At 71.8% G+C, this 114,384-nt stretch carries 98 protein-coding genes and 2 pseudogenes (1 of these 100 only partly in view); 52 read left to right on the top strand and 48 right to left on the bottom strand.

Going from position 1 to position 114,384, the window contains the following annotated elements; translation table 11 throughout:
- Positions 1-1,072: the 5' portion of a transaldolase gene (gene tal, locus ACFV6X_RS03855; protein ID WP_385377160.1), read on the bottom strand. 98 nt of this gene lie to the left of the window's left edge; 1,072 of the gene's 1,170 nt are visible here — the first part of the coding sequence; it begins with the start codon at positions 1,070-1,072; its stop codon lies beyond the left edge, outside the window.
- Between the two features lie 19 nt (positions 1,073-1,091).
- The gene (gene tkt / locus ACFV6X_RS03850) at positions 1,092-3,176 is read right to left on the bottom strand and encodes a transketolase (RefSeq protein WP_385377157.1); all 2,085 of its coding nucleotides are present in this window, start codon (positions 3,174-3,176) and stop codon (positions 1,092-1,094) included.
- A gap of 160 nt (positions 3,177-3,336) precedes the next feature.
- On the opposite strand from tkt, the gene ACFV6X_RS03845 reads away from it, so the two are divergent.
- Positions 3,337-4,233: a helix-turn-helix domain-containing protein gene (locus ACFV6X_RS03845; RefSeq protein ID WP_385377156.1), complete on the top strand. Its 897-nt coding sequence runs from the start codon at positions 3,337-3,339 to the stop codon at positions 4,231-4,233.
- Between the two features lie 103 nt (positions 4,234-4,336).
- On the opposite strand, the gene ACFV6X_RS03840 is transcribed toward ACFV6X_RS03845, so the two are convergent.
- The 8 genes and pseudogenes from ACFV6X_RS03840 to ACFV6X_RS03805 form a co-directional block, all read right to left on the bottom strand.
- Positions 4,337-5,734, bottom strand: coding sequence for a glycoside hydrolase family 16 protein (locus ACFV6X_RS03840; protein WP_385377154.1), 1,398 nt, complete (start codon positions 5,732-5,734; stop codon positions 4,337-4,339).
- A 566-nt stretch (positions 5,735-6,300) separates the two neighbouring features.
- Entirely contained in the window at positions 6,301-7,977 is a 1,677-nt protein-coding gene (locus ACFV6X_RS03835; protein ID WP_385377152.1) for a histidinol-phosphatase, read from the bottom strand.
- A 28-nt stretch (positions 7,978-8,005) separates the two neighbouring features.
- Positions 8,006-9,850 (bottom strand): LamG-like jellyroll fold domain-containing protein, encoded by a 1,845-nt coding sequence (locus tag ACFV6X_RS03830; RefSeq protein ID WP_385377149.1) that lies wholly within the window; start codon positions 9,848-9,850, stop codon positions 8,006-8,008.
- Positions 9,851-9,923: 73 nt separating this feature from the next.
- Entirely contained in the window at positions 9,924-12,845 is a 2,922-nt protein-coding gene (locus ACFV6X_RS03825) for a glycoside hydrolase family 2 TIM barrel-domain containing protein (RefSeq protein ID WP_385377146.1), read from the bottom strand.
- Between the two features lie 10 nt (positions 12,846-12,855).
- Positions 12,856-13,683, bottom strand: a pseudogene (locus tag ACFV6X_RS03820) (carbohydrate ABC transporter permease); the annotation flags it as partial.
- 15 nt (positions 13,684-13,698) lie between these two features.
- The gene (locus tag ACFV6X_RS03815; RefSeq protein WP_385377144.1) at positions 13,699-14,661 is read right to left on the bottom strand and encodes a carbohydrate ABC transporter permease; all 963 of its coding nucleotides are present in this window, start codon (positions 14,659-14,661) and stop codon (positions 13,699-13,701) included.
- Positions 14,661-15,947: an extracellular solute-binding protein gene (locus ACFV6X_RS03810; protein WP_385377141.1), complete on the bottom strand. Its 1,287-nt coding sequence runs from the start codon at positions 15,945-15,947 to the stop codon at positions 14,661-14,663. The genes ACFV6X_RS03815 and ACFV6X_RS03810 overlap by 1 nt, the downstream gene beginning before the upstream one ends.
- 60 nt (positions 15,948-16,007) lie before the next feature.
- The gene (locus tag ACFV6X_RS03805) at positions 16,008-17,027 is read right to left on the bottom strand and encodes a carbohydrate kinase family protein (RefSeq protein WP_385377138.1); all 1,020 of its coding nucleotides are present in this window, start codon (positions 17,025-17,027) and stop codon (positions 16,008-16,010) included.
- A 127-nt stretch (positions 17,028-17,154) separates the two neighbouring features.
- On the opposite strand from ACFV6X_RS03805, the gene ACFV6X_RS03800 reads away from it, so the two are divergent.
- The 5 genes from ACFV6X_RS03800 to ACFV6X_RS03780 all read left to right on the top strand — a co-directional run bounded on the left by ACFV6X_RS03800 (position 17,155) and on the right by ACFV6X_RS03780 (position 24,669).
- Positions 17,155-17,919: a DeoR/GlpR family DNA-binding transcription regulator gene (locus ACFV6X_RS03800; protein ID WP_385377136.1), complete on the top strand. Its 765-nt coding sequence runs from the start codon at positions 17,155-17,157 to the stop codon at positions 17,917-17,919.
- Positions 17,916-19,256 carry a 6-phospho-beta-glucosidase gene (locus tag ACFV6X_RS03795; RefSeq protein WP_385377133.1) on the top strand — a complete coding sequence of 447 codons (1,341 nt, stop codon included), beginning with the start codon at positions 17,916-17,918 and terminating at the stop codon, positions 19,254-19,256. The genes ACFV6X_RS03800 and ACFV6X_RS03795 overlap by 4 nt, the downstream gene beginning before the upstream one ends.
- Before the next feature lie 64 nt (positions 19,257-19,320).
- Positions 19,321-22,362: an alpha-mannosidase gene (locus ACFV6X_RS03790; protein WP_385377130.1), complete on the top strand. Its 3,042-nt coding sequence runs from the start codon at positions 19,321-19,323 to the stop codon at positions 22,360-22,362.
- 3 nt (positions 22,363-22,365) lie between these two features.
- Positions 22,366-23,616, top strand: a complete 1,251-nt coding sequence (locus ACFV6X_RS03785) for an alpha-L-fucosidase (RefSeq protein ID WP_385377127.1) — start codon at positions 22,366-22,368, stop codon at positions 23,614-23,616.
- Between the two features lie 192 nt (positions 23,617-23,808).
- Positions 23,809-24,669, top strand: a complete 861-nt coding sequence (locus ACFV6X_RS03780; RefSeq protein WP_385377510.1) for a sulfotransferase family protein — start codon at positions 23,809-23,811, stop codon at positions 24,667-24,669.
- Between the two features lie 86 nt (positions 24,670-24,755).
- Here the strand turns inward: ACFV6X_RS03780 and ACFV6X_RS03775 are convergent, their stop codons facing one another.
- Entirely contained in the window at positions 24,756-25,877 is a 1,122-nt protein-coding gene (locus ACFV6X_RS03775) for an ATP-grasp domain-containing protein (RefSeq protein WP_385377124.1), read from the bottom strand.
- Between the two features lie 295 nt (positions 25,878-26,172).
- Between ACFV6X_RS03775 and ACFV6X_RS03770 the strand changes: the two genes are divergently transcribed.
- Both ACFV6X_RS03770 and ACFV6X_RS03765 read left to right on the top strand, forming a co-directional pair.
- Positions 26,173-27,033 carry a metallophosphoesterase family protein gene (locus tag ACFV6X_RS03770; protein WP_385377121.1) on the top strand — a complete coding sequence of 287 codons (861 nt, stop codon included), beginning with the start codon at positions 26,173-26,175 and terminating at the stop codon, positions 27,031-27,033.
- Positions 27,030-27,710 (top strand): 4'-phosphopantetheinyl transferase, encoded by a 681-nt coding sequence (locus tag ACFV6X_RS03765; RefSeq protein ID WP_385377118.1) that lies wholly within the window; start codon positions 27,030-27,032, stop codon positions 27,708-27,710. The genes ACFV6X_RS03770 and ACFV6X_RS03765 overlap by 4 nt, the downstream gene beginning before the upstream one ends.
- 47 nt (positions 27,711-27,757) lie before the next feature.
- Here ACFV6X_RS03765 and ACFV6X_RS03760 read toward each other — a convergent pair whose 3' ends face one another.
- From ACFV6X_RS03760 to ACFV6X_RS03750, 3 genes are all read right to left on the bottom strand, one after another.
- Positions 27,758-27,994, bottom strand: a complete 237-nt coding sequence (locus ACFV6X_RS03760) for a hypothetical protein (protein WP_385377116.1) — start codon at positions 27,992-27,994, stop codon at positions 27,758-27,760.
- Positions 27,995-28,226: 232 nt separating this feature from the next.
- The gene (locus ACFV6X_RS03755) at positions 28,227-28,757 is read right to left on the bottom strand and encodes a toxin-antitoxin system, toxin component (protein ID WP_385377507.1); all 531 of its coding nucleotides are present in this window, start codon (positions 28,755-28,757) and stop codon (positions 28,227-28,229) included.
- Positions 28,758-28,790: 33 nt separating this feature from the next.
- The gene (locus ACFV6X_RS03750) at positions 28,791-29,447 is read right to left on the bottom strand and encodes a helix-turn-helix domain-containing protein (RefSeq protein WP_385377113.1); all 657 of its coding nucleotides are present in this window, start codon (positions 29,445-29,447) and stop codon (positions 28,791-28,793) included.
- 223 nt (positions 29,448-29,670) lie between these two features.
- On the opposite strand from ACFV6X_RS03750, the gene ACFV6X_RS03745 reads away from it, so the two are divergent.
- Complete coding sequence (locus tag ACFV6X_RS03745) at positions 29,671-30,342, top strand: hypothetical protein (protein WP_385377110.1); 672 nt, start codon at positions 29,671-29,673, stop codon at positions 30,340-30,342.
- 289 nt (positions 30,343-30,631) lie between these two features.
- Positions 30,632-32,683, top strand: coding sequence for a phosphocholine-specific phospholipase C (locus ACFV6X_RS03740; RefSeq protein WP_385377108.1), 2,052 nt, complete (start codon positions 30,632-30,634; stop codon positions 32,681-32,683).
- Positions 32,684-32,702: 19 nt separating this feature from the next.
- Here ACFV6X_RS03740 and ACFV6X_RS03735 read toward each other — a convergent pair whose 3' ends face one another.
- Together ACFV6X_RS03735 and ACFV6X_RS03730 are read right to left on the bottom strand one after the other, a co-directional pair.
- A complete protein-coding gene (locus tag ACFV6X_RS03735) occupies positions 32,703-33,599 on the bottom strand; it encodes a hypothetical protein (protein WP_385377105.1) in 897 nt (298 codons plus the stop codon).
- On the bottom strand, positions 33,596-34,438 hold the full coding sequence (locus ACFV6X_RS03730; protein ID WP_385377103.1) for a phosphatase PAP2 family protein: 843 nt from the start codon (positions 34,436-34,438) through the stop codon (positions 33,596-33,598). The genes ACFV6X_RS03735 and ACFV6X_RS03730 overlap by 4 nt, the downstream gene beginning before the upstream one ends.
- A 178-nt stretch (positions 34,439-34,616) precedes the next feature.
- On the opposite strand from ACFV6X_RS03730, the gene ACFV6X_RS03725 reads away from it, so the two are divergent.
- On the top strand, positions 34,617-35,231 hold the full coding sequence (locus ACFV6X_RS03725) for a TetR/AcrR family transcriptional regulator C-terminal ligand-binding domain-containing protein (protein ID WP_385377100.1): 615 nt from the start codon (positions 34,617-34,619) through the stop codon (positions 35,229-35,231).
- 148 nt (positions 35,232-35,379) lie between these two features.
- Here the strand turns inward: ACFV6X_RS03725 and ACFV6X_RS03720 are convergent, their stop codons facing one another.
- The 3 genes from ACFV6X_RS03720 to ACFV6X_RS03710 form a co-directional block, all read right to left on the bottom strand.
- Complete coding sequence (locus tag ACFV6X_RS03720) at positions 35,380-36,414, bottom strand: DUF2510 domain-containing protein (RefSeq protein WP_385377098.1); 1,035 nt, start codon at positions 36,412-36,414, stop codon at positions 35,380-35,382.
- A 107-nt stretch (positions 36,415-36,521) separates the two neighbouring features.
- A complete protein-coding gene (locus ACFV6X_RS03715; RefSeq protein ID WP_385377095.1) occupies positions 36,522-37,676 on the bottom strand; it encodes an anhydro-N-acetylmuramic acid kinase in 1,155 nt (384 codons plus the stop codon).
- 4 nt (positions 37,677-37,680) lie between these two features.
- Positions 37,681-38,970: an MFS transporter gene (locus ACFV6X_RS03710; protein WP_385377092.1), complete on the bottom strand. Its 1,290-nt coding sequence runs from the start codon at positions 38,968-38,970 to the stop codon at positions 37,681-37,683.
- Positions 38,971-39,168: 198 nt separating this feature from the next.
- On the opposite strand from ACFV6X_RS03710, the gene ACFV6X_RS03705 reads away from it, so the two are divergent.
- Positions 39,169-41,847 (top strand): ATP-binding protein, encoded by a 2,679-nt coding sequence (locus ACFV6X_RS03705; protein ID WP_385377089.1) that lies wholly within the window; start codon positions 39,169-39,171, stop codon positions 41,845-41,847.
- 25 nt (positions 41,848-41,872) lie between these two features.
- Here ACFV6X_RS03705 and ACFV6X_RS03700 read toward each other — a convergent pair whose 3' ends face one another.
- The 8 genes from ACFV6X_RS03700 to ACFV6X_RS03665 form a co-directional block, all read right to left on the bottom strand.
- The gene (locus ACFV6X_RS03700) at positions 41,873-42,409 is read right to left on the bottom strand and encodes a cysteine hydrolase family protein (RefSeq protein WP_385377086.1); all 537 of its coding nucleotides are present in this window, start codon (positions 42,407-42,409) and stop codon (positions 41,873-41,875) included.
- A gap of 69 nt (positions 42,410-42,478) precedes the next feature.
- Positions 42,479-43,600: a 3-oxoadipate enol-lactonase gene (gene pcaD, locus ACFV6X_RS03695; RefSeq protein ID WP_385377084.1), complete on the bottom strand. Its 1,122-nt coding sequence runs from the start codon at positions 43,598-43,600 to the stop codon at positions 42,479-42,481.
- Positions 43,597-44,892, bottom strand: coding sequence for a 3-carboxy-cis,cis-muconate cycloisomerase (pcaB, locus tag ACFV6X_RS03690; protein ID WP_385377082.1), 1,296 nt, complete (start codon positions 44,890-44,892; stop codon positions 43,597-43,599). The genes pcaD and pcaB overlap by 4 nt, the downstream gene beginning before the upstream one ends.
- Positions 44,889-45,494, bottom strand: a complete 606-nt coding sequence (gene pcaG, locus ACFV6X_RS03685; protein ID WP_385377079.1) for a protocatechuate 3,4-dioxygenase subunit alpha — start codon at positions 45,492-45,494, stop codon at positions 44,889-44,891. Before pcaG ends, pcaB begins: the two co-directional genes overlap by 4 nt.
- 5 nt (positions 45,495-45,499) lie before the next feature.
- Positions 45,500-46,273, bottom strand: a complete 774-nt coding sequence (pcaH, locus tag ACFV6X_RS03680; protein ID WP_385377076.1) for a protocatechuate 3,4-dioxygenase subunit beta — start codon at positions 46,271-46,273, stop codon at positions 45,500-45,502.
- An 8-nt stretch (positions 46,274-46,281) separates the two neighbouring features.
- On the bottom strand, positions 46,282-46,413 hold the full coding sequence (locus tag ACFV6X_RS03675) for a hypothetical protein (RefSeq protein ID WP_385377073.1): 132 nt from the start codon (positions 46,411-46,413) through the stop codon (positions 46,282-46,284).
- Positions 46,410-47,057 (bottom strand): CoA transferase subunit B, encoded by a 648-nt coding sequence (locus tag ACFV6X_RS03670; RefSeq protein ID WP_385377070.1) that lies wholly within the window; start codon positions 47,055-47,057, stop codon positions 46,410-46,412. The genes ACFV6X_RS03675 and ACFV6X_RS03670 overlap by 4 nt, the downstream gene beginning before the upstream one ends.
- Positions 47,057-47,812 carry a CoA transferase subunit A gene (locus ACFV6X_RS03665; RefSeq protein ID WP_385377067.1) on the bottom strand — a complete coding sequence of 252 codons (756 nt, stop codon included), beginning with the start codon at positions 47,810-47,812 and terminating at the stop codon, positions 47,057-47,059. Before ACFV6X_RS03665 ends, ACFV6X_RS03670 begins: the two co-directional genes overlap by 1 nt.
- A gap of 190 nt (positions 47,813-48,002) precedes the next feature.
- Here ACFV6X_RS03665 and ACFV6X_RS03660 point away from each other — a divergent pair, with 190 nt between their 5' ends.
- Entirely contained in the window at positions 48,003-48,476 is a 474-nt protein-coding gene (locus ACFV6X_RS03660; RefSeq protein ID WP_385377064.1) for a MarR family winged helix-turn-helix transcriptional regulator, read from the top strand.
- Position 48,477: 1 nt separating this feature from the next.
- On the opposite strand, the gene ACFV6X_RS03655 is transcribed toward ACFV6X_RS03660, so the two are convergent.
- On the bottom strand, positions 48,478-49,467 hold the full coding sequence (locus ACFV6X_RS03655; RefSeq protein WP_385377061.1) for a DUF3048 domain-containing protein: 990 nt from the start codon (positions 49,465-49,467) through the stop codon (positions 48,478-48,480).
- Between the two features lie 239 nt (positions 49,468-49,706).
- On the opposite strand from ACFV6X_RS03655, the gene ACFV6X_RS03650 reads away from it, so the two are divergent.
- On the top strand, positions 49,707-50,897 hold the full coding sequence (locus tag ACFV6X_RS03650) for a zinc-dependent alcohol dehydrogenase (protein ID WP_385377059.1): 1,191 nt from the start codon (positions 49,707-49,709) through the stop codon (positions 50,895-50,897).
- Between the two features lie 5 nt (positions 50,898-50,902).
- Here ACFV6X_RS03650 and ACFV6X_RS03645 read toward each other — a convergent pair whose 3' ends face one another.
- Positions 50,903-51,973 (bottom strand): ATP-dependent DNA ligase, encoded by a 1,071-nt coding sequence (locus tag ACFV6X_RS03645; protein ID WP_385377056.1) that lies wholly within the window; start codon positions 51,971-51,973, stop codon positions 50,903-50,905.
- 136 nt (positions 51,974-52,109) lie between these two features.
- Between ACFV6X_RS03645 and ligD the strand changes: the two genes are divergently transcribed.
- On the top strand, positions 52,110-53,132 hold the full coding sequence (gene ligD, locus ACFV6X_RS03640; RefSeq protein ID WP_385377053.1) for a non-homologous end-joining DNA ligase: 1,023 nt from the start codon (positions 52,110-52,112) through the stop codon (positions 53,130-53,132).
- Between the two features lie 24 nt (positions 53,133-53,156).
- Here the strand turns inward: ligD and ACFV6X_RS03635 are convergent, their stop codons facing one another.
- Both ACFV6X_RS03635 and ACFV6X_RS03630 read right to left on the bottom strand, forming a co-directional pair.
- Entirely contained in the window at positions 53,157-55,346 is a 2,190-nt protein-coding gene (locus ACFV6X_RS03635; protein ID WP_385377504.1) for an OmpL47-type beta-barrel domain-containing protein, read from the bottom strand.
- 14 nt (positions 55,347-55,360) lie between these two features.
- Complete coding sequence (locus ACFV6X_RS03630) at positions 55,361-57,883, bottom strand: ThuA domain-containing protein (RefSeq protein WP_385377050.1); 2,523 nt, start codon at positions 57,881-57,883, stop codon at positions 55,361-55,363.
- 169 nt (positions 57,884-58,052) lie between these two features.
- On the opposite strand from ACFV6X_RS03630, the gene ACFV6X_RS03625 reads away from it, so the two are divergent.
- Positions 58,053-59,150 (top strand): multicopper oxidase domain-containing protein, encoded by a 1,098-nt coding sequence (locus ACFV6X_RS03625; protein WP_385377047.1) that lies wholly within the window; start codon positions 58,053-58,055, stop codon positions 59,148-59,150.
- Positions 59,151-59,260: 110 nt separating this feature from the next.
- Positions 59,261-60,298, top strand: a complete 1,038-nt coding sequence (locus ACFV6X_RS03620) for a LacI family DNA-binding transcriptional regulator (RefSeq protein ID WP_385377045.1) — start codon at positions 59,261-59,263, stop codon at positions 60,296-60,298.
- A gap of 72 nt (positions 60,299-60,370) precedes the next feature.
- Here the strand turns inward: ACFV6X_RS03620 and ACFV6X_RS03615 are convergent, their stop codons facing one another.
- Positions 60,371-61,156, bottom strand: a complete 786-nt coding sequence (locus tag ACFV6X_RS03615) for a VOC family protein (RefSeq protein ID WP_385377042.1) — start codon at positions 61,154-61,156, stop codon at positions 60,371-60,373.
- Positions 61,157-61,422: 266 nt separating this feature from the next.
- On the opposite strand from ACFV6X_RS03615, the gene ACFV6X_RS03610 reads away from it, so the two are divergent.
- Positions 61,423-61,677: a WhiB family transcriptional regulator gene (locus ACFV6X_RS03610; RefSeq protein ID WP_385377039.1), complete on the top strand. Its 255-nt coding sequence runs from the start codon at positions 61,423-61,425 to the stop codon at positions 61,675-61,677.
- 428 nt (positions 61,678-62,105) lie between these two features.
- On the opposite strand, the gene ACFV6X_RS03605 is transcribed toward ACFV6X_RS03610, so the two are convergent.
- From ACFV6X_RS03605 to ACFV6X_RS03585, 5 genes and pseudogenes are all read right to left on the bottom strand, one after another.
- A complete protein-coding gene (locus tag ACFV6X_RS03605; protein ID WP_385377037.1) occupies positions 62,106-63,080 on the bottom strand; it encodes an acyl-ACP desaturase in 975 nt (324 codons plus the stop codon).
- Between the two features lie 136 nt (positions 63,081-63,216).
- Positions 63,217-63,993: a dimethylargininase gene (ddaH, locus tag ACFV6X_RS03600; RefSeq protein ID WP_385377034.1), complete on the bottom strand. Its 777-nt coding sequence runs from the start codon at positions 63,991-63,993 to the stop codon at positions 63,217-63,219.
- 181 nt (positions 63,994-64,174) lie between these two features.
- Positions 64,175-64,528 (bottom strand): annotated as a pseudogene (locus ACFV6X_RS03595) (excinuclease ABC subunit UvrA); the annotation flags it as partial.
- Positions 64,529-64,573: 45 nt separating this feature from the next.
- Positions 64,574-66,196: an ABC-F family ATP-binding cassette domain-containing protein gene (locus ACFV6X_RS03590; RefSeq protein ID WP_385377031.1), complete on the bottom strand. Its 1,623-nt coding sequence runs from the start codon at positions 66,194-66,196 to the stop codon at positions 64,574-64,576.
- Between the two features lie 322 nt (positions 66,197-66,518).
- On the bottom strand, positions 66,519-66,935 hold the full coding sequence (locus ACFV6X_RS03585; protein ID WP_385377028.1) for an SsgA family sporulation/cell division regulator: 417 nt from the start codon (positions 66,933-66,935) through the stop codon (positions 66,519-66,521).
- 254 nt (positions 66,936-67,189) lie between these two features.
- Between ACFV6X_RS03585 and ACFV6X_RS03580 the strand changes: the two genes are divergently transcribed.
- From ACFV6X_RS03580 to mmpA, 3 genes are all read left to right on the top strand, one after another.
- Positions 67,190-67,513 carry a plasmid stabilization protein gene (locus ACFV6X_RS03580; RefSeq protein WP_385377025.1) on the top strand — a complete coding sequence of 108 codons (324 nt, stop codon included), beginning with the start codon at positions 67,190-67,192 and terminating at the stop codon, positions 67,511-67,513.
- A 57-nt stretch (positions 67,514-67,570) separates the two neighbouring features.
- On the top strand, positions 67,571-68,278 hold the full coding sequence (locus ACFV6X_RS03575) for an endonuclease V (RefSeq protein ID WP_385377022.1): 708 nt from the start codon (positions 67,571-67,573) through the stop codon (positions 68,276-68,278).
- Between the two features lie 85 nt (positions 68,279-68,363).
- Positions 68,364-68,498 (top strand): morphogenic membrane protein MmpA, encoded by a 135-nt coding sequence (mmpA, locus tag ACFV6X_RS03570; RefSeq protein WP_385377021.1) that lies wholly within the window; start codon positions 68,364-68,366, stop codon positions 68,496-68,498.
- A 99-nt stretch (positions 68,499-68,597) separates the two neighbouring features.
- On the opposite strand, the gene ACFV6X_RS03565 is transcribed toward mmpA, so the two are convergent.
- On the bottom strand, positions 68,598-69,788 hold the full coding sequence (locus ACFV6X_RS03565) for a saccharopine dehydrogenase family protein (RefSeq protein ID WP_385377018.1): 1,191 nt from the start codon (positions 69,786-69,788) through the stop codon (positions 68,598-68,600).
- Positions 69,789-69,879: 91 nt separating this feature from the next.
- Between ACFV6X_RS03565 and ACFV6X_RS03560 the strand changes: the two genes are divergently transcribed.
- From ACFV6X_RS03560 to ACFV6X_RS03545, 4 genes are all read left to right on the top strand, one after another.
- Positions 69,880-70,260 carry an MmcQ/YjbR family DNA-binding protein gene (locus ACFV6X_RS03560; protein WP_385377015.1) on the top strand — a complete coding sequence of 127 codons (381 nt, stop codon included), beginning with the start codon at positions 69,880-69,882 and terminating at the stop codon, positions 70,258-70,260.
- Between the two features lie 146 nt (positions 70,261-70,406).
- Complete coding sequence (locus ACFV6X_RS03555) at positions 70,407-71,585, top strand: CaiB/BaiF CoA transferase family protein (protein WP_385377012.1); 1,179 nt, start codon at positions 70,407-70,409, stop codon at positions 71,583-71,585.
- A complete protein-coding gene (locus ACFV6X_RS03550; protein ID WP_385377009.1) occupies positions 71,582-72,796 on the top strand; it encodes an acetyl-CoA C-acetyltransferase in 1,215 nt (404 codons plus the stop codon). Before ACFV6X_RS03555 ends, ACFV6X_RS03550 begins: the two co-directional genes overlap by 4 nt.
- A gap of 34 nt (positions 72,797-72,830) precedes the next feature.
- On the top strand, positions 72,831-75,014 hold the full coding sequence (locus tag ACFV6X_RS03545; protein ID WP_385377006.1) for a 3-hydroxyacyl-CoA dehydrogenase NAD-binding domain-containing protein: 2,184 nt from the start codon (positions 72,831-72,833) through the stop codon (positions 75,012-75,014).
- Here ACFV6X_RS03545 and ACFV6X_RS03540 read toward each other — a convergent pair.
- A complete protein-coding gene (locus tag ACFV6X_RS03540) occupies positions 75,000-75,704 on the bottom strand; it encodes a MerR family transcriptional regulator (RefSeq protein WP_385377004.1) in 705 nt (234 codons plus the stop codon). The genes ACFV6X_RS03545 and ACFV6X_RS03540 overlap by 15 nt on opposite strands.
- A 269-nt stretch (positions 75,705-75,973) precedes the next feature.
- Here ACFV6X_RS03540 and ACFV6X_RS03535 point away from each other — a divergent pair, with 269 nt between their 5' ends.
- From ACFV6X_RS03535 to ACFV6X_RS03525, 3 genes are read left to right on the top strand one after another with little or no spacing between them, the layout of a single operon-like run.
- Positions 75,974-77,440 (top strand): amino acid permease, encoded by a 1,467-nt coding sequence (locus ACFV6X_RS03535; protein ID WP_385377002.1) that lies wholly within the window; start codon positions 75,974-75,976, stop codon positions 77,438-77,440.
- 47 nt (positions 77,441-77,487) lie between these two features.
- Complete coding sequence (locus ACFV6X_RS03530) at positions 77,488-77,679, top strand: hypothetical protein (RefSeq protein WP_385377000.1); 192 nt, start codon at positions 77,488-77,490, stop codon at positions 77,677-77,679.
- The gene (locus ACFV6X_RS03525) at positions 77,676-78,584 is read left to right on the top strand and encodes a PfkB family carbohydrate kinase (protein WP_385376997.1); all 909 of its coding nucleotides are present in this window, start codon (positions 77,676-77,678) and stop codon (positions 78,582-78,584) included. Before ACFV6X_RS03530 ends, ACFV6X_RS03525 begins: the two co-directional genes overlap by 4 nt.
- 78 nt (positions 78,585-78,662) lie before the next feature.
- On the opposite strand, the gene ACFV6X_RS03520 is transcribed toward ACFV6X_RS03525, so the two are convergent.
- Positions 78,663-80,180, bottom strand: coding sequence for a M1 family metallopeptidase (locus ACFV6X_RS03520; protein ID WP_385376994.1), 1,518 nt, complete (start codon positions 80,178-80,180; stop codon positions 78,663-78,665).
- A 214-nt stretch (positions 80,181-80,394) separates the two neighbouring features.
- Between ACFV6X_RS03520 and ACFV6X_RS03515 the strand changes: the two genes are divergently transcribed.
- Entirely contained in the window at positions 80,395-82,368 is a 1,974-nt protein-coding gene (locus ACFV6X_RS03515) for a Xaa-Pro dipeptidyl-peptidase (protein WP_385376991.1), read from the top strand.
- A gap of 118 nt (positions 82,369-82,486) precedes the next feature.
- Positions 82,487-84,211 carry a BCCT family transporter gene (locus tag ACFV6X_RS03510; RefSeq protein ID WP_385376988.1) on the top strand — a complete coding sequence of 575 codons (1,725 nt, stop codon included), beginning with the start codon at positions 82,487-82,489 and terminating at the stop codon, positions 84,209-84,211.
- 20 nt (positions 84,212-84,231) lie between these two features.
- Here the strand turns inward: ACFV6X_RS03510 and ACFV6X_RS03505 are convergent, their stop codons facing one another.
- The gene (locus tag ACFV6X_RS03505; RefSeq protein WP_385376985.1) at positions 84,232-85,188 is read right to left on the bottom strand and encodes an FAD-dependent oxidoreductase; all 957 of its coding nucleotides are present in this window, start codon (positions 85,186-85,188) and stop codon (positions 84,232-84,234) included.
- A 66-nt stretch (positions 85,189-85,254) separates the two neighbouring features.
- Between ACFV6X_RS03505 and ACFV6X_RS03500 the strand changes: the two genes are divergently transcribed.
- Both ACFV6X_RS03500 and ACFV6X_RS03495 read left to right on the top strand, forming a co-directional pair.
- Positions 85,255-86,277 carry an oxidoreductase gene (locus ACFV6X_RS03500; RefSeq protein ID WP_385376982.1) on the top strand — a complete coding sequence of 341 codons (1,023 nt, stop codon included), beginning with the start codon at positions 85,255-85,257 and terminating at the stop codon, positions 86,275-86,277.
- 51 nt (positions 86,278-86,328) lie between these two features.
- Positions 86,329-87,969: an ABC-F family ATP-binding cassette domain-containing protein gene (locus ACFV6X_RS03495; RefSeq protein WP_385376980.1), complete on the top strand. Its 1,641-nt coding sequence runs from the start codon at positions 86,329-86,331 to the stop codon at positions 87,967-87,969.
- Here the strand turns inward: ACFV6X_RS03495 and ACFV6X_RS03490 are convergent.
- The 3 genes from ACFV6X_RS03490 to ACFV6X_RS03480 form a co-directional block, all read right to left on the bottom strand.
- Complete coding sequence (locus ACFV6X_RS03490) at positions 87,966-88,535, bottom strand: putative glycolipid-binding domain-containing protein (RefSeq protein WP_385376977.1); 570 nt, start codon at positions 88,533-88,535, stop codon at positions 87,966-87,968. The two genes, ACFV6X_RS03495 and ACFV6X_RS03490, sit on opposite strands and share 4 nt — an antisense overlap.
- A gap of 152 nt (positions 88,536-88,687) precedes the next feature.
- The gene (locus ACFV6X_RS03485) at positions 88,688-91,066 is read right to left on the bottom strand and encodes a Tex family protein (protein WP_385376976.1); all 2,379 of its coding nucleotides are present in this window, start codon (positions 91,064-91,066) and stop codon (positions 88,688-88,690) included.
- A gap of 98 nt (positions 91,067-91,164) precedes the next feature.
- Entirely contained in the window at positions 91,165-91,302 is a 138-nt protein-coding gene (locus ACFV6X_RS03480) for an LPFR motif small protein (RefSeq protein WP_218512358.1), read from the bottom strand.
- A 179-nt stretch (positions 91,303-91,481) separates the two neighbouring features.
- Between ACFV6X_RS03480 and ACFV6X_RS03475 the strand changes: the two genes are divergently transcribed.
- Positions 91,482-92,447, top strand: coding sequence for a GlxA family transcriptional regulator (locus tag ACFV6X_RS03475; protein ID WP_385376973.1), 966 nt, complete (start codon positions 91,482-91,484; stop codon positions 92,445-92,447).
- A 29-nt stretch (positions 92,448-92,476) separates the two neighbouring features.
- Entirely contained in the window at positions 92,477-93,127 is a 651-nt protein-coding gene (locus ACFV6X_RS03470; protein WP_385376970.1) for a DJ-1/PfpI family protein, read from the top strand.
- On the opposite strand, the gene ACFV6X_RS03465 is transcribed toward ACFV6X_RS03470, so the two are convergent.
- Positions 93,099-93,854 carry an enoyl-CoA hydratase/isomerase family protein gene (locus ACFV6X_RS03465; protein WP_385376968.1) on the bottom strand — a complete coding sequence of 252 codons (756 nt, stop codon included), beginning with the start codon at positions 93,852-93,854 and terminating at the stop codon, positions 93,099-93,101. The genes ACFV6X_RS03470 and ACFV6X_RS03465 overlap by 29 nt on opposite strands.
- 70 nt (positions 93,855-93,924) lie before the next feature.
- On the opposite strand from ACFV6X_RS03465, the gene ACFV6X_RS03460 reads away from it, so the two are divergent.
- Positions 93,925-94,554 (top strand): HdeD family acid-resistance protein, encoded by a 630-nt coding sequence (locus ACFV6X_RS03460; protein ID WP_385376966.1) that lies wholly within the window; start codon positions 93,925-93,927, stop codon positions 94,552-94,554.
- 175 nt (positions 94,555-94,729) lie between these two features.
- Positions 94,730-95,239 carry an ATP-binding protein gene (locus tag ACFV6X_RS03455; protein WP_385377501.1) on the top strand — a complete coding sequence of 170 codons (510 nt, stop codon included), beginning with the start codon at positions 94,730-94,732 and terminating at the stop codon, positions 95,237-95,239.
- A 3-nt stretch (positions 95,240-95,242) separates the two neighbouring features.
- Here ACFV6X_RS03455 and idi read toward each other — a convergent pair whose 3' ends face one another.
- The 3 genes from idi to galE form a co-directional block, all read right to left on the bottom strand.
- Positions 95,243-95,836, bottom strand: coding sequence for an isopentenyl-diphosphate Delta-isomerase (gene idi / locus ACFV6X_RS03450; protein WP_385376964.1), 594 nt, complete (start codon positions 95,834-95,836; stop codon positions 95,243-95,245).
- A 244-nt stretch (positions 95,837-96,080) separates the two neighbouring features.
- Positions 96,081-97,019, bottom strand: coding sequence for a cation diffusion facilitator family transporter (locus tag ACFV6X_RS03445; protein ID WP_385376962.1), 939 nt, complete (start codon positions 97,017-97,019; stop codon positions 96,081-96,083).
- Positions 97,020-97,165: 146 nt separating this feature from the next.
- The gene (gene galE / locus ACFV6X_RS03440) at positions 97,166-98,137 is read right to left on the bottom strand and encodes a UDP-glucose 4-epimerase GalE (RefSeq protein WP_385376959.1); all 972 of its coding nucleotides are present in this window, start codon (positions 98,135-98,137) and stop codon (positions 97,166-97,168) included.
- A gap of 304 nt (positions 98,138-98,441) precedes the next feature.
- On the opposite strand from galE, the gene ACFV6X_RS03435 reads away from it, so the two are divergent.
- The 16 genes from ACFV6X_RS03435 to ACFV6X_RS03360 form a co-directional block, all read left to right on the top strand.
- Positions 98,442-100,229 carry a DUF5941 domain-containing protein gene (locus tag ACFV6X_RS03435; RefSeq protein ID WP_385376956.1) on the top strand — a complete coding sequence of 596 codons (1,788 nt, stop codon included), beginning with the start codon at positions 98,442-98,444 and terminating at the stop codon, positions 100,227-100,229.
- Complete coding sequence (locus ACFV6X_RS03430; RefSeq protein ID WP_385376953.1) at positions 100,226-100,978, top strand: sugar phosphate nucleotidyltransferase; 753 nt, start codon at positions 100,226-100,228, stop codon at positions 100,976-100,978. The genes ACFV6X_RS03435 and ACFV6X_RS03430 overlap by 4 nt, the downstream gene beginning before the upstream one ends.
- Positions 100,966-102,027: an iron-containing alcohol dehydrogenase family protein gene (locus ACFV6X_RS03425; RefSeq protein ID WP_365449844.1), complete on the top strand. Its 1,062-nt coding sequence runs from the start codon at positions 100,966-100,968 to the stop codon at positions 102,025-102,027. Before ACFV6X_RS03430 ends, ACFV6X_RS03425 begins: the two co-directional genes overlap by 13 nt.
- On the top strand, positions 102,005-102,784 hold the full coding sequence (locus tag ACFV6X_RS03420) for a CDP-alcohol phosphatidyltransferase family protein (protein WP_385376949.1): 780 nt from the start codon (positions 102,005-102,007) through the stop codon (positions 102,782-102,784). Before ACFV6X_RS03425 ends, ACFV6X_RS03420 begins: the two co-directional genes overlap by 23 nt.
- Positions 102,785-102,819: 35 nt before the next feature.
- A complete protein-coding gene (locus ACFV6X_RS03415) occupies positions 102,820-103,665 on the top strand; it encodes a glycosyltransferase (RefSeq protein WP_365449870.1) in 846 nt (281 codons plus the stop codon).
- Between the two features lie 98 nt (positions 103,666-103,763).
- Positions 103,764-104,693, top strand: coding sequence for an ABC transporter permease (locus ACFV6X_RS03410; protein WP_385376946.1), 930 nt, complete (start codon positions 103,764-103,766; stop codon positions 104,691-104,693).
- Complete coding sequence (locus ACFV6X_RS03405; protein ID WP_385376943.1) at positions 104,686-105,465, top strand: ABC transporter ATP-binding protein; 780 nt, start codon at positions 104,686-104,688, stop codon at positions 105,463-105,465. Before ACFV6X_RS03410 ends, ACFV6X_RS03405 begins: the two co-directional genes overlap by 8 nt.
- Positions 105,466-105,817: 352 nt before the next feature.
- The gene (gene hpnC / locus ACFV6X_RS03400; protein ID WP_385376940.1) at positions 105,818-106,750 is read left to right on the top strand and encodes a squalene synthase HpnC; all 933 of its coding nucleotides are present in this window, start codon (positions 105,818-105,820) and stop codon (positions 106,748-106,750) included.
- On the top strand, positions 106,747-107,697 hold the full coding sequence (gene hpnD, locus ACFV6X_RS03395; RefSeq protein WP_385376937.1) for a presqualene diphosphate synthase HpnD: 951 nt from the start codon (positions 106,747-106,749) through the stop codon (positions 107,695-107,697). The genes hpnC and hpnD overlap by 4 nt, the downstream gene beginning before the upstream one ends.
- Entirely contained in the window at positions 107,697-107,837 is a 141-nt protein-coding gene (locus ACFV6X_RS03390; RefSeq protein WP_385376934.1) for a DUF6380 family protein, read from the top strand. The genes hpnD and ACFV6X_RS03390 overlap by 1 nt, the downstream gene beginning before the upstream one ends.
- A complete protein-coding gene (gene hpnE / locus ACFV6X_RS03385) occupies positions 107,834-109,234 on the top strand; it encodes a hydroxysqualene dehydroxylase HpnE (protein ID WP_385376931.1) in 1,401 nt (466 codons plus the stop codon). The genes ACFV6X_RS03390 and hpnE overlap by 4 nt, the downstream gene beginning before the upstream one ends.
- Before the next feature lie 68 nt (positions 109,235-109,302).
- Positions 109,303-110,367 (top strand): polyprenyl synthetase family protein, encoded by a 1,065-nt coding sequence (locus ACFV6X_RS03380; protein ID WP_385377498.1) that lies wholly within the window; start codon positions 109,303-109,305, stop codon positions 110,365-110,367.
- Positions 110,368-110,489: 122 nt separating this feature from the next.
- Positions 110,490-112,499, top strand: coding sequence for a squalene--hopene cyclase (gene shc / locus ACFV6X_RS03375; protein ID WP_385376928.1), 2,010 nt, complete (start codon positions 110,490-110,492; stop codon positions 112,497-112,499).
- Entirely contained in the window at positions 112,496-113,137 is a 642-nt protein-coding gene (locus ACFV6X_RS03370; protein WP_385376926.1) for a 1-hydroxy-2-methyl-2-butenyl 4-diphosphate reductase, read from the top strand. The genes shc and ACFV6X_RS03370 overlap by 4 nt, the downstream gene beginning before the upstream one ends.
- A 5-nt stretch (positions 113,138-113,142) precedes the next feature.
- Positions 113,143-114,165 (top strand): adenosyl-hopene transferase HpnH, encoded by a 1,023-nt coding sequence (hpnH, locus tag ACFV6X_RS03365; protein WP_385376923.1) that lies wholly within the window; start codon positions 113,143-113,145, stop codon positions 114,163-114,165.
- A 4-nt stretch (positions 114,166-114,169) separates the two neighbouring features.
- The coding region (locus ACFV6X_RS03360) for a flavodoxin-dependent (E)-4-hydroxy-3-methylbut-2-enyl-diphosphate synthase (RefSeq protein ID WP_385376921.1) at positions 114,170-114,384 on the top strand (215 nt) is incomplete at its 3' end.

Here is a 114,384-nt window from a genome sequence, read left to right as displayed (position 1 = left end):
GCTGCCGCACCACCTCGTCGTAGGAGATCCCCAGCCGCTCCACCGCGGCCAGATCGGCCCGCGCCTGCGCGTAGCCGCCGCTCACGGTGTCGCCGTTGATCTGACCGTGGTCGGCGGTGGCGTTCAGCGTGGCCTCCGGCATGGTGTTGACCGTGCCGGGCGCGACCAGGTCCTCCACGTACAGGGTGTCCTTGTACGCGGGGTCCTTCACGCCGGTCGAGGCCCAGAGCGGGCGCTGCTTGTTCGCCCGCGACCCGGCCAGCACGGTCCAGCGGTCACTCGCCGGTGTCGCGTGGCCGGCGAAGCCGAACACCTCTTCGTACGCCGCGTAGGCGAGCCGCGCGTTGGCGAGCGCCGCCCGGCCCTTCAGGGCCAGCGCCTCGGGCGTGCCCATGACCGTCAGCCGCTTGTCGATCTCGCTGTCGACGCGGGAGACGAAGAAGGACGCCACGGAGTGGATGCCGGCCGGCTCGATCCCGGCCGCCTGCGCCTTCTCCAGACCGGCGAGATAGGCGTCCATGACCTCGCGGTAGCGCTCCAGCGAGAAGATCAGCGTGACGTTGACGCTGATACCGGCGCCGATCACCTCGGTGATGGCCGGCAGGCCCGCCTTCGTCGCCGGGATCTTGATCATGACGTTGGGCCGGTCGACGAGCCAGGCGAGCTGCCGGGCCTCGGCGACGGTGGCGCGGGTGTCGTGCGCGAGACGCGGGTCGACCTCGATGGAGACCCGGCCGTCCCGGCCGCCGGTGGCCTCGTACACCGGCCGCAGGACGTCTGCGGCGGCCCGGACGTCGGCGGTGGTCATCATGCGCACGGCCTCGTCGACCGTGACGCCCCGCTCGGCGAGGTCGGCGAGCTGCTCCTCGTACCCCTCGCCGGAGCCGATGGCGGCCTGGAAGATGGACGGGTTGGTGGTGACGCCCACGACGTGCCTGGTCGCGACGAGTTCGGCGAGGTTGCCGGATGTGATCCGGCGGCGCGACAGGTCGTCCAGCCAGATCGACACACCCTCGTCGGACAGGCGCTTGAGTGCTCCCGCGGTGGCGGATGCTTCGGTCACAGTGATCATCTTCTTTCTTGCGATCGGATCAACCACGCGCGGCAGCGAGCGATTCCTTGGCCGCTGCGACGACGTTCTCGGCGGTGAAGCCGAACTCGGCGAACAGGGTCGTGGCGTCGGCCGAGGCGCCGAAGTGTTCGAGGGAGACGATGCGTCCTGCGTCACCTACGAAGCGGTACCACGTCAGACCCACCCCCGCCTCGACAGCGACACGCGCCTTCACGGACGGCGGAAGCACCCGCTCGCGGTACTCGCGCGGCTGCTCCTCGAACCACTCCACGGACGGCATCGACACCACCCGGGTCGGCACACCGGCCTCCTGGAGCCGCTCGCGCGCCTCGACGGCCAGCCGCACCTCGGAGCCGGTGGCGATGAGGACGACCTGGGGCCTGCCGCCCTCGGCCTCGAACAGCACGTAACCGCCCCGCGCCGCGTCCTCGTTCGGCTCGTACGTCGGTACGCCCTGGCGGGTGAGGGCGAGGCCGTGCGGGGCCGGGTTCGTCGTGTGCCGGCGCAGGATCTCGGCCCAGGCGACGGCGGTCTCGTTGGCGTCGGCCGGACGGACGACGTTCAGCCCCGGGATCGCGCGCAGGGCGGCGAGGTGCTCGACGGGCTGGTGCGTCGGCCCGTCCTCACCGAGGCCGATGGAGTCGTGCGTCCAGACGTACGTCACGGGCAGCTGCATCAGCGCCGACATGCGCACGGCGTTGCGCATGTAGTCGGAGAAGACCAGGAAGGTGCCGCCGTAGACGCGGGTGTTGCCGTGCAGGGCGATGCCGTTCATCGCCGCGGCCATCGAGAACTCGCGGATGCCGAAGTGGATCGTACGGCCGTACGGGTCGGCCTCCGGCAGCGGATTGCCCTTCGGCAGGAAGGACGAGGCCTTGTCGATGGTGGTGTTGTTCGAGCCGGCCAGGTCGGCGGAGCCGCCCCACAGCTCGGGGATCACCGGTCCGAGCGCCTGGAGCACCTTACCGGAGGCGGCGCGCGTCGCGATCGACTGGCCGGCCTCGAAGACCGGGAGCTTCTGCGCCCAGCCCACGGGCAGCTCGCCCCTGCTGACACGGTCGAACTCGGCGGCCCGCTCCGGGTCGGCCTCCCGCCAGGCGGCGATCCGCCGGTCCCAGGCGGCGTGCGCCTCGGCGCCCCGGTCGAGGGCCCGGCGGGTGTGGGCGAGCACCTCCTCGGTGACCTCGAAGGTCTTCTCCGGGTCGAAGCCCAGCACCCGCTTGGTGGCCGCGATCTCGGCCGCCCCCAGTGCCGAGCCGTGCGAGGCCTCGGTGTTCTGCGCGTTCGGCGCCGGCCAGGCGATGATCGTGCGCATCGCGACGAGGGACGGGCGCTCCGTCTCGGCCTGGGCCGCCCGCAGCGCCGCGTACAGCGCGTGGACGTCGATGTCGCCGTTCTCGGCGGGCTCGACGCGCTGGGTGTGCCAGCCGTAGGCCTCGTAGCGCTTCAACACGTCCTCGGAGAAGGCGGTCGCGGTGTCGCCCTCGATGGAGATGTGGTTGTCGTCGTAGAGGAAGACGAGGTTGCCGAGCTTCTGATGGCCCGCCAGGGAGGAGGCCTCGGCGGACACGCCCTCCTCCAGGTCGCCGTCGGAGACGATCGCCCAGACGGTGTGGTCGAAGGGCGAGGTGCCCTCGGGGGCGTCCGGGTCGAACAGACCGCGCTCGTAGCGGGCCGCCATCGCCATGCCCACGGCGTTGGCGGCGCCCTGCCCGAGCGGCCCGGTGGTGGTCTCGACGCCGGCGGTGTGGCCGTACTCCGGGTGACCCGGGGTCTTCGAGCCGTGCGTGCGGAAGGCCTTCAGATCGTCCAGGCCCAATTCGTACCCGGCGAGGAAGAGCTGGGTGTAGAGGGTGAGCGAGGTGTGGCCGGGGGAGAGGACGAAGCGGTCACGGCCGGTCCACTCCGGGTCCGCCGGGTCATGCCGCATCACCTTCTGAAAGATCGTGTACGCCGCCGGGGCCAGGCTCATCGCGGTGCCGGGGTGGCCGTTCCCGACCTGCTGTACGGCGTCGGCCGCCAGCAGGCGGGCGGTGTCGACGGCACGCCGGTCGAGATCGGTCCACTCGAAGTCGCCGGGCCCGTCGGGTGTCTGCGTGCTCATCTGTAGGCAGTCCTCTTCAGAAGGTCATTGAAACCAGTGTTCTGGCTGGTCGGACGCGTTCGACCTTAAAAGTCTGACTTTTTTGCGGGAAGGTTCGGGTGTGCCAGCCTGTGGTGAAAGTGGGACACTCCCGCGGACGTCGAGGTGGCACGAGAAGGACATGGCGGACAGAACTATCCAAGGTGGTGGCAAGGGGGACGGCATCCGGACGTTCGCCTTCCCGGTCGAGCAGAGCGTCTGCGGCGTCGGTATGCAGGTCGGCGTGATGGACCCCGGCATCGACTGGCACTCCCACGCTCCGCTGGACCGCATTCACCGCATCGATTTCCATATCGTGATGGTCTTCGGCGGCGGACCCGTACGGCACATGGTCGACTTCACCGAGTACGAGGCGAAGGCCGGCGACGTGCTGTGGATCCGCCCGGGGCAGGTGCACCGCTTCACGGCCCCGGGCGAGTACCGCGGAACGGTCCTGACCATGCAGCCCGGCTTCCTCCCGAGGGCCACGGTCGAGGCCACGGGCCTGTACCGTTACGACCTCCCGCCCCTGCTCCACCCCGACGCCACCCAGCTCGCGTCCCTGTACGCCTCGCTGGCGCATCTGCGACGTGAGTACGAGGACACGGCGACGCTCCCCCTGAGCCTGCACACCGCGGTGCTGCGCCACTCCCTCAGCGCGTTCCTGCTCCGCCTGTCCCATCTGGCGGCCAGCTCGGCGACGGCGGCGGAGCAGCAGGCGGGCACCACCTTCACGCTCTTCCGGGAGGCGGTCGAGCGGGACTTCGCCACCAACCACAGCGTCAGCGCCTACGCCGACGCCCTCGGCTACTCCCGCCGCACCCTCGTCCGCACGGTCCGCGCCGCCACCGGCGACACCCCCAAGGCGTTCATCGACAAACGCGTCGTCCTGGAGGCCAAGCGCCTCCTCGCCCACACCGACCTGCCCATCGGCCGCGTCGGCGTGGCGGTCGGCTTCCCCGACGCGGCGAACTTCTCGAAGTTCTTCCACCAGCACACGGAGATGACGCCGGCGGCGTTCCGCGCGGAGCTGCGGTGACGGCAAGCGGACACGGCAAGCAGAGACGGCAAGCCGACACGGCAAGCCGGCACGGCAACGGGGCCCACGCGCCCGTGGGCCCCGCCCGGGATGGAACGGCCGCTCAGCGGCCGAAGGTGAACCAGTTCACGTTCACGAAGTCGGCCGGCTGGCCGCTGGTGAAGGTCAGGTAGACGTCGTGGGTGCCCGTCACCGACGAGATGTTGGCGGGGATCGTGCGCCACGACTGCCAGCCGCCGGTGTTGCCGACCGCGAAGCTTCCGACGGGCGCGCTGGTACGGCTGTCCAGGCGCACCTCGACCAGCCCGCTCACGCCCGGTCCGGCGCCGCTCGCGACCCGGGCGCTGAACTGCCTCGCCGGTGAGGAGCCGAAGTTGACGCCCCGGTACAGCGCCCAGTCACCGCCTGCCAGCGCGCCGATGTTCTGGCCGCCGCCTGTGTCGGAGGTCCCCTCGGTCATCGTGCCGGACTGCCCGTCGTGTGACTCGGCCTGGATGGTGCCGTAGGCGTCCCGGTTACCGGTCGGAGGGGGCGTGGTACCGCCCCCCTGGGACGACAGCACCTGTACGTAGTCGACGACCATCGGGTGCCCCGGCACCGTGGCCGCGTCCGGGCCGCCGCCGAACGCGTCCACGAAGCCGCCGCCCATCGCCACGTTGAGGATGATGAAGAAGCCGTGGTCCGTGGCGTTCGTCCAGGTGGTCGCGTCGACCTGGTTCTCCCGCACGGTGTGGAAGTGTGTGCTGTCGACGTAGAAGCGGATCTCCTCGACGCTGTTCGAGCGGTCCCACTCCATGCGGTACGTGTGGAAGCCGGACTGGCAGGTGGAGCCGGGGCAGGGCGCCGAACCGCCGATGCCCGTGGTCTCGTTGCACGGGCCGCCGGGTGAGGTGCCGCAGTGCATCGTCGACCAGACGGTGTTGAGGCCCTGGACGTTCTCCAGGATGTCCAGCTCGCCGACGCCCGGCCAGTTCCAGTAGTTGCCGCGGAACGGCGCGCCCAGCATCCAGAAGGCGGGCCAGTAGCCGCGGGCGGCGGCGCCGGTCACGTTGGGCATCTGGATGCGCGCCTCGACGCGCAGGGTGCCGCCGGCCGGAGGCTGGAAGTCGGTGCGGTTGGTCTCGATGCGGCCCGACGTCCAGTTGCCGGCGGCGTCGCGGCGCGGGGTGATACGGAGGTTGCCGCTGCCGTCCAGGGAGACGTTGCTGGTGCTGGACGTCATCGTCTCGATCTCGCCGGTGCCCCAGTTGGTGGGGCCGCCCGGGTAGCCCTTCCCGGTCGCGTACTGCCAGTTGGCGGTGTTGACGCCGGAGCCGGAGGCCCCGTCGAAGTCGTCGACGAAGACCCGCGTCCAGCCCGACGGGGGCGGCGGCGCGGCGGCGGTCGCGCTCGGCGTCACCGCCGTGGCGGCGAGCGCGGCGAGGCCCAGCGTGCTCAGGACGGCGAGCAGGGCCCGCCGGTAGGGCCCGCGTCTGCGGGGGGTGCCGGAGGTTTCGCTCATGGGGTGCCTCTCGGTACGGGAGTGGGTATGCGCGCACGCCCTGCCCGAGAGCACCCGTGGGGGGTGTTTGAGAGCGCTCTCAGACAAGGGGTGCGCGGACAATGTGCTCCCGGGCACCGCGGCCGTCAAGAGGTGCAACCGAGAAAGTGGTTGCGGGGCAAGGGAGTTCAAGTGATGAAGGCGGACCGCTCGGGCGTCCGCCGACGATTTCCGCGGCGGGATCGAGTCGACGAAGTCGGAGGGGTGGCCGGGCGCCCCGCCGGGCGGCACGGGCCGGCACTGGGGCGGCATGGCCTGCTCAGCACGGCGATTGACAGGGCGAACGCGGCACGTCGAAGTCCCGGCGTGAGTGAGACCAACGACCTGACGCCGGAAGAGGACGGCTGGATCCTGGCGACGGCGGTCGTTGCAGCGAACCGTCCGCCCGGGAGGCGAGCCCCTGGCCGCCGCCCATCGGGTCCGTGGACGTCGCGCCGGTCTCCGCCCAGCTCGGTGCGCCCGGTGCGCCCGCGGTGGAAGCGCCGGCCGTGAAGGCGGTCAAGCGGTCAACGAGGCGGTGAGGGGCATCAGTTGACGCTTCGAGATCCTGTCACATCGACGAAGACAGGGTTCGAATAGAACCACGTGTCCGCCCACGGGTCACCGTCGCCCGGCGCGTGCGTGACCGGCCCGTGCGGGTCGACGGACGCCCCGAGGTACCCGGCGCCGTGCCGTTTGCCGTCGCTGCCGCGCAGCCTGACGTAGAACGACTCGTCCCCCGCGGTGAGCGGAATGCGCAGGGTGTACGTCCCCTTGCGGCCGCCCACCTCCGTGCTGTGCACGACCCGGGTGTCGGGCGCACGCCAGCTGTCCCGGTCGGCGGCCGGGCCGCGCACGGTGCCCCGGACGACGTCGACGTGCGCCAATCGGGGCAGGATCCCGGCCGGGTTGTGGCGCGAGGCCGTGGTCACCGTGACGTACAGGGTGAGCCGCTCGCCCTTGCCGACCCGCAGCCGGCCGCCCAGCGTGACGCCCCGGGAGTGGTCGCGGTCCCGCCTCAGACGCACCTCCAGGCCGTCGAGCAGATGCCCGTGGTCGAGCCAGACCCGGCCGGTGCGCAGGCCTTCCATCACCGCGCGGTAGCCGTACCGCGTGACGCCGACGTGGGTGCGGCTGAACTGGTTGGGCCAGAAGTCGCTGCCGGGCTGCGGGGTGCCGGTGTTCACCGGGTCGGGCAGCCGGCCGGTGTTGTCGAAGGTCTGACCGGGCTGCCAGTCGCCGTTCTTCCAGGTGTCGAAGACGATCCGGTGGGCGTCGGAGTTGCTGGTGACCGAGAACAGCTTGCCCTCGGAGAGCAGGGCGTCCCACAGGCCGCCGACCGTCGCGGTCGCCCAGTCGAAGCCGCCGTAGGTGAGGTAGGCGTCCGCCGGGTAGCCGGGCCAGGACTGGGCGGACGGCTTGTTCTCGTACTCGCCGCGGATCGAGGTCGTACCCCGCAGGCCGGGGATCGCGGCACCCTGGGCGCCCGGCGCGCCCTCCATGCCGATCATGACTTCCGGAGCCGCGTCCCGCCAGGCGCGCATCTCGTGCGGGGAGTCGATGCCGAGGCGCATCGGGTGGTTGGCGAGCACCAGCACGTCGTCGACGTAGCCGGTGCGGCGCTGCTCGGCCAGCCACTGGATGGCCTCGACCGCGTGCGCCTCGTTGCGGGCCGTGTCCGCGTGGCCCGGCGCGCCCTCGGTCCACCCGAGCAGCTTGCCGTCGAAGGCGCGCTCGAAGCGGGTGAGCAGGTCGACCTCATGGGGGCCGGGCGCCGTGAGGACCGTGCAGTGCTCGGCGGCCGGGATGTACCACTCCAGGCCCTGGAAGATCAGCCGTCGCGGGTTCTCGGCACGGGCCCTGCGGATCTCCTCGTGCTCCAGCGCGGCGCCGAGGTCGGCGTGCCCGACGTTGGAGTGCTCGGTGAACACCATCCAGTCCAGGCCGTACCCGGCGCCCGCCTTGGCCAGCTGGGAGAAGGTGTGCTTCGCGTCGTGGCTGTAGACGGAGTGGATGTGGTGGTCGCCCACGAGGTAGGCCAGGCGCGGGTCGCCGCCGCCCGGGGGGCGCCCGCCGGCGGCCGCCGGGGAGGCGGTCCCCAGGGCGAACGTCGTGCCGAACAGGCCCGCCGTGGCGAGGAGCTGGCGCCGGGACACACCCTGCGGGTCGAGGTCGGCGGGCGGGACGGTGGGGTCGGCCCACTCGGGCAGCTGCTGCTCGGTCATGACGTTCCTCGAAGGGTCGGCGTAGGGCTCAGTGGTTCATGAACTGGGGGACGGGCAGGGCGCGGTCGACGATCCGGACGTCGCCGAGCCACCCGTGGTGGATCTGGTCGATGCGGCCCCCGTACTCGTAGCCGCCGAGCAGCCAGGGCAGCCCGAGCGAGGTCAGCCCGACCGAGCGGGCCGTGGGGTTGCGCACCACGGGGCAGCCCTCGACGTACATCGTGGTGTGCCGCCCGTCGTTGACGACGGCCACGTGCCACCAGGTCCCCCGGCCCGTCTCGTGGCCCCAGTTCGTGGCGATGCCCTGCTGGTCGACCGGCCGCACGGCCCACTGCGGGCCGGGCCCGTCGGAGAGCGACAGCGTGGCGAGCGGCTCGTCGGGGTCGCCCTCGGTCTTGCCCGCGGCGCCGCCCGTGCCGGTCCGGCTCACCAGCCCGCCCCAGGCGTTGCGGGAACCGCTCCAGGTGTCCGGCACCTTGTAGAAGGCCTCGACGGTGTAACCCCGCACGAAGGTCGCCGAGTTGAGCGGCGCGCCGTCCACCGTGCGCAGGTAGGCGCCGCGCAGCGGCGACTTGTCGCCGTGGAACCGCAGGCTGCCGTGTCCCGGCTGGTCCGGGTGGTGGCCGGCCGACCAGGTGAGGGCGCCGTCGCCCACCCGCACGACGGTGAGGTCGTTGCCCCGCCCCGACAGATCACGGACGGTGCCGGCGACGGCCGCGCCCTCGTCATGGCCGTCGAAGCGCCAGTACGCGACCGTGCCCCGCACCAGCATCGCGGCGGCCGGCCGCGCGGGCCGGGCGGGCACCGGGGCGAAGCCCGCGAACCGCCGCTCGAAGTCGATCTCCACGGAGAACCGGTCCTGCGGGCCGGTCAGTTCGCTCTCCCGCCGCTCCAGCGCGTTGAGCCCCTTGGCGGCCCGGCCCAGGATCCAGGGGGAGATCGTCTCGACGTCGATGGTGTTCCGGTCGAGGTCGAAGCGGTAGAGGCGGATCATCGCCGCGCCGCCGTAGTAACGGTTCTGGTAGTTCGTCAGATGCAGGTGGACGTCGTTCCCGGCGGCGTTGCGGCGCACCGCGCGGGCGGCGGGCCAGTAGTGACCGTTGAGGGTGAGGAAGATCTGGTCGTGTTCCGCGATCAACTGGTCCCAGAGCGTCTGCCCGTACGCGGAGAGCGCGTCGTCGCCGTACACCAGTTCGTGCGTGGTGAGCATGACGGGGGCCTGCGGGTGCCGGGCGATGACCTCCTTCGCCCAGGCGAATCCCTTCGCGGACAGCCGCCAGTCCAGACAGAGCACCAGCCACTCGCGCCCGGCCGCCTCGAAGAGGTGGAAGGTGTTGTAGCCGTCGGGCGAGGCGCCGCCGAAGGTGTCCTTGCCCTGGTGGCGCCCGGGCCCGAAGGCGTCCAGGAACGGGGTCGGCCCGCGCTGGTCGTCGGTGGACGACCGGACGTCGTGGTTGCCCGCGGGCACGCTGTAGCCGACGCCGTGCCGGTCGAGGATCCGGAAGGCCCGGCTCGCCGCCTCGACCTCGGCCGCGGTGCCGTTCTCCGTGACGTCGCCCAGGTGGGACAGGAAGACGATGTTCTCCTCGCGGCCCTGCTCCAGCAGGAAACGCAGGGAGGCCTCGATCGGCTCGGGGTCGATGCTGGGCCCGTCGAACAGGTACTGCGTGTCCGGCATCACGGCGAACGTGAAGCGCCGGCTCTGCGGATCCGGTCGCCACCGCTCCTGCCCGGCCGCCTCGGCGGCGGTGGCGGGCAGCGCGACCCCGGCGGTGGCGGCGGCGCCGATCAGTGCGGTGGCCCGCAGGAAGTTGCGTCTGCCGGCGTCGGCCTGCGGGGATTCCCCCTGCTGCTGGTCATGCGAAGTACACACGTCTGCTCCGTGGGCGGCGAGGTGGAAGCGAAGTGGGAAGCGAGGTGAGAGGCGAGTCGGAAAGGCGACCGGGTCAGAGCACGCGCAGGGTCCAGCCCCAGCGGTGGGTGCCGGTAGGGACGAGGTACTCCGGCGCGGTGTCGGGCCCGCACGAGGCGGTGCCCAGGCCGCGGTGGGCGGCGTCGATGTGCACGACGCAGCCGTCCCGCGGGACGAGTTCGTCGTGGTGGGAGGCCGCGGCGAGGTCCGCGGCACGGTGGCGGGTGACGGAGATCTGGCTGGGCCGCCCCAGCTCCACCGCGAGTCCGGTGGCGTCCGGCGCCGACAGCCTGAACTGCCGTACGCCGTGCCGGCCGCCGCTCTCCTGCGGTCGCAGATACGGGGTGAACAACTCGTCCACGGGGAGTGCGTGATGGCCGACCGGCGCGCCCGCGCTGCGGTCCGGATACGACTCCCAGGGCCCCTGCCCGAACCATTCCAGCAGGTTCAGCCCGGCCACCGTCTCGAACACCGACCCGACCCGGGCCACGTCGTCCAGCGTCGCGGGCAGCTCCGCCGACTCCTCGACGTGGATCCCGCCCTCGACGGCCGTGAACACCTGCTCGTGCCGGACGACGCCGGCCTCGCAGACGTACTCCACGAGCACGCCGACGCTCGCGCCCGCCCGGCGTACGGCGATCAGCCTGCGGGCAGGCGCGGCGAGCCCCCACTCCCGCCAGCGGTCCGCCATGCCGCCCAGCTCGTCGTTGTCGGTGGGCGCCCGCCACAGCGACAGCGTGGGGGCGGCGATCAGCAGGGGGTGGACCAGCAGCCCGTCCGTGTCGACCTCGACGGTCCGGTCGGCCACCGGAAGGTTCCGCCGCACGGGGGCCGCCCGGAGCCGTACCTGGGGCAGGCACACGACGGTGCCGCGCGGCGCCCACGGCTCGTCCCGCGCGGTCGTCACCCGCAGCGTCAGCCAGGCCTCGTCCGCGTCCTCGGGCAGCTCGAACGGCAAGGGCACCGCCGCCGTCTCACCCGGCCGCAGCTCGGGGAGCTCGGCCGGTGCGCTCAGCGTCCGGCCGTCCGCGAGGGACAGCTGCCACTCGGCGGCCAGCCAGTCCAGGCCACGGAAGTGCTGGTGGTTGCGGATCACGGGCCCCTCGTGCCGGAGGCACTCCAGCCGCACCGGTGCCGCGATCTCCCGGTGCTCGTACAGCACCGGCTTGGGCGTCCGGTCCGGGAAGACCACGCCGTCCGCGATGAAGGCGCCGTCGTGGGGCACCTCGCCGAAGTCGCCGCCGTACGCCCAGCGGTGGCCGGGCGCGGCGACACCACGCTCGTAGAGCCCGGCGCCCGCGCGCCCGGCCGGTCTTCCGTCGCTCACGTCCTGGAGAATGCCGTGGTCCCAGAACTCCCAGATGAAGCCGCCCTGAAGACCCGGGGTGGCCTCGATGGCGGCCCAGTGGTCGGCCAGGGTGCCGTTGCTGTTGCCCATGGCGTGCGAGTACTCGCACTGGATGAGCGGCTTCGTCTGCCGCCCGGACAGCGCGTGCGCGACACACTCCTCGATCGGCGCGTACATCGGGCAGGCGATGTCGGACGCCACGTCCGGGTCCGCCCAGCCGCGCTTGGCGGCGCCCTCGTACTGCAGCGGCCGGGTGGGGTCGTGCCGCCGCACCCACCCGGCCGCCGCGTCGTGGTTCGCGCCGTAGTCGGACTCGTTGCCCAGCGACCAGATGATGACCGACGGGTGGTTCTTGTCCCGCAGCACCATCCGCGAGACGCGGTCCACGAAGGCGGCCAGATAACGCGGGTCGTCGGCGATCTCGTGGGCGTGGTCGTGCGACTCGACGTCCGCCTCGTCGACGACGTAGAGGCCCAGCTCGTCGGCCAGGTCGTACAGGGCCGGGTCGTTCGGGTAGTGGGCGGTGCGGATCGCGTTGAACCCGAAGCGCTTCAGCAGCACGAGGTCCGCGCGCATGTCGTCGTACGACACCGTGCGGCCGGTCAGCGGATGGAAGTCGTGCCGGTTCACCCCCCGGACGAACACCCGCTCCCCGTTGATCAGCAGGTCCCGGCCGGCGATCTCGACGTCCCGGAAGCCGACGCGGTGGTACGAGGAGTCGGCGACCGTCCCGTCGGCGCGGCGCAGCCGGACGGTCAGGCCGTACAGCTCGGGCGTCTCGGCGGTCCAGGCGCGCACGTCGGGCACCGTGGCGCGCAGACGCGCCTCGCCGAGGAAGCCGGAGACCCGCTCGTCCTCGGCGTTGGCCCGGTCGAACTCCGCGTCCCGCGTGAGCGGCCGGCCGTCCAGCTCCCCGTCGACGTACCACCCCGCGGGCAGCCCGCCGCCCGCGTCCCGCACCTGGCAGTCCACCCGCAGGTCACCGTCGCGCCGTGCCCGCACGGTCACGTCCGCCAGGTACAGCGGGTCCGTGGCGTACAGCAGCACCGGCCGGGTGATCCCGCCGTGCCACCACTGGTCCTGGTCCTCGATGTGCGAGGCGTCCGACCACTTCACGACGGTCAGCCGGACCACGGCGGACGAGCCGGGGCGCACGATATGCGTCAGGTCGAACTCCGCCGCCAGGTGCGAGTCCTTGGAGATCCCCACCGGCCGCCCGTCCACCTGCACGAGCAGCACGCTCTCGGCCGCCCCCACCTGGAGCACGATCCGCCGCCCGGCCCAGCCGCCCGGCACCTCGACCGCACGCTCGTACACGCCGGTGGGGTTGGCGGCGGGCGCGTGCGGCGGGAACTGCGCGAACGGCATCCGCACGTTGGTGTACTGCGGCAGATCGTCCGTGCCCTGGAGGGTCCAGGCGCCCGGCACCCGCGCCGAGCCCCATGCGTCGCCCACCGGTGAGTCCGGCGCGGGCAGCAGCTGGAAGCGCCATTCGCCGTCCAGCGGGACGGCCTGGTGACGCCGGTCGACGGCACACATCGGCAGCCGCCCCCAGGAGGTCACCTCGGGTGCCTCCCAGGGGCGGAGCCAGGAGAACGGCGCGGTCATTCGCGGACTGCCCCTTGGCGAGGTCGCCGATGATCTGCCGGGCGCCGATGGCGAAGACGATCAGCAGCGGGATCAGCGCGAGCAGGGCGCCGGTCATCACCATGCCGTAGTCGGTGGTGCCGTGGTTGCCGTTGAGCTGGGAGAGGGCGACCTGGAGGGTGACGTTGTCGGGGTTGGTGAGGGCGATCAGGGGCCAGGCGTAGTCGTTCCACTGGGCCATGAACGTGAAGATGCCGAGGAAGGCCAAACCCGGCCGCACCACCGGCAGCGCCACGTGCCAGTACTGGCGCAGGAACCCGGCGCCGTCCAGCTTCGAGGCGTCCAGCAGCTCGTCGTGGATCGCGCCCTTCATGTACTGGCGCATCCAGAAGATGCCGAACGCGTTGGCCGCGGCCGGGACGATCAGCGCGGTCACGGAACCGATCCAGCCGATCTTCGCCATGATCACGAACTGCGGGATGGCCGCCAGCTGCGCCGGCACCATGAAGATGAACATCAGCAGCCCGAACAGCAGGCCCCTGCCGGGGAACCTGAACTTCGCGAAGACGAAGGCCGCCAGCGAGTCGAAGAAGAGCACCAGCACCGTCACCGACACGGCGACCAGCAGGGAGTTGAGCATCGAGCCGAAGAAGTCGATGTTGTCGAAGAGGTGGCTGACGTTCTCGCCGAAGTGCGAGCCCGGCAGCAGCTTGGGCGGGTAGGAGAAGATCTCGGTCGACGTGCGGGTCGACATGATCACGGCCCAGTAGAAGGGGAAGGCCGACAGCAGCAGCCCGAGGACCAGCACCACGTGGAGTGCGATGCCCCGGCGCCGGGAGCCCTTGATGGTGGATGCCATGGTGAGGGGGCCTCCCTAGTCTTCGCCCCGGCGCTGCACCAGCCGCCAGTTGATGATCGAGAAGAGCACGACGACGAGGAAGATGCCCCACGCCACGGCGGCGCCGTAGCCGAAGTCGTTGTTGTCGAAGGTCTGCTGGAAGAAGTAGAGGACCATGGTCCGCCCGGCGTGGTCGGGGCCGCCGGAGAAGGTCGACTCGTTCGCCGTCGTCTGCAGCAGCACCTGCGGTTCGGCGAAGCTCTGGAGTCCGGTGACCGTCGAGACGACCAGCACGAACAGCAGCACCGGCCGCATCAGCGGCAGCGTGATCCGGAAGAACGTCTGCACGGGACCGGCGCCGTCGATCCGGGCCGCCTCGTACAGATCGCCCGGGATGGTCTGGAGCCCGGCGAGGAAGATGATCGCGTTGTAGCCGGTCCACTGCCAGGTCATCAGCGTGGCGATGGCGACCTTGATGCCCCACGGCGTGTTCAGCCATGCCACCTGGTCCAGGCCGACGGCCTGCAACAGGGCGTTCACCAGGCCGAAGTTGGTGGAGAAGACGGAACCGAAGATGATCGCGACCGCGACGATCGAGGTGACGTTCGGCAGGAAGTAGGCGAACCGGTAGACGTTCTTGAGCCGCACCGCCGAGTTGAGCATCACGGCCGTCACCATGGCGATGAAGAGCATGGGGATGGTGGCCAGCGCCCAGATGACGACCGTGTTCCCGATCGACTGCCAGAAGTCGCTGTCGGTCAGCAGGTACTGGTACTGCGCCAGGCCCGCCCACTCCATCGAGCCCAGGCCGTCCCAGCGGTGGAAGGAGAGGAAGAGCGAGAAGCCGACGGGGACCAGGCCGAAGGCGAGGAAGAGGATGTAGAAGGGGGAGATCGCGGCGTAGAGGTGCCAGTACTTGCGGATGCCGGTGCGGGGCCGCGCGGCGGGCGGGTCCGCCACGGCCGCCGGGGGCTTGTCCACCGCGGGGAGCGTCGCCATCAGTAGCTCACCCCCAGGTGGTCCGCGATCCGCCGGCACTTGCTCATGGCGTCCCTCCAGGCTGTGCGGGGGTCCTTGCCGAGGACACCGACGTTCTTGATCTCGTCCCGGATCGGCTGCCCGAGCGCGATGTCGTACGGGCTGTTGAAGGCGACCGGGATCTGCTCCGCGGCCGGACCGAAGACGTCCATCGTGATCTGGTCGCCGAAGAACGGGTCGGGCTCGCGCAGCTTCGCCATCCCGTACGAGGCCGGGGTGGACGGGAAGAGGCCGGCCTCGACGAAGCCCTGAGCCTGGTTGTCCGCGCCGAGCATCCAGGTGATGATCTCGAAGGCCCGCTCGGGCTCCCGGCACGCCTTGGTGATCGCGAGGAACGAGCCGCCGACGTTCGAGGGGCCGCCCGGGCAGTCGGCGACCCGCCATCTGCCCTCGGTCTTCGGGTACTGGAGCTTGAGGTCGCCCGCCGCCCAGGAGGCGTTGAGCTGGCTGGGCAGTTGCCCCTTCTCGGTGGCCGAGATCGAGTCCGGCGTGCCTGTCACGATGTCGGAGACGATCCCGCGCCGCTTGGCCTCCACGGCCCGGTCCCAGCAGGCACGGACGTGCTCGCCGTCGCCGATGAAGACGCGGTCCCGGTCGACGAACCGTGTGGTCCCCTGGCCGATCGACATCTCGAAGACGCTGCCGACGTCGGTCAGGATGTATGTGCCCGGCACCCGCTTCCTCAGCTGCTCGCCGGCCGCGAAGAACTTGTCCCAGGTGTCCATCTCCCGCGAGACGTCCTCGGGCTCGGACGGCAGCCCTGCCTTGTCGTAGACGGCGGGCTGGTAGTACTGCACCACCGGACCCACGTCGATCGGGAACCCGATCAGACTGCCGTCCGGTGCGACTGCCTGCTGCCACTTCCAGTCCAGGTACCGGCTCTTGAGCTTCTCCGCGCCGAGCGTGCGCAGGTCCACGAACTGGTCGGCGTTCGGCAGGTACGACGCCATGTCCTCGCCCTTGAGCCCGGCTATGTCGGGTATGTGGGCGCGGCCGGCCATCGTGGTGATCAGCTTGGAGCGGTAGTAGCCGCCGATCTGCTGGGCCTTGAGGCTGACGACGTTGTCATAACGCGCCTTGGCCTCCTTGACGACGGTGTCGCTCAGACCGCCGCTCCAGTACCACAGGACCATGTTCCGGCCGGTCGAACCGGTCGGGACGGCGCAGCCGGACGTCAGGCCGCCGAGCGCCGCGGCGGCCGTACCGGCCAGGCCCGCGCGCAGCAGGCCTCTTCGTGAGAGCCGCACAGCTCCCACCGCCTTTCGGATCTGTTCGGGACTTCGCATGAGACGGGCAAGTGGGGGGAGTCAGTGCTGTCGTGCGGGCGGGGTGACGGGGGCGTGGGCGACGGGCGGCCCGGGATCCGCCGGCAGCCGGTCCGCCAGGAAGCCGTACGCCCGCCGCAGGCCGGGGTCGGTCAGCGAGCGCCACCACCGGTCGACGCCGTACCAGCCGGGCGCGGCCAGGGCGCCGCCGTGGTGGCCCACGGACAGGCCGGCGGCCAGGACGGCGAAGCGCAGCCGCTCCTCCAGCGGCCAGCCGCCGAGCGAGGCCGCGACGAAGCTCGCGCCGAAGACGTCCCCGGCGCCGGTGGCGTCCAGGACGTCGACGTCGAGGGCGGGGACGTCCGCGTACTCGCCCGTCGTCTGGTCGACGGCCATCGCGCCGTCGCCGCCGCGCGTGATGACCGCGACCGGCACGAGTTCGCCGAGCCTGGCGAGCGCGGCCGTGGCGCTGTCGGCGCGGGTGTAGGCCATCGCCTCGGTCTCGTTGGGGAGGAAGGCGTGGCACAGGGCGAGCTGGCCGAGCAGGTCGCGGGACCACTCCCGCGTGGGGTCCCAGCCGACGTCGGCGTAGATCCGCGTGCCGTTCGCGGCCGCCTTCGCCAGCCACTCGCGCGGTTCCGCCTCCAGGTGCACGAGCGCGGTGCGCGCCTGCGGCGGGTCGCCCATCAAAGCGTCCTGCGAGTACGGCGGCACCTGGCCGTGAGTGACGAGGGCCCGGTCGTGACCGGTGGCCAGGGAGACGGTGACCGGGGTGTGCCAGCCCTCCGCGGTGCGGGACCGGGAGAGGCCGACGCCCTCCTGGCCGGCGAGGACCTCTTGGCAGTACGCGCCGTAGAAGTCGTCGCCGAACACCGTGGCCAGGGAGGTGCGCAGACCGAACCGGGCGGCGGCCACCGCCAGGTTGGCGATCCCGCCGGGGCCGCAGCCCATGCCGGCCGTCCAGATCTCCTCGCCCGGCGTGGGGGGCCTGCCCAGACCCGTGAGGACGAGGTCGTAGAAGAGCAGCCCGGTCAGCAGCACATCGGGCCGGTCGTCGTCCACGGAAACGTCCTCTCGTCAAAACTCTTCAATTCGGTGACCGGAATCGTGCGCCCCTCGCGGAGTTTGGTCAATACCCGAGCAGAAATGAGCATGGCGATGATTGAAGATGACGAGTACTGTGCATCGCGTGCTGGCAGAACGACGACACCAACTCATCCTGCGGGCCCTGCGGTCCGGCGGCCCCGCGGCCGTGACCGACCTCTCCGAGCAACTGGGGGTGAGCCCCGCCACCGTCCGCCGTGACCTGGTGAAGCTGGAGGAGGACGGCCTGCTCACGCGGGTCCACGGCGGCGCCGTGGCCGAGGAGGGCGACCAGCCCTTCGCCGAGGTCGCCGAAGTGCGCGTGCCCGCGAAGGACGCCATAGCCGTGCACGCGGCCGCGATGATCGAGGACGGTCAGTCGGTGCTGCTCGACATCGGCACCACCGCCTACCGGCTGGCCCGGCAGCTGCACGGCCGCCGGCTCACGGTGATCACCAGCAACCTCGTGGTCTACGAGGAGCTCGCCGACGACGAGGGCATCGAACTGGTGCTGCTCGGCGGCATGCTCCGCCGCGAGTACCGCTCCCTGGTGGGCTTCCTCACCGAGGACAACCTCCGCCAGCTGCACGCCGACTGGCTCTTCCTCGGCACCAGCGGGGTGCGGCCCGGGGGACAGGTGATGGACACGACGGTCGTCGAGGTGCCGGTCAAACGCGCCATGATCAAGGCCGGTGACCAGGTCGTCCTGCTCGCCGACGCCGCGAAGTTCCCGGGTACGGGCATGGCGAAGGTGTGCGGTCCCGAGGACCTGGACGTGGTGGTGACGAACGCGCCGGTGAACCCGGCGACCCGGTCCTCCCTGGAGGAGGCCGGAGTGGACGTGGTCGTGGCAGGAGAGGTGCAAGCGTGAGGCTGACGATTCTGGGCGGCGGCGGATTCCGGGTGCCGCTCGTGTACGGGGCGCTCCTCGGCGACCACGCCGAGGGCCGGGTCACGCACGTCGTGCTCCACGACCTGGACGCCGGCCGGCTGCACGCGGTCACCCGCGTCCTGGCCGAACAGGCCGCCGGGGTGCCCGGCGCGCCCGAGGTCACCGCGACCACCGATCTGGACGAGGCCCTGCGCGGCGCCGACTTCGTGTTCTCCGCGATCCGCGTCGGCGGTCTGGAGGGCCGCGCCCACGACGAGCGGGTGGCGCTCGCGGAGGGCGTCCTCGGCCAGGAGACGGTCGGCGCGGGCGGCATCGCCTACGGTCTGCGGACCGTGCCGGTGGCGGTCGACATCGCGCGGCGCGTCGCGCGCCTCGCCCCCGACGCCTGGGTCATCAACTTCACCAACCCGGCCGGACTGGTCACCGAGGCCATGTCCCGCCACCTCGGCGACCGCGTCATCGGCATCTGCGACTCGCCGGTCGGCCTCGGCCGCCGGATCGCCCGCGTGCTCGGCGTGACGAACCCCGCCGAGGCGTGGATCGACTACGTCGGCCTCAACCACCTCGGCTGGGTGCGCGGTCTGCGCGTCGCCGGCCGCGACGAACTGCCGCGCCTGCTCGCCGATCCCGAATTGCTCGGCTCCTTCGAGGAGGGCAAGCTCTTCGGCACCGACTGGCTGCGCTCGCTGGGCGCGATCCCCAACGAGTACCTGCACTACTACTACTTCAACCGGGAAGCCGTCCGCGCCTACCAGGAGGCCGAACAGACCCGCGGCGCCTTCCTCCGCGACCAGCAGGCCCGCTTCTACGAGCAGACGCGCGACCCGGACGCCTCCGCGCTGCGGGCCTGGGACCGCACCCGCGCCGAGCGCGAGGCCACCTACATGGCGGAGAACCGTGAGACGGCGGGCGCCGGCGAGCGCGACGCCGACGACCTCTCCGGCGGCTACGAGAAGGTGGCCCTCGCGCTGATGCGGGCCATCGCCCGGGACGAGCGCACGACGCTGATCCTCAACGTCCGCAACCGCGGCACGCTCTCGGTGCTCGACACCGAGGCGGTGATCGAGGTGCCGTGCCTGGTCGACGCCAACGGCGCGCACCCGGTGGCCGCGGACCCGCTGCCGGACCACGCCACCGGCCTGGTCTGCGCGGTGAAGGCGGTCGAGCGCGAGGTGCTGTCGGCCGCCGGTTCCGGCTCCCGCACGACGGCCGTGAAGGCCTTCGCGCTGCATCCGCTGGTCGACTCGGTGGGCGTGGCCCGGCGGCTCGTCGACGGCTACAGGGCCGTCCACCCCGGCCTGTCGTACCTCAAGTAGAGCGCTCCGGTCTTCCGGCAGAGCCCTCAGGTCCTCAAGCAGAGCCCTCAGGAGGGGTTGTCCCATGCACGACGAACGCCGCCGGATCGAGGAGCGCGTCGAGCGCGTCCACAACCAGCGCATCAGGCCCGCGATCTACGCGGCCACCGTTCCGCTCACGGTCGAGTCCTGGCAGGCGCCGGGCGAGCCGGTGCCGTTCACGGAGGCCGCCGCCGCCCAATACGCGCCCTTCGCCATGGACACCCCCTGGGGCCCGCCGTGGGGCACCACCTGGTTCCGGATGCGCGGGCAGGTGCCGGCCGACTGGGCGGGCCGGCGCGTCGAGGTGGTCATCGACCTCGGCTTCGTCGGCGACTGGCCGGGCAACCAGGCCGAGGCCCTGGTCCACCGCGCGGACGGCACCCCGCTGAAAGCGGTCAACCCGCAGAACCAGTACGTGCCGGTCGCGCACCCGGCGGTGGGCGGGGAATCGGTCGACTATCTGGTCGAGGCGGCGTCCAACCCCGACATCCTGGCGAACGACTTCGCGGCGCCGACCCCCCTCGGCGACGTCCTCACCTCCGGGGACAAGCCCCTCTACATCTTCCGCCGCGCCGACCTCGCGATCCTCGACGAGGAGGTCTGGCACCTCTTCCTCGACGTCCAGGTACTGCGCGAACTGATGCTGGAGCTGGGCGAGCACGACCCGCGCCGGCACGAGATCGCGCACGCGCTTGACCGCGCGATGGACGCCCTCGACCTCGACGACGTCGCGGGCACGGCGGCGGACGCCCGCGACGTGCTGCGCCCCGTCCTCGCCAAGCCCGCGCACGCCAGCGCGCACACCCTCTCCGCCGTCGGCCACGCGCACATCGACTCGGCATGGCTGTGGCCGATCCGGGAGACCAAGCGCAAGACCTCGCGCACCTTCTCCAACGTCACCGCGCTCGCCGAGGAGTACGAGGAGTTCGTCTTCGCCTGCTCGCAGGCCCAGCAGTACGAATGGGTGCGCGACAACTACCCGCAGGTCTGGGAGCGGATCAAGAAGGCCGTCGCCGAGGGCAGCTGGGCGCCGGTCGGTGGCATGTGGGTGGAGGCCGACGGCAACCTGCCCGGCGGCGAGGCCATGGCACGCCAGCTGATCCACGGCAAGCGCTTCTTCATGGAGCAGTTCGGCATCGAGACCAAGGGTGTGTGGCTGCCGGACTCCTTCGGCTACACCGCCGCCTACCCGCAACTCGCCCGGCTCGCCGGCAACGACTGGTTCCTCACCCAGAAGATCTCCTGGAACCAGACCAACAAGTTCCCGCACCACACCTTCTGGTGGGAGGGCATCGACGGCACCCGCGTCTTCACCCACTTCCCGCCGGTCGACACCTACAACGTCGAGTTCTCCGGCAAGGAGATGGCCCACGCGGTCCGCAACTACCAGGACAAGGGCCGCGGTACGACGTCCCTGGCGCCCTTCGGCCACGGCGACGGCGGCGGCGGGCCCACCCGCGAGATGCTGGAGCGCGCCCGGCGCCTGGCCGACCTGGAGGGCTCCGCGAAGGTCCGCGTCGAGCACCCGGACGCCTTCTTCGCCGCCGCCCGCGAGGAGTACCCGGACGCCCCGGTGTGGGCCGGCGAGCTGTACCTGGAGCTGCACCGCGCCACGTACACCACCCAGGCCCGCACCAAGCAGGGCAACCGCCGCAGCGAACACCGGTTGCGGGAGGCGGAGTTGTGGGCGACGACGGCGGCCCTGCACGCGCCGGGCCACGCCTACCCGTACGAGCGGCTCGACCGCCTCTGGAAGACGGTCCTGCTCCACCAGTTCCACGACATCCTGCCGGGCTCGTCCATCGCGTGGGTGCACCGGGAGGCGGAGGCGGAGTACGCGCGCGTCGCCGAGGAGCTGGAGACGCTGACGCGGGACGCGCTGGCGGCGCTGGGCACCGGCGAGGCACGGGTGTTCAACACCAGCCCGTTCGACCGGGACGAGGTGGTCCGCGCGGCCGACGGCCGGCTCGGCGTGGCGCGGGTGCCGGCGGGCGGCAGCGCGCCGCTGGACGACACCTCCACCCACGACACGGTGACCGTCACCGACCGCACCCTCGACAACGGCCTCGTCCGCGTCGAGCTCGCCGACGACGGCACCCTCGCCTCCGTCCGCGACCTCCGCGCCGGCCGCGAGGTCCTCGCCGGGCCGGGCAACCTGCTGCGCCTGCACACGGACCTGCCCAACCACTGGGACGCCTGGGACATCGACAAGCACTACAAGAACCGCTACACCGACCTGCTGGACGCCGAGTCGATCACCGTCGTGGAGCGGGACCCCCTGCTCGGCGCCCTGAAGGTCGAGCGCTCCTTCGGCCGGGGTTCGCGGATCACCCAGACGATCACCCTCCGCTCCGGCAGTCCCCGCGTCGACATCGAGACCGAGATCGACTGGCACGAAGCCGAGAAGATCCTCAAGGCGGCCTTCCCGGTGGACGTCCGCGCCCCCCACTCCTCCGCCGAGATCCAGTTCGGCCACGTCCAGCGCCCCACGCACACCAACACCAGCTGGGAGTCGGCCCGCTTCGAGGTCTCCGGCCACCGCTGGGTGCACATCGCCGAACCCGGCTACGGCGTCGCGGTCCTCAACGACTCGACGTACGGCCATGACGTCTCCCGCACGGTCCGCGAGGACGGCGGTACGACCACCACCGTCGCCCTCAGCCTGGTCCGCGCCCCGCGCGTCCCCGACCCGCAGGCCGACCAGGGCCGCCACCGCTTCACCTACGCGCTGCTGCCCGGAGCCGGCGTCGAGGACGCGGTCGCCGAGGGCTACGCCCTCAACCTCCCCCTGCGCGTCGCGGACTCGGCCGGGGCCCCGCGGCCCGTCGTCTCCGTGACCGGCGAGGGCGTGACCGTCGAGGCCGTGAAGCTCGCCGACGACCGCTCCGGCGACGTCGTCGTACGGCTCTACGAATGCCGCGGCGGCCGGGCCGCCGGCGTCCTGCGCACCGGCTTCCCGCTCGCGGGGGCCCAGGTGACCGACCTGCTGGAGCGGCCGCTCAAGGACGCGGACATCGACGGCGACGAAGTCGCCGTCACGCTGCGGCCCTTCCAGATCCTCACGCTGCGCCTGCGGAGGGGCTGACCCGTGCCGATGCAGCAGTGGTTCACCGACGCCAAGCTGGGGATCTTCGTCCACTGGGGGATCTACGCCGTGGACGGCGTCCAGGAGTCCTGGTCGTTCTACGACGACATCGTGCCGTACGACAGGTACATGTCCCAGCTGTACCGCTTCACGGCCTCCCGCTACGACCCGCGGGCCTGGGCGAAGCTCTTCGCGAGCGCCGGCGCCCGGTACGCCGTGCTGACCAGCCGTCACCACGACGGCGTCGCCCTGTGGGACAGCGCCCACGGCGAGCTGAACGTGGGCCGCGACCTGGTGGCCGGATATGCCGGCGCCCTGCGCGAGCAGGGACTCAAGGTCGGCCTGTACTACTCCCACTCGGACTGGAGCCATCCCGACTACGCCTCCACCCGCAAACCGGGCCGGCCGCCGGAGCTGGAGGACAACCGCTACTCCGAGGTCGCCGCCGAGCGCGAGGACCTGGCCGCCTGGGAACGCTTCCTCGCCTACCGCGACGGCCAGATCCGCGAACTCACCTCCCGCTACCGGCCCGACCTCATGTGGTTCGACGGCGAGTGGGACCGCAGCGAGGAGCAGTGGCGCATCCCGGAACTGGCCGGCCTGATCCGCTCCGAGGTGCCCGACGTCGTCTTCAACGCCCGGATGCTCGGCGAGGGCGACTACGCCACACCCGAACAGGGAGCCCCGGTGGTCCCGCCCGACGGCCCCTGGGAGCTGTGCCTGACCATCAACGACTCCTGGGGGCACCAGCACCACGACCAACACCACAAGTCGGTCGGCCAGCTGGTCCGCTACTTCACCGAGACGATCGGCGGCGGCGGCAATCTGCTGCTGAGCATCGGCCCACGGGAGGACGGCACCATCCCCCGGGAGCAGGCCGAACGGCTGGAGGGGCTCGGCGCCTGGATCCACCGGCACGCCGAGGCCGTGTACGGGACCGTGCGCGGACTTCCCGCCGGGCATCACTACGGCCCGAGCACCCTCGCCCCGGACCGCCGCACGCTCTACCTGATCCTCTTCGACGCCCCGCGCGGCGAGATCAACGTACGCGGACTGCTCGGCGGGGTGCGCCGGGTGACGGTGCTCGGCGCCGGGACCGAGCTGTCCCACCACGTCACGGGCGGCCTGCACGAGACCCCCGGCGTGCTCTGGATCGAGCCGCCCGCCGCCGCCGACCTCGACCCGCACGCCACGGTCCTCGCCGTGGAACTGGAGGGGGAACTCCAGCTGTACCGCGGATCGGGCCGGTTCTGACCGCCGTGCGCGGGGCAGGCGGACGGTAACTCCCAGAAATTTTCAAGGAAGCGGTGAAGCGCCAGGCCACCGGCGGAATGACGCCGTCCGTGGCTCCCGCGCTTCGCCCCTTGGACACCTGGAGTTCGTCTGACACCCGTGACATTCGGAGGCACGGCGCAACAGAGAGGTGGCACGGTGCGAGACCCGCGTATGTCGTCGATCGGCAAGGGACTGAGGCGTCGAGGGAGGCTGATGATCCAGGCGGTGAGCCCACCGCGCCGTGCCCTGAACGCGATTCCCGCGCCCCGTGCGGGCACGCCGAAGCCCGCGTTCACCGCGCCGCGCGCTCCCCGGCTGGTGGAGTCGCCGGTCTTCGTGCTGTCCTCGGTGCGCTCCGGCTCGACCCTGCTGCGGGTCCTGCTCAACAGCCACAGCCGCGTCCGCGCCCCGCACGAGATGCATCTGCGCACCGTCCATGTGCAGCTGACCCGCGGCTTCACCGCGGCCGCCATGCAGGAACTCCAGCTCGACAGGGAGGAGCTGGAGCATGTCCTGTGGGACCGCATCCTCCACCTGGAACTGGCCCGCAGCGGCAAGGACGTCATCGTGGACAAGACGCCGCCCAACACCCTCATCTGGCCTCGGCTGGAGCGATGTTGGCCGGGCGCCCGCTACATCCTGCTGCTCCGCCACCCGGGCGCGATCGTCGCCTCGCTGACGGACCGTCGCGAGGAGCCCGACCTGGCGGCCATCCACGCCGAGGTCCTGGACTACGCGGAGAAGCTGGAGGAGGCGCGCCAGAACCTCGACGCCCATGTGATCACGTACGAGGACCTGACCGCCGAGCCGGAGCGGGCGACGCGCGGCGTGTGCGAGTACCTCGGCGTCGAGTGGGAGAGCGGCATGCTCGACTACGGCAGCCGCGACCACGGCCGGTTCCGCCCTCAGCTCGGTGACTGGAGCAGCACGATCAAGTCAGGCCGCATCCAGCCCGCCCGCGAAGCCGATCCCTCGACCCGACTCCCGCCCAGGCTCGCGGAGTTGGCGAATGCGTGGGGGTACCCGGTCTAGCCGTCGGACCCGACCGGCGGGAACGCCGGGGAAGGGGCGCGGGGAACTGCGCGACGAGCCCCCACGACCCGCACCCGGCGCACCACCTACAGTGGCAGAACCGGCGCCCCGGACCCGACAGGCGCCGGTGCGGGAACGGCCGGCAGCACCGGAGCCGCCTCCTCCCGGCGCTGCGCCGGGACGGAGACCGGCCGCAGCTGCCGAGGAGCGGACACGACCGTGTAGTCCTGGCCGAGGAACGGCGGCACGATCTCACCGGGGTCGTCGCCCAGCGCCATCCGTACGGCGGCCCAGGGGGCGTTGACCCCGCACAGCGACAGCTGGTGCAGCCCGCCGGCCGGACGGGTGTTCACATCCATCAGCACCGGCTGGTCGCCGAACATCCGGAACTGGATGTTGGAGAGATGGTGCAGCCCGAACCCCTCGGCGATCCGCCGCGCCGGCTCCAGGAACTGCTCGTGCAGCGTGAACCCGCGACGGCGCCCGCTCTTCGTCCGCCCGACGGCCAGCCGGACCACGTTGTCGCGCCCGGTGAGGCAGTCGACGGACACCTCCGGCTGCTCCAGCCGGGGCATCACCAGCCAGTCCACCGGCTCGTCGGCCTGCCGCAGCGCCTCCAGCACCAGGTCGAGCTGGACGTAGGGCGTGGGGAACCCGCCGAGGTGCAGCAGCGAGAAGGGAGCGCGTGTGATCACCCGAAAGCCCACCCCGCCCGCACCGGACGCCGGCTTGAAGCAGGCCTTGTGCCCGCCCGCCTCCAGCTCCTCGACGGCCGCGAGGAGTTCGTCGGCGCTGCGGACCCGCCACCACGGCGGCACCGGCACCCCGATCGCCTGGACGGCCTCGTAGGCGATCACCTTGTCGTGGAAGACGGCCACGGCCTCCGGCGGCGGCGCCAGCAGCGCCGTGCCGACCGCCTCGAACTCGGCGCGGTGCGCCACGACGGCCGCCTGGTGCAGACGCGGCACGAACACGTCGATCGAGCGCCTGGCGCACACGTTCAGGGCGAATTCGACGTACGCGGCGGGGGACAGTCCCTCCGGCTCCAGGTCGGCGGTGTCGGCGGCGGCGAGGACGGGGGAGTCGGGGTCGCTGTGGGTGGCATGGATCTCGACGGCCCGGTCGCTGGGATTTCTCCGCAGCTGATCCATGAAGAACACGTTCTCCGCGTACGTGCGGTTGAGCCAGACGCGTACGCGAGAGACCATGCAGGCCGCCTTTCACGGTTCGCGGGCACGGCGGAGCGGGGCCGGCCCGGCCTGGGGGTGTTGGGAGGAACACCGAATCGCCCTTGCGTGAAGGGGGGTTCGTGGGCGCTGGTGTTGGGGCGATCATACGGCTTCGCGAGCCCGCCGCGTGCAACATGCGGGTTACGGAATCGCCGATCCCGCCCACCCGTCGTGGGGGTTCCTGATAACCCCCAATACACTCCGGTGGCCCTTGCCGACCGGGGCGCGCATGTGTTGTCGTGGTGCCTCCGTGTGATCGTGAGGGGGCGGACAGGTGACATCGACGGCCGGTGGTGCCGGACAGCTGCTGGCCATCAGCGACCTGCACATCGGGTACGCGGAGAACCGCGAGCTGGTGGAGAAGATGCGCCCCGACACCGACGACGACTGGCTGCTGGTGGCCGGCGACGTGGCGGAGAGCGTGTCCCGCATCCACTGGGCCCTGGAGCTCCTCGCCGGCCGCTTCGCCAAGGTGATCTGGGTCCCGGGCAACCACGAGCTGTGGACCCACCCCTCCGACTCCGTCACCCTGCGTGGCGTCGCCCGCTACGAGCACCTGGTCCAGATGTGCCGCGAGCTGGGCGTGACGACCCCCGAGGACCCGTACCCCGTCTGGGACGGCCCCGGCGGGCCGGTGGCCGTGGCGCCGCTGTTCCTGCTGTACGACTACTCCTTCCTGCCCGCCGGCTGCACGACGAAGGACGAGGGCCTGGCCTACGCGCACTCGACCGGCATCGTCTGCAACGACGAGCATCTGCTGCATCCCGACCCCTACCCCACGCGCGAGGAGTGGTGCCGGGCACGGGTCGCGCAGACCGAGCGGCGGCTCGCCGAGATCCCCGAAGACCTGCCGACCGTGCTGGTCAACCACTACCCGCTGGACCGTCACCCGACCGAGGTCCTGTGGTACCCCGAGTTCGCCATGTGGTGCGGTACGCGGCTGACGGCCGACTGGCACCGCCGGTTCCGAGTGGAGACGATGGTCTACGGGCACCTCCACATCCCCCGGACCACCTGGCACGACGGCGTCCGCTTCGAGGAGGTGTCGGTGGGCTATCCGCGTGAGTGGCGGGGGCGCGAGGAGCCGCCGGGCCGGCTGCGCCGCATCCTGCCGAAGGAGGACACGACGCCGTGATCGAGGAGCTGCTGCCCGACTCGGTCGTGTCCGTGGAGGTGCACGGCGACGACGGGAGCGAGCCCGCGCCGCTGTACCCGCAGGAGGCGGCGATCGTCGCGCAGGCCGTCGTCAAACGGCGGCGCGAGTTCGCCGTCGTACGCGCCTGTGCCCGCCGTGCCATGGAGAAGCTCGGGGTGCCCCCGCAGGCCGTCCTGCCCGGCGAGCGCGGCGCCCCCGGCTGGCCGGCCGGGCTCGTCGGCAGCATGACCCACTGCGAGGGCTACGGCGCAGCGGCGCTGGTCCGTGAGACCGATATGGCCTCCCTCGGCATAGACGCCGAGCCGCACGCGCCGCTGCCGGCGGGTGTGCTGGAGGCCGTCGCGCTCCCGGGCGAGCGGGAGCGGCTGAGCCTGCTGACCGCGCGCCACCCGGGCGTCCACTGGGAGCGTCTGCTCTTCAGCGCCAAGGAGTCCGTGTACAAGGCGTGGTTCCCGCTCACCGGGAGGTGGCTGGACTTCTCGGAGGCCGACATCGAGATCGCCGTCGGCCCCGAAGGGGCGCGGCACGGCCGTTTCCACGCCGAGCTCCTCGTGCCCGGCCCCGTGGTCGACGGCCGTCGGCTCGGCGCCTTCGACGGCCGGTGGACGATCCAGCGGGGTCTGGTGGCCACCTCGGTGACGGTGCCGCACGCCTGACGGCGTGCGGCCCCTGCTTCCCGCTCCCCGTTCGCCGGGCTCAGTGGTCAGTGCTCCGGGCACCAGCTCTGCAGCAGCCGGAAGAACTCCTCCTCGTTGCCCGTCAGGCCGGCCTCCGCCAGCGCCTGTTCCGCCTCGGCGAGAACGGCGGGCGGGACGAGGGATGGCCGGCGGGCGTCCGGCGGCCCGGCCGCGGTGTCGAACGCCGCTCGTACGGTGTGCAGCAGACGCAGATAGGCCTGCACGGCGGTGCGTTCCCGGTCGGTCAGTACGGCAGTGGGCATCGGTCGGCTCTCCCCGCCTCGTCGTCGCAACACGTGCCGGAACGGCACGTACGCCCCCACACTCGACGGCGCACTCCCAGCTTGCCGTCCGCCACTGACAATCCGGCCCGGCGGCACCCCGGTTCGCCCGCTCAGCGGAGGCGCGACGCACCGCGGCGCGGCGCGAATGCGCTGCTCCGCGCCGGTGTGAAGGTGTTTCGGCCGAGACTCGGCGGGCGGGGCGCCGCCGCTTCTAGTGCTGCGGACCGACGTAGCCCAGCGACGCCTCGATCCGCCCCGCCAGGCGGTCGCGCTGCACCGGCCCGCGGAGCGCCGAACCCGCCAGCCAGGTGCGGCACTTGCTGGCGAGCAGCAGCCCGAAGCTCTCCGCCTCCTTCTCGTCGGCGAGGTCGAAGCGGGTGCGGGCGGCCACCTTCAGGACGGTCGCCTGGAGGTCGGCGTTGTCGTCCAGTAAACGGGCCGCGACCGCGGCGCCCTCGACGTGATGGCTGCAGTGCCCGGCCTTCATGTGCCACAGCTCGTGGCCGAGGATCACCAACTGGTGGTCGGGGGCGGTGCGTTCCTCGATGACCACGAGGTCCTGGTCGGCCATGTCGAGCCACAGCCCGCTGGCCGTGCCGATCGGGAAGGCGGCCGTACGGAAGTGGACGGGGCGGCCGCGGCGTCTGCTCATCGCGTCGCACAGCGCGGCGTACAGGTCGGCCGGGCGTGCCGGCGCGGGCAGGTCCAGCTCCGCGACCAGCTCGCCGCACAGACGACGCATTTCCTTACCGATGCCCACAGATTCTCTCCCGGATCACGACTCGGGCCGCTTGACGCTCTCCAAGAGCATGTCCAGCCATTCGGCGACCTTGTCGCGGTGCTGGTCGGTGGGCAGTTGGGCGGCCCGCCAGGCGATTCCGCGCACTCCGTGGTCCTGGAGCAGCCGTTCCAGCGGGTCGTCGGCCGCCGCGGCCGCCTCCCGCTCCCGGTCGGCGAGCTTCTGAAGCAGCTCCTGCTCGGTGCGCTGGAGGACGTCCGTGAGCGCCTCGGGGTCCTCGGCCGTGAGGAAACCGGCGTGCACCCGGAAGAAGCGCTGGATGGCGTCGCAGTGCTCCATGGTGGGGCGCCGGTCGCCGTTGATGAGGGCGCCCGCCTGCTGCCGCGACATCCCGGCGCCGTCGGCGATCTCCTGCTGGGTGTACTTGCGCCCGTTGCCTTTCAGCCGGGTGCGCCGCAGCAGATCCAGGCGTTGCAGGAAGCGCGCCTGCACATCGGGCTCGCCCGCATGGCGGCCGTGCAGCAGCTCCCTGACGACGGACTCGGGGACGCCGCAGGCCACGGAGAGCCGGGCGGTGTCGAAGACCTCCGCGTGCGGTACGCCCAGCCGGTCGGCGAGCGCGGTGACGCGGACGATCACGGCCGGCAGGGTGGCCGTCGCCGTGGCGCCCGGAACCTCGTAGCCATCCGTCACCGACAGGTCTCCTACGTCTCTCACACACTTCTCGCGAGTGGTTGCCGTGAACTTCCCGGAGAGTAGCGGGTGGTTCGAACTTACATCCAGGTCTCGCCACAACTGTGGCCAATTTCAGCCGTCAACCGGCCCTGAATGCCACGATAGTTGACATGGCAAGCTTCGGGGCAGCAGGATCGGGTCGCCGCGTGAAGGCCGCATAGGCAAGAGGGGTGACCTCCCGATGGCACACCAGGCAGGAGGGCAGCGGTCCGCGTTGCGGTCCGTCCCCGAGGATTCCGAGGCGCAGTCGTATCTGCAGGACTACGCCGCCTTCATGGAGGCGGTGCCCTTTCCGTCCGTGGTCGTCGACCACCGTTGGGACGTCGTCCTGGCCAACAGCGCGTTCGCGTCGCTCTTCCGTGAGGTCGCGCCCCATCCGACGGCCATGCCGGGTGAGAACTTCCTGAGGTTCGTGCTGTTCCACCCGGACGCCGCCGGTGTGCTCGGGGACCACGAGTCGCGCTGGTGCCTGCCGATGCTGGCGCACTTCGCCGACACCGTGGAGCGGCACGGCCAGGACCACGGGCTGCAGGCCATCCGGCGGGAGATCGCGCAGGACCCCATCATGGAGGCCGCCTACCGGCAGGGGCTGCCGCACTGGGTGCGCGCCGTCGGTGAGGCCGCCGTCGAGCACGACGGGGCGGTGCGCCCGCTGCTGCACCCCGACCCCCGCTGGGGCGCCACCGACTGCCGGATCGTCGCCGAGACGCCCAGGACCCTGCGGGACATGGGCTGCACCCGGCTCACCATGGTGCTGCGCGAGCCGCGCCGGCCCGCCCCCGCCCCCCGTCGCCGGTCTCGCGACCGTCGCTGCGAGAGCCATCTCACGGTGGTACCCACCCCCGAGGCCTGACCGGGCACCGCCGGCGTTCAGGTCGCCGACGGCGCCACGGTCGGGCCGGGGTGACGGCGTGACAGCTTCGGCGCTTCCCTCCCGTCCCCCGGCCATCCGGTGGCGATTTGTCATGTGACGTCCGCGATAGTCGGGACACTCCCTGAAGAACCGCCGCGTACTCGCGACTTTCACAGCGACGCCATCACACCCTTCCCTGACGTTCGGTGCTCTTGGAACACTCCTTCCGCGCGCATTTCGTCAGTATCCGGCCCGGTCGAACTCCTTCAGGACGAGAGGTCCCTCAGCCATGCCCGAAGTCAACCGGCGCAAGTTCCTCCAGATCGCGGGGGCCACCACGGCCTTCACCGCCCTGGCGAGCAGCATCGAGCGGGCCGCCGCACTGCCGGCCAACCACCGCAAGGGGACGATCGAGGATGTCGAGCACATCGTCGTCCTGATGCAGGAGAACCGTTCCTTCGATCACTACTTCGGCAAGCTGCGTGGCGTCCGCGGCTTCGGCGACCCGCGGCCGGTGAAGCTCGACAACGGCAAGTCGGTCTGGCACCAGGCGAACGCCGGCAAGGAGGTGCTGCCCTTCCACCCGGACGCCGACGACCTCGGCATGCAGTTCCTGGAGGGCCTGCCGCACGGCTGGAACGACGGCCAGCAGGCCTACAACGGCGGCAAGTACGACAAGTGGCTGCCCGCCAAGGGCACCACGACCATGGCGTACCTGACCCGTGAGGACATCCCGTTCCACTACGCCCTCGCCGACACCTTCACCGTCTGCGACGCCTACCACTGCTCGTTCATCGGCTCCACCGACCCGAACCGCTACTACATGTGGTCCGGCCACACGGGCAACGACGGCAAGGGCGGCGGCCCGGTCCTCGGCAACGACGAGCTGGGCTACGACTGGACGACGTACCCCGAGCGCCTGGAGCAGGCCGGGATCTCCTGGAAGATCTACCAGGACATCGGCGACGGCCTGGACGCGGCCGGCTCCTGGGGCTGGATCGAGGACGCCTACCGGGGCAACTACGGCGACAACTCGCTGCTGTACTTCAACAGGTACCGCGACGCCCAGCCCGGCGACCCCTGGTACGACAAGGCCCGCACCGGCACCGACGTCAAGAACGGCGACGGCTACTTCGACCAGCTCCAGGCCGACGTCGTGGCCGACCGGCTGCCGCAGATCTCCTGGATCGCCGCCCCCGAGGCCTTCACCGAGCACTCCAACTGGCCGACCAACTACGGCGCCTGGTACATCGCCAAGGTCCTGGACGCGCTCACCTCCAACCCGGCGGTGTGGGCGAAGACGGCCCTGTTCATCACCTACGACGAGAACGACGGCTTCTTCGATCACGTGGTGCCGCCGTTGCCGCCGAAGTCCGCCGCGCAGGGCCTGTCCACGGTCGACGTCTCGCTGGACGTCTACCCGGGCGACAGCAAGCGCCCGGCCGGCGCCTACGGTCTCGGCCCGCGGGTGCCGATGCTGGTCGTCTCGCCGTGGAGCAAGGGCGGCTACGTCTGCTCCGAGACCCTCGACCACACCTCGATCGTCCGCTTCATGGAGCGCCGCTTCGGCGTCAGGGAGCCGAACATCTCGCCCTGGCGGCGTGCCGTCTGCGGTGACCTGACGTCGGCCTTCGACTTCTCCCGCAAGGACACCAAGCCGGCCCGCCTGCCGGACACCGACGCCTACGAGCCGCCGGACCGCGAGCGTCACCCGGACTACCGTCCGACGCCGCCGGCCGACCCGGACATGCCGAAGCAGGAGCGCGGTCTGCGTCCGGCCCGCCCGCTGAGGTACGCCCCGCTGGTGGACGGCGCGGTGGACGCGGCCGCCGGGAAGTTCACGCTCGGCTTCGCCTCCGGCGAGAAGGCCGGTGCCGCGTTCCTCGTCACCTCCGGAAACCGCACCGACGGGCCGTGGCAGTACACCACCGAGGCCGGCAAGAGCCTCTCCGACACCTGGAACTCGGTGTACTCCAAGGGCTTCTACGACCTGTCCGTGCACGGCCCCAACGGGTTCGTGCGCGTCTTCAAGGGCCCGAACAAGGTGGCCGGCCCGGAGGTCACCGCGCGCCACTTCGGTGACGACATCGTGCTGACCTTCACCAACCAGGGCTCCGGCACGGCTCAGCTGAAGCTGGTCGACGGCTACACCGGCCGGACGAAGACCCTGAAGGTGCGGCCCGGCTCGACGGTGAAGCACGTCGCCGACCTGTCGAAGAGCCGGCGCTGGTACGACCTGACGGTCACGTCCGACGCCGACCCGGCGTACCTGCGGCGCTTCGCGGGGCACGTCGACAACGGGCGCCCGGGTGTCAGCGACCCGGCGATCGTCACGGAGTAGTCAGGATCCGCCGCGCCGCTCAAAGCGGCGTGAGGTGCCCCGGCCGTGACGGCCGGGGCACCCGCGTCTCCGGCTCGGACGACAGCACGATGCGGTCGCCGGACGGCGTCCGGGACAGCAGCACCACGCCCCAGGACGCCAGCAGCGCCCCCGCGACGGCCAGCAGCACGCCCGCCGCCCCGCCCTGTAGCCGTTCGCCCAGCAGGGACAGGCCGATCACCGCAGCCGCCAACGGATTGCTGAGGGTCACCACCGCGAGCGGGGCGCCGAGTCCGCCACGGTAGGCGGTCTGCGACAGCAGCACGCCGCCGCTCGCGAACACCGCGACGAGCAGGGCCACACCCACCACCTGGGCGCTGAGCAGAGAGCCGGACGAGTCCGTGGCGGCCACCGTCACCGTCTGGGTGAGGGCGGAGCCCACCCCGGAGGCGATCCCGGACGCGCCGGCGTGCCGCAGGCCGGGCCGGGTCCCGGGCCGGGCCAGCAGGCAGATCAGCACGGACGCCGACCCCGCGACCGTCAGCGCCTCGGTCACGCTGAGCACGTCGTCGGGCGCGGGCCCGGACGCCGTCACGAGCAGCGCGGCCAGACCGGCCAGTGTGAAGGATGTGCCCCGCCACTCCACCGCGCTGACCCGCTTTCCCGCGAGCCAGGCTCCCATCGGCACCGCGGCGACCAGCGTCAGCGCCCCGAGCGGCTGCACCACCGTCAGCGGTCCGTAGTTCAGGGCGACGACGTGCAGCACCGCGCCGGAGACGTTCAGCGCCACCGACACCCACCACGCCGCGCTGCCCAGCAGGCGCAGCACGCCCGAGCCGGCGGAGCGGGCGGCGAGCCGCTCCTGGGCCACGGCGGCGGCCGCGTAGGCGACCGCCGAGAACAGCGACAGGACGACGGCGAGCACGGTGGCGCTCATCGGCCCGCCTCCACGAGCGCCGGCTCCTGCACCGGTTGTGCCGGTCGCCGCGCCGAGGCCTGGGCCGCCCGTCGTGCCGTCCGCCGTGCCGGTACGACGACCCGGGTGGCCGGGGCGGCCGTGCGGACCGCCGGCCGGACCAGCGTGAGCGCCCCGGCCAGCAGCGCGGCCGCGATGATCGCGTCGAGCCAGTAGTGGTTGGCGGTGCCCACGATCACCAGCAGTGTCAGCAGCGGGTGCAGCAGCCACAGCCAGCGCAGCCGCGAGCGGGTCGCCACGATCAGGCCGACGGCCAGCATCAGCGCCCAGCCGAAGTGCAGCGAGGGCATGGCCGCGAACTGGTTCGACAACTGGTCGGTCTCGGGGGAGCCGTACACGGAGGGTCCGTACACCTGCCCGGTGTCCGTCAGCCCCGTCGCCGCGAGCATCCGCGGCGGCGCGAGCGGGAACGTCAGATGCGCCACCAGTGCGGCGGCGGTGAGGGCGGCCAGGACCCGGCGGGCCCAGACGTAGTGCTCGGGGCGCCGCAGGTACAGCCAGACCAGGAAGGCCGCGGTCGCGGGGAAGTGGACGGTGGCGTAGTAGGTGTTCGCCGACCGCACCAGCGTGTCGCCGTGCAGCAGCAGGGACTGCACCCAGCCCTCGGCCGGGAGGTGGACGGCCCGTTCCAGGTCCCAGACCCGATGTGCGTTGCGGAAGGCCTCTTGGATGTGGCCGGTCGCTAGCAGCCGGACGGACTTGTAGACGAGGAAGAGTCCCGCGACCAGCAGGAACTCGCGGACAAGAGGCGGGCGCGGTATCGCGGCGTCGTCCTCGGCAGGCTCGGTGCGGGCATTCATCCCCCGGCCCCTTCACTGACGGTGGTGCTGAAAGCTCATCGATACGGTGACGTACCGGTACGCCAGTGTACCGATACGCCTGAGTACCGGTACACTGGCGTATCGATTGCGTACGACACACTGGACCACGGGCCCCTGGCCGCAGGACCGGAAGTGACCGGAGCGAGGAGACGGACCCATGACGTCGCAGGCCGCGGACCGACCGGAGACGGTCGGCGCCTCGAGCCGCTCCAAGCTGACGCGGGAGCGTGAGCAGGAGTTCTTCGACGCGGTGATCGAGCAGATCCGCGAGTGCGGATACGACGCCGTGACCATGGACGGTGTCGCCACCAGCACGCGGTGCAGCAAGTCCACGCTGTACCGGCAGTGGAAGACCAAACCCCAGTTCGTGGCGGCGGCGCTGCGCTCCCGGCGCCGGGTGTGCTTCGCGGGGATCGACAGCGGCTCACTGGCCGAGGACCTGCGGCAGGTCGCGCGGGTGCTGGGGGAGTGGTCCGGCCGGGACCACCGGCTCGTCCAGGCGCTCGGCCACGCGGTCCTGGAGGACCAGGAGTTGGCGCGGGCGCTGCGCGAGACGCTCGTCGAGCCGGAGATCGCCGCGGTCGAGAGGATCCTGCGGCGCGGGGTGGAACGCGGGGAGATCGCCGCCGACCATCCGGCGCTGCCGTACGTGGCCGCGCAGATCTTCGGCGTGCTGCGGGTGCGGCCCATGCTGGAGGGCCGGGACGCCGACCCGGACTTCCTGCTGGAGTTCGTGGAGTCCGCCGTGCTGCCGGCGCTCGGACTCACCTGAAGACCCAGGCCGCGTCGTCCCAGGGATGACGGGACGATCGGCCTGCTCGCGCCGCACCGTGGGGACGGGGGCGGCGCGCACCCCGGCCGGGTGGGATACCTCTGGAGCGGAGAGGTACCCCGCCCGGCCGAACAGGGCGGGGCGGGCCTCAGACGCTCTGCCCGTCGCCTCCGCCGGACGACACCTTGATCCCCTTGGTGATCTCGTCGATCAGGGACACCTTCTGGTCGGCGTCGATGCCGAAGCGGACCACGACGAGCTGCCCGGAGTCGCCGGGCGAGGGGAACACCAGTGACTCGACCAGACCGTCGGCGCCCTTGCTGGTGACCGCCTTCCAGCGGACCAGATAGCCCTTCTGCCCGGCCACGGTCACCGCCTCGGACGCCAGCACCTGGTGCGAGGTGATCTTCCCGTAGCTGTCGCCGCCGTACGACTCCTCGGCGTTCGCCGCGATGTCCGCCTTCGCGACCTGCTCCGGCGTACTGCCCTTGGTGCCGAGCACCTCGGCGGGCGCCGAGTACGCGCCGCCCTTCGTGCACGACTTGGACGTGTCGCCGGGGCACTTGTAGCTGTCGTCGGACGTCATCTGCGCGCCCACGGTGAAGGCCTGGCCGGTCCAGCCCTCCGGCACCGGCATGCTGATCCCGTTCACGGGGTCGGACAGCGTGCCGCCGCCCTCCACCTCCGGCGCCTGCGGCTGCCCGGGCTCGGGGGACTCCCCGTCCCGCCCTTCCGGTCCCTGTCGCTGCGAATCGGCGCGGCTCCCACCACCGCCGCCGCCGTCCGTAGTCAGCGCGTACACGCCGATACCGATGCAGGCGAGGACCGCGGCCGCCGCCGCGACGGCTATCCCGGTCCGCAGACCACGCCGCCGCCCGCCCGGCGGCCGGACCGGATACCCGGGATACCCCGGGTGCCCGGGATACCCCGGATACCCCGGATACGCCTGGTGCGCCGGATGGCCGGGCGCCTCGGCACCCCCCGGATACGCCGGAAACGCCGGATGGGTCTGCTGCGCGTGAGCGGCCGGAGCAGGCCCCGCCGGGGGACCCCAGGCCGCGGCCGACCCCACCGGACGGGTCTGGTCCGTCCATGCCTTGCCGTCCCACCAGCGCTCGGTGGCGGGACCGTCACTTGTCTGCCCGGGGTCGGGGTACCACCCGGGAGGAGTCAACTGCGTCATGCCCCCACCGTATGAGGCCTCGGTGAAAGAGCGATGAGAGGGATCCCCGCCGGCCGATGAAGGGGGCACCGGCTCACATCACAGGAACCCCACGGACCGCTGCCCGGTCATTCCAGCACCAGGCGCACCGGGCCTTCCCCAGCGGCCGGGGGCAGGCGCAGTCCGTCCCGCCCCGGCGTCACCGACCCCAGCACGCTCGGATGCCGGGCCCCCGTGCTCGCCGGGACCGTGCCGGGCAGGCCGTGCACCGTCAGGAACCCCAGGACCGCGAACGCGTACGCCTCCTTCGCGTCCGACGGGAGCCCGAGCTCGTCGGAGCGGCGCACCGCCACACCCGGCAGCAACTCCCCGAGCATCCGCATCAGCACCGGATTCCGGGTGCCGCCGCCGGACGCGATCACCTCCGTGGCGCCCACCGACCGCACGGCGTCGGCGACCGTGCGCGCGGTGAGGTGGGTGAGCGTCGCGATCACGTCCTCGGCGGGCAGCCTGCCGACCCCGGCCAGCGCCTCGTGCAGATACCCGACGTGGAACAGTTCCTTGCCGGTGGTCTTGGGCGCGGGCAGCGCGTAGTACGGCTCCTCCAGCAGCCGCTCCAGCAGCACCGGCTGGATCCGGCCGCGGGCGGCGAGGGCGCCGTCCACGTCGCACGCCAGCCGTCCGCCGCTGAAGCCGTGCGCCGCCGCGTCGATCAGCGCACACGCCGGCCCGGTGTCGAAGGCGGTCCCGTCGGGCGCGGTGAGATTGGCGATCCCGCCGAGGTTGAGGGCGGTAGGTGTGCCCGGGCGGCCGCGCAGCCACAGCAGGTCGACCAGGCTGACCAGCGGTGCGCCCTGGCCGCCGGCGGCGATGTCCCGGGGCCGGAAGTCGGCGGCGACGGGCAGCCCGGTCGCCTCGGCGATCCACGCGGGCTGCCCGAGCTGGAGGGTGCCGCGCACCCGGCCCCCGTCGACCCAGTGGTACACCGTCTGTCCGTGCGAGGCCACCAACTCGGCCCGTCCGTCGCACAGTTCACGGTCGGCCCGGACGGCCGCCGCCGCGAACGCCTGCCCGATCAGGGTGTCGAGCCGGCACACCTCCGCCATGGTCGTGGTCCCGGGCGGCAGCGCCGCCGCGAGCGCCGCCCGCAACTCGTCGTCGTAGGGCTCGCTCACCAGTCCGAGCGGCTTCAGCACGAGGCTGTCACCGACGAGGCCCAGCTCGGCCGCCGCCGCGTCGATGGCGTCGTACGACGTGCCGGACATCAGCCCGATCACCCGCATCCGTTCAACTCGCCTCCTTCGAAGCACCCCTCGCCGGGAGTGTGGCGAGGGCCAGCACACTGACCGCGCAGGTGGCCGCCGCGTAGTACGCGGGGATGTCCACGTCACCGGTCCGCTCGATCGTCTCCGTGATGATGAGCCCGGCACAGCCCGAGAACACCGCATTGGACAGGGCGTAGGCGAGTCCCAGGCCGGTGTAGCGGACGGTGGTCGGAAACATCTCCGACAGCATCGCCGGGCCCGGCCCCGCCATCAGCCCCACCACCGCGCCCGCGATGAACACCGCCAGGCCCTTGACGGCCTCGGAGGCCCCCGGGTTCTGGAGCAGGTTCAGCAGCGGCACCGCGAGGACCACCACCAGCAGCGCCCCGGAGAGCATCACCGGCCGCCGCCCCACCCGGTCGCTGAGCAGCCCCGCCGGGATGATCGTCGCCGCGAAGCCGAGGTTGGCCAGCACGGTGGCGATCAGCGCCTGCTGGAAGCTCGCGTCCAGGCTGCTCTGGAGGTAGGACGGCAGCACGACGAGGAAGGTGTACCCGGCCGCGGCCCAGCCCATGATCCGCCCGGCGCCCAGCGCGATGGCCCGCACCACCTCGCGCGGGGACGGGCGGCGCAGCTCGCGCTGCTCGCTGAACGCCGGTGTCTCCTCCAGCCGCAGCCTCAGCCACAGCGCGCCCAGCCCCATCGGCAGCGTCAGCAGGAACGGCAGCCGCCAGCCCCAGTCCCCGAGCTGGGTCTCCGTCAGCACGGTGGCCAGCAACGCCGCCGCGCCCGCCCCGCCGAGCAGGCCCAGCGCGACGGTGAACGACTGCCACGAGCCGTACAGCCCGCGCCTGCCCGGCGGCGCGAACTCCGTCATCACCGCCACCGCTCCACCGAACTCGCCCCCCGCCGACAGTCCTTGAAGCACCCTCAGGAACGTGAGCAGCCAGGGCGCCAGCACCCCCACGGTCTCGTACGTCGGCAGTGCGCCGATCAGGGTCGTCGCGCCCGTCATCAGCACGATCACCAGGATCAGCACCGGCCGCCGGCCGATCCGGTCGCCGAGCCGCCCGAACAGGGCGGCCCCGACGGGGCGGAAGAAGAAGGCCAGGGCGAAGGAGGCGTACGTCTTCACCAGGGCCTCGGCCTCGCTGCCGCCCTCGGGGGTGAAGAATCGGGCGGCGATGACGGTGGCGAAGTAGCCGTAGACACCGAACTCGTACCACTCGATGAAGTTGCCCACCGAGCCGGCGACCAGCGCCCGGCGGGACCGCTCCGGCCTGGTGCCGGTCACCTTCGCAGGCGCGTTCATCGCGTGTCTCCCGTCCCGTCACCGCTGTTGAGCCCCGACAGTGGAAAATTAGCGTCAGTTCACGGGCCGTTGGCTGTCAATAACTTTCACCAGGACCTCACCCATGGCGACCACAGTCCCCCGACCACCCACCGTCGGACCTGCCGTCGGGCTACGCTCGCCCTGTACGGCGTTCGGGCGACCAGGGGAGGTAGCGGGATGACGGTGGTACCGCCGGCGGCGGGTGCCTCGGCCTCCCTGTGGGAGCGGGACGAGGAGATCGCCGGGGTGGTCGAGGCGCTCGACGCCCTCTGCGTGGACCGCGCGTCCTCGGGCGGCCTGCTGGTGTTACGGGGCGAGGCCGGCCTCGGCAAGACCGCGCTGCTCGCCGAGACCCGCCGGCTGGCCGAGGAACGCGGCTGCACGGTGTGGTCGGCGCGCGGCGGCGAGACCCTCCGTTCCGTCCCCTTCAACGTCGTACGTCAGCTGCTGCAGCCCGCCCTCGTCTCCCTGCTCCCCGAGGAGGCCCGGGAGTACCTCGGCGACTGGTACGACGTCGCCGGCCCCGCCCTCGGCATCGCCGACCCCGGCGGGCGCCAGGCCGACCCGCAGGGCGTGTGCGACGGCCTCGTCGTCGCCGTGCGCCGGCTGGCCAAGCGGGACTGGCCGCTGGTGCTGCTGATCGACGACGCGCACTGGGCCGACCAGGAGACGCTGCGCTGGCTCGCCGCGTTCGCCGAGCGGCTGCACGACCTGTCCGTGCTGGTCGTGGTGGCCCGCAGGCCCGGCGAGGTGACCGGCGAGAGCGCCCGCCACCTCGACGCGGTCGCCGCGGCCGCGGGCCGCCCGGAGACGACGCTGAGCGCCCTCACCCCGGAGGCCACCGCCGGGCTCACCCGCGCGACCGTCGGCCGGCACGCCGACGCCCCGTTCTGCCGCGAGGTCTGGGCCGTCACCGGCGGCAACCCCTACGAGACCGTCGAACTGCTCGCCAAGGTGCAGGACACCGAACTGGAGCCGACCGAGTCCTCCGCCGGTGAACTGCGCGCCCTGAACCGCTCGGCGCGCGGCGGTGGACTCGTCGCCCGCCTGGAGGGGCTCGGCATCGACGCGACCCGGTTCGCCTGGGCGGCCGCCATACTCGGCACCGGTATATCCGTCGACCTGGTCGCCCGGCTCACCACCATGCGTCCCGAACAGGCGGTGCGCTGCGCCGAGTTGCTGTGCTCGGCCCGGATCCTCACCGCCCCCGACCCGGCGGGCGCCCAGGCCGACGACGGTGACCTGGAGTTCGTCCACCCGCTGATCGCCAGCGCCGTCTACAACTCCATCCCCGACGCCCTGCGCACCGCCATGCACGGCATCGCCGCGCAGATCGTCACCGACTCCGGCCGCGGTGCCGCCGCCGCCTCCCGGCATCTGCTCCAGGTCCACCCGGACGACGACGTCGAACTGGTCGACCAGTTGCGTGAGGCCGCCCGGGAACACCTCGCCGTCGGCGCCTCCGACGCGGCCCGCCGCTGTCTCGAACGCGCCCTGCAGGAGCCGCCCCGGCCCGACGTGCACGCGCGCGTGCTCTACGAGCTCGGCTGCGCGACCCTGCTCACCGCGCCCGCCCGCACCATCGGCCACCTCCAGACCGCGCTCGCCATGCCCGGCCTCGACGGGCCCGCCCGCGTGGACGCCGTCTTCCGCCTCTCCCAGGCCCTGCTCCACAACGACCAGCTCGAACAGGCCGTCCGCACGGTCGAGGCCGAGGCAGCCCGGCACGAGGAGGGTCCCGCCCGGCTGCGGCTGCGGGCCGTGCAGTACATGTGGGAGGGCATCCACGCCGGTGAGGCGCAGACCCCGGGACGCTCCGAGCGGCTCGCCGAACTCGCCCGCACCTGCACCGGTCGCGACAACTCCGAGCGCGCGCTGCTCATCCTGCGCGGCTTCGACGCGATGAACCACGGTGAGAACGCCGAGGAGGTCGTCGAGCTCTGCGACCGCGCGCTCGTCAACGGCCGGCTCGCGCCCGGCCTCGGCTGGACCGACACCGAGTGGGGCGTCGAACTGCTGATGATGCTCGGCAGCTCCTACGCCTACGCCGACCGCCTCGACCGCGCCGAGAACCTGTTCGCCGAAGCGCTGCGTACCTACACCACGGCCGGCTGGAGCGGCGGTCACCTCGCTCTCGCCAACGCCTTCCTGGGCCTCGCGTTCCGCCGGCAGGGCCGTCTGAAGGACGCCGAGTCCGTCCTGCGCGAGTCGCTGCGCCTCGCCGAGCGGGTCGGCCGCGGACTGCCGCTGTACTGGTCCGCGACCTGCGGCCTGGTCGACACCCTGCTGGCCCGTGGGCACGTCCGGGAGGCCTGGTCCGTCGCCGAGCGGTACGGCTTCACCCCGCCCTATCCCTCCACGATCGTTCTGCCCGACACCCGCTCGGTGCGCGGCCGGCTGCTGCTCGCCGTGGGCCGCACCGAGGACGGCATCAACGAACTGGAGGCCGCCGAGAAGGCCGCCGCCGTCCGTGGCGGCCACAACCCGGTGCTGGCGCCCTCGACCATCGACCTCGCCGGAGCCCTCGCCGCGCAGGACCCGGCCCGCGCCGCCCGGCTCGTGGCCGACGCCCGCCGCCAGGCCGAGCTGTTCGGCACCGACACCGCCATCGGCGAGGCCCTGCGCTGCGCCGCCCGGCTGGAGACCGGCCAGCGCAAGGTGCGCCTCGCCGAGCAGGCGGTCACCTATCTGGAGGCCTCGCCCTGCCAGTACGAACACGCCGCGGCCCGCGTCGAGTACGGCGTCGCCGCCCGGTCCACCACCGAGCTCAACCGTGGCCTGACGCTGGCCCGTTCCTGTGGCGCGGACGGCCTGGCACGCCAGGCCCGAGAGGCGCTCGCGGAACTGGAGGCCTAGGCGGGGCCGGCCGTGACCCGAGGGGTCACGGCCACAGGTCCCGGCTCTCGCAGATGCGCGCGTCCATGTTCCGTTCCATCATCCGCAGTGCCGCCCCGGCGAGGTCCGGGTGGATGTGGGCGACGGCGTCCCTGGGCACGATCACCTCGTAGTGCCGGATGTGGGCGTCGAGCGCCGAGTAGAGCACGCACTGCTCGGTCAGCTGGCCGGACAGCACGAGCCGGGTGATCCCCTGCTGCTGGAGCAGGTAGTGCAGCGGCGTCTCGTAGAAGATCGAGTGGCGGGCCTTGAGCACGAAGAGCGAGTCCGTGTCGGGTTGCAGGGGCGCCACGAGGTCGGCGTGGGGGCCCTCCAGCGCGTGCTCCAGAAGCTCACCGTGGTGTGAGCGCCACTCGCCGAAGTTGTCGTTGACGTAGATGACCGGTACCGCCTGCCGCCGCGCGCGCCTGATCAGATCGGCGATGACCGGCACCACCGTTTCGGCCGAGGGGATGAGCAGTTCGGCGTCCTTGTGGTCGTACCTGTTGATCATGTCGATGACGGCCAGCGCGGTCTTGCTCATACGACCAGGATCGCACCACGCGTCGCATGGGCGACTCGGCCGGCGTTCCGTCACAGGGTGAGCAACTTGTCACCCCGTCGCGTCGCCCTCCTCCGCGAGCACCCGCTGGGCCGTCGCGAACGCCGCGTTCGCTGCCGGCACCCCGCAGTACACCGCCGTCTGCAACAGCACCGCCCCGAGCTCCTCGGGTGTGAGCCCGTTGCCGCGTGCCGCGCGGACGTGCAGGGCCAGCTCCTCGTGATGACCCTGCGCCACCAGCGCGGTCAGCGTGATCATGCTGCGTTCCCGGCGGGAGAGCGTCGGGTCGGTCCAGATCTCGCCCCAGGCACAGCGCGAGACGAAGTCCTGGAAACGTGCGGTGAAGGGCGTCTGCCGGGCCTGCGCGGCGTCGACGTGCGCGTCGCCGAGCACCTCGCGCCGTACCTCCATGCCCCGCCGCGCGGGTCCGCCGAGGTGCGCCCGCAACGCCGTGAGCACCGCCTCCGGGCACTGCGCGGGCGCCAGATGCGAGGCGCCGGGGAGCTCCACCAGCGTCGCCCCCGGCACGGCGTCCGCGATCTCCCGCAGATGCGCGGGCGGTGTCGCCGGATCGGCGCGGCCGGCCACCAGCAGCGTCGGCGCGGAGATCTCCGCGAGCCGCTCGCGCAGGTCGAACGCGGCGAGCGCGTCGCAGCAGGCGGCGTACGCCTCCGGGTCGGCGTCCCGGTGGTCCCGCACCAGCCGGGGCACCGTGAACCCGGCTGTGAACCAGCGGGCGTCCGCGCGCGCGGCGAGCGAGGCCGGCCCCTCGCGCCGCACCAGCGCGGCCCGCTCCTGCCACGGCCCCGCCCCGTCGAAGTGGGCCGACGAGCAGATCACCGCGAGGGACGACACCCGGTGCGGGTGGTGCACCGCGAGGTGCAGCCCCACCGCGCCGCCCAGCGACACGCCCGCGTACGCGAACCGCTCCACGCCTAGGGAGTCGGCGAGCGCGAGCACCAGGTCGGCGAGGTCACCGACGGTGGCGCCCGCCCCGATCAGGTCCGCCGCCGAGCCGCCGTGCCCCGGCAGGTCCCAGCGGATCACCCGGTGAGTGACGGACAGCTCGGGCGCGACCCCGTCCCACAGGGCGTACGAGGTCCCCAGGGAGGGCCCGAGGAGCAGCGGGGGCGCGGAAGGGGCTCCTTCGGTCCGGTGGTTCAGCAGCTTCAACGTCGCTCCAGAGCACGGTCGACAAGGGCTCCGGCGGAACCCGTGTAGTGGGCGGGATCGAGGTCGGCGTCCTTCAGTTCCGGTGCCTCCTCCAGCGGACGCCCCTCGGCGGCCAGCCGCGCGAGCAAATCCTTGGCACCGGCCCGGCCCAGCACCGGCGCGAGCTCGGCCGACAGCCGCTCCGAGACGATCGACCCGTGGGTGAGACCGAGGTGTGCCCGCATGACGTGCGCGTGGACGCGGAGCCCGGCGGCGAGTTCGGCGGCGTCCCGGGCGGCACCGCCGGTCAGCCGCAGCAGGTCCCGGAGCGGTTCCCACTCCGCGTGCCAGGCCCCGGCGGGCCGCTCGTCCTCCGCCACCAGCGAGGCGTACAGCGTGGCGGCCAGCTGCGGCGCACGCCGGGCCGCGGCGGCGATCAGCGTGGACCGTACGGGGTTGACCTTGTGCGGCATCGCCGACGAACCCCCGCCGCTGCCCTCGGTGACCTCCGCGATCTCGGTCCGGGACAGGGTGAGCACGTCGGCGGCGATCTTTCCGAGCGCCCCGGCCGTGAGCGCCAGACATCCGGCGAGGTCGGCGAGCGGCGTCCGCAGCGTGTGCCAGGGCAGCTCCGGCGCCCGCAGACCGAGTTCGCGGGCGTACGCCTGCGGCAACGCGGTGGGATCAGCCGCGCCGTACGCCCCGAACGCGGCCAGCGTCCCGGCGGCCCCCCCGAGTTGGGCCGGCAGCGTGTCCCGTACGGCCGCGACCCGGTCCCGGGCGTCCAGCACCAGGGACCGCCACCCGGCTGCCTTCAGGCCGAAGGTCGTCGGTACGGCGTGCTGGGTGAGCGTGCGTCCCGGCATCGCCGTGTCACGGTGCTCGGCGGCGAGCCGGGCCAGCGCCCGCTCGGCGCGGGCGAGGTCGGACAGCAGCAGGTCCAGGGAGCGTGCGGCGATCAGCATGGTGGCCGTGTCCACGATGTCCTGGCTGGTCGCGCCCCGGTGGACGTACGGCCCGTGCTCCGCGCCGACCGCCTCGGTCAGGTCGGCCACCAGCGGGATCACGGGGTTGCCGCCGCCGCGCGCGCGGTCCGCCAGGGACCGTACGTCGTACCGGGCGGCGTCGGCCGCGCCGGTGACCGCGGTGGCCGCCCCGGCCGGGGCCAGCCCGAGCGAGGCCTGCGCGCGGGTGAGGGCCGCTTCCGCGTCCAGGAGGGCCTGGAGGTAGGCGGTGTCGCTCGTCGCGGACGCGGCGGGGGAGTGGGCCCACCCGGGGGCGAGGAGGCCGGCGTCGGGAGCCGGGGAAGTCACCGGAACTCCAGGAAGACCGTCTCGCCCTCGCCCTGGAGGCGGATGTCGAATCGGTACGTGCCGTCGCTTCCCGCGTGCGCGACCAGGGTGTCGCGGCGCGCCGGCGCCAGGCCGGACAGCAGCGGGTCCGCGGCCAGCGCGGCCTCGTCGCCCGGCAGGTAGATCCGCGTGAACAGATGCGTGAGCAGGCCGCGCGCGAACACGCAGAGGCTGACGTACGGGGCGCTGTTCCCCCGCGCGCCGGGCCGCAGCGTACGGGCGTACCACTGGCCGTTCGCGTCCGTCTGCGCGCGGCCCCAGCCGGTGAACTCCACACCGTTGCGCCCGAGGAAGCCGCCGGACGCCGGATCGCGCCGCATCGAACCGTCCACCTGGGGCAGTCGGCCGTCCGGATCCGGGCCCCACAGCTCCACGAAGGCGTCCGGCAGGGGCGCGACCGCGCCGTCCAGCACCCGGCCGTGCAGGGTGATCGTGTCCGGGTGCCCGGTGGGTGCGATGTCCTCGCCGCCCGGGAAGGGCAGCGCGTACCCGTAGAACGGGCCCACCGTGTGCGACGGGGTGGGCAGCACGTTCTCCGGGCTGCTGGTGTCGATCTTCGTCATGGAGGTCAGCGTCCCTCTTCCGTCCAGGTGGCGTGCGGGCCGTCGAGCACGATGTCCCAGTGGTAGCCCAGCGAGAACTCCGGCACCGACAGGCCGTGGTCGTAGGTGGCGACCAGGCGCTGCCGGGCGGCGTCGTCCGTCACGGACTGCAGGATCGGGTCGTACGCGAAGAGCGGGTCGTCGGGGAAGTACATCTGCGTCACCAGCCGTTGGGTGAACGCCGTGCCGAAGACCGAGAAGTGGATGTGTGCCGGGCGCCAGGCGCCCACGTGGTTGCGCCACGGATAGGGGCCGGGCTGGACGGTGGTGAAGCGGTAGTGCCCGTCGGCGTCGGTGAGGGTGCGGCCCACACCGGTGAAGTGGGGGTCCAGCGGCGCGTCGTGCTGCTCGCGCCGATGGGCGTACCGGCCCGCCGAGTTGGCCTGCCAGATCTCGACGAGCTGGCCGCGGACCGGCCGCCCGGCGCGGTCCAGCAGCCGGCCGGAGACGGTGATGCGTTCGCCGATCGGCTCGCCGGTGTGCTGCCGGGTCAGGTCGTTGTCGAGCTCGGTGATGTCACGCTCGCCGAAGGCGGGGGAGGACAGCTCCACCAGCTCCGGGTCCTCGGCCACGTCGATCGCGACCAGCGGCTGCTTCGGGTGGCGCAGCAGCGAGGAGCGGTACGGGGCGTAGTCGCGCCGCGGGTGGTGCTCGACGGGCCCGCCGTCGGCCACGCGCTTCTCGTAGGCGGCGTGCTCGGCCACTATCTCCTGGTCGATGTCGTGCTGGGTGAGAGCCATGACACTTCCTACCGTTCGAGGGCGAGGGCGAGGGCGAGGGCGGTGCGGGCGGCCAGGTCGTCCGGGCGGACGGCTGCGAGGCCTCCGTCGTGGCGGCCGGTCGGGGTGCGTACGGCGTCGAGGACGTGGACGACCCTCATGACCGCGCCTCCTCGCCGACCCGCACCTTCGCCGCGGTCCGGGTGACGATCTCGTCGGCGGTGACACCCGGCGCGCACTCGGCCAGCACCAGCCCGTCGTCGGTGACGTCGAGCACGCCGAGGTCGGTGACGATCCGGTTCACGCACGCCTTGCCCGTGAGCGGCAGCGTGCACTCGTCGAGGATCTTGGGGCTGCCGTCCTTGGCGGTGTGGGTCATCACGACGACGACGGTACGCGCGCCGTGCACCAGATCCATGGCCCCGCCGATACCGGTCACCAGCTTGCCCGGGACGGCCCAGTTCGCCAGGTCCCCGCCGGCCGAGACCTGCATGGCGCCCAGTACGGCGACGTCGATGTGCCCGCCGCGGATCATCCCGAAGGACAGCGCCGAGTCGAAGAAGGAGGCGCCGGGCAGCACCGTGACGGTCTCCTTGCCCGCGTTGATCAGGTCCGGGTCGACCTGGTCCTCGGCCGGGTAGGGGCCGGTGCCGAGGATGCCGTTCTCCGACTCCAGGACCACCTCCACGCCGGGTGGGAGGTGATTGGGGATCAGGGTCGGCAGGCCGATGCCGAGGTTGACGTACTGCCCGTCCTGCAGCTCGCGTGCGGCCCGTGCGGCCATCTCCTCGCGTGTCCAGGCCATCAGTTGCTCACCGTCCGCCGCTCGATCCGCTTGTCGGCGGCCTGTTCCGGGGTCAGGGCCACCACCCGCTGGACGAAGATGCCGGGCAGGTGCACGGCGTCCGGGTCGATGCCGCCCGGTTCGACCAGCTCCTCCACCTCCGCGATCGTCACCCGGCCGGCCATCGCCGCGAGGGGATTGAAGTTGCGGGCGGACCTGCCGAAGACGAGGTTGCCGTGCCGGTCGCCGCGCGCGGCGCGCACGAGGGCGAAGTCGGTGCGGATGCCGTGCTCCAGCACGTGTTCCACACCGTCGAACTCCCGTACCTCCTTGGCTGGTGAGGCGGCCGCGACGCCGCCCCGGCCGTCGTAACGCCACGGCAGTCCGCCCTCGGCGACCTGGGTGCCCACCCCGGCCGGCGTGTAGAAGGCGGGGACGCCGGCCCCGCCCGCCCGCAGCCGCTCGGCCAGCGTGCCCTGTGGGATCAGCTCCAGCTCCAGCTCCCCGGCCAGGTACTGGCGGGCGAACTCCTTGTTGGCGCCGATGTAGGAGCCGGTCACCCGGGCGATCCGCCCGGCGGCGAGCAGTACCGCGAGGCCTGACTCCATGGCGCCGCAGTTGTTCGACACCACCGACAGCCCGCCGACGCCGCGCCGGTGGAGCGCGTCGATCAGCACGTTCGGGACACCGCTCAGCCCGAAGCCGCCCACCGCGAGCGACGCGCCGTCGCCCACATCGGCCACCGCCTCCAGGGCCGTGGCGACCACTTTGTCCATCCGAGAAGCCCCCTCTCCCGCCAGCAGTCACTCAGGACACTGAGCAACTCAGTGAACTTTTCTTCACGCTGTCCTCGGTCGGTCATGGCGTCAAGAGACCGGTGGTGCTCGGAAGCACACCCGCGACAGCCCCGCGTCTCAGCGGTATCATTCAGCGCACTGACATATGAGGGCGGACGCCGGAGGGGACTTGTCGGCGGTGGATCTCACCAACCAGCCCGGGCATCTCGCCCGGCGGCTCCAGCAGGCGCACCACCTGCTGTGGAACGCGATGGTCTCCGAGGAGATCACCTCGCCGCAGTTCGCCGTGCTGAACGCGCTCGCCGACGAGCCGGGCCTCGACCAGCGCACGGTGGGGGAGCGGGTCGGGCTCGACCGGTCCACCGTCGCCGAGGTCATCAGCCGGCTCGACCGCCGGGGACTGCTGGACAAGGACCGCGACCCTCACGACGGCCGGCGCTTCCTGCTGCGCCTGACCGGGGACGGGGCGCGCACCCATCGCAAGCTGGCGGTGCGCACCGCGCGGATGAACCAGGTCTTCCTCGCGCCGCTGTCCGCGGCGGAGCAGACACGGTTCCTGGAGCTGCTCCGGCGGGTGGCGGACGGCGCGGAGGCGCTGCGCGATCCGGGCGACCCGGCGGAACCCCTCGTGGGCCGGCCCTGACTCACGCCGTCGCGAGCAGCACCCACACCTGCCCCTCGGCGAAGTTCAGCGGCGCGCCGTCCGGCGTGGTGAACCGCGTGCCGTCGCCCGGCTCCGGACGCTTCCAGAGCGCGTCGTACGCCCTCCCGTCGCGCAGCACCATCGCCGTGCCCGAGCCGACGGTCTCCGTGTGCGGCGTGTTGCTGCCCCGGGAGTCGTAGTAGCCCGACGGGCGCGTCCGCACGTACTGCACGACGACCGTCGCGGGCGCCGGCGGCTGCCCGTCGGTCGCCGTGGCGGCGGTTCCGTCCAGTGCGACCCGGTAGCGGTCGCGGTGCGCGTCCCAGGTGAAGGTGAAGCGGGCCGCCGGGTAGCGGACTGTCCGGGTGGTCTCCGTCCGGCCGCCCTCGGGGGCGGCGCCGAAGGTGAAGCCGGCCGGCGTGAGGGCGGCCTTGCCGGGGGCGGCGGGCATCAGGCGGTGCGGGCGCAGGTACAGGTTGTGCGGGGCGGCCCTGCCGCCGCCGCGGAAGTAGGCGCCGGGGCTTCGGCTCGGGGGCTCGGCGCGCAGCGGGGACCGGTCGATCAGCGGCAGCAGCCTCGTCTGCGCGCCGGAGAAGGCGAGGGTGGGGTGGTCGAACTGACGCAACAGCTCCAGGTCCGCCTCGCGGGCACTGCGCACGGGGCCGACCGCCTTCGGCAGGCTGCTCGCGTACACCGCCAGCATCCGGCTCAGCCCGCCCTCGACCTGCTCGACGTAGACGATGTCCGCCCCGCCGAGTCCGGTGTGTGGCCGGGCCGGGCGCGTGTTGTCGATCTTCACCGTGAGCACCGGCCCCACGGGTGGCGCACTACGGGTCGCTGACGGCCTGGGGCTCGGCTCCGGCGCCCGCCCGTCGTCGTCCGGCGGGCCCTCGCCGCCCGCGCAGCCCGCCATGAGCGAGACCGCCGTCCCGGCACCTACCAGCGCCGTCACGGCGGCCCGCCGCACGCGCGCTCTTCGTCCCCTGCCCATGCCCACCGCCGCCACCCGACCAGTCCCGTGCCCTCGATTGTGTGGTTGTCCGTTCATCGATGGCCATACCCGGTCGGACCCGGTCCCTACTACGCATAAGCCGATCGCGCATTCCGGCTAGCCCGCCCGGCCCAGCCGCCGGGCCGGGCACGGCCGACGGTTCGGTGCCGCGGCCCCGGGTACCCGGGCCGCACCGCAGTACCGGAAGGGCAAGACGTGCGACGGAGGGAGTGCGGGTGATGAGGGCTGTGACGTGGCAGGGGAAGCGGGACGTACGGGTGGAGACCGTGCCCGATCCGCGGATCGAGGAGCCGACCGACGCCGTCATCCGCATCACCTCGACCGGGCTGTGCGGTTCCGACCTGCATCTGTACGAGGTGCTGACGCCGTTCATGACACCTGGCGACATCCTCGGGCACGAGCCCATGGGGATCGTCGAGGAGGTCGGCCCCGGCGTACCGGACCTGGCGGTCGGTGACCGGGTCGTCGTGCCGTTCCAGATCGCCTGCGGCAACTGCTGGATGTGTCTCAACTCGCTGCCCACGCAGTGCGAGACGACCCAGGTGAGCGACGAGGGCATGGGCGCCGCCCTGTTCGGCTACACCCGCCTGTACGGCTCGGTGCCGGGCGGCCAGGCCGAGTACCTGCGCGTCCCGCAGGCCCAGTTCGGCCCGATCAAGGTGCCGCAGGGCCCGCCCGACGACCGGTTCCTGTATCTGTCCGACGTGCTGCCCACGGCCTGGCAGGCGGTCGCCTACGCCGACGTCCCGGAAGGCGGTTCCCTCGCCGTCCTCGGGCTCGGCCCGATCGGCGACATGGCGTGCCGGGTCGCCCAGGTCCGTGGCGCCGGACGCGTGTTCGGTGTCGACCTGGTGCCCGACCGGCTGCGCCGGGCGAAGGCACGCGGCGTGGAGACGTACGACCTGCGGGCCTTCGACAGCGAGAAGGAGCTGGTCGCCGCCATCCGCGACCAGACCGACGGGCGCGGTCCCGACGCCGTGATCGACGCGGTCGGCACCGAGGCGCACGGTAGTCTCGCGGCCCGCCTCGCCCAGCAGGCGTCCGCCATGCTGCCGCGCAAGCTCGGCGCCCCGCTCGCCGAACGCTTCAGCGTCGACCGGCTCGCCGCCCTGCACACCGCCATCGAGCTGGTGCGCCGCGGCGGCACCCTCTCGCTCTCCGGTGTCTACGGCGGCATGGCCGACCCGCTGCCGATGCTCACCATGTTCGACAAGCAGCTCCAGATCCGGATGGGCCAGGCCAATGTCCGCCGCTGGGCCGACGAGATCCTGCCCTACCTGAGCGACGACGACCCGCTCGGCGTCGACGACTTCGCCACCCACCGGCTGTCTCTGGACGAGGCGCCCCAGGCGTACGAGATGTTCCAGCACAAGCGGGACGGGGCCGTGAAGATCGTCATGCAGCCCTGAGCGTCTCACGCCTGCGGCGCGAAGATCTCCGCGAGGTCGTACCGCACCGGCTCGTCCAGCTGCGCGTAGGTGCAGCTGTCCGCAGTGCGGTCCGGCCGCCAGCGGCGGAAGCGGGCCGTATGGCGGAACCGCGCCCCGTTCTCCATGTGGTCGTACGCCACCTCGCACACCCGCTCCGGTCTGAGCGGGACCCAGGAGAGGTCCTTCTTGCCCGACCAGCGGCTCGGCGCCCCGGGCAGCCGGGCCGTCTCGTGCGCCGTCTCCTGGGCCCAGGCCGCCCACGGATGCCCCGTCACATCGTCCAGCCGCAGCGGCTCCAGCTCCTCGATCAGCTCCGCGCGCCGCGCCATGGAGAAGGCGGCGGACACACCGACGTGCTGGAGCGTGCCCTGGTCGTCGTGGAGACCGAGCAGCAGCGAGCCGACCACGGGCCCGCTCTTGTGCAGCCGGTAGCCGGCCACGACGACGTCGGCCGTGCGCTCATGCTTGACCTTGAACATCGCCCGCTCGTCCGGGCGGTAGCCCAGCGTCAGCGGCTTGGCGACCACACCGTCCAGGCCCGCCCCCTCGTACTGCTCGAACCACTGCCGCGCCAGGTCGATGTCGGTCGTCGCCGGTGCCACATGCACCGGGGCCGTCACCCCGGACAGCGCCATCACCAGCAGCGCGCGGCGATCGGCGAGCGGCACGTCGAGAAGCGACCGGTCGGCCAGCGCCAGCAGGTCGAAGGCGACGAAGGAGGACGGCGTCCGCTCGGCCAGCGTCCGCACTCGTGACGCGGCCGGGTGGATCCGCTCGGTGAGCGCGTCGAAGTCCAGCCGCCCCTCCCGGGCGATCACGATCTCCCCGTCCAGCACGCAGCGTTCCGGCAGCCGCTCCCTCAGCGCCTCCACCAGCTCCGGGAAGTACCTCGTCAGCGGCTTGGTGGTACGGCTGCCGAGCTCCACCTCGTCGCCGTCGCGGAACACGATCGCCCGGAAGCCGTCCCACTTCGCCTCGTAGTGCATGTCCGGCGGGATCTTCGCCACGGACTTGGCGAGCATCGGCTTGACGGGCGGCATCACCGGCAGGTCCATGCTCCGACTCTAGGCGGACTCCGGACGCGGCGCCGTGCCGGCGGCGACGGACTGCTCCGGACCGGCCAGGGGGCGCCCGGGAGTGACGGCCGACGCCCGGGTGCGGGACGGGTGCGGTGCGCCTACCGTGGCTCGCATGGGTGACGCGGTGGAACTGGAGGCGGGCGGCCGCACGGTACGGCTGTCCAGTCCCGGCAAGGTGTTCTTCCCGGAGCGCGGCTTCACCAAGCTGGACCTCGCCCGGTACTACATCGCCGTGGGCCCCGGCATCCTGCGCGCCCTGCGCGACCGGCCCACCACCCTGGAGCGCTACCCCGAGGGAGTGACCGGCGAGTCCTTCTTCCAGAAGCGGGCCCCGAAGAACATGCCCGACTGGATCCCCACGGCCCACATCACCTTCCCCAGCGGCCGCAGCGCCGACGAGATGTGCCCCACCGAGGAGGCCGCCGTCCTGTGGGCCGCCCAGTACGGCACGCTCACCTTCCACCCGTGGCCGGTGCGCCGCGACGACGTCGACAGCCCCGACGAACTCCGCATCGACCTCGACCCGCAGCCCGGCACCGCCTACGACGACGCGGTCCGCGCCGCCCACGAACTGCGCTCCGTCCTGGACGAGTTCGGCGGCCTGCGCGGTTTCCCCAAGACCTCCGGAGGCCGTGGCCTGCACGTCTTCGTGCCCATCGAGCCCCGCTGGACCTTCACCCAGGTCCGCCGCGCCGCGATCGCCGTCGGACGGGAGATGGAGCGCAGGATGCCGGAGCACGTCACGATCAAGTGGTGGAAGGAGGAGCGGGGCGAGAAGATCTTCATCGACTACAACCAGACCGCGCGGGACCGCACGATCGCCTCCGCCTACTCCGTACGTCCCCGCCCGCACGCCCCTGTCTCGGCGCCGCTGCGCTGGGAGGAGGTCGGGGTGGCGCACCCTGAGGACTTCGACCTCGCGACCATGCCCGCGCGCTTCGCCGAAGTCGGAGACGTGCACGCGGACATGGACGAGAACCGCTACTCGCTGGACGCGCTCCTGGAACTGGCGAACAAGGACGAGCGCGACCACGGTCTCGGTGATCTGCCGTACCCGCCCGAGTACCCGAAGATGCCGGGCGAGCCCAGGCGGGTGCAGCCGAGCCGCGCGAAGAAGGGCGGCCCCACGCCGTAGGGCCGCCCCTCGACAATCCGACGGTTACAGCTCCATGATCCGGATGTCCCGGTAGGAGACCACGTCCGTCGTGCCGTGCACCTGGAGCCCGATGTAGCCGGAGGCGAACCGCCGCCCGTCCGTGCCCGGGTCGTCCGAGCGGGGCGGGGAGAAGTCCTGACCACCGATGTTGTCGAACTCGTTGATCAGCTTGCCGTTGCGGTAGACCGAGTAGTGCTGGTCCACCACCCGGATCTCGTAGTCGTTCCACGTGCCCTTCTGGGTGACTCCCGCGCCCGCGAGTCCCACCCGGTCGAAGCCGTAGACCGACCCCGTCTTGTACATGTCGCCGGCGGGCGAGTCGAACACCTGCACCTCGTGTCCGTACTTGATGGCGACCCACTCCGGCCGCGTCTCCTCCGGGTGGTCGAGGACGTACGGGAACCGCACGAACACCCCGGAGTTGGCGTTGCCGGTGCCGGGAGCGTCGTCCCGCCACTGGAGCTTGAGCGAGAAGTCGCCGTACTTGCGCTGCGGGAACCACAGCATGCCGAGCCCGGCCCTGGTGGTGCCGCTGGTCATCGTGCCGTCGGCGTTCAGCGCGAACGAACCGCCGCCCACGTGCTGCCACTTGTCGAAGGAGCCGGCGGTGCCGTCGAACAGCGGACGGTAGCCCTCGGTCTGGCCGGGCTTGCCGATACCGGACTGACGGGCGGCCCTGGTGACGACGTTGTACTCACGCTTGTCGATCACGCCCGCGGCGCGGAGCCCGTCCAGGACCTTCTTCACGTGCTTGAGGAACAGCGCGTGGGACGTCCACTCCTTCTCGTCCTCGATCAGCTCGTTGATCCGGCACCGGTTTTCCGTGAGCCGGTTCGGCACCCCGGTGTCGACCGTGCCGACGATGACCGTCAGCCGCTCGTCGTACTCCGGGCAGGGCGGCGCGGGCACGCCGCCCGCGACCACCGTGAAGCTCACGGTCCGCGCCGCGGAGGTGTTGCCCGCCTTGTCGCTCGCCCGGTACGCCAGGGTGTGCGCACCCGCCCGGTCGACGATCACGGGCCCGCCGTACGCGAGGTAGGGCCCGCCGTCGAGCGAGTACTCGACGCTCGCGACCTCACCGTCGTCGGTGGCGCTGACAGTGACCTTGGCGCTCGCCACGTACGCCCCGTCGGAGTTCCGGGTGCCCTCGACGGTCACCCCCGTCACCGGCGGTGTCGTGTCCTGCGGCGGCGCCGCGACGACCGTGAACTGCACGCTCTTCTCGGCCGCCACGTTGCCCGCCTTGTCGGTGGCGCGGTAGCGGACGGTGTGGGTGCCCACCTGATGCACCATCACCGGCTGTGCGTACGGCTGCCAGGCGCCGGACGCGCCGATCGCGTACTCGATCGTGTTGACGCCGGAACCGGTGTCGGACGCGGTGACGGTGACCGTCGCCATGTCGACATAGCTGCCGTCCGGGTTGCGCTCACCGCTGACCGTCGCCGAGGTCTCCGGCGGCGCCGTGTCGTCCGTCGGCGGGGGCACCACCGTGAACTGCGCGCTCTTCTCGGCGGACACGTTGCCCGCCTTGTCGAACGCCCGGTAGCGGACCTTGTGATCGCCGACCTGGTCGACGACGACCGGGGCGGTGTACGGCTGCCAGGCACCGGCGTCCCCGACGGCGTACTCGATCCGGTCGACGCCGGAGCCACCGGTGTTGTCGGTCGCGTGCACCGCCACGCTCGCCGAGCCGACGTACTGGCCCTGCTGGTTCTGCGTGCCGCTGACGTGCGCCGACGCCTCCGGAGCGGTGGTGTCCTCGCCGCTGCCCTCGGTCACCGTCAGGATGCCCTGCATCTGGCCGTGGCCGGGGATCGTGCAGTGGTAGAAGTACCGGCCCGGCGTCAGCGTCACCTCGGCGGTGTGCCGGCCGTCCTGGTCGTCGTTCGGGTTGGCCAGGATGTTGAGCTCGACGTCGTTGTTGAACTCCGGGTCGCTGGTCACGAACGTCAGCGTGTGCGGCATACCGGTGGTGTTGCCGGTGGCCTCACTGTTCTCGAAGACGATCGTGGCCTGCCCGGCCACCGCCGTCGTGGGCGCCGAGAGGTACTTGGTGATGTCGTTGCCCGCCGTCCAGGTGAGGACCTGGGCGGCGGCGCGATCGGCTCGATCGGACCGCTCGGACTGTCCGGCCGCCGTGGCGGACTGGAGTCCGAGCACCATGAGGAGCGCGGCCAGCAGGGCCGCCCACATTCTTCGTTGGCCTGTCACTGCTGTGTCCCCCTCGCCAGCTGACCGGCGGCCGGCGTGGGCCCGCCGCCCTGGTACGTCACGCGCCACAGCGCCGACCTGGGGTCCGAGGTGAAGAAGCCACGCCCGTAGTCGAGGACGTACAGCGCGCCGTCCGGACCGAACTTCCAGTCCATCAGGTTCTTGATGCCGTCGTTGCCGATCGGCACGATCTTCTTCAGCGACTCCGAGTGCACCGGCAGCCCGCCGTCACCCAGGGTCTTCGGATCCATCAGCACGGCGTTGCGCGGCTGGTCGGCGTCGTAGAAGTCGCCGACGAACCACTTGCCGTCCCAGTACGCCGGCCACTTGACGGCGCTGTCGGCCGCCACGTCCTCGGACCGGTACACCGGCCCGTTCATCGCGGCCTGCCCGCCGCCCTTCAGCCAGGGCAGCCGGTAGGTGGCCTCCTCCTGCTTGTAGGAGGGGACACCGTTCGCGTCACGCGGGAAGTCCGGTGCGCCGCCCTGGGGCGAGTACCAGATGTTGTTCCCGGTGACCGGCGGGAGGTTCACGAGACCGTCGTTGTTCGGGGACTCGTTCTTCGGGTGGTCGCAGTCGTACCAGCCGAGCGGCTTCGACGGATCGGGCAGATTGCGGTCCCGGTAGGGCTGCTTGTTGCCCATGCAGTACGGCCAGCCCCGGTTGCTCGCCTTGGTGATGGCGGCGAAGGTGTCGTACTTTGCGGGGCCCCAGGTCGTCGAGGGCGCCGAGGCGTCCGGGCCGACCCAGCCCGCGTACAGGACGTCCGTCTTCTTGTCGACGAAGATGCGGGCCGGGTTCCTGACCCCCATCACATAGATCTCGCCGCGTGTCTTCCCGCCACCCTCGGCGGTCTCCTCGCCGGTGAACAGGTTGCCGTCCGGGAGCGTGTAGGTCCCGTCGGCCTCCGGGTGGATGCGCAGGATCTTGCCGTTGAGGTTGTTGGTGTTGCCGGCGGTGCGGCGCGCGTCGGCGAACGAGACGCCCTTGTAGTTCGGCTCCGGGTTGTTGCCCGAGTAACCGCTGCTGAAGCCGCTGGAGTTGTTGTCACCGGTCGCGATGTACAGGTTGCCCTTGGAGTCCCAGGCCATCCCGCCACCGGCGTGGCAGCAGCTGTGGATCTGCACCGGCCACGCGAGCAGCACCTTCTCGCTGCTCAGGTCGAGCTTGTTGGTGGCGAGGTCCAGCGTGAAGCGGGAGACGCGCCGCTCGGCCATCCGCGTGTCACGGTTGATCTGCGCGTGCGGGGTGTAGTGCAGATACACCCAGCCGTTCTGCTCGAAGCGCGGGTCGAGCTCGATGCCGAGCAACCCCTCCTCGACCTTGACCAGTTCGTCGCCGCCGCCCTTGTTGCCGAAGACGGTCAGGGCGCCGGCCAGGGTGACCTGTTCGGTCTTCGGGTCGTAGACGTGGATCTCGCCCTTGCCCTTGCCGATGTCCGGGTTGTTCCAGTCGGTGACCACCGGCTGCGAGGAGTCGGCGCCACCGCGGCCGATGTAGAGGACGCGGCCGTCGGGGGCGGTGACCAGGCCGTGCGGCTCGCCGATCTGGTCGTTCTGGCCGGTCTGGTTGGCCTTGGTCAGCCGCTCGGCCTTGTAGTTGGCGTTGATCGTCGCCTTGCAGTCGGCCTGCGCGAGACGAGTCGTCCACAGCAGGGCGCCGCGCAGATGGGCGCGGAAGTCGGTCTCGTCGTACGACGACACCGTGCCGCCCATGCCGGTGTAGAAGGAACGGCCGCCGTCGTAGTCGCGACACCAGCTGATCGGGTGGTCCCAGCCGTTGGCGCTCGCGCCGGGCTGGTACGTCGACTCGCGGACGCGGGCCACCGTGTGCACCTCGCCGGACGGGTTCTTCACCCAGTTCGGCCACTGGTCGGGGCGCTTCCACTGGACCGGCAGGTCCTTGGTGGCCGGATGCCCCCGGTCGCCCACCTCGACGGTGGCCCGCTGGACGGCCGCCGGGCTGTTCGGCGCCGGGCGGGCGCCGACGAGGCCGGTGAACCAGTCGGAGTACGGCTCGGCGCGGGCGGCGTCATGGACGCCGACGAAACCGCCGCCCGCCTCCATGTAGGACTCCAGGCCCGCCTCCTGCTCCGGCTCCAGCACGTCGCCGCCGCCGGTCAGGAACACGATCGCGTTGTAACGGCCCAGTCTTGTCTCGTTGGTGAAGACCGAGGCGTCGTCCGTGGCCTCGGTTCTGAAGCGCTGGTTCGCGGGGCCGGTCAGGCCGATCTGCTCGATCGCCTCGATACCGGCGTTCACCACGGGTGACTCGTCGCCGGCTGCCGCGGAGCCGTGGAAGACCAGCACGCGGACGTTGGAGCCGCCGGGCGGCGACTTGATGGACATCGTTGTCAGGGACGGATCCGGGGCCGGGCGGGCACTCGCGGCGGAGCCGGAGAGCAGGCCCGCCGTGACTAATCCGGCCGTCAGCGCGGCCGTCCAGGCCCGCCGTCCGGTACTCGTCCTTCTTGGCGGCCTATGGAAACGGATGGGTCTGTGGTGCGATGTGGACCGCATGTGGTCATCCACCCCTCGTCGGTCACAGCAACAGCGCCTAGAAGCTAGACCTCTTTGCGCGGTCCGCCAATAGGTATGACCGCGATGGGACGAACTTTGTCCTGAGTGTGGATAAACGCAGCCGTCCCCGCTACTGTCTCGAATCCCGTACCGGAGTGGGGAGTTCGGCATGGACAGACGTGGGTTCAACCGGAGGGTCCTCCTGGGTGGCGCCGCTGTCGGCGGTGCCGCCGTCGCGACATCGTTGTCCCTGGGCACGGAGGCGACCGGCGCCGGTCAGACGACGGCGCGGACGGCCCCGGCCGGAGGCCAGGTCAGACACATCAAGCTCTACGCGGAGAAACTCGCCGAAGGGCAGCTCGGCTACGGCTTCGAGAAGGGCAAGGCGAGCATCCCGGGGCCCTTGATCGAGCTCAACGAGGGCGACACCGTGCACATCGAGTTCGAGAACACCACGGACGTGGCGGCGAGCCTGCACGTGCACGGCCTGGACTACGAGATCACCAGCGACGGCACCAAGTTGAACAAGAGCCATGTGGAACCGGGCGCGAGTCGCACCTACACGTGGCGCACCCACGCACCCGGCCGCCGCAAGGACGGCACCTGGCGGGCGGGCAGCGCGGGCTACTGGCACTACCACGACCACGTGGTGGGCACGGAGCACGGCACCGACGGGATCAGGCAGGGCCTGTACGGCCCGGTGATCGTCCGCAGGAAGGGCGACGTCCTGCCGGACCGCACCCACACGATCGTCTTCAACGACCTGCGCATCAACAACAGGCCGCCGCACACCGGGCCCGACTTCGAGGCCACGGTGGGGGACCGGGTGGAGTTCGTCGTGATCACGCACGGCGAGTACTACCACACGTTCCACATGCACGGTCACCGCTGGGCCGACAACCGCACCGGCATGCTGACCGGCCCCGACGACCCCAGCCAGGTCATCGACAACAAGATCGTGGGCCCGGCCGACTCCTTCGGCTTCCAGGTGATCGCGGGGGAGGGGGTGGGCGCCGGCGCGTGGATGTACCACTGCCATGTCCAGAGCCACTCCGACATGGGGATGGTCGGCCTGTTCCTGGTGAAGAAGACGGACGGGACGATTCCTGGGTACGAGCCTCACGACCCGCATGAGCCGCATACGGCCGACGGTGCGAAGGATGCGGCCGGAACGCAGGATGCCGCCGGAACGAAGGGCGCCGCTGGGACGAACAGTGCCGAGGGGGCGGCCGGAGCCGAGGGCGCTCACGGGGCTCACCATCACTGAGGAGGGGCTCACCAGCCCGCAGAGGGGGGCGCGTTCGCGTGGTGAGCGCTCTCTGCCACCTCCTGGCGTGCGGTTATCCTGATCGGCAAGCGCCGGTGAGGAGTCCCGAAGTGTCCGAGGCAGTGTCACGTCCCACGCTGGAGGCCGTGGCCGCCCGGGCCGGGGTGTCGCGCGCCACCGTCTCGCGGGTGGTCAACGGCGGAGACGGGGTGCGTGAGCCGCTGATCGAGCGGGTCCGGCGGGCCGTCGAGGAACTCGGGTACGTGCCCAACCAGGCGGCCCGCAGCCTGGTGACCAGACGCCATGACGCCGTCGCCGTCGTCATCGCCGAGCCGGAGACCCGCGTCTTCGCCGACCCCTTCTTCGCGCTCCAGCTCCGCGGCATCAGCAAGGAGCTGACCGCGCACGACAACCAGCTCGTCCTGCTGCTCACGGAAGGCCGTGACGACCACGCCCGCGTCGGCCGCTATCTCGCGGGCGGACACGTCGACGGGGCGTTGGTGTTCTCGCTGCACCTCGACGACGCCCTGCCCGCCCTGATCCAGCGCGCCGGAATCCCGACCGTGTTCGGCGGGCGGCCGGGCTGGAGGGCCGCCGACGGTCGCGGCGCCGTGTACGTCGACAGCGACAACCGCGGCGGCGCCCGCGAGGCCGTACGGCATCTCCTGGGCCTCGGCCGCGGGCGCATCGCGCACATCGCCGGAGCCTTGGACCAGACGTCGGCGGTGGACCGGCTCGACGGCTTCCGGGACGTCATGGCCGACACCGACCCGCGCCTGATCGCCGAGGGCGACTTCACCCCGGCCGGGGGCGAGCGGGCGATGCGTGAACTCCTGGAACGCCACCCGGACCTGGACGCCGTGTTCGCCGCCAACGACCTCATGGCATCGGGTGCCCTGCGCGTGCTGCGGGAAGCGGGGCGGCGCGTGCCCGACGACGTCGCCGTGGTCGGCTTCGACGACATGCTGCCCGTCGCCGAGCAGACCGACCCGCCGCTCACCACGGTCCGTCAGGACATAGAGGAGATGGGCCGGCTGATGGCCCGCCTCCTCCTCGGCCGCCTGCGCGGGGGCGCCGGGGAGCCGGAGGAGGACACGGCACCCGGCGTCGTCCTGTCGACGACCCTCGTGCGCCGCGCCTCCGCGTAGGGGGTCCGGGCACTCCTTCGGCGGGCTCGGCGCGGGGGCTGGGCGCGCGGCGTGGGCGGTGGGCCGGGGGGGTCAGGCCTGCGGCCTGGTGCTCCTGATCAGGGCGAAGCGGGCACCGTAGGGATCGGCCAGCTTGGCGATGCGGCCCACGTCGGGCAGGTCCACGGGCTCCATGCGGACCGTGCCGCCCAGCTCCCGGGCCTTGGCCACCGCGGCGTCCGTGTCGGCGACCTCGAAGTACGGCAGCCAGTAGGGCACATCCTCCGCGGGGTGGTCGGCCAGCGGGACCAGACCGCCGAACATCGTGTCCTCGTCCTGCCCGGCCGGGTTGACGCAGGTGTACGAGCCGCCCGGGTGGTTCACCGCCGACGTCTCCCAGCCGAGCAGCCTGTTGTAGTAGCCGGCGGCCGCCGCGATGTCCGGCGTGTAGAGCTCCAGCCAGCACAGCGCACCGGGCTCGTCGAGCACGTCCACGCCTTTGTTCAGCCCGGGCTGCCAGATGCCGAACGGCACGCTCTGCTGGTCCGCCAGGATCGCCATGCGGCCCTGGTCCATGACGTCCATGGGCTCCACCAGCACCCGCCCGTGCGCCTGCTCGGCCGCCTTGGCCGTGGCCTGCGCGTCGGGGCTGTGGAAGTACACCGTCCAGGACGGCGGGCCCTGTTCGGCGGTGGTCTGCATGCCGCCGGCCACGGTCCTGCCGTCGAGCTGGAAGAAGCCGTAGCCGCCGGCCTCGGGTCCCGCCGACCGGAACTGCCAGCCGAAGAGACCGCCGTAGAAGTGGAGGGCGCCGTCGATGTCGGGGGTGGCGACATCGATCCAGTTCGGAGCGCCGTTGGCGAATCGGGTGGTGAGCATCATTGCCTCCCGGTCGGGCCCGCTGCCTGCACTCCCGAGTCTCGCACCGCCGACTGACAATCACGTGGCGGACACCACGCGCCGAACGCCTCCTTGACGCTCACCGTCCGTGACGAACGGGATTCCCTTTGTCGCCGTCGTTCCCGCGCGCCGCCGTGCGTCGCGCGCTGCCGCGCGGGCATGATCGGGACGGGTCGGGGGTCCTGGGCCCGGTCGTTGAGCGCGCGTTGATCGAACGTTTTTCGCGCCCCGGCAGGCTCTGCGTCATGCACTTCGAAACCAGTACCCCCGCGGACACCGCCTGGCAGGCCGAGGCCCTGTGCGCACAGACGGGGTCGGACTTCTTCTTTCCCGAGCCGGGCAGCTCGGTGCGTGAGGCGAAGCGCATCTGCGGCCTGTGCGAGATCCGCACCGCCTGCCTCGACTACGCCCTGGCGAACGACGAGCGCTTCGGCGTCTGGGGCGGCCTGTCCGAGAAGGAACGCCTCCAGCTCCGCCGCACCGCCTATGGACCGGCCTGACCGTCCTGACCGAATCCGTTCCCCGGCGGACACGCCGGTTCGCATCCGGTCGGGGCCCCCGGCCTGGCACCCGTGCCGGGCTCGGCCGGCTGGGCGTCCTCGCGCCGGGGCGCGCCGGTCGCGGCCATCGTCCACCGCAAAGCGCGCCGTGGCCACATCTGCGCGTCGCCCCATCGACAGGTCGATTCCGACCTCGGCGGGCGCCGGGCACTGCTCACCGGTGGCCGGATGAAGATCGGCTTCCAGCTCGCCCTGAAGATCGGTCGCCGTCGACCTCCACGCTCCACGCCAAGCACTGGGCCTGTGCGAGGAGTTGCTCCGCGGCAGCCGTCCGCGGCGCGCACCGGACGGCACGGCCCGCCCAGCGACGCCCAGGCAGGCGGGGCGGCGGTCCGGCGCCGGGCCCCGCCCCCCTTCGGCCGGGTCGGTCAGACCGCCCCGCGTGCCGCCATCCGCGCCTTGCGCGCCGCCAGCTTCTCGTCGAACTTCAGCGCCTCCGCGTCCAGCCCGTTCATGAAGAGCGCGAGCTCCTCCTGGGCCTTGAGGCCCTCGGGGCCGAGCCCGTCCATCTCCAGGATCCTCAGGAAGCGCAGCACCGGCTGGAGCACGTCGTCGTGGTGGATGCGCATGTTGTAGACCTCGCCGATGGCCATCTGCGCGGCGGCCCGCTCGAAGCCGGGGATGCCGTGGCCCGGCATGCGGAAGTCGACGACGACGTCCCGCACCGCCTGCATGGTCAGGTCGGGCGCCAGCTCGAAGGCCGCCTTCAGCAGGTTCCGGTAGAAGACCATGTGCAGGTTCTCGTCGGTGGCGATCCGCGCCAGCATCCGGTCGCAGACGGGATCACCCGACTGGTGGCCGGTGTTGCGGTGCGAGATGCGGGTCGCGAGCTCCTGGAAGGCGACGTAGGCGATCGAGTGCAGCATCGAGTGCCGGTTGTCCGACTCGAAGCCCTCGCTCATGTGCGACATCCGGAACTGCTCCAGCTTGTCCGGGTCCACCGCGCGCGAGGTCAGCAGGTAGTCGCGCATCACGATGCCGTGCCGGCCCTCCTCGGCGGTCCAGCGGTGCACCCAGGTGCCCCAGGCGCCGTCGCGGCCGAAGAGGGAGGCGATCTCGTGGTGGTAGCTGGGGAGATTGTCCTCCGTCAGCAGATTGACGACCAGCGCGATCCGGCCGATCTCGGTGACCTTGGACTGGTCCTTCTCCCAGGCCTCGCCGTCATCGAAGAGTCCGGGGAAGTTACGGCCGTCGGACCAGGGCACGTACTCGTGCGGCATCCAGTCCTTGGCGACCTTCAGGTGGCGGTTGAGCTCCTTCTCGACCACTTCCTCCAGGGCGTACAGCAGCCGGGCGTCGGTCCAGACGGAGGGGCTGCCGAGGTGCGGAGAGGTGATCGTCACGGGTACTCCAGGGGGACGTGGGACAAAGAGAGTCGGACCGGCGAGCGGAGCCGGAACCTACGGGATCGTAGGCTACGAATCCGTAGGTTACGAAGACGTAGGTTAAGTGCGCCGTAAAGACCGCTGTTCAGGCGCTCTAGGCATACAGCTCACGGAGCCGTACCGAGAGGCATGTCACAGACCCTTCGAGCTTCTCGAACTCGCTGATGTCCACGAGCACCGGCGTGTAGCCCAGGTCCGTGAACAGCTCCGCGGTTTTCGGGGCACTGGCGGCCATGAGCAGCTTGTCTCCACCGAGCAGTACCACATGGGAGCCGGAGGCCTCCGGCACATGCAGGAAACGCCCGAACAGCGACGGCGTGTCCATCAGCGGGATGTGCCCGATCACGGTCCCGTCGGGCAGCGCCGTGACCGCCGACTTCAGGTGCAGCACCTTGCTGACGGGCACGGCGACCACGCGCGCCCCCAGCGGCTCGAAGGCCGCCCGCAGCTGCTGCAGGCCGGCGGCGTTGGTGCGCCCGCCCCGGCCGACGTAGATCGTGTCGCCGATCTTCAGCACGTCACCGCCGTCCAGGGTGCCCGGCTCCCAGATCCAGTTCACCGAGCAGCCCAGACGGGCGACGACCTCCTCGACGCCCCCGGTCTCGTCCCGCCGGGACTCGGCCCCGGAGCGCGCGATCAGGGCGACGTTCCTGTACATGACCACCGTGTCCTCGACGAACACCGCGTCCGGGCAGTCGTCGGCCGGATCCACGTCGATCGTCTCCCAGCCGTGGGTGCCCAGCGCCTCCGCGTACGCCTCCCACTGCCGGCCCGCGAGCTCGGCATCGGCCTTCTCCCGCTGAATGTGTGTCACCAGGCCTTCGGCGAGGCGCGGGCCGGGGCGACGGATGAGGGCCTTCTTGCTGGGCACGTGCGGTCTCCGTATCGGATGGGGCGTTCTTGCTGTCCGGTTACCCGGGTCCGGCCGAAACCTGTCGGGGGCCGGCCGACCTCATGCGCCGACATCATGCAGGGACATCGTGGGAGAGGACAGCCCCCTGAGCCCGCACCTACGCCGCCACCCTCCGCAGGTGCTCCCCGTGAAGGACCCCTGGTTTGCCCGGGTCCAGCTCGTCGCTGTTGGTGTACGCCTGCCCCTGCCAGGTCCCGGCCGTGAACGGCGGGAAGCGGACCGCGCCGTCCGCCGGCGATCTGCCCGGATCGAGGATGCGGTCCCAGTCCGGCTGGACGGTGCGGCCCAGACCGTCGCAGCCGGGGCACATGCCCGACGGGTCGTCTAACGAGTACGCCGTGGCCGGGCCGGCGCTCGGCGTGCCGTGCCGCGAGAACAGCACGCGGATCACCGAGCAGACGTCCGTCATGGTGCCGACCGTGGACCGGGAGAGGCCCCCGATCGGCCGCTGGTCGACGACGACCGCGGGCGCGAGGTCCTCCAGCGCGTCCGACGGACGACCTACCCGATCCCGAAACACCGGTGAACACGGTCGAAGCTAGGAGGGATACCCGACAGCTCCTGGCGTGATTTCTCTGAGTTCTCCGTCCAGCAGCAGCCAGCGCGTGATCCCGATCGACTCCAGGAACGGCAGGTCGTGGCTGGCCACGATCAGCGCGCCCTCGTACGACTCCAGGGCCGTGGTGAGTTGCCGCACGCTCGCCATGTCCAGGTTGTTCGTCGGCTCGTCCAGCATCAGCAGCTGCGGGGCGGGCTCCGCCAGCATCAGCGCGGCCAGGGTCGCGCGGAAGCGCTCCCCGCCGGACAGCGTGGCCGCCTGCTGGTCGGCCCGGGCGCCCCGGAACAGGAAGCGGGCCAGCCGCGCCCGGATCCGGTTGTTGGTGGCGCCCGGCGCGAACCGGGCCACGTTCTCGGCGACCGTCAGAGCGCCGTCGAGGACGTCCAGCCGCTGCGGCAGGAAGCGCAGTGGCACATGCGCCGTCGCCTCCCCGGACACCGGCGCCAGCTCCCCGGCCACGGTGCGCAGCAGCGTCGTCTTGCCCGCGCCGTTGCGCCCGACCAGCGCGATCCGCTCGGGACCGTACAGATCGAAGCCGCCCTCGACCCGGGCGCCGTACGCGAGCTCCAGGTCCCGCAGGGTGAGCACGCTCCGGCCCTGCGGTACCGCGGTGTACGGCAGGTCGACGCGGATCTCGTCGTCGTCCCGTACGGCGTCCACGGCCTCGTCGAGCCGTTCTCTGGCCTCGGCGAGCTTCTCCTCGTGCATGATGCGGTGCTTGCCCGCAGACTCCTGTGCCGCGCGCTTGCGCGCCCCCATGACGATCTTCGGCTCGCGCTTCTGCTCGAACATCTTCTGGCCGTACCGCTTGCGGCGGGCGAGCTTGACCTGGGCGTCGGCCAGTTCGCGCTTCTGCTTGCGGAAGTCGGCCTCGGCGACCCGCGCCATCCGCTCGGCCGCCTCCTGCTCGGTCTCCAGGGCCTCCTCGTACGCCGAGAAGTTCCCGCCGTACCAGGTGATCTCCCCGGAGCGCAGATCGGCGATCTGGTCGACCAGTTCGAGCAGCTCACGGTCGTGGCTGACCACCACCATGACGCCGGGCCAGGCCGCGACGGCCGCGTACAGCCGCCTGCGCGCGTAAACGTCGAGGTTGTTGGTGGGCTCGTCCAGCAGCAGGATGTCCGGCCGGCGCAGCAGCAGCGCGGCCAGCCGCAGCAGCACGGACTCACCGCCGGAGATCTCGCCGACGGTGCGGTCCAGCTCGACATGGCCGAGCCCGAGTTCGCCCAGGGTGGCCAGGGCGCGCTCCTCGACGTCCCAGTCGTCGCCGACGGTCTCGAAGTGCTCCTCGGCCACGTCGCCGGCCTCGATGGCATGCAGCGCGGCACGCCGGGCGGCGATGCCGAGGGCCTCGTCGACGCGCAGGGCGGTGTCCAGGGTGACGTTCTGCGGGAGGTAGCCCACCTCGCCCGCGACCCGTACGGTGCCGGCGGCCGGGGTCAGGTCGCCGACGACCAGTTTCAGCAGGGTCGACTTCCCCGAGCCGTTGACACCGACGAGCCCGGTCCGGCCGGGGCCGAAGGAGGCGTCGAGGCCGTCGAGGACGGAGGTGCCGTCGGGCCAGGCGAAGGCAAGGGACGTGCAGGTGATCGAAGTATGCAAAGGGGCCTCGCGGTTGCTTGAAGCGTTCAGGGGCAACGCGTATCGAGACACCGGAAGGCGGCGACCACCGCGTGGGCCGTGGGCCCAGGGGTGTGGGAGCACAAGGAAAGCCCTGCTCCGCAAGGACGGCTCGAACGCCGAGGTCGCACGCGGCGTGCACACCTGACAGGTGTGACGCGGTGTCTCAGGACCTCAGACGAGCAACGTCCTTCTCCAATCGGCGGCAACAGGACCGTCTAAAACGTACGAGGGGCGCCGGGGCCTGTCAACGGATTAACGGGCGTCCGCGGCCAGGGCGCACCGGCACATCGGAAGGGGCTGGTCAGCAGGCGTCCCGCATCAGCTCCGCCAGGTCGTGGTCCAGGTCGAGGCAGGCGTGCTCCAGGCCCTCGGGCACCAGCACGCGCGTCGCCTCCAGGAACCGGCGCAGCTCGCCCGAGCGGACGTGCACGACGGCCGTGCCCTCGGGGGCGCGGAACTCCAGCACCGTCCGGTCGTAGCCGTACGGCCGCACCCGCACGTCGCCGCGGCCCTCGGGCTCGTGCATGCCGGCGGCCAGCAGGTCGCGGGAGAAGGTCCAGCAGACCTCCTCGTTCTCCAGCGTGGCCTGGGCCGGGAACGTCATCCGGATCGCGAACGGATCCGTCAGGTCGTAGGTGAGCGTCGCGGGGATGCTCGGCATCCGCGGCGCGGCGGCGACGAGGCGCGCCTCGACTGACTGCTCGATGACGGTGGACATCGCCTTGCTCCCTTGTGACGGCCGGACGGACTTCCGGTGTGAGGCCGGGCACTGGGTGAGACGACGGAATCCGCGCATCCGTGCACCCGCGCGTGCAGTGACGTGCGTCACCGTCTTCCGTGGCGGCGGCTGGGCCGTGCCCGGTGTCGGCGGCGGGCCGCGTCCCCCGTCCGGAGAGCCGGACGCGCCCTGTTTGTCGTATTCACCCACGATGGGGGTACTCGTTCGCCCGACGTGAGAGGAAGTGAGCGGACATGCCAAGCGGTTCGAGCCCGAAGCGGGAACGGCAGTACGAGCACATCAAGGAGAGTGCTCGGGACCGGGGCGAGAGCGCGGGGCGCGCCAAGGAGATCGCGGCCCGCACGGTGAACAAGGAACGCGCACGCTCCGGCGAGTCGAAGACGGCCAGCCGTACGTCCATCCAGGACATGTCGTCGGGCAGGCGGGGCGGCCAGCGGTCCGGGAAGGGCTCCCAGGGCCCCACCTACGACCAGCTGTACCAGGAGGCCAAGCGGCGCAACATTCACGGCCGTTCGGACATGAACAAGCAGCAGCTGCAGCGCGCGCTCGGCAAGTGAACCGGTCCCGGGCGGCCCGGCGGGCGGGCCGCCCGGCCCCGTAACCTCGTCCTCACCATGACGACGACCGTACGCATCCCCGAAGGCTGGCCCACCACCGAGGAGCAGGCCCACGCCGTCCAGGACGAGTTGCGCCGCAGGCTGGTGCTCGACGAGCCGGGGCCGTCGCCCGCCGCGGGTCGCGTCACCGGTGTCGACGTCGCCTACGACGACGAGCGGGACGTGGTGGCCGCGGCGGCCGTCGTACTGGACGCGGCCACGCTCGACGTCGTCGCCGAGGCCACGGCCGTCGGGCGGATCTCCTTCCCGTACGTGCCCGGACTGCTCGCCTTCCGCGAGCTCCCCACCGTCCTGGCCGCCCTCGACGCCCTGCCCGTCCCGCCCGGCCTGGTGGTCTGCGACGGCTACGGCCTGGCCCACCCGCGCCGCTTCGGGCTCGCCAGCCACCTCGGGGTCCTCACGGGTCTGCCGACGATCGGCGTCGCCAAGAACCCGTTCACCTTCACCCACGCCGACTTGGCACCCGCGCGCGGGTCGTCGGCCCCGCTGCTCGCAGGCGACGAGGAGGTCGGCCGCGCCCTGCGCACCCAGCAGGGCGTCAAGCCGGTGTACGTGTCCGTCGGGCACCGCGTCCTTCTGGACACGGCCTGCGCCCATGTACTGCGCCTCAGCCCGCGCTACCGCCTGCCGGAGACCACCCGCCTCGCCGACTCCCTGTGCCGCCGCGCCCTTCGCGAGGCGACGGCAGGCGCGGCGGACGCGTAAGTGAGTACGCGGCCGCGCGGGACAAGGCCCCTCTGAGTACCCGTACGGATGCCGGTGCACCGTCATGATCGGCAGGCTGGGCCGCATGACGACACACCGCGCCCCCGAGCCCGTCACCCACCCGAGCCGCCCCGTGACGGCGGCTCTGGCCCTCGCCGTACTGGCCGGACTGGCCTGGCTCGGCGCGATGATCTTCACCCTGGCCGAGTGGACGACGTAGGCGCGCGTCGCCGGCTGCGTCCCGGGTCGCGGTTGGTTGCCACCCGGGCCCGGGACGCAGCGGTCCGTCGCCGAAGTCACCGGCTCGCCGGCGTCGGGACTACCTGCTCGCTGCCAGGCGGAACGTGATGCCTGCCGTGCGTAGGCGGTCCAGGAGCGCGTCGCCCATCGCCACCGCCGTGGTGACCTGGCCGGCGGTCGGGGGCAGGGTGTCGAAGGCCAGGGACAGGGCGCCCTCGGCGAACATCTTCGCCGTCTCGCCGTACCCGGGGTCGCCGCCCGCGACCTCGGTGAACACCTTCCGGCCACCGCCCTCGCCCACGAAGCGCACGGAGAACCAGCTCTTCGCCCGCTTCTCCGCGCTCGGCCCCTGCCCGGGCTTGAGACGGTCGGACAACCAGCGCCGGGCGGGCGGGAGTTGGGCGGCGGTCGCGAGCGCGCCCACCGCCGCGACCCCGCCCACCGCGACCGGCAGCCGCCGTACGGCGGCGTAGTGCCGGTAGCGGAAGTCGGGGCCGTACCGCGCCAGCGCCTTCGCCGACCGGCGCACGATCTGCGGGTCGATGGTCGGCAGCGGCAGCGCCCACGCGCGCACCTCGGGGACGAACCGCGGCGCCCCGGACGGTGTCGTCGCCCGCCGCCCCACCAGCCGCGGCTCGTGCCTGCGCCGTTCCCGCGCGGCGGCCGCCATCTGCCGGGGCCGCGCGAACTGGTTCAGCGCGGAGGCGAACGTCCCGCCCGAGAAGGCGGCGTCGGCCGTGACGAACCCGTCCACCGTCAGCGGCACACCCTCGGGGAGCTGCTGGACGGTGTAGTACACGCCCAGGTCGTGCGGCACCGAGTCGAACCCGGCCGCGTGCACCAGCCGGGCGCCGGTCTCCCGCGCGCGGGCGTCGTGCCGCACGTACGTCAGATCGACGAACTCGGGCTCACCCGACAGGTCCAGATAGTCGGTCCCGTTGTCCGCGCAGGCGGCCACGAGTTCATCGCCGTACGTCACATAGGGGCCCACCGTCGTGGCCACCACGCGCGCCTGCTCGGCGAGGCGGCGCAGCGACGCCGGGTCGGTCACGTCGGCCCGCAGCACCCCGATCTCCGCGCCGTCCGGCGACTGCTCCCGCAGCCCCTCCCGCAGCCGCGCCAGCTGCAGTTCGCTCCGGCCGGCGACGGCCCAGCGCAGGTCCTTCGGCGCATGCTCGGCGAGGTACTCGGCCGTCAGTGTGCCCACGAAGCCCGTGGCTCCGAAGAGCACGATGTCGTACGGCCGATCAGCCCTGGACGGCTTGCTCATGACACCCCTCGCTTCCGCAGCCCGCGCCGCTGTCGGTGGCTGAGGCTAGCGTGAGCACTGCGGAGCCCGACGACGAGCCCGGAGGTGGACGGTGACCGTGCCCAGGAACGCCCTGAAGAAGTGGGAAAAAGTGCGCGAGTTCGCGCTCGGGCTGCCCGGCGCGGTCGAGGAGTTCCCCTGGGGCGAGTCGGTCGCCAAGGTCAACACGAAGGTGTTCGCGTTCCTCGGCATGGGCGACGGCAGCCACCCCTTGGGCGTCACCGTCAAGCTCAAGGACGACACCAGCCACGCCCACGCCCTGACGGCCCCTGGCGCCGAGCCCGCCGGCTACGGCCTGGGCAGGTCCGGCTGGGTGAGGATCCCGGTCCAGCCGGAGGACGCCCCGACCGCGGAGCTCCTCTGCGACTGGGTCGAGGAGAGCTACCGCGTCATCGCCCCCAAGCGCCTGATAGCGGAGCTGGACGCACGCTGACGCCGCACCGGCGTGGTGGTGCGGCCGGCCACCTGGCACCCTGGATGTCTAAGCGCTTGCTCGTTCAGGCCTTGTGCCCACTGGAACACGTTCTTACCATCACCGGTGTTACATCAGTTGTGTCACAGCGACAGGGGCTGAAGACCATGGCGAAGACGCCACCGCACGGCCCGCTCACCGGCGTACGCGTGCTCGAGCTGGCCGGAATCGGCCCCGGCCCCTTCGCCGCCATGCTCCTCGCCGACCTGGGCGCCGACGTCGTCCGCGTGGACCGCCCCGGCGGCGGCGGCCTCGCGATCGATGCACGCTACGACATCACCAACCGCAACAAACGCTCGGTGATCGTCGACCTGAAGTCCCCGGACGGCCCCGCCCGCGTCCTGGACCTCGCCGCCCGCGCCGACGTCCTGATCGAGGGCAACCGCCCCGGCGTCGCCGAGCGCCTCGGCGTCGGCCCCGAGGCCTGTCACGCCCGCAACCCGGCGCTGGTCTACGGCCGGATGACCGGCTGGGGCCAGGACGGCCCGCTCGCCCGGAGCGCCGGCCACGACATCGCCTACATCGCGCCGACCGGCACCCTCGGCATGATCGGCCGCCCCGGCGAGCCCCCCGCCGTCCCGGCCAACCTCGTCGGCGACTACGCGGGCGGCTCCCTCTACCTGGTCGTCGGCGTCCTCGCCGCCCTGCATCACGCCCGCGCCACCGGCACCGGCCAGGTCGTCGACGCCGCCATCGTCGACGGCACCGCCCACCTCGCCGCGATGATCCACGGCATGCTCGCCGCCGGCGGCTGGCAGGACCGGCGCGGCGCCAACCTCCTCGACGGCGGCTGCCCGTTCTACGGCACCTACGAGACGGCCGACGGCCAGTACATGGCGGTGGGCGCGCTGGAGCAGCAGTTCTACGACGAGTTCGTCAGGCTGCTGGGCATCGCCGACCAGGCCCCGGCCCGCAAGGACATCACCCGCTGGGGCGAACTGCGCGAGGCCGTCGCCGCCCGCTTCAAGACCCGTACGAGGGACGAGTGGACCGCCCTCTTCGAGGGCAGCGACGCCTGCGTGGCGCCCGTGCTGTCGCTGCGCGAGGCCCCGCACCACCCACACCTCGCCGCGCGCGGCACCTTCACCGACCACGGCGGCATCACCCAGCCCGCCCCCGCACCCCGCTTCTCCGCCACCCCGACCGCCGTCCGCAGCGGCCCGGCGCAGCCCGGCGCCGGCACCGCGGACGTGGCCCGCGACTGGGACGTACCGAGCCTGACGCACGACGGGCCCCTGACGTCCCCGGCCCCTGCGAAAGCCCCTCACCGAAAGGCCCCCCAGTGACCACCGAAGCGTATGTGTACGACGCGATCCGCACCCCGCGCGGACGTGGCAAGGCGAACGGCGCCCTGCACGGCACCAAGCCCATCGACCTGGTCGTCGGGCTCATCCACGAACTCCGCGACCGCTTCCCGGACCTGGACCCCGCCGCCGTCGACGACATCGTGCTCGGCGTGGTCGGGCCCGTGGGCGACCAGGGCTCCGACATCGCCCGGATCGCCGCCGTCGCCGCCGGGCTGCCGGACACGGTGGCGGGCGTGCAGGAGAACCGCTTCTGTGCGTCCGGCCTGGAGGCCGTCAACATGGCCGCGATGAAGGTCCGTTCGGGCTGGGAGGACCTCGTCCTCGCGGGCGGCGTCGAGTCGATGTCCCGGGTGCCGATGGCCTCGGACGGCGGCGCCTGGTTCAACGACCCGATGACCAACCTCGCGGTCGACTTCGTCCCGCAGGGCATCGGCGCCGACCTGATCGCCACCATCGAGGGCTTCTCCCGCCGTGACGTCGACGAATACGCGGCCCTGTCGCAGGAGCGCGCGGCGACCGCCTGGAAGGAGGGCCGCTTCGCGCGCTCGGTCGTGCCGGTGAAGGACCGCGCCGGCCTCGTCGTCCTCGACCACGACGAGCACCCGCGTCCCGGCACCACCGCCGACTCGCTCGCCAAGCTGAAGCCGTCGTTCGCGGACATCGGCGACCTCGGCGGCTTCGACGCCGTGGCGCTGCAGAAGTACCACTGGGTCGAGAAGATCGACCACGTGCACCACGCGGGCAACTCCTCCGGCATCGTGGACGGCGCCGCCCTCGTCGCGATCGGCTCCAAGGAGGTCGGCGAGCGCTTCGGGCTCACCCCCCGCGCGCGGATCGTCTCCGTCGCGGTCTCCGGCTCCGAGCCCACCATCATGCTCACCGGCCCCGCCCCCGCGACCCGCAAGGCGCTCGCCAAGGCCGGGCTCACCATCGACGACATCGACCTCGTCGAGATCAACGAGGCCTTCGCCGCGGTCGTCCTGCGCTTCGTGAAGGACATGGGCCTGTCCCTGGACAAGGTCAACGTCAACGGCGGCGCCATCGCCCTCGGCCACCCGCTCGGCGCCACCGGTGCGATGATCCTCGGCACCCTCGTCGACGAACTGGAGCGCCAGGACAAGCGGTTCGGCCTCGCCACACTGTGCGTCGGCGGCGGCATGGGCATCGCCACGATCGTCGAGCGCATCTGACCCGGCCCGTCCCAGATCCCGATACGGAGTAGCAATGACCGAGAGCACCACCATCCGCTGGGAGCAGGACGAGACCGGCGTCGTCACCCTCGTCCTCGACGACCCGGGCCAGTCCGCGAACACCATGAACAAGGCGTTCCGCGACTCCCTCGCCGCGATCACCGACCGGCTGGAGGCCGAGCGGGACTCCATCCGCGGCATCGTCCTCACCTCCGCCAAGAAGACCTTCTTCGCCGGCGGCGACCTGCGCGACCTGATCCGGGTCACCCCGGAGACCGCCCAGGAGCTGTTCGACGGTGGCATGGCCATCAAGCGCGATCTGCGCCGCATCGAGACGCTCGGCAAGCCGGTCGTCGCCGCGCTGGGCGGCGCGGCCCTGGGCGGCGGCTACGAGATCGCCCTCGCCTGCCACCACCGGGTCGCCCTCGACGCGCCCGGCTCGAAGATCGGCTGCCCCGAGGTCACCCTCGGCCTGCTGCCCGGCGGCGGCGGCGTGGTCCGCACCGTACGCCTGCTGGGCATCGCCGACGCCCTGCTCAAGGTGCTGCTCCAGGGCACCCAGTACAGCCCGCGCCGCGCCCTGGAGAACGGCCTGGTCGACGACCTGGCCGAGACCCCCGAGGAGATGCTCGCCAAGGCCCGCGCCTTCATCGACGCCCACCCCGAGTCGCAGCAGCCCTGGGACAGGCCCGGCTACCGCATCCCCGGCGGCACACCCGCCAACCCGAAGTTCGCGGCCAACCTGCCCGCCTTCCCCGCCAACCTGCGCAAGCAGACGAACGGAGCCCCCTACCCGGCCCCCCGCAACATCCTCGCGGCCGCCGTGGAAGGCTCCCAGGTCGACTTCGAGACCGCCCAGGTCATCGAGGCCCGTTACTTCGTGGAGCTGGCCGCCGGGCAGACCTCGAAGAACATGATCCAGGCGTTCTTCTTCGACCTCCAGGCCGTCAACTCCGGCGCCAACCGCCCCAAGGACGTCGAGCGCCGCCAGGTCGGCCGGGTGGCCGTCCTGGGCGCCGGGATGATGGGCGCCGGCATCGCCTACTCGTGCGCCCGCGCCGGCATCGACGTCGTGCTGAAGGACGTCTCCCTGGAGGCCGCCCTCAAGGGCAAGGAGTACTCCGAGAAGCTGTGCGCCAAGGCCGTCGCCAAGGGCCGTACGACGCGGGAGAAGGCCGACGCGCTGCTCGCCCGCATCACCCCCACCGCGGAGGCCCAGGACCTCGCCGGATGCGACGCGGTGATCGAGGCCGTCTTCGAGGACACCGCGCTCAAGCACAAGGTGTTCCAGGAGATCGAGCAGGTCGTCGCGCCGGACGCGCTGCTGTGCTCCAACACCTCCACGCTCCCCATCACCGCCCTCGCCGAGGGCGTGCAGCGCCAGGGCGACTTCATCGGGCTGCACTTCTTCTCGCCGGTCGACAAGATGCCGCTCGTCGAGATCATCAAGGGCGAGCGGACCGGCGACCAGGCCCTGGCGCGCGCCTTCGACCTGGTCCGGCAGATCAACAAGACGCCGATCGTCGTGCGCGACTCGCGCGGCTTCTTCACCTCCCGCGTCATCGGCCACTTCATCAACGAGGGCGTGGCGATGGTCGGCGAGGGCATCGAGCCCGCGTCCGTCGAGCAGGCGGCGGCCCAGGCGGGCTACCCGGCCAAGGTGCTCTCCCTGATGGACGAGCTGACGCTCACCCTCCCGCGCAAGATCCGCAGCGAGACGAAGCGCGCCGTGGAGGAGGCGGGCGGCACCTGGACCCCGCACCCGGCGGAGGCCGTCATCGACCGCATGGTCGACGAGTTCGGCCGCACCGGCCGCAGCGGTGGCGCCGGCTTCTACGAGTACGGCGAGGACGGCAGGCGCGCCGGCCTGTGGCCGGGCCTTCGGGAGCACTTCACCCGCGCGGGCACCGAGATCCCCTTCCGGGACATGCAGGAGCGGATGCTCTTCTCCGAGGCGCTCGACACGGTCCGGCTGCTGGAGGAGGGCGTGCTGACGTCGGTCGCCGACGCCAACATCGGCTCGATCTTCGGCATCGGCTTCCCCGGCTGGACCGGCGGGGTCCTGCAGTACGTCAACGGCTACGACGGCGGCCTGCCCGGCTTCGTGGCACGCGCGCGGGAGCTCGCCGAGCGCTACGGCGACCGCTTCCTGCCGCCGGCGCTGCTGGTCGAGAAGGCGGAGAAGGGGGAGCGGTTCAGCGACTCAGCCCGTTCCTGACTCCGCGAGCCACTCGCCCAGCTCCTCCTTGAGGGACCGCTGGAAGGTGGTCAGGAGCGCCTGCACCACCAATGGGTGCATGTGGGCCGACAGGGACTTCACGTCCCGCGGCCCCCGCTCCGACACCTCACCGCGGAAGAGCTGGGCGAGCTCGTGCGCCGCGGCGCGTGAGTGTTCGATGAGGACCTTGCGCGCCGCCAGGATCGCCTCCTGCGAGACCGGCACGTCCAGCAGCCGGACGCCGAGCCGCAGCAGCCCGAGGTCGACGTCGTACGCCCCGTTGCCGGGCCGGACCACGTCCATCGCGGTCAGCCGCTCGGCGTCGGCGTCGGTCAGGGGCCGCCCCGCCCGCCGCTCCAGCTCCGCGCGCGTCATCGTCTCCACCGTGTCCGGCGCCCAGGAGGCCACCACCGCCCGGTGGATCGCCAGGTCGTGCGCGCTGAGATCCGGCGGCAGCTGCCGCAGATAGCGCTCGATGGCAGCCAGCGTCATGCCCTGGCGCTGCAGCTCCTCGATGAGCTCCAGCCGGGCCAGGTGCTCTCGCCCGTAGTGCCCCACGCGCCGCGGGCCGATCTCCGGCGGCGGCAGCAGGCCCTTGGTGCCGTAGAAGCGCACGGTGCGCACCGTGACGCCCGCCCGCGCGGCCAGCTCGTCGATCGTGAGGGTCGGCTCCTGGGCGTCGGTCGTCATGCGCAGCAGTATCGCTGTCTCACCAGTGCTGTGAAACCTCGTGCGCACCCCGGGGGCACCCTGTGATGAACCGGAGATGATCGTGGGATGGACGTGGGGTGACTGTGTGAGAAGCAACGCTCTGTGACACGAGCCACCGCCGGGTGGTCGATTCGTATGGGAAGGTGCTGCCTTGGTCTGTGCCGCGTCACGAGCGCGGTCACGGACCGGAGTCACGTACGGACACCCGAGCGCACGACGTTCGGGCGCACCAGAGAGTGGTACCACCCGTGAGCAAGGAAGCCGTGGACACGGCCAAAATCACCGCCGGGAACGGGACGACCACGACGCCCGCGGACGCGGGCGACGCCGGCTACAGCAAGGATCTCAAGGCCCGCCACGTCAACATGATCGCCATCGGCGGCGCCATCGGCACCGGCCTCTTCCTGGGCGCCGGTGGCCGTCTGCACAGCGCAGGCCCGGCGCTCGCGCTGGCCTACCTGGTCTGTGGCGTCTTCGCCTTCTTCGTCGTCCGGGCCCTCGGCGAGCTGGTCCTGTACCGCCCGTCCTCCGGGTCCTTCGTGTCGTACGCGCGCGAGTTCCTCGGTGAGAAGGGCGCCTACGTCGCCGGCTGGATGTACTTCCTGAACTGGTCGACGACGGGCATCGCCGACATCACCGCGATCGCGCTCTACACGCACTACTGGAGCATGTTCACCGACATCCCCCAGTGGGTGCTGGCGCTGATCGCCCTCGCGGTGGTCCTGGCCGTGAACCTGATCTCGGTGAAGATCTTCGGCGAGATGGAGTTCTGGTTCGCGATCATCAAGGTCGCCACGCTGGTCGGCTTCATGTTCGTCGGCATCTTCCTGCTGGCCACCCAGCACGAGGTCGGCGGTACGACGCCCGGTCTGAGCGTGATCACCGACAACGGCGGGTTCCTTCCGCACGGGGTGATGCCCGTCGTCCTCGTGATGCAGGGCGTGATCTTCGCCTACGCCGCGCTGGAACTGGTCGGTGTCGCGGCCGGCGAGACCGCCGAGCCCGAGAAGGTCGTCCCGCGGGCGGTGAACTCGATCATGTGGCGCGTCGGCCTGTTCTACGTCGGCTCGGTCGTCCTGCTGGCACTGCTGCTGCCCGGCTCGGTCTACTCGGCCGACCAGAGCCCCTTCGTCACGGTGCTGTCGAAGATCGGCGTTCCCGCGGCCGGCGATGTGATGAACCTGGTCGTCCTGACCGCGGCCATGTCGTCCCTCAACTCCGGCCTGTACTCGACGGGCCGCATCCTGCGCTCCATGGCGATGGCGGGCTCCGCCCCCAAGTTCACCGCCCGCATGAACCGCAGCCAGGTGCCCTACGGCGGCATCCTGCTGACCTGCGCGGTGTGTGTGCTCGGTGTCGGTCTCAACTTCCTCATGCCGGCCCAGGCCTTCGAGATCGTGCTGAACGTCGCCTCGCTCGGCATCATCAGCACGTGGGTGATCATCATGGTCTGCCACCTGATCTTCGTCCGGCGCGCCAAGGCCGGCCTGGTGCGGCGACCGCACTTCCGGCTGCCCGGCAGCCCGGTCACGGAGATCACCACGATCGTCTTCCTGCTGGCCTGCCTCGCCATGATGTGGAACGACCCCGAGGTCGGCCGCAAGACGCTGCTGCTCGTCCCGCTGATCGCGATCATGCTCGTCGGCGGCTGGTACGCCCTGCGCCGCCGCACCTCGCGCGACTCGGACCAGGAGCTGTCCCGCCTGACGAAGTAGCCCGCGGCCCCGCAACCACTGTCAGTGGCACCGCCTACGGTGGCGTCATGTCGGAGATCAAGTATGTCCGGGGTGACGCCACCGGCCTCTGTCCGCCACGTCAGGGGCGCGCCCTGAAGGGGCGCGGGGAACTGCGCGACCGGCCCCGAACGACCCGCAGCGACTCCCTGCCCGTGGAGCCCACGACGAGAGACCGGTTCGCCGTGACGGTCCACGACCACGGGGAGGGCGGGAGTTGAGTGCCGGCGCCGATGTCCTCGTGCTGGGCGGGGCGGGGGTCGACACCATCGTGTACGTGCCGGAGCTGCCCCTGCCGTACGCCGACAGCTACATGATCGACTCCGGGATCCGCACCCGCGCCGGCCAGACCGGGGACTTGGTCGCCCTCGGCCTCGCCGCGCTGGGCCTGCGCACCCACCACCTCGACCTGCTCGGCGACGACCCCGAGGGCGACCTGGTCCGCGCCCTGCACCGGGACAAGGGCATCACCCTCACCGCCGTCCCGCAGCCGGCCGGCACCAAGCGCGCGGTCAACCTCGTCGGCCCCGACGGCAGACGCCTCTCCCTGTACGACACGAGCCGCGCGCACGCCGACGACCGGCTGCCCGAGGCGACGGTCCGGGCGCTGGCGGAGACGAGCCGCCATGTCCACGTTGCCATCACCCACCCCTGCGCGCACGCCCTGCCCGTGCTCCGCGACACCGGCGTGCCCCTCTCCACCGACCTCCACGACTGGGACGGCGAGAACGCCTACCATGAGCCCTTCGCCCTCGCCGCGGACATCGTCTTCGTCTCCGCCGCCGCGCTCACCGACCCCGAGCGCACCATGCGCCGCATCGCCGAGCGCGGCCGCGCCCAGATCGTCGTCGCCACGGCAGGCGCCCAGGGCGCGTACGTCCTCGCCGACGGCGACGTGACCCGCGTCCCGGCGGTGCCGCCGCCCGCCCCGGTGGTGGACTCCAACGGCGCGGGGGACGCCTTCGCCGCGGCCTTCCTCTTCGGCCACCTGGGCGGCGAACCGCCCGACCGATGCGCCCTGTTCGGCGTGATCGCCGGCGCCCACGCGTGCACGGTGCCGTCGACCGAGGCGGACGCGATAGGGCGGGACGAACTTCTCGAACGCGCGGCCGAGATGAGCGGATGACGAGTGGCCGAAGCTGCCCGGGGCGGCATCCGCACACCCCGGGCCCACTCCGCTGCCTACGACTGCCCGTACGCGCCCTCACCCGCCGTGCTCATGGTCGTGCACACCATTGGTCGCCGCGATCTTCTTCCACGACCTCGGCTGCTCCGACGCCCCCTTCGCCCCCAGCGCCCGGGCGGAGATCGAGGCGTCCCGCGCCGCCGGCGCCCCCGGCTTCGACGGCTGGAACAGCCAGATGTCGAACAGCCCGCCCAGCCGCTTCCCGGATACCCCCTCGGCGTACCTGCGGAAGTCGGCCACCGAGGCGTTGCCATGGGCGTACTTCCGCGGCCATCCCTTGAGAACGGCGAAGAAGTCCTCGTCGCCGATCTCGTTGCGCAGCGCCTGCAGGGCCAGCGCACCCCGGTCGTAGACGGCCAGGTGGAACTGGTTCTCCGGCCCGGGGTCACCGGGACGTACCGTCCAGAACGGATCGTCCGCCGGGTGCGACGCGTACACGTAGTCCGCGATCTCCTGCGCCGTCCCCTCGCCCTCGTTCTCGGACCACAGCCACTGGGAGTACCGGGCGAAGCCCTCGTTGACCCAGATGTCCTTCCAGTGGGACACCGACACCAGGTCGCCGTACCACTGGTGGGCCAGCTCGTGCACGACCACGGACGTGTTCGACCCGTTCGTGAACTGCCGCGGGCTGTAGAACGGCCGGGTCTGCGTCTCCAGCGCGTAGCCGGTGTCGGTGTTCGGGACGTAGCCGCCGAGCGCGTTGTACGGATACGGCCCGAAGTAGTCGGTGAGCCAGTCCGCGATCTCCCCGGTCCGCTCGACACTGGCCCGCGCCGCGCCGCCGAGGTCGCCCAGATCCTTGGAGTAGGCGTTGACGACGGGGATGCCGCTGTCCGACGTCCCGGTCGTGATGTCGAACCTGCCGACCGCCAGCGTGGCGAGGTAGGTGGCCTGCGGCTTGTTGGACCGCCAGTTCCAGCGGGTCCACCCGGCCCTCGAACTCGTCGACTGGAGCGTGCCGTTGGAGATGGCCTGCGTCCCGTCCGGGACCTGCACCGACACGTCGAAGGTGGCCTTGTCCAGCGGGTGGTCGTTGCTCGGGAACCACCACCACGCCGACTCGGGCTCACCGGCCGCGACCCCGCCGTCCGCCGTCCGCAGCCAGCTGGTGAAGCCGTAGGCCTGCTTCGACGACGGCACCCCGCTGTAGCGCACCACCACGGTGACGGACGTCCCCTTGGCCAACGGCCTGCCCGGCGTGATCTCCAGTTCGTGCCGGCCGGAGGTCCTGAACGCCGCCTTGGCTCCGTTGACCCGCACCTCGCCCACATCCAGCAGGAAGTCCAGGTTGAACCGGGACAGGTCCTGCGTGGTTCGCGCCAGCAGGGTCGCCGTGCCCTCCAGCCGGTCGTCCGCGGGCTGGTACTTCAGCCGCAGGTCGTAGTGGGAGACGTCGTATCCGCCGTTGCCGTACGCCGGGTAGTAGGGGTCGCCGATGCCCGGGGCGCCGGGGGAGTGGCTCGCGGCCGATGCCGGGACCGCCAGCAACAGGGACGCCGCCGCGAGTGCGCCCGGCGTCGTGATTCTGCGGTGCACTGAATCTCCAAGTCGTAGGGGCAAAAGGGCTGTTCGGGGCCTATTGATGTTCAGGCGCGCCTGGCTTGTCCACAACAACTGCTGTCACAAGATCGCCATTCAGCCTTCATACACCCGGACACCCCGACGTCGGTTTCTCGCCACTCACATCCGCCGCGGCGCGTCGTCAGCCGCCCCCTTCTGCACAGCAGTTGACGGCGGTACCGTCCGGCGCATGCCGACACGTATGCGCTTCACGACCTGGAGACCGCTCGCGACGGCGGCCACCGCCGCCCTGACGGCCACTCTGCTCACCCCCGCCGCGGCACAGGGCGCGCCGGGGGAGAACACGCCACGGGAGAGCCGCCCCGTCTACGCGTACGACACCGCCGTTCGCGAGGCGGTCTGGGTGGACACCCGCCTCGACGGAGACGGCGACGGCCGGTCCGACCGCGTCGCCGTCGACATCGTGCGCCCCCGCGAACCCGCCCAGCAGGGCCGCAAGGTGCCGGTCGTCATGGAGGCCAGCCCGTACTACTCGTGCTGCGGCCGGGGCAACGAGAGCCAGCGCAAGACGTACGACGCGGACGGCGATGTCGTCCAGATGCCGCTGTACTACGACAACTACTTCGTGCCGCGCGGCTACGCCTTCGTCGCCGTCGACCTCGCGGGCACCAACCGCTCCGACGGCTGCGTCGACGTCGGCGGCCGGTCCGACGTGCGGTCCGCGAAGGCCGTCGTCGACTGGCTGAACGGGCGCGGCGAGGCCTACACCACCCGCACCGGCACCACCCGCGCCGAGGCCGGCTGGACCAACGGCAGAACGGGGATGATCGGCAAGAGCTGGGACGGCACCATCGCCAACGGCGTCGCCGCCACCGGCGTCGAGGGCCTGGAGACCATCGTGCCGATCAGCGCGATCTCCTCCTGGTACGACTACTACTTCGCCAAGGGCGCCCCGCTGTACGGCTCAGGCCCCGACTGGCTCTCCGACTACGTCAACAGCCCCGAGGCCCGCGCCCGCTGCGGCGCCGTGCAGCGCAGGCTCGCCGACGGCGCCCCGCGCACCGGCGACTGGACGCCGCTGTGGAGCGAGCGCGACCACGTCAGGGACGCGGACAAGGTGCGGGCGAGCGTCTTCCTGGTCCACGGCATGCAGGACCTCAACGTGCGCATGCAGCACGTCGGCCCGTGGTGGGACGCCCTCGCGGAGAACGGCGTGCAGCGCAAGATCTGGCTCTCCCAGACCGGCCACGTCGACCCCTTCGACTTCCGCCGCGCCACCTGGGTGAAGACCCTGCACCGCTGGTTCGACCACGAACTCCTCGGCTACGACAACGGCATCGACCGCGAGCCCATGGCCGACATCGAACGCCACCCCGACCAGTGGGTGACGTCGAAGTCCTGGCCGCCGCGCGGCACGGACACCGTACGGCTGAATCCCGCCCAGGGCACCCGGCCCGGAGTCGGCACCCTGGGCCTGCGCCCCGGCGAGGGCACCGAGACCTTCACGGACGACCCGCGGCACGGCGAGACCGACTGGGCCGCGCAGATCGACCTGACCACCCCGGACAAGGCCGGCTTCGTCACCCGCCCCCTCGGCCGCGACCTGCGCCTCGCCGGCTCGTCCGAGATCACCGTGACGGCGACCCCCACGACCCCCACGGCGCACCTCTCGGCCGTCCTGGTGGACCTCGGCCCCGCCACGATCCGCGACTACGCCGACGCCGCCGAGGGCATCACCACCCTCCCCGACCGCACCTGCTGGGGTCCCTCCACCACCGGCGACAGCTCCTGCTACAAGGAGACCCGGGCCAAGAAGACCGACGTCGGCTACACGATCGTCAGCCGCGGCTGGGCCGACCTGGGCAACCACGCCTCGGACCTCACCGGCCGCCCGCTCACCCCGGGCAAGCGGTACACCCTCACCCTCGACCTGGCCGCGACCGACCACGTCGTCCCGGCCGGACACCGGCTGGGCTTGATCGTCGCGGGCACCGACAAGGACCTCATCGACCCTCCGGCCGACACCCCGGCCCTGACCCTGGACCTGTCCCGCACCTCCGCACGCGTCCCGGTCGTCGGAGGAACGGCCGCCTACGCCCGCGCCACCGCCGGTGCGTCCACGGACGCCGCCCTCCAGGCCACCGAACTGAGCGGCGTACGCGATCCACGCACCGCCCAGCGCCTGCCGGACGGAAGGCGGTGACACCGGCGCGGCGTGTCCCGACACGGGCCGATGAAACAGGCCTATTTTCCGCCACATGGGTAGGGGCGAGACGGAGGGATCACTGTGACCTCCGTGGCTCTGACGAAAGGTGCCGCCCGTGACGAATGACCGACCGACCGACCACCACCGCCCGGCAGGGGACTCACTGCCGGGTTCGGAGGCGGGTCTTCCCGGTCAGGGACCGCCTCGGACCGACCGGATCGTGTTCGGGGTCACCGCCGTGCTCACGCTGGCCTTCGTGATCTGGGGCGCGATCGCGACGGACTCCCTGGAGAGCGTCTCCAGCAGCATGCTCAGCGGGCTGATGCACAACGGCGGCTGGGCGTTCATGCTGACCGCCTCGGGGTTCGTGGTCTTCGCCCTCTGGCTCGCGGCCAGCCGCTACGGCCGGATCCACCTCGGCGCCGAGGGCGAGGAGCCGGAGTTCCGCACGGTGTCCTGGGTCGCGATGATGTTCAGCGCCGGCATGGGCATCGGCCTGATGTTCTACGGCGTGAGCGAGCCGCTCGCGCACTACACGACGCCACCGCCGGGCACGGACCCGGCCGACTCCGGCGAGCGTATGGAGACGGCCATGGCCACCACCCTGTTCCACTGGACGCTCCATCCGTGGGCGATCTACGCCGTGGTCGGTCTCGCCATCGCCTACAGCACCTTCCGCAGGCGTCGCCGTCAGACCATAAGCGCCGTCTTCACGCCGCTCATCGGCCGTAAGCACGCGAACGGCACCGCCGGCCGGGTCATCGACATCCTCGCGATCGTCGCGACCGTCTTCGGCTCCGCGGCCTCGCTCGGGCTCGGCGCGCTGCAGATCGGCTCCGGCGTGCGGGAACTGGACTGGATGGACGACGTGAGCACCGGGCTGCTGGTCGCGATCATCGCGGTGCTCACCCTGGCGTTCGTCGCCTCCGCGGTCTCCGGTGTGAAGAAGGGCATCCAGTGGCTGTCCAACACCAACATGGTGCTGGCGCTGGTGCTCACCCTGTTCGTGTTCGTCGCGGGCCCCACGGTCATCGTCCTCGACCTGCTGCCGACCTCGGTCTTCGCCTACCTCGGTGATCTCCCGCAGCTCGCGGGCCGCACCGAGGCCAGCGGCGGCGAGGGCGTCGCGGACTGGCTGGGCAGCTGGACCGTCTTCTACTGGGCCTGGTGGATCTCCTGGACGCCGTTCGTCGGCATGTTCATCGCCCGCATCAGCCGGGGCCGTACGATCCGGCAGTTCGTCGGCGGCGTCATCCTCGTGCCCAGCTCGGTCAGCCTGGTCTGGTTCGCCGTCTTCGGAGGCTCGGCGATGAAGATGCAGGAGCAGGGGCGGCTCGGCGAGGAGTCCACCCCCGAGGGTCAGCTCTTCGCGCTCCTGCGGGAGTTCCCCATCCCCACCGTCACCAGCCTGCTGGTGATGATCCTCGTCGGCATCTTCTTCGTCTCCGGCGCCGACGCGGCCTCGATCGTCATGGGCAGCCTCTCCCAGAAGGGCGCCCTCGAACCGGCCCGCCTGGTCGTGGTGTTCTGGGGTGTGCTCACCGGTGCGGTGGCCGCCGTCATGCTTCTGGTCGGCAGCGGCCAGGGCGACGCGCTGACCGGTCTGCAGAACCTGACGATCCTCGCGGCGGCCCCGTTCGTCGTCGTGATGATCTTCATGTGTGTCGCGCTCATGCGCGACCTGCGCCGCGACCCCGTCATCGTCCGTAACGAGATGGGCTCGGAGGCGGTCGAACTGGCCGTCATCGAGGGCCACAAGAAGTACGACGGCGAGTTCGAGCTCCGCATCGGCCCGGGCCGCGGTCCCGATGTGGAGGGCGACCCGATCGGCAAGCACTGACGCCTGTCCGGTTCCCCGTGTCAGGAGGAGGCGGTCAGCCGTACCGCCTCCTCCGCGCATCCCCACGCCACGGTCACGCCCGCACCCCCGTGACCGTAGTTGTGCACCAGCACCCGCCCGTCCGGCAGCGGTTCGCGCTCCAGCCGCACGGTGTCCCGTACCGGCCGCAGCCCCACCCGGTGCTCCAGGACCCGCGCCCCGGCGATCTTCGGCCGCAGCGCCGCGCACCGCCGTACGATCGCCTCGGCCGCCGCCGGATCCGGCGCCCGCGACCAGACGTCCTCCTCCGAGGTGCCGCCCAGCACCAGCCGCCCCGAATGCGGGAAGACGTACGCGATCTCACCGGCGGCGTCCTTGGAGACGACCCAGGTGCGGATCCCGGGGTTCTCCACCACGACCAGCTGACCGCGCACCGGGCGCACGGACGCGTCCGGCACCAGCTCCCGCGCGCCCAGCCCCGTGCAGTTCACCACCACCGGCGCGTCCACCTCCGTGAGCGCCGACACCGTGCGCTCCTCCACGACCCCGCCCGCGGCCGTCAACCGGTCCCGCAGGTACGGCAGATGGGCCGCCATGTCGACCAGCGGCAGCCGCGCCCACAGCCCCACCGGACCGGCGTACTCCTCGGGCGTCGCCGCCCGCAGCCCCTTGAGCCGGCCCGCCGCCCAGGCGTCCGTCCTGTCCGGATCCGTCTCGCCCATCACCCCTTCGACCAGGCGTACGCCGGTGACCTTGGGGCGCTCGGCCAGTTGCTCGTAGACATCCAGGGAGCGCAGCGCCCAGCCGCGCGCCGCCTCGGGCGGCTCGATCCGGTACGGCCACCACAGCGCGCCCGCAACCGCCGAGGTGGTCCGCTCGGCCGGGTCCCGCGTCCACACCCGCACCCGCAGGCCCCGCTCCGCCAGCACCACGGCCGTCGTGAGCCCGATGACACCGCCGCCGACGACGATCACACCGTCCTTCGCGTGACTGCTCATGCGGGGACGGTAGCGGAATGTGTCATGCCGCGATCAGAGCGCCATAAGTGTGGGGATACTCACCGTATGTCTGCCGCGTACGCGACCTTCGGCCTGGCACCGGCGATGCGTGCCGGTGGAGTTCTCGCAGACGGTGGCTACCAGGTGCACCGGGACTTCGTGGACTTCATCGTCGACGGGCGTCCCCTGCTCTTCCAGCTCTCGGACCTGGACGCTGTCTCCCCGCTCGCCTCCGACGTCCCGCCCGCCATCTTCACCGCCCAGGTGCGCGGCCTGCTGCTGGAGGCGGAGGCACCGCTGCCCGACGGGCGGTACGTCATCTACGGCTGCCCCGAGTGCGCGGACCTCGCGTGCGGCGCGGTCACCGCGATCATCGAGCACGCCGGCGACGACTACGTGTGGCGGGACTTCGCCTGGCAGACCGCCGAACAGGCCGACCTGGCGCTGAACGGCTACCAGGGCATCGGCCCGTTCCGCTTCCACGGCGACGAGTACCGCACGGCGCTGCACTCCCTGCTGGACGCCGACGGCCCCGATGGCCGCCGCCGCGTGCTGCTGATCGGCGCCCGCATCGCCCTGGTCGCCAAGCTCGCCGCCGCCCTGCGCACCATCGGCATCGGCGCCGACATCATCCACGACGCCGACGGTGTCCCCGCGGGCGAACTGCGCGGCTACGGCGCCGTCGCCTTCGCCCGGGGCGTCGGCGAGGAGCAGCGCGCGGCGGTACGCGGCGCCTTCGAACGCGCCGGGGTCGAGGTGGCCCACGTCGAGGGCCTCGCCCCGATCGTCCCGCTGCTCGTCGCCCAGATCGAGCAGGCCCTCGACCGCGGTCCCGCCGAACTGCGCCGACTGACCCGCCTCGTGACCGCCGACGGCGAGGCGGGCGTCGAGGTCACCTCCGCCTGCCGGGTCCGGCTCACCGCGTACCGCCTCGACCGGCTCTCCCGCACCCACACCCACGAGGTCTTCGACGGCCTGCTCGAACCGGGCCGGCACCGCATCCCGCTCGACGCGAAGGCCGTGCGGGGCGAGTCGTACCTGGTGGCCAGGACGGCGGGAAGCGTGCTGGTGGAGGCGATGGCCCGCTGAGAGACCGAGGCGATGGGCGGACCACTGGGGCCCACTAGAATCGGCGGTCTGATGACTGCCACCCTCGTCGCCAAGAACCTCGCCGCCGGTCACGGTGACCGCGCGCTCTTCACCGGCCTCGACCTGGTCGTCGCGCCCGGCGACGTGATCGGGCTGGTCGGTGCCAACGGTGCCGGCAAGTCCACGCTGCTGCGGATGCTCGCCGGACTCGCCACCCCGGAGCAGGGCGAGCTGCGCCTGTCCCCGCCCACCGCCACCGTCGGGCATCTGCCGCAGGAACCGGAGCGGAGGCCCGGCGAGTCGGTGCGCGAGTTCCTGGCCCGCCGCACCGGCGTCGCCGAGGCCCAGCGCGCCATGGACGCCGCCACCCAGGCCCTGGTCGACGGCGCGCCAGGCGCGGACGACGCCTACGCCATCGGCCTGGAGCGCTGGCTCGGCCTCGGCGGCGCAGACCTCGACGAGCGCGCCGAGGAGGTCGCCGACTCGCTCGGCCTCGCCGTCGGCCTCGACCAGCCCATGACGTCCCTCTCCGGTGGCCAGGCGGCCCGCGCCGGACTCGCCTCCCTGCTGCTCTCCCGCTACGACGTGTTCCTGCTCGACGAGCCCACCAACGACCTCGACCTCGACGGCCTGGAGCGCCTCGAACGCTTCGTCGGCGGCCTGCGCGCCGGCACGGTCGTCGTCAGCCACGACCGCGAGTTCCTCACCCGCGCGGTCACCAAGGTCCTCGAACTCGACCTCGCCCAGCAGCAGATCAACCTCTACGGCGGCGGCTACGCGGCCTACCTGGAGGAGCGCGACGTGGCCCGCCGGCACGCGCGCGAGGAGTTCGAGGAGTACGCCGACAAGAAGGCGGCCCTCCAGGACCGGGCGCAGATGCAGCGTTCCTGGATGGACAAGGGCGTGAAGAACGCCCGGCGCAAGGCGGGCAACGACAACGACAAGATCGGCCGCAAGTTCCGCAGCGAGGCCAGCGAGAAGCAGGCCGCCAAGGCCCGGCAGACGCAGCGCATGATCGAGCGGCTGGACGTGGTCGACGAGCCCCGCAAGGAGTGGGAGCTGCGCATGGAGATCGCCTCGGCGCCCCGCTCCGGCGCGATCGTGGCGACCCTGCGCGACGCCGAGGTCCGGCGCGGCGACTTCGCGCTCGGCCCGGTGTCCCTCCAGATCGACTGGGCGGACCGGGTCGCGGTCACCGGCGCGAACGGAGCGGGCAAGTCGACGCTGCTCGGGGCGCTCCTCGGCCGTGTCGCGCTCGACGCGGGGCACGCCGCGCTCGGCTCGGGCGTGCTGGTCGGCGAGGTCGACCAGGCCCGCAAGCTGTTCCACGGCCCGGAGACCCTGCTCGACGCGTTCCAGCGGGCGGTGCCCGACACCGAACCGGCCGAAGTGCGCACTCTCCTGGCCAAGTTCGGTCTGAAGTCGGACCACGTGCTGCGCCCGGCGGCCACCCTCTCGCCCGGCGAGCGCACCCGCGCCGCCCTCGCCCTCCTCCAGGGCCGGGGCGTCAACCTGCTGGTCCTCGACGAGCCGACCAACCACCTCGACCTGCCCGCCATCGAGCAACTGGAGTCGGCCCTCGACGCCTACACCGGCACACTGCTGCTGGTCACCCACGACCGCCGGATGCTGGACGCGGTCCACGTCACCCGCCGGCTGGAGGTCGCCGACGGCAAGGTGACAGAGCGCTAGCGAGGCGTCAGCCGCGACGCGAGCTCGGGGTAGTCGACGACGAGGCCGTCCGCGTCGAAGTCCAGGTCGCTGCGGAAGTCACCCGACGCGAACCGCACCCGCCCGCCGCCGCCGGTGGCGGCGAGGTGCGTGTAGGTCTGCACCGAGGGCCGTACGGCCAGATCCGGTACCGACACCCAGGCCATCAGGAACTCCCGTTCACCGGCGGTCCGGTGCAGCCCGTGCCGGAGCACGGGCATGGTGTTGGTCAGGGGACACAGGCCCAGGTCGCAGTCGAGCGCCCCGTGCACCTGCGGCAACGGCTCCCCGTCGGCGGTCCACTCGCCCCGCCCGTCGTGCCGCAGATCGAGGGTCCGCGTCAGCTCGGGGGTCTCGGTGGTCACCCGCAGCCGCCGGGTCACGTACCCGTCGCCGGTTTCGAGCTCGTACGACACCCAGTACGGCTCCGGATCCGTCCCCACCGCCCGACCCCGCGCCCGCAGGGTCTCCCCGTCGAACGCGACCCAGGCGGTCCCGTACCCATGACTCGCCATGACGTCCCAGGTCACCGCACGCGAAGTGGTCATGTCGCCACCCTAAGGGGGCGGGAACGGCGGACCTCCCCCCCCACGACACGCGCCACCGCACGAAGCCCACGGGACCCGGGCCCGCGTGGCCGGGTGCGGCACGACCCGGACGGCCCGGGCCTGCGCTCTCGCGAGGGCCCGGGCCGCCCGACTCAGCCCCGGCCGCCCTTCTTGGGGTCGAGCAGTCCCGCGCGCCGCAGGGCGTCGGCCATCGCGCTGTTCGCCGGAGCCAGTGCCTGGCGGGCACCGCCGGCCCCCTGGCGACCACCACCGCCACCGCCCTGCCGCTGCTGCGGCGGGCGCTGGCCCCGCTGCGGGCGGCGCTCGGCGGCACCCCGCTCCTGAGGCACCGCCTCGTCGTCCAGACGCAGGGTGAGGGAGATCCGCTTGCGCGGAATGTCGACGTCGAGGACCTTCACCTTCACGATGTCGCCCGACTTGACGACGTCCCGCGGGTCCTTGACGAACGTCTTCGACATCGCGGACACGTGCACCAGACCGTCCTGGTGGACCCCGATGTCGACGAACGCCCCGAACGCGGCCACGTTGGTGACCACACCCTCCAGGACCATGCCCGACTCGAGGTCGGCGAGTTTCTCGACGCCCTCCTTGAAGGTGGCCGTCTTGAACGCCGGGCGCGGGTCGCGCCCCGGCTTCTCCAGCTCCTTGAGGATGTCGTCGACCGTCGGCAGACCGAACGTCTCGTCCACGAAGTCCTGCGGCCTCAGCGACCGCAGCACACTCGTGTTGCCGACCAGCGCGGCCACTTCCTGGCCGGTGGTCTTCACCATCCGCCGAACGACGGGGTAGGCCTCGGGGTGCACGCTGGACGCGTCCAGCGGGTCGGCGCCGCCCCGGATCCGCAGGAAGCCCGCGCACTGCTCGTACGCCTTCGGCCCGAGCCGCGCCACGTTCTTCAGCTCGGAACGGGACGTGAACGGGCCGTTGGCGTCCCGGTGGGCCACGATGTTCTCCGCGAGTCCGGAGGAGATGCCCGACACGCGCGAGAGCAGCGGCGCGGACGCGGTGTTGACGTCGACACCCACGCCGTTCACACAGTCCTCGACCACCGCGTCCAGCGAGCGCGACAGCTTCACCTCGGACAGGTCGTGCTGGTACTGGCCGACCCCGATCGACTTCGGATCGATCTTCACCAGCTCGGCGAGCGGGTCCTGGAGCCGACGCGCGATCGACACGGCGCCGCGCAGCGACACGTCCATGTCGGGCAGCTCCTGCGAGGCGAAGGCGGAGGCCGAGTACACGGACGCGCCCGCCTCGGACACCATCACCTTGGTGAGGTTCAACTCCGGATGCCTGGTGATGAGTTCACCGGCGAGCTTGTCGGTCTCGCGGGACGCCGTGCCGTTGCCGATCGCGACCAGCTCGACCGCGTGCTCCTTGGCCAGCCGGGCCAGCTTGGCGATCGCCTCGTCCCACCTGTTGGCCGGGACGTGCGGATGGATGACGTCGGTCGCGACGACCTTGCCGGTGGCGTCCACGACGGCCACCTTCACCCCCGTACGGAAACCGGGGTCCAGGCCCAGCGTGGCGCGCGTACCGGCCGGGGCGGCGAGCAGGAGGTCCCGCAGGTTCGTCGCGAACACGCCGACCGCCTCGTCCTCGGCGGCCGTGCGCAGCCGCAGACGGAGGTCGATGCCCAGGTGGACCAGGACACGGGTCCGCCAGGCCCAGCGGACCGTGTCCGTCAGCCACTTGTCACCGGGACGCCCACGGTCGGCGATCCCGAACCTGCCGGCGATGATCCCCTCGTACGACGAGGGCCCCTCCGTCGGCTCCTCCGGTTCCAGGACGAGGTCGAGGACGTCCTCCTTCTCACCGCGCAGCATCGCCAGGATCCGGTGCGAGGGCAGCTCGGTGAACGGCTCGGCGAAGTCGAAGTAGTCCGCGAACTTGGCGCCGGCCTCCTCCTTGCCCTCCCGTACCTTCGCGGCCAGCCGGCCGCGCACCCACATGCGCTCGCGCAGCTCACCGATCAGGTCGGCGTCCTCCGAGAACCGCTCGGTGAGGATCGCCCGGGCGCCGTCCAGGGCGGCCTGCGGGTCTGCCACGCCCTTGTCCGCGTCCACGAACGCGGCCGCGGCCGCGAGGGGCTCGACGGACGCGTCGCCGAGGAGCCCCTCGGCCAGTGGCTCCAGACCTGCCTCCCGGGCGATCTGCGCCTTCGTACGCCGCTTGGGCTTGTAGGGCAGGTAGATGTCCTCCAGGCGCGCCTTGGTCTCCGCGGCCCGGATCTGCGCCTGAAGTTCATCGGTGAGCTTGCCCTGCTCGCGCACCGACTCCAGGATCGCCGTCCGCCGCTCCTCCAGCTCCCGCAGATAGCGCAGCCGCTCCTCGAGCGTGCGCAGCTGCGCATCGTCGAGCATTTCGGTCGCTTCCTTGCGGTAGCGGGCGATGAAGGGCACCGTAGAACCGCCGTCGAGCAGCTCCACGGCAGCCTTGACCTGCCGCTCCCGTACGCCGAGTTCCTCGGCGATCCTGCCTTCGATGGACCCTACGAGGGGTGTCGTCACGATCCCGTACCGCCTTCTCCACTTCGGGTTGCGCGGCAATTGTGGCAGGTGACACCGACAACAGGGGACCAGGGCGGGAAGTGGCGGGGCGGCGGTTCTCAGACCCGGCGCGCGCCACGCCGTCCGGACCCGGAAGCGCCGCCGAGGAGGCGGGCCACGGCCCGGAACGGCAGCGTCACTACCGTGGCGACGGCGCCGCCGATCTGGCGCAGGACATCCGCGATGGCACGGAACACGTCGTTCCCCTTTCGTCGGTGGTGTTGCCTGTCTCTCGTCCCCCGGCGCATCAGGTCTCCGCCGGACGGACGCCCTCCGAGTACCTCGTCCTTCGCGGCCCATGCCGATCAAGGCGGTGGCAGGAAAGGTGGGAAGCTCGTCATTGCGGCCATGCCGCAACACGCGAAGAATCGCCGGTATGGCGCAGCGAACCGTTCTGGTCGTCCTCTTCGACGGCGTGCAGAGCCTCGATGTCACCGGGCCCGTGGAGGTCTTCGCGGGAGCCGAGCAGCACACTCCTGGGTCCTACCGCATCCGTACCGCCTCCCTGGACGGCGGCCCGGTCCGCGCCTCCAGCGGACTGACCCTCGTACCGGATCAGGCGCTCGTCGACGCTCGCGACCCGCACTCGCTCGTGGTGCCCGGCGGGCGCGGCACCCGCAGGCCCGACCCGCGCCTGACCGACTGGCTGCGCGAGCGCGGGCCGGGCGCCGAACGGCTGGTCTCCGTCTGCACCGGGGCCATCCTGCTGGCCGAGGCCGGTCTGCTGGACGGCCGGAACGCCACGACCCACTGGGCGTACGCCGCCACCCTCGCCCGCGACCACCCCTCCGTACGGGTGGACGCCGACCCCATCTACGTCCGGGACGGACACGTCTCCACCTCGGCCGGCGTCACCTCGGGCATCGACCTGGCCCTCGCCCTGGTCGAGGAGGACCTGGGACGCGACACGGCCCTGGCCATCGCCCGGCATCTGGTGGTCTTCCTGCGCCGCCCCGGCAACCAGTCCCAGTTCAGCGCCCAGTTGGCCGCCCAGACCGCCTGGCGCGAACCGCTGCGCGAGGTCCAAAGGTGGATCACCGAGCACCCCGCCGGTGACCTGACCGTCGAGGCCCTCGCGGCGCGCGCCAGCCTCTCGCCACGCCACTTCGCCCGCGCCTTCCGCGCCGAGACCGGCATGACACCCGGCCGCTACGTGGACCGCGTCCGCCTCGAACACGCCCGCCGCCTGCTGGAGGACACCTGCGGCGGCGTTCAGGAGATCTCCCGCACCAGCGGCTACGGCACCCCGGAGGCCATGCGCCGCGCCTTCGTCAACGCCCTGGGCACATCCCCGGCCGAATACCGCCGGCGTTTCCGCCCGGCCCCGGCCCCTGCCCCATGAGGCTCCGCCCACCCACCGAAAGGCCCGCCATGCAGATCGCCCTGCTCGTCTACGACCGGTTCACCGCCCTCGACGCCGTCGGCCCCTACGAGATCCTCTCCCGGATCCCGGACGCCGAGACCGTCTTCGTCGCCAAGGAGGCGGGCCCCGTCCGCGCCGACACCGGAGCGCTGGCCCTCACCGCCGACAAGGCGCTCGACGAGGTCCCCGGTCCGGATCTCGTGGTCGTGCCCGGAGGCCCCGGCCAGAGCGCCCTGATGGACGACGAGGCCGTGCTGGACTGGCTGCGCGCCGTGGACGCCACCAGCACCTGGACGACCTCCGTGTGCACCGGTTCCCTGCTGCTCGCCGCGGCCGGCCTGCTCACCGGGCGGCGTGCCACCTCCCACTGGCTCGCCCTCGACCAGCTCCGGCCGTTCGGGGCCGAACCGACCGGGGAGCGAGTCGTCTTCGACGGGAAGTACGTCACCGCCGCCGGCGTCTCCTCCGGCATCGACATGGCGCTCGCCCTGCTCGGCCGGATCGCGGGTGACGACCACGCCCAAGCCGTCCAACTGGCCACGGAGTACGACCCGCAGCCGCCCTACGGCGCCGGGTCGCCGCACAAGGCGCCCGCGCACATCGTCGAGGCCCTGCGCGCCCGGAGCCGGTTCATCCTGAAGCAGGCACCGTCCAGGTGAAGCGCGGCTGCCGCCGCTCCAGGAACGCGGCGACGCCCTCCGCCGTGTCGGCGTTGCCGCGCGCGTGCACGGCCCAGTGGGCGTCCCGGTCGGTGCGCCCGTCGGCGAACTCCTTCGCCGACGCCTGCGTCAGCTGCGAGCGGGAGACCAGGATCCTGGTGAACTCGACTACCCGCTTGCCGAGTTCACCCTCGGGCAGCACCTCGTCGACCAGCCCGGTGCGCAACGCCCGGCCGCTGTCGATCAACTCGCCCGAGTACAGCAGGTACTTGGTCGTGGCCGGACCCACCAGCGACACCAGCCGCCGGGTCGCGGAGGCCGGATACACGATCCCCAGCTTCGCCGGTGTCACCCCGAACAGCGCGCCCTCCTGCGCGAACCGCAGATCACAGGCCGCCGCGAGCTGCGCCCCACCGCCCACACAGTGCCCGCGGACCGCCGCCAGCGTCGGCTTCGGAAACGCGGCGAGCGCCTCCTCGGCCAGCACGGACAGCCCCTGAGCCTCGGCGGGCGAGTCCCGCAGCGTGGAGATGTCGGCGCCCGCGCAGAACGTGCCGCCCTCACCCGTCAGTACCAGGGCCCTTACCCCGGGGTCGGCCGCCAGGGTGGCCAGCAGCGGAGGCAGCGCCCGCCACATCCCGGCCGTCATGGCGTTCCGCTTGGCCGGATGGGCGATGACGACCGTGGCGACCGAATCGGCGACACCGTGCAGCAGCTGGGGCTCCATGCGCCGGATGCTAGCCGTACCCGCGCTCACTACGATCGACGAGGGGGCCCGTGAGAGGAGGCGGCAGCCGATGGCCAGGACCGCGAAGGACGAGAAGGCGAAACTGCGGCGCGGCTTCGGCCGGCTGGTCGCGCTGGGCGTGCTGCTGGTCCTCGGCGGTCTCGTCGGGCTCGTGTACACCGGCGTGGCCACCCTGACGTCCATGCTGCTGTTCGGCTGGCTGCTGCTCATCGGTGGCGTGGTCGGACTGCTGCACGCCATCGAGGGACGCGGCAGCAACTTCTTCTGGCTCGCGGCGATCGTCGCGGCCCTGAACATCGCGGCGGGTGTCGTGATCCTGAAGAGCCCCGAGGCCGCCGCCGACGCCCTGGCCATGTTCGCCGCCCTGCTGTTCCTCACCGCAGGGCTCTTCCGGCTGGTGGGCGCCCTGGTGGTGCGCGGAGCGCAGTTCGGCTGGACGCTGCTCCTGGGCGCCTTCGACCTGCTGCTGGGCGTCGCGGTGCTGGGCTCCTGGCCGAGCAGCAGCCAGTACGTCATCGGCACGTTCATCTCGCTGGCCCTGCTCTTCGACGGCCTGGGCCTGATCGCCACCGGCTTCGGCGGCCGCCGGGTCGTCGGCATGGTGGAGGACGCCACCGGGGCCGACGAGGGCACTCAGGGCGCCCAAGGGGACACCACGAAACCCGTACAAGCCGAATAGTTCGTAAAGTCGGCACCGGCGGGACAGGATGCAGTCCCACAACTGACGGGGTCATACGCCAACGGTCAGAAGCGTTCGATAGTCGCTGACTTCTGTTCAGTCCTCCGGTGGAGAGCGGTCCGGTACCAACACTCGACGTGTGGTGACAATCGAGCACAAGGGTGGCGACCGGACCATGGACGACCACGGGCGCGGGCCCGCCCCACGCCCCGAAGGCGGCACAGACGCACCCGACGAGCCGAGGACGCGCGCCCCACTGCCCTACGAGGGCGTTTGGCGGTTCACCGCCCCCGCGATCGACGCCTCGGTCCCCCAGGCCCGGCACGCCGTACGGGATCTGCTCCTGCGTCAGCGGGTGCCGGTCACGGACGACGTGCTCCAGGGACTGCTGCTGATCGTCTCCGAGCTGGTCACGAACGCCGTACGGCACGCGGCGGTGCTCTCGCCGGTGCTCGCCGTGGAGGTCGCCGTCGGCGCCGAGTGGGTGCGGGTGTCCGTCGAGGACAACCACCCCTACCGCCCGACCGCCCTGGAGACCGACCACGGCCGGACCGGTGGCCGGGGCCTGCTGCTGGTGCGGGAGATCACCCGGGAGGTGGGTGGGGTGTGCGACGTCGAGCACACGGCGAGCGGCGGCAAGGTGATCTGGGCCGCCCTGCCGCTCAACCCCGGAAGGCTGATCTGAGGATCACCAGCCCTCGGACGGACCGGTCAGCTCCCTGATCGCGGGACGGGCCGCGTCCAGCACCGTCATGAACCAGGCCGAGAAGGTGTCCTTGGCGTGCCGGTCCGTCAGCTCGCCCGGCGTGACGAACGCCGTGGCGTGCACCTCCTCCGGGTCCGGCCGCAGCGGTGCTTGTACCAGTCCCACGAAGAGGTGGTTGTACTCCTGCTCCACCAGGCCCGAGGCGGGGTCCGGGTGGTTGTAGCGCACGGTGCCCGCCTCGCCGAGCAGTGACGGGGAGACACCGAGCTCCTCGAACGTCCGCCGGGCCGCCGCCGCGAAGGGGGCCTCGCCGGGGTAGGGGTGGCCGCAGCAGGTGTTGGACCACACACCGGGGGAGTGGTACTTCCCCAGGGCCCGCTGCTGTAGCAGCAGACGGCCGTACTCGTCGAACAGGAACACCGAGAACGCCCGGTGCAGCTGACCCGGTGGCTGATGGGCGGCGAGCTTCTCCGCGGTACCGATCGTCGCGCCGTTCTCGTCGACCAGTTCCAGCAGGATCGCTTCCGCGGTGCCGTTCGACGAGCTGTGCGTCGCGGTGGCAGGTGTGATCGGCATACCCATCCTTCGCCTCGTTCCTCGCGCCCCAGTCTGCCGTACGAATCCGGCACTCCCGGCACTTCCCGGCGCGTCGGCACCGGAAGAGGGCCCGGAAGGTGATCGTGCCCGGCTCACGGAGAAGGAACCATCCGCTACGGGCTGTACAGGAAGTCGCGGGGGCGCGCGGCGGCGCGACGCGCTCCGGAGGCTCCGGCGACGGCCGGTCCCGCGTCGGGCGGGCTTGCGTGCGCCGCCCCGGCGCTCAGTGGCACAGTCTCGGCTCGTGTTCCGCGTGGCCGCTCGGTTCCAGCTGGAACGTGCAGTGCTCCACGTCGAAATGGTGGCCCAGGCAGCCCTGTAGCTCGTGGAGGACCTTCTCGTGCCCTATCGCGTTCAGGACGTCGGAACGGACGACGACGTGCGCGGACAGCACCGGCATGCCCGAGGTGATCGTCCAGGCGTGCAGGTCGTGCACGTCCTCCACCCCGTCGAGCTCCAGTATGTGCGTGCGCACCTGCGCCATGTCGACGCCCTTGGGGGCCGACTCCAGCAGCACGTCGAGCGTCTCGCGCAGCAGCTTCAGCGTGCGCGGCACGATCATCAGGCCGATGACCAGCGAGGCGATCGGGTCGGCGGCCTGCCAGCCGGTCGTGAGGATCACCGCCGCCGAGATCAGCACCGCGACCGAGCCCAGCGCGTCGGCGGCGACCTCCAGGAACGCGCCGTGCACGTTCAGGCTCTCCTTCTGACCTCGCATGAGCAGCGTGAGCGAGATCATGTTCGCGACCAGACCGATCGCGCCGAACACGATGGTCAGCCCGCCCTCGGTGGCGGCCGGCGTGACGAACCGCTGGATCGCCTCGTAGAGCACGTAGCCGCCGACCCCGAGCAGCAGCAGACAGTTGGCGAGCGCGGCGAGGATCTCGGCACGCGCGAACCCGAAGGTCCGGTGGGCGCTGGCCGGCAGATTGGCGAAGTGGATCGCCAGCAGCGCCATGCCGAGACCGAGCGCGTCGGTCGCCATGTGCGCGGCGTCGGCGATCAGCGCGAGGGAGTCCGCGAGCACGCCGCCGACGATCTCGACCACCATGACGGTGAGCGTGATGCCCAGCGCGACCCGCAGCCGACCGCGGTATGCCGCGGCCGCCGTACCGGTGACCGGCGCGCCGTGCGTGTGCCCGTGATCGTGCCCTGCCCCCATGAAAGCCGCCTCCTGGAATCGGGTCCGGACCCCAGTCAACTACGGGTGGGGGGTATCCGGCAACGCGGCACTGAACACCGTTGTCATGTGCCCTGACCAGCGGAAACGATGGGCAGGTCAGGGCGCTGCGGTGAACGGGACGGCGTTCAGCTGCCGTAGTGGTGCCGCCATCCCCGCCATGCCGATTCGACCATCTCGGGTACTCCGCGCCGGGCGGCCCAGCCCAGCTCCGAGGCGGCCCGCGCGGCCGAGGCGACGGCACGCGGCGCGTCCCCGGGCCGGCGCGCCTCGACGACGGCGGGACGCGCGTCGCCGGTCACCTCACCGATCAGGGTGACCAGCTCACGTACCGAGACCCCCTCGCCGCGGCCGATGTTCACGGTCAGGTCGCCCGACGCCTCGGGCACCGACAGCCGCCGGGCCGCCGCGAGGTGCGCGTCGGCGAGGTCGGCGACATGGATGTAGTCGCGCACGCAGGTGCCGTCCGGCGTCGGGTAGTCGTCGCCGAAGATCCGCGGGGCCTCGTCGCGCGTCAGCCGGTCGAAGACCATGGGGACCACGTTGAACACGCCGGTGTCGGCCAGCTCCGGCGCGGCCGCGCCCGCCACGTTGAAGTAGCGCAGGCACACCGTGGCGATGCCGTGTGCCCGGCCCGCCGCGCGCACCAGCCACTCACCGGCGAGTTTGGTCTCGCCGTAGGGGCTCATCGGGGCGCACGGTGTGTCCTCCGTGATGAGTTCCACATCGGGGTTGCCGTAGACGGCCGCGGAGGAGGAGAAGAGGAAGCGCCCGATCCCGGCGCCGGCGACCGCGTCCAGCAGGATCGCGAGACCGCCGACGTTCTCCTGGTAGTAGCGCGTGGGCTGCGCGACGGACTCGCCGACCTGCTTGCGCGCCGCGAGATGCACCACACCCGTCACCGCGTGCTCGGCGAACACCCGCTTCAGCAGTTCGGCGTCCCCGGCCGAGCCCCGCACCAGGGGCACGCCCGCCGGGAGCCGCGCGGGCATCCCGGCCGAGAGGTCGTCCAGCGCGACGACGCGCTCCCCGGCCTCCGCCATGACCCGCGCCACATGCGCTCCGATGTATCCGGCACCGCCGGTGATCAGCCATGTCATGGTGGCCCACCCTAATCCCGGTCGGCGCCCGCCCCGGCCCGGTCCTGCGTCCCGTATGCCATGCTTGCCCGCTTCCGGGAGTCCGATCTTGTACGCCGGCCCGGGCATCCCCGATGATGATCGCCGCGGAGGTGCCTGCAGACCGTGTCGACCGGACCGTTAACGGCCGGTGAACACGGGCTTCCTATCATCCGATAGCCTCTGCCGACATGCCGTCCGCCGGTGCAGCTCCGCCTGCCCCAGAGGGCGCCCCACCATGCACGAGACCGGCGCGGAGACGCCGGCCACCAGGGAGTGAGTTCGGTTGCCGACCGCCATCCTCACCGGTCAGCCGGTCCCCGGATCGTCGATCGAGGGCGATCTGCGGTCGCTCGGCTTCGAGGTGCGCATCGCCGCCGACCCCGCCGAGACCGAGACCCTTCTCGCCCAGGTGCCGGGTGACCAGCGGGTCGCCGTGGTCGACGCCCGCTTCGTCGGCCATCTGCACGCACTGCGCCTCGGCCTCACCGACCCGCGCTTCCCGCTCGCCGCGATACCCGGCGCCGTCACGGCCCAGCCCGCCGGCCGCCAGGCCCTGACGCGCGCGCTGGCCCGTGAGACCTCCGCGCAGGGCACGCTGCTGGTCGACAGCCTCGCCGACCGGATCACCGGCACGCTGGACACGGACGTGCACCGGCCCGAGCTCGGCAGCCTGGTCGCCGTCGTGCCCGCCGACCCGCAGGCCCGCAACGAGGCCCGGCAGGCCGTCGCCGCCGTCGACGACGAGGCCGTACGCCTGAAGTCGGCGGTCAAGTCGCGCGACGGCTTCTTCACCACCCACTTCATCAGCCCGTACTCCCGCTACATCGCCCGCTGGTGCGCCCGGCGCGGACTGACCCCCAATCAGGTCACCACCGCCTCCCTGCTCACCGCCCTGATAGCGGCGGGCTGCGCGGCCACCGGCACCCGCGGCGGGTTCGTCGCGGCCGGCGTGCTGCTCATCGCGTCCTTCGTGCTCGACTGCACCGACGGCCAGCTGGCCCGCTACTCCCTGCAGTACTCAACCCTCGGCGCCTGGCTGGACGCCACCTTCGACCGCGCCAAGGAGTACGCCTACTACGCGGGCCTCGCCCTCGGTGCCGCCCGAGGTGGCGACGACGTGTGGGCCCTCGCCCTCGGCGCGATGATCCTGCAGACCTGCCGGCATGTCGTCGACTTCTCCTTCAACGAGGCGAACGTCGGAGATCCGTCCGCCACCGCCAACACCAGCCCCACTGCCGCATTTTCGGACAAACTGGACAGTGTCGGCTGGACGGTGTGGGTGCGCCGGATGATCGTCCTGCCGATCGGTGAACGCTGGGCACTGATCGCCGTGCTCACGGCCGTCACGACGCCGCGCATCACCTTCTACGTGCTGCTCATCGGCTGCGCGTTCGCCGCGAGCTACACCACGGCGGGCCGCGTCCTGCGGTCGCTGAACCGCAAGGCCGTGCGAACCGACCGCGCGGAACGGGCGCTGGCCGATCTGGCGGACAGCGGGCCCCTGGTGGAACTTCTCACACGCAAGGCGCGCGTCGCCGCGGCGCCTCTCTGGGCAGCCGTCGGCGGTCTCCTCGTGGTGACCTCCGCCGCACTCCTGGGCGCGACCTGGCCGACCCTGCTCGCCGCGCTCGCCTACGTCGCGTTCTCCGCGGCCGCCGTCTCACGCACCCTCAAAGGCGCGCTGGACTGGCTGGTTCCGCCCTTCTTCCGGGCCGCCGAATACGGGACCGTGCTGATCCTGGCAGCTGAATCGGAGGTGAACGGGGCACTTCCCGCGGCTTTCGGGCTGGTTGCGGCCGTCGCCTACCATCACTACGACACGGTCTACCGCATCCGTGGCGACGCGGGTGCGCCCCCGCACTGGCTGGTGCGGGCGATCGGGGGGCACGAGGGCCGGACGCTGGTGGTCGTGGTGCTCGCCGTGGTGCTGACCGCCGCGCAGTTCACGGTCGCGCTCACGGTCCTCGCCGTGGCCGTCGCCCTGCTGGTGCTCCTGGAGAGCATCCGGTTCTGGGTGTCCGCCCATCGACAGGGCGCACCCGCCGTACACGACGAAGGAGAACCCGCATGATCGGCCTCGTGCTGGCGGCCGGCGCCGGCCGGCGTCTGCGCCCCTACACCGACACCCTGCCCAAGGCGCTGGTGCCGGTGGGGCCCGCGGGCGACGAGGACGGTCCCACGGTGCTCGACCTCACCCTCGCCAACTTCGCCGAGATCGGCCTGAGCGAGGCCGCGATCATCGTCGGCTACCGCAGGGAGGCCGTGTACGCCCGCAAGGCCGAGCTGGAGCGCGAGTACGGCCTGAAGCTCACGCTCATCGACAACGACAAGGCCGAGGAGTGGAACAACGCCTACTCCCTGTGGTGCGGGCGTGACGCGCTCAAGGACGGCGTGATCCTCGCCAACGGCGACACCGTCCACCCGGTCTCCGTGGAGCGGACGCTGCTCGCCGCGCGCGGCGAGGGCAGGCGGATCATCCTCGCCCTCGACACCGTGAAGTCGCTGGCCGACGAGGAGATGAAGGTCGTCGTCGACCCCGAGCAGGGCGTCCGGAAGATCACCAAGCTGATGGACCCGGCGGAGGCCACCGGTGAGTACATAGGCGTCACCCTCATCGAGGGCGACGCCGCCCCCGAACTGGCGGACGCCCTGCGGACCGTCTGGGAGAGCGACCCCCAGCAGTTCTACGAGCACGGCTACCAGGAGCTCGTCAACCGCGGCTTCAAGATCGACGTGGCTCCGATCGGCGACGTGCCGTGGGTCGAGATCGACAACCACGACGATCTGGCCCGGGGACGGGAGATCGCGTGCCGGTACTGACCAGGCTCGTTCCGACTCCGGTCGTCGTGGACATCCGCCCGGGTGCCCTCGACGACCTGGCCGGCGTGCTCGCCGACGAGCGCATATCGCACTCGGGCAGGCTCGCCGTCGCCGTCAGCGGCGGCTCCGGCGCCCGGCTGCGCGACCGCGTCGCTCCCCAACTGCCCGGCGCCACCTGGTACGAGGTCGACGGCGGCACCCTGGACGACGCGGTGCGGCTGGCGAGCGACATGAAGACGGGCCACTTCGACGCGCTCGTCGGACTCGGCGGCGGCAAGATCATCGACTGCGCCAAGTTCGCCGCGGCCCGCGTCGGCCTCCCGCTGGTCGCCGTGCCGACGAACCTCGCGCACGACGGCCTGTGCTCTCCGGTCGCGACCCTCGACAACGACGCCGGACGCGGCTCGTACGGCGTGCCCAACCCGATCGCCGTCGTCATCGACCTGGACGTCATCCGCGAGGCCCCGGTCCGCTTCGTCCGGGCCGGTATCGGCGACGCGGTCTCCAACATCTCCGCGATCGCCGACTGGGAGCTCGCCCACCGCGTCAAGGGCGAGAAGATCGACGGCCTCGCCGCGGCCATGGCCCGCCAGGCCGGCGAAGCCGTGCTGCGGCACCCGGGCGGCATCGGCGACAACGACTTCCTCCAGGTGCTGGCCGAGGCACTGGTCCTCAGCGGTATCGCCATGTCGGTCTCCGGCGACTCCCGCCCGTCCTCCGGTGCCTGCCACGAGATCAACCACGCCTTCGACCTGCTGTTCCCCCAGCGGGCGGCCGCGCACGGCGAGCAGTGCGGACTGGGCGCGGCCTTCGCCATGTATCTGCGCGGCGCGCACGAGGAGTCGGCGTACATGGCCGAGGTGCTGCGCCGGCACGGGCTGCCGGTGCTGCCGGAGGAGATCGGCTTCACCCCGGACGAATTCGTCCGGGTCGTGGAGTACGCCCCCCGGACCCGGCCCGGCCGCTACACGATCCTCGAACACCTCGACCTGCAAACCCACCAGATCAAGGACACCTACGCCGACTATGTCAAGGCCATCGGTAGCTGAACTCCGCCCCGTCGTCCACCCCGCCGGGGTGAAGGACCGGCGCAGCGGTGAGCACTGGGCGGGACGCCTCTACATGCGTGAGGTGTCCCTGCGGGTCGACCGCTACCTGGTGAACACCAGGGTCACGCCCAACCAGCTCACGTACCTGATGACCGTCTGCGGTGTGCTCGCGGCCCCGGCCCTGCTGGTGCCGGGCATCCCGGGCGCCGTGCTCGGCGTGGTGATGGTCCAGCTGTACCTGCTGCTGGACTGCGTCGACGGCGAGATCGCCCGCTGGAAGCAGCAGTTCTCGCTGGGCGGCGTCTACCTGGACCGGGTCGGCGCCTACCTCACGGACGCGGCCGTGCTCGTCGGTCTCGGCCTGCGCGCCGCCGACCTGTGGGGCAGCGGCCGGGTCGACTGGCTGTGGGCCTTCCTCGGCACCCTGGCCGCCCTCGGCGCGATCCTGATCAAGGCGGAGACCGACCTCGTCGGCGTCGCCCGGCACCAGGGCGGGCTGCCGCCGGTCAAGGAGGCGGCGTCCGAGCCGCGCTCCTCCGGCATGGCGCTGGCCCGCCGGGCCGCCGCCGCGCTCAAGTTCCACCGGCTGGTCCTCGGCATCGAGGCGTCGCTGCTGATCCTGGTCCTCGCGATCCTCGACGCGAGCCGCGGCGACCTGTTCTTCACCCGGCTCGGCGTCGCCGTGCTCGCCGGGATCGCGCTGCTCCAGACACTGCTGCACCTGGTGTCCATCCTCGTTTCGAGCAGGCTCCGGTGAGCCCCGGGACGCGGGTCGGGGCCGTCATCATCACGATGGGTAACCGGCCCGAGGAGCTGCGCGCGCTGCTGGAGTCGGTCGCCAAGCAGGACGGCGATCCGATAGACGTCGTGGTCGTCGGCAACGGCTCACCGGTGCCCGAGGTCCCCGCCGGAGTGCGTACCGTCGAACTGCCGGAGAACCTCGGCATCCCGGGCGGCCGCAACGTCGGCATCGAGGCCTTCGGCCCCAGCGGGCGTGACGTCGACATACTGCTGTTCCTCGACGACGACGGCCTGCTCGCCCGCGCCGACACCGCCGAGCTGTGCCGCGAGGCCTTCGAGGCCGACCCCCGGCTCGGCATCGTCAGCTTCCGTATAGCCGACCCCGACACCGGCGTCACCCAGCGCCGCCACGTCCCCCGGCTGCGGGCCTCCGACCCGATGCGCTCCTCGCGCGTCACCACCTTCCTCGGCGGCGCCAACGCGGTCCGCACCCGGGTGTTCGCCGAGGTCGGGGGCCTGCCCGACGACTTCTTCTACGCGCACGAGGAGACCGACCTGGCCTGGCGCGCCCTCGACGCGGGCTGGCTGATCGACTACCGGTCGGACATGGTGCTGTACCACCCGACGACCGCGCCCTCGCGGCACGCCGTCTACCACCGCATGGTCGCCCGCAACCGCGTCTGGCTCGCCCGCCGCAACCTGCCCGCCGCCCTCGTCCCGGTCTACCTGGGCATCTGGCTGGCCCTCACGCTGCTGCGCCGCCCCTCGCGGCCGGCCCTGCGGGCATGGTTCGGGGGCTTCCGGGAAGGCTGGAGGTCCCCCTGCGGGCCCCGCCGGCCCATGAAGTGGCGTACGGTGTGGCGGCTGACTCGACTGGGCCGACCTCCTGTCATCTGACAAGCTCGTCCCTGAGAGCATTCGGGGCGTAACGCTCGGCTCCCGGCCGCTGCCCAGCCCGCACAGGCTGCGCATCTCGAAGACGAAAGTTTCGACTAGTGAGTGAGACCACACACGACGGCACAGTCGCGGTGACCGCGCCCGTGTCACCCGACGAGGGTTTGTCCGCGGCGGAGCTCGCCGCGAAGTACGGCCTGACCGTGAGCGGCGCCCGCCCCTCCCTCGTCGAGTACGTCCGCCAGCTCTGGGACCGCCGCCACTTCATCCTCGCGTTCTCGCGGGCGAAGCTGACCGCCCAGTACAGCCAGGCCAAGCTCGGCCAGCTCTGGCAGGTCGTCACGCCGCTGCTCAACGCGGCCGTGTACTTCTTCGTCTTCGGCGTGATCCTGGAGGCCGACCGGGGCATGCCGCGGGAGGTGTACATCCCGTTCCTGGTGACGGGTGTGTTCGTCTTCACCTTCACGCAGAGCTCGGTAATGGCGGGCGTCCGCGCGATCTCCGGCAACCTCGGCCTGGTGCGCGCCCTGCACTTCCCGCGTGCCTCGCTCCCGGTCTCCTTCGCGCTCCAGCAGCTCCAGCAGCTGCTCTTCTCGATGATCGTGCTGTTCGCCGTGACCTGCGTCTTCGGCAGCTACCCGGATATGTCCTGGGTGCTGATCGTGCCGGCGCTGGCGCTGCAGTTCTGCTTCAACACCGGCCTCGCGCTGATCATGGCCCGGGCCGGCTCCAAGACCCCGGACCTGGCGCAGCTGATGCCGTTCGTGATGCGGACGTGGATGTACGCGTCCGGTGTCATGTACTCCATCCCGATCATGCTGGCCGACAAGCCGTCCTGGATCGCCAACATCCTCCAGTGGAACCCGGCCGCGATCTACATGGACCTGATGCGCTTCGCGCTGATCGACGGCTACGGCTCCGAGAACCTCCCCGACCATGTCTGGGCGATCGCCGGCGGCTGGGCGGTGCTGTTCGCCCTGGGCGGCTTCGTGTACTTCTGGAAGGCGGAGGAGAGGTACGGCCGTGGCTGACCATACGACCGAGGAACGCATCCCCACCGTCGTCGCGGACGACCTGCACATCGTCTACCGCGTCAACGGCGCGAAGGCCGGCAAGGGCAGCGCCACCGCCGCCCTCAGCCGCATCGTCAAGCGTCGCGAGGACCGCGGGGTCCGCAAGGTGCACGCGGTGCGCGGTGTCTCGTTCGTCGCGTACCGGGGCGAGGCCATCGGCCTGATCGGCTCCAACGGCTCCGGGAAGTCGACCCTGCTGCGTGCCATCGCCGGACTGCTGCCCGCCGAGAGCGGCAGGGTCTACACCGACGGCCAGCCCTCGCTGCTCGGTGTGAACGCGGCCCTGATGAACGACCTGACCGGTGAGCGCAACGTCATACTGGGCGGGCTCGCGATGGGCATGACCCGTGAGCAGGTCAAGGAGCGCTACCAGGAGATCGTCGACTTCTCCGGCATCAACGAGAAGGGCGACTTCATCACGCTGCCGATGCGGACGTACTCCTCCGGCATGGCCGCCCGCCTGCGGTTCTCCATCGCGGCCGCCAAGGACCACGACGTCCTCATGATCGACGAGGCGCTGGCCACCGGCGACCGCAAGTTCCAGAAGCGCTCCGAGGAGCGCATCCGGGAGCTGCGCAAGCAGGCCGGTACGGTGTTCCTGGTCAGCCACAACAACAAGTCCATCCGGGATACCTGCGACCGCGTGCTGTGGCTGGAGCGTGGCGAACTGCGCATGGACGGACCCACGGGCGAGGTCCTCAAGGAGTACGAGAAGTTCACGGGTAAGTAGACAGCCGTTCAGGGCCCTGCCGGAACTGCTCCGGCGGGGCCCTGCGTCGTCGGCAAAGGGCCCTTGTGCCGGCCGCAAAGGAAGCGTCAACTCTGGCCGACCGTAGGAATCTTGAAGCCAATCGGTGTGTTCTTGTGATGCGCAGGGCACCCCCGCGGTCCGCGCCGCGTTGTACAACGTAAGCTGTAGCGGTGCCGAAACACGGCAAGTAGGGCCATAATGCGCGACACCCTCCAAGGTGGTAGCCGCCTGAACGCATGGCGGCGTGTCCGAAATAGTGTGAATTGGGTCGGCAGTGTAGAACGGGAGATGTGACGGCAATGGCTACGGAAACTCCCCGGCTCCGCGAAGCATGTGCCGTCCCCGCCCTGGGCAGCGAACGGTGACGGGAACCGCCACGGCGCGCGACGACGACACGGAGCGCGCGACGCTGGACAAGGCCACGGCAGAGAACTTCCCCGTGGCCCCCTTCTTCCTGCCCCGGGCCTGGCGCACCGACCTCATGGCCGTCTACGGCTTCGCCCGCCTCGTCGACGACATCGGCGACGGCGATCTCGCCCCCGGCGGCGCCGACGCCCGCCTCCTCGGCGTGCCGCGCGAGCGGGCCGGCGACCGCATGGCCCTGCTGGACGCCTTCGAAGCCGACCTTCACCGCGTCTTCGACTCGGCCCCCCACCATCCCCTGCTGCGCCGTCTGCAGCCGACCGTCCGCCGCTGCGCCCTGACCCCCGAGCCCTTCCTCGGCCTGATCGCCGCCAACCGCCAGGACCAGCTCGTCAAGCGGTACGAGACCTACGACGACCTGCTGGCCTACTGCGAGCTGTCCGCGAACCCCGTGGGCCGGCTCGTCCTCGGCGTCACCGGAACCTCCACCCCCGAGCGCGTCCGCCGCTCGGACGCGATCTGCACGGCCCTGCAGATCGTCGAGCACCTCCAGGACGTGGCCGAGGATCTCGGCCGCGACCGCATCTATCTGCCCGCCGAGGACATGAAGCGCTTTCACGTCCAGGAGGCAGATCTCGCCGCGGCGACCACCGGCGCATCGGTGCGCGCACTGGTCGCGTACGAAGCGCAACGCGCCGGCGACCTCCTGAATGAAGGCGCCCCCCTCGTGGGTAGCGTGCACGGCAGACTGAGGCTGTTGCTCGCGGGGTTCGTGGCGGGGGGAAGGGCGGCCGTCGAGGCGATCGCCGCCGCCCGGTACGACGTACTTCCCGGCCCGCCCAAGCCCGGCAAGCTCCGGTTGCTGCGTGAGGTGGGCGTGACCATGCGAGGAGAGGGGTGATCCGGACAGTGGAGTCTGCACCACACGTGTCCGCACCGGTACTCGCCGCCTACAGCTACTGCGAGGCCGTCACCGGACAGCAGGCACGTAACTTCGCCTACGGCATCAGGCTGCTGCCGACGCCCAAGCGCCGCGCCATGTCGGCGCTGTACGCGTTCTCCCGGCGGGTCGACGACATCGGCGACGGTGAACTCACCGACGACCTGAAGTTCGACCGGCTCCAGGAGACCCGGTCGCTGCTCGCCCGCATCCGTGAGGACGAGATCGGCGAGGACGACACCGACCCGGTCGGCGTCGCCCTGGCACATGCCGCCCGGCACTTCCCGATCCCGCTCGACGGCCTGGACGAGCTCATCGACGGCGTCCTGATGGACGTACGCGGCGAGACCTACGAGACCTGGGACGATCTGAAGGTCTACTGCCGCTGTGTGGCCGGGGCCATCGGCCGGCTCTCGCTCGGTGTCTTCGGTACGGAACCGGGGGCGCGCGGCGCCGAGCGCGCGCCCGAGTACGCCGACACGCTCGGGCTCGCGCTCCAGCTCACCAACATCCTGCGGGACATCCGCGAGGACGCCGAGGGCGGGCGCGTCTACCTGCCCGCCGACGACCTCGCCAAGTTCGGTTGCTCGGCCGGGTTCCGCGGGCCGAACCCGCCGGAGGGCTCCGACTTCGCGGGCCTCGTGCACTACGAGGTGCGGCGGGCCCGAGCCCTCTTCGCCGAGGGCTACCAACTGCTGCCCATGCTCGACCGGCGCAGCGGCGCCTGCGTCGCGGCCATGGCGGGTATCTACCGCCGCCTCCTCGACCGCATCGAGCGCGAACCCGAGGCCGTACTGCGCGGCCGGGTCTCGCTGCCCGGACGCGAGAAGGCCTACGTCGCCGTGCGCGGCCTGTCCGGTCTGGACGCCCGGCATGTGACCCGACGGGCCGTCAGGAGGCGCGCCTGATGGACAGCTTGGGGCAAGGTGACGCCGACGGCGAAAAGCGGCACGCAACCCTCCGTGGCCGGATGGCGTCCCTGACTGCGACGGCCCGCCGGGGCGCTGTGAAGCGTCGCGGCGGGAGCGCAGGGGAGGGTGCGCGATGACCGACGGCATGCGGTCCGGTCCCGCACGGGACACGGTGGTGGTCGGCGGAGGGCTCGCCGGAGTCACCGCCGCGCTCGCGCTGGCCGACGCCGGGGTGCGCGTCACCCTGCTCGAAGGCAGGCCGAGACTGGGTGGCCTGGCCTTCTCCTTCCAGCGCGGCGAGCTGACCGTCGACAACGGCCAGCACGTGTATCTGCGCTGCTGCACCGCCTACCGCTGGTTCCTCGACCGGATCGGCGGCGCGGCACTGGCTCCGCTGCAGGACCGTCTCGACGTGCCCGTCCTCGACGTCGCCAAGCCCGAGGGCAGGCGACTCGGCAGGCTGCGGCGCGACGCGCTGCCGGTGCCCCTGCATCTGGGGCGCAGCCTCGCGACGTATCCGCATCTCTCACTCGTCGAGCGCGCCAAGGTCGGCCGGGCCGCGCTCGCGCTCAAGGGTCTCGACCTCGCCGATCCGACGCTGGACGCACAGGACTTCGGCAGCTGGCTGACCGCGCACGGTCAGTCGGCTCGTGCCGTCGAGGCGCTGTGGGACCTGGTCGGGGTCGCCACCCTCAACGCGGTCGCGGGCGACGCCTCCCTGGGGCTCGCCGCGATGGTGTTCAAGACCGGTCTGCTCTCCGACCCGGGCGCGGCAGACATCGGCTGGGCGCGCGTCCCGCTGGGCGAACTGCACGACCGGCTGGCCCGCACGGCGCTCGACTCGGTCGGTGTCCGAACCAGGATCCGTTCACGCGTCACCTCCATCTCCCAGAAGGACAACGGGCGTTGGAGCGTTCAGGTTCCCGGCGAGGTCATCGAGACCGACGCCGTCGTGCTCGCCGTACCTCAGCGCGAGACCTACGACCTGCTGCCGGACGGCGCGCTCGACGATCCGGCGCGACTGCTGAGGATCGGCACCGCGCCGATCCTCAACATCCATGTCGTCTACGACCGCAAGGTCGTCGACGCCCCCTTCCTCACCGCGCTCGGCACGCCCGTGCAGTGGGTCTTCGACCGCACCGACGCCTCGGGGCTGAAGTCCGGCCAGTACCTCGCGCTGTCGCAGTCGGCCGCGCGGGACGAGATCGACGCGCCCGTGGCCGCACTGCGCGAGCGCTATCTGCCCGAGCTGGAGCGCCTGCTGCCGCGGAGCCGGAGTGCCGAGGTGAGGGACTTCTTCGTGACCAGGGAGCGCACCGCGACCTTCGCTCCCGCGCCCGGCGTCGGACAGTTCCGGCCCGGCGCCGGTACCAAGGCGTCCGGCCTGTACCTGGCCGGAGCGTGGACCGCCACCGGGTGGCCCGCGACCATGGAAAGTGCGGTCCGCAGCGGCATCGGCGCGGCGGACGCCGCGTTGCGTGCCCTCGGCCGGCCCCGCCCCCGCCACCTCTTCGACGTCGAGGAGGCGGCGTGACGACGAGGCAGCGCGCGGCAGGCCCCCGCACCTCCGGTACCGCAACAAGAGGAGAGAAAGTGCCCACTGTGCCCCCGGCCTCGAAGGCCGCTCGAGAGACCGCGGTGGACGTGGCCGCGATCCTGGAGCGCGGCCGGACCCTGGCCACACCGGTACTGCGGGCGGCCGTCGACCGCCTGGCGCCTCCCATGGACACGGTCGCCGCCTACCACTTCGGCTGGATCGACGCCGCCGGCAACCCGGCCGACGGCGACGGCGGCAAGGCCGTACGCCCCGCTCTCGCCATCCTGTCCGCCGAGGTCACCGGGGGCGCGCCCGAGGTCGGCGTCCCCGGCGCGGTCGCCGTCGAACTGGTGCACAACTTCTCCCTGCTGCACGACGACCTGATGGACGGCGACGAGCAGCGCCGGCACCGCGACACCGTCTGGAAGGTGCACGGCCCCGCCCAGGCCATCCTGGTCGGCGACGCCCTGTTCGCGCTGGCCAACGAGGTGCTCCTGGAACTCGGCACCGTCGAGGCCGGCCGCGCCACCCGCCGGCTGACCACCGCGACCCGCGCCCTGATCGACGGCCAGGCCCAGGACATCTCCTACGAGCACCGCGACCGCGTCAGCGTCGAGGAGTGCCTGGAGATGGAGGGCAACAAGACCGGCGCCCTGCTGGCCTGCGCCAGCTCCATCGGCGCCGTGCTCGGCGGCGCCGACGACCGCACCGCCGACACCCTGGAGAAGTACGGCTACCACCTCGGCCTGGCCTTCCAGGCCGTCGACGACCTCCTCGGCATCTGGGGCGACCCGGAGGCCACCGGAAAGCAGACCTGGAGCGATCTGCGCCAGCGCAAGAAGTCCCTGCCGGTCGTCGCCGCCCTCGCCGCCGGGGGCAGCGCCTCCGAGCGGCTCGGTGAGCTGCTCGCCGCCGACGCCAAGAGCAGCGACTTCGCCAAGTTCTCCGAGGAGGAGTTCGCGGCCCGCGCCGCCCTGATCGAGGAGGCCGGCGGCCGCGAGTGGACCGCCGAAGAGGCACGCCGTCAGCACACCGTCGCCATCGAAGCCCTCGACGCCGTCGACATGCCCGACCGGGTGCGGGACCGGTTCGTGGCCCTCGCCGACTTCGTCGTCGTACGAAAGAGATGATCACTATCGGCCTCATAGCCCTCGCTTAGTCGCCGGCCGGTGCCGCGGGATTCTCGTGTGCACCGGCCGACGGCGGACCCACAGCAGACGCACCGATTGCAGCACTGCACGAAGGGGAAGCCATGACAGCGACGACCGACGGAAGCACCGGGGCCGTGTCGCCCCGCGCTGCCGCGGCCAGCGAAAGCGACAGCACCACCCCGGTGGCGGCCGGGGTCCACGAAGCCGCCGAACGCGCCGTCCGGCGCGCCACCGACCACCTGCTCGCCCGGCAGGACGCGGAAGGCTGGTGGAAGGGCGACCTGGAGACCAATGTCACCATGGACGCCGAGGACCTCCTGCTCCGTCAGTTCCTGGGCATCCGCGACGAGTCCACGACGAACGCCGCCGCCCTCTTCATCCGCGGCGAGCAGCGCGAGGACGGCACCTGGGCCACCTTCCACGGCGGGCCCGGCGAACTCTCCACCACCATCGAGGCGTACGTCGCCCTGCGCCTGGCCGGCGACGCGCCGGACGCGCCGCACATGGCCCGGGCGGCGGAGTGGATCCGCTCCCGGGGCGGCATCGCCGCGGCCCGGGTCTTCACCCGGATCTGGCTCGCCCTGTTCGGCTGGTGGAAGTGGGAGGATCTGCCCGAACTGCCCCCGGAACTCATCTACTTCCCGAAGTGGCTGCCGCTCAACATCTACGACTTCGGGTGCTGGGCCCGGCAGACGATCGTCCCGCTGACCGTCGTCTCCGCCAAGCGCCCGGTACGGCCCGCCCCCTTCCCGCTGGACGAGCTGCACACCGACCCGGAGCACCCGAACCCGGCGAAACCGCTGGCCCCGGTGGCGAGTTGGGACGGCGCCTTCCAGCGGCTGGACAAGGGCCTGCACGCCCTGCGCAAGGTCGTGCCGCGCACCCTGCGGCGCGCGGCGATGCGGTCGGCCGCCCGCTGGATCATCGAGCGGCAGGAGAACGACGGTTGCTGGGGCGGCATCCAGCCGCCGGCCGTGTACTCGCTCATCGCCCTCCGCCTGCTGGGCTACGACCTCCAGCACCCGGTGATGCGCGCCGGGCTGGAGTCCCTCGACCGGTACGCCGTGTGGCGCGAGGACGGGGCCCGGATGATCGAGGCCTGCCAGTCGCCGGTGTGGGACACCTGCCTGGCGACCATCGCCCTCTTCGACGCCGGGGTGCCCGCGGACCATCCGCAGCTGGTGAAGGCCGCCGACTGGATGCTGGGGGAGCAGGTGGTGCGGCCGGGCGACTGGTCGGTCCGCCGACCGCAACTCACGCCGGGCGGCTGGGCGTTCGAGTTCCACAACGACAACTACCCCGACATCGACGACACCGCCGAGGTCGTCCTCGCGCTGCGCCGCGTCCGGCATCACGACCCGGAGCGGATGGAGAATGCCATCGCACGCGGGGTGCGCTGGAACCTCGGCATGCAGTCGAAGGAGGGCGCGTGGGGCGCGTTCGACGTCGACAACACCAGCCCGTTCCCCAACCGGCTGCCGTTCTGCGACTTCGGCGAGGTCATCGACCCGCCGTCGGCGGACGTGACGGCGCACGTGGTGGAGATGCTCGCGGTGGAGGGCCTCGCCCGCGACCCGCGCACCCGGCGCGGCATCGAATGGCTGCTCGCCGCACAGGAGCCGGACGGTTCGTGGTTCGGGCGCTGGGGTGTCAACTACATCTACGGCACCGGATCGGTGGTGCCCGCGCTGACCGCCGCCGGCTTTCCCGTCTCGCACCCGGCGATCCGGCGGGCGGTGACCTGGCTGGAGAGCGTGCAGAACGACGACGGCGGCTGGGGCGAGGACCTGCGCTCGTACCGGTACGTCAAGGAGTGGAGCGGCAGGGGCGCCTCCACCGCCTCGCAGACCGCGTGGTCGCTGATGGCTCTGCTGGCGGCCGGGGAGCGGGACTCGCCGGCGGTCGAACGCGGTGTCGAGTGGCTCGCCGCGACCCAGCGGGAGGACGGCTCCTGGGACGAGCCGTACTTCACGGGTACCGGCTTCCCGTGGGACTTCTCGATCAACTACCACCTGTACCGGCAGGTCTTCCCGCTCACGGCGCTGGGCCGCTATGTGCACGGTGAGCCGTTCGCCCGGACAGCCCTCGCCGGGGCCAAGGGGAGCGGATGAGCGCCCCCTCCGCTCCGGAGCCGCTGCTGATCGCCTGTGCGCTCGGCATCGAGCGGCTGGCGTTGCGGCTGGGGGAGCGGGGTGGTGCCGGCGGGCCGGTGACCGTGTTGCGCACGGGCATGGGGCCCACCGCGGCCGAGCGGTCCGTCACGCGGGCGCTGGCCGACCCGGCGCTCGCCGGGGCCGCTGTGCTGGCCACCGGCTTCTGCGCGGGGCTGGCACCGGGCATGCACCCCGGTGACCTGGTCGTCGCCGAGGAGACCCGGGACCCGCGCGGCACCACGCCCTGCGAGGGCACCGACCTGCTCGTCAGGGAACTCAGGCGTGCGGTGCCCGGCCGCACCGTCCACACCGGCCCGGTCACCGGCTCCGACCACGTGGTGCGTGGGCAGGAACGGTCCGATCTGCTGGCCACCGGCGCAATCGCCGTCGACATGGAGTCCGCCGCAACGCTACTGAGCGCCGGGCGCGCAGGGGCACGTCCGGTTGCGGCCGTCCGGGTGGTCGTGGACGCTCCAGAACATGAACTCGTCCGTATCGGCACGGTGCGCGGTGGAATATCGGCTTTCCGCGTCCTTCGTTCCATTCTTCCCGCATTCTTTGAATGGCACCGTAATGTGCTGCTCCCCAGGAGGTGAGCCCGATGGCCATGCCGTTGCGCCAGTCCATCAAGGTCGCTACATACTTGGCTGAACAGAAGCTCCGCAGGCGTGACAAGTTTCCGCTCATCGTCGAGCTGGAGCCCCTGTTCGCCTGCAACCTGAAGTGCGAGGGCTGCGGCAAGATCCAGCACCCCGCCGGGGTGCTGAAGCAGCGCATGCCGGTCGCGCAGGCCGTGGGGGCGGTGCTGGAGTCCGGGGCTCCGATGGTGTCGATCGCGGGTGGCGAGCCACTGATGCACCCTCAGATCGACGAGATCGTGCGTCAGTTGGTGGCCAAGCGGAAGTACGTCTTCCTGTGCACCAACGCGATGCTGCTGCGCAAGAAGATGGACAAGTTCACTCCCTCGCCCTACTTCGCCTTCGCCGTGCACATCGACGGCCTGCGTGAGCGGCACGACGAGTCGGTCGCCAAGGAGGGCGTGTTCGACGAGGCGGTGGCGGCCATCAAGGAGGCCAAGCGGCGCGGCTTCCGCGTCACCACCAACTCCACCTTCTTCAACACCGACACCCCCCAGACCATCGTCGAGGTGCTCAACTACCTCAACGACGACCTGAAGGTCGACGAGATGATGATCTCGCCCGCCTACGCCTACGAGAAGGCGCCCGACCAGGAGCACTTCCTGGGCGTGGAGCAGACCCGCGAGCTGTTCAAGAAGGCCTTCTCCGGCGGCAACCGGCGCCGCTGGCGGCTCAACCACTCGCCGCTCTTCCTGGACTTCCTGGAGGGCAAGGTCGACTTCCCGTGCACCGCGTGGGCGATCCCGAACTACTCGCTCTTCGGCTGGCAGCGCCCCTGCTACCTGATGAGCGACGGGTACGTGCCGACGTACCGCGAACTGATCGAGGAGACCGACTGGGACAAGTACGGCCGCGGCAAGGACCCGCGCTGCGCCAACTGCATGGCGCACTGCGGCTACGAGCCCACCGCCGTCCTCGCCACCATGGGGTCGCTGAAGGAGTCGCTGCGCGCCATGCGCGAGACGGTCTCCGGAAACCGGGAGTGATGTCATGACCGCCATCCCCCTGGGCGTTCCCGAGGTGCCGGTGCGGCCGGTCGCCGAACGGCGGGTGTCGCGGCAGATCCAGGTCGGGCCGGTGGCGGTCGGGGGCGGGGCACCGGTGTCGGTGCAGTCGATGACGACGACGCGTACGTCGGACATCGGGGCCACGCTCCAGCAGATCGCCGAGCTGACGGCTTCCGGCTGTCAGATCGTCCGGGTGGC

Source organism: Streptomyces sp. NPDC059861, from assembly GCF_042731435.1.
Taxonomy (GTDB): Bacteria; Actinomycetota; Actinomycetes; order Streptomycetales; family Streptomycetaceae; genus Streptomyces.
Note: the sequence above shows the minus strand (reverse complement) of the source record. Positions and strands in the feature narration are given on the sequence as shown.

What these genes read in the sequence shown, in the direction of transcription:
- ACFV6X_RS03780 (WP_385377510.1), top strand. Translation starts at nt 23,809, where the DNA reads ATGTCGTCGATCGGCAAGGGACTGAGGCGTCGAGGGAGGCTGATGATC.
- ACFV6X_RS03665 (WP_385377067.1), bottom strand. Translation starts at nt 47,812, where the DNA reads ATGGACAAAGTGGTCGCCACGGCCCTGGAGGCGGTGGCCGATGTGGGC.
- ACFV6X_RS03430 (WP_385376953.1), top strand. Translation starts at nt 100,226, where the DNA reads ATGATCGGCCTCGTGCTGGCGGCCGGCGCCGGCCGGCGTCTGCGCCCC.
- ACFV6X_RS03845 (WP_385377156.1), top strand. Translation starts at nt 3,337, where the DNA reads ATGGCGGACAGAACTATCCAAGGTGGTGGCAAGGGGGACGGCATCCGG.
- ACFV6X_RS03670 (WP_385377070.1), bottom strand. Translation starts at nt 47,057, where the DNA reads ATGGCCTGGACACGCGAGGAGATGGCCGCACGGGCCGCACGCGAGCTG.
- ACFV6X_RS03495 (WP_385376980.1), top strand. Translation starts at nt 86,329, where the DNA reads ATGACTGCCACCCTCGTCGCCAAGAACCTCGCCGCCGGTCACGGTGAC.
- ACFV6X_RS03825 (WP_385377146.1), bottom strand. Translation starts at nt 12,845, where the DNA reads ATGACCGCGCCGTTCTCCTGGCTCCGCCCCTGGGAGGCACCCGAGGTG.
- pcaH (WP_385377076.1), bottom strand. Translation starts at nt 46,273, where the DNA reads ATGGCTCTCACCCAGCACGACATCGACCAGGAGATAGTGGCCGAGCAC.
- ACFV6X_RS03745 (WP_385377110.1), top strand. Translation starts at nt 29,671, where the DNA reads ATGGCACACCAGGCAGGAGGGCAGCGGTCCGCGTTGCGGTCCGTCCCC.
- ACFV6X_RS03755 (WP_385377507.1), bottom strand. Translation starts at nt 28,757, where the DNA reads ATGCGTCGTCTGTGCGGCGAGCTGGTCGCGGAGCTGGACCTGCCCGCG.
- ACFV6X_RS03580 (WP_385377025.1), top strand. Translation starts at nt 67,190, where the DNA reads ATGCCAAGCGGTTCGAGCCCGAAGCGGGAACGGCAGTACGAGCACATC.
- shc (WP_385376928.1), top strand. Translation starts at nt 110,490, where the DNA reads ATGACAGCGACGACCGACGGAAGCACCGGGGCCGTGTCGCCCCGCGCT.
- ACFV6X_RS03625 (WP_385377047.1), top strand. Translation starts at nt 58,053, where the DNA reads ATGGACAGACGTGGGTTCAACCGGAGGGTCCTCCTGGGTGGCGCCGCT.
- ACFV6X_RS03700 (WP_385377086.1), bottom strand. Translation starts at nt 42,409, where the DNA reads ATGAGCAAGACCGCGCTGGCCGTCATCGACATGATCAACAGGTACGAC.
- ACFV6X_RS03545 (WP_385377006.1), top strand. Translation starts at nt 72,831, where the DNA reads ATGACCGAGAGCACCACCATCCGCTGGGAGCAGGACGAGACCGGCGTC.
- ACFV6X_RS03615 (WP_385377042.1), bottom strand. Translation starts at nt 61,156, where the DNA reads ATGCTCACCACCCGATTCGCCAACGGCGCTCCGAACTGGATCGATGTC.
- ACFV6X_RS03415 (WP_365449870.1), top strand. Translation starts at nt 102,820, where the DNA reads ATGGGTAACCGGCCCGAGGAGCTGCGCGCGCTGCTGGAGTCGGTCGCC.
- ACFV6X_RS03585 (WP_385377028.1), bottom strand. Translation starts at nt 66,935, where the DNA reads ATGTCCACCGTCATCGAGCAGTCAGTCGAGGCGCGCCTCGTCGCCGCC.
- galE (WP_385376959.1), bottom strand. Translation starts at nt 98,137, where the DNA reads ATGACATGGCTGATCACCGGCGGTGCCGGATACATCGGAGCGCATGTG.
- ACFV6X_RS03730 (WP_385377103.1), bottom strand. Translation starts at nt 34,438, where the DNA reads ATGAATGCCCGCACCGAGCCTGCCGAGGACGACGCCGCGATACCGCGC.
- ACFV6X_RS03635 (WP_385377504.1), bottom strand. Translation starts at nt 55,346, where the DNA reads ATGTGGGCGGCCCTGCTGGCCGCGCTCCTCATGGTGCTCGGACTCCAG.
- mmpA (WP_385377021.1), top strand. Translation starts at nt 68,364, where the DNA reads ATGACGACACACCGCGCCCCCGAGCCCGTCACCCACCCGAGCCGCCCC.
- ACFV6X_RS03490 (WP_385376977.1), bottom strand. Translation starts at nt 88,535, where the DNA reads ATGACCACTTCGCGTGCGGTGACCTGGGACGTCATGGCGAGTCATGGG.
- ACFV6X_RS03500 (WP_385376982.1), top strand. Translation starts at nt 85,255, where the DNA reads ATGTCTGCCGCGTACGCGACCTTCGGCCTGGCACCGGCGATGCGTGCC.
- tkt (WP_385377157.1), bottom strand. Translation starts at nt 3,176, where the DNA reads ATGAGCACGCAGACACCCGACGGGCCCGGCGACTTCGAGTGGACCGAT.
- hpnE (WP_385376931.1), top strand. Translation starts at nt 107,834, where the DNA reads ATGACCGACGGCATGCGGTCCGGTCCCGCACGGGACACGGTGGTGGTC.
- ACFV6X_RS03540 (WP_385377004.1), bottom strand. Translation starts at nt 75,704, where the DNA reads ATGACGACCGACGCCCAGGAGCCGACCCTCACGATCGACGAGCTGGCC.
- ACFV6X_RS03790 (WP_385377130.1), top strand. Translation starts at nt 19,321, where the DNA reads ATGCACGACGAACGCCGCCGGATCGAGGAGCGCGTCGAGCGCGTCCAC.
- ACFV6X_RS03735 (WP_385377105.1), bottom strand. Translation starts at nt 33,599, where the DNA reads ATGAGCGCCACCGTGCTCGCCGTCGTCCTGTCGCTGTTCTCGGCGGTC.
- ACFV6X_RS03815 (WP_385377144.1), bottom strand. Translation starts at nt 14,661, where the DNA reads ATGGCGACGCTCCCCGCGGTGGACAAGCCCCCGGCGGCCGTGGCGGAC.
- ACFV6X_RS03740 (WP_385377108.1), top strand. Translation starts at nt 30,632, where the DNA reads ATGCCCGAAGTCAACCGGCGCAAGTTCCTCCAGATCGCGGGGGCCACC.
- ACFV6X_RS03555 (WP_385377012.1), top strand. Translation starts at nt 70,407, where the DNA reads ATGGCGAAGACGCCACCGCACGGCCCGCTCACCGGCGTACGCGTGCTC.
- ACFV6X_RS03610 (WP_385377039.1), top strand. Translation starts at nt 61,423, where the DNA reads ATGCACTTCGAAACCAGTACCCCCGCGGACACCGCCTGGCAGGCCGAG.
- ACFV6X_RS03460 (WP_385376966.1), top strand. Translation starts at nt 93,925, where the DNA reads ATGGCCAGGACCGCGAAGGACGAGAAGGCGAAACTGCGGCGCGGCTTC.
- hpnH (WP_385376923.1), top strand. Translation starts at nt 113,143, where the DNA reads ATGGCCATGCCGTTGCGCCAGTCCATCAAGGTCGCTACATACTTGGCT.
- ACFV6X_RS03530 (WP_385377000.1), top strand. Translation starts at nt 77,488, where the DNA reads ATGTCGGAGATCAAGTATGTCCGGGGTGACGCCACCGGCCTCTGTCCG.
- ACFV6X_RS03645 (WP_385377056.1), bottom strand. Translation starts at nt 51,973, where the DNA reads ATGGACCTGCCGGTGATGCCGCCCGTCAAGCCGATGCTCGCCAAGTCC.
- ACFV6X_RS03650 (WP_385377059.1), top strand. Translation starts at nt 49,707, where the DNA reads ATGAGGGCTGTGACGTGGCAGGGGAAGCGGGACGTACGGGTGGAGACC.
- ACFV6X_RS03675 (WP_385377073.1), bottom strand. Translation starts at nt 46,413, where the DNA reads ATGAGGGTCGTCCACGTCCTCGACGCCGTACGCACCCCGACCGGCCGC.
- ACFV6X_RS03840 (WP_385377154.1), bottom strand. Translation starts at nt 5,734, where the DNA reads ATGAGCGAAACCTCCGGCACCCCCCGCAGACGCGGGCCCTACCGGCGG.
- ligD (WP_385377053.1), top strand. Translation starts at nt 52,110, where the DNA reads ATGGGTGACGCGGTGGAACTGGAGGCGGGCGGCCGCACGGTACGGCTG.
- ACFV6X_RS03760 (WP_385377116.1), bottom strand. Translation starts at nt 27,994, where the DNA reads ATGCCCACTGCCGTACTGACCGACCGGGAACGCACCGCCGTGCAGGCC.
- ACFV6X_RS03445 (WP_385376962.1), bottom strand. Translation starts at nt 97,019, where the DNA reads ATGGGGGCAGGGCACGATCACGGGCACACGCACGGCGCGCCGGTCACC.
- ACFV6X_RS03470 (WP_385376970.1), top strand. Translation starts at nt 92,477, where the DNA reads ATGCAGATCGCCCTGCTCGTCTACGACCGGTTCACCGCCCTCGACGCC.
- pcaG (WP_385377079.1), bottom strand. Translation starts at nt 45,494, where the DNA reads ATGACGAAGATCGACACCAGCAGCCCGGAGAACGTGCTGCCCACCCCG.
- ACFV6X_RS03720 (WP_385377098.1), bottom strand. Translation starts at nt 36,414, where the DNA reads ATGACGCAGTTGACTCCTCCCGGGTGGTACCCCGACCCCGGGCAGACA.
- ACFV6X_RS03420 (WP_385376949.1), top strand. Translation starts at nt 102,005, where the DNA reads ATGTCAAGGCCATCGGTAGCTGAACTCCGCCCCGTCGTCCACCCCGCC.
- ACFV6X_RS03515 (WP_385376991.1), top strand. Translation starts at nt 80,395, where the DNA reads ATGCCGACACGTATGCGCTTCACGACCTGGAGACCGCTCGCGACGGCG.
- ACFV6X_RS03390 (WP_385376934.1), top strand. Translation starts at nt 107,697, where the DNA reads ATGGACAGCTTGGGGCAAGGTGACGCCGACGGCGAAAAGCGGCACGCA.
- ACFV6X_RS03475 (WP_385376973.1), top strand. Translation starts at nt 91,482, where the DNA reads ATGGCGCAGCGAACCGTTCTGGTCGTCCTCTTCGACGGCGTGCAGAGC.
- ACFV6X_RS03725 (WP_385377100.1), top strand. Translation starts at nt 34,617, where the DNA reads ATGACGTCGCAGGCCGCGGACCGACCGGAGACGGTCGGCGCCTCGAGC.
- ACFV6X_RS03455 (WP_385377501.1), top strand. Translation starts at nt 94,730, where the DNA reads ATGGACGACCACGGGCGCGGGCCCGCCCCACGCCCCGAAGGCGGCACA.
- hpnC (WP_385376940.1), top strand. Translation starts at nt 105,818, where the DNA reads ATGTGCCGTCCCCGCCCTGGGCAGCGAACGGTGACGGGAACCGCCACG.
- ACFV6X_RS03835 (WP_385377152.1), bottom strand. Translation starts at nt 7,977, where the DNA reads ATGACCGAGCAGCAGCTGCCCGAGTGGGCCGACCCCACCGTCCCGCCC.
- ACFV6X_RS03775 (WP_385377124.1), bottom strand. Translation starts at nt 25,877, where the DNA reads ATGGTCTCTCGCGTACGCGTCTGGCTCAACCGCACGTACGCGGAGAAC.
- ACFV6X_RS03565 (WP_385377018.1), bottom strand. Translation starts at nt 69,788, where the DNA reads ATGAGCAAGCCGTCCAGGGCTGATCGGCCGTACGACATCGTGCTCTTC.
- ACFV6X_RS03575 (WP_385377022.1), top strand. Translation starts at nt 67,571, where the DNA reads ATGACGACGACCGTACGCATCCCCGAAGGCTGGCCCACCACCGAGGAG.
- ACFV6X_RS03465 (WP_385376968.1), bottom strand. Translation starts at nt 93,854, where the DNA reads ATGGAGCCCCAGCTGCTGCACGGTGTCGCCGATTCGGTCGCCACGGTC.
- ACFV6X_RS03715 (WP_385377095.1), bottom strand. Translation starts at nt 37,676, where the DNA reads ATGCGGGTGATCGGGCTGATGTCCGGCACGTCGTACGACGCCATCGAC.
- ACFV6X_RS03705 (WP_385377089.1), top strand. Translation starts at nt 39,169, where the DNA reads ATGACGGTGGTACCGCCGGCGGCGGGTGCCTCGGCCTCCCTGTGGGAG.
- ACFV6X_RS03370 (WP_385376926.1), top strand. Translation starts at nt 112,496, where the DNA reads ATGAGCGCCCCCTCCGCTCCGGAGCCGCTGCTGATCGCCTGTGCGCTC.
- ACFV6X_RS03630 (WP_385377050.1), bottom strand. Translation starts at nt 57,883, where the DNA reads ATGCGGTCCACATCGCACCACAGACCCATCCGTTTCCATAGGCCGCCA.
- ACFV6X_RS03505 (WP_385376985.1), bottom strand. Translation starts at nt 85,188, where the DNA reads ATGAGCAGTCACGCGAAGGACGGTGTGATCGTCGTCGGCGGCGGTGTC.
- idi (WP_385376964.1), bottom strand. Translation starts at nt 95,836, where the DNA reads ATGCCGATCACACCTGCCACCGCGACGCACAGCTCGTCGAACGGCACC.
- ACFV6X_RS03655 (WP_385377061.1), bottom strand. Translation starts at nt 49,467, where the DNA reads ATGGGCAGGGGACGAAGAGCGCGCGTGCGGCGGGCCGCCGTGACGGCG.
- ACFV6X_RS03710 (WP_385377092.1), bottom strand. Translation starts at nt 38,970, where the DNA reads ATGAACGCGCCTGCGAAGGTGACCGGCACCAGGCCGGAGCGGTCCCGC.